The 114923-nt window shown below is 70.0% G+C and carries 100 protein-coding genes, 1 tRNA gene and 2 pseudogenes (1 of these 103 running past the window's edge); 44 read left to right on the forward strand and 59 right to left on the reverse strand.

The window, feature by feature from the left end; all coding sequences use genetic code 11:
• Nucleotides 1-304 precede the first annotated feature (304 nt).
• A complete protein-coding gene (locus tag AC0T5L_RS19895; RefSeq protein ID WP_476166959.1) occupies nt 305-508 on the forward strand; it encodes a hypothetical protein in 204 nt (67 codons plus the stop codon).
• A 383-nt stretch (nt 509-891) separates the two neighbouring features.
• On the opposite strand, the gene AC0T5L_RS19900 is transcribed toward AC0T5L_RS19895, so the two are convergent.
• Genes AC0T5L_RS19900 through AC0T5L_RS19910 form a run of 3 tightly spaced genes read right to left on the reverse strand, consistent with a single transcriptional unit; the run spans nt 892 to nt 6181 of the window.
• Nucleotides 892-1716 (reverse strand): thioesterase II family protein, encoded by an 825-nt coding sequence (locus AC0T5L_RS19900; RefSeq protein ID WP_476166960.1) that lies wholly within the window; start codon nt 1714-1716, stop codon nt 892-894.
• Nucleotides 1713-5021 carry an SDR family NAD(P)-dependent oxidoreductase gene (locus AC0T5L_RS19905; protein WP_476166961.1) on the reverse strand — a complete coding sequence of 1103 codons (3309 nt, stop codon included), beginning with the start codon at nt 5019-5021 and terminating at the stop codon, nt 1713-1715. Before AC0T5L_RS19905 ends, AC0T5L_RS19900 begins: the two co-directional genes overlap by 4 nt.
• Nucleotides 5022-5035: 14 nt before the next feature.
• Complete coding sequence (locus AC0T5L_RS19910) at nt 5036-6181, reverse strand: DegT/DnrJ/EryC1/StrS family aminotransferase (protein ID WP_476166962.1); 1146 nt, start codon at nt 6179-6181, stop codon at nt 5036-5038.
• A 192-nt stretch (nt 6182-6373) separates the two neighbouring features.
• Here AC0T5L_RS19910 and AC0T5L_RS19915 point away from each other — a divergent pair, with 192 nt between their 5' ends.
• The 9 genes from AC0T5L_RS19915 to rfbB (AC0T5L_RS19955) all read left to right on the forward strand — a co-directional run bounded on the left by AC0T5L_RS19915 (nt 6374) and on the right by rfbB (AC0T5L_RS19955) (nt 22773).
• Complete coding sequence (locus AC0T5L_RS19915; protein WP_476166963.1) at nt 6374-8125, forward strand: non-ribosomal peptide synthetase; 1752 nt, start codon at nt 6374-6376, stop codon at nt 8123-8125.
• The gene (locus tag AC0T5L_RS19920; RefSeq protein WP_476166964.1) at nt 8122-15120 is read left to right on the forward strand and encodes a condensation domain-containing protein; all 6999 of its coding nucleotides are present in this window, start codon (nt 8122-8124) and stop codon (nt 15118-15120) included. The genes AC0T5L_RS19915 and AC0T5L_RS19920 overlap by 4 nt, the downstream gene beginning before the upstream one ends.
• Nucleotides 15121-15318: 198 nt before the next feature.
• Nucleotides 15319-16350 carry a VOC family protein gene (locus AC0T5L_RS19925; protein ID WP_476166965.1) on the forward strand — a complete coding sequence of 344 codons (1032 nt, stop codon included), beginning with the start codon at nt 15319-15321 and terminating at the stop codon, nt 16348-16350.
• A complete protein-coding gene (locus AC0T5L_RS19930) occupies nt 16347-17351 on the forward strand; it encodes a methyltransferase (protein WP_476166966.1) in 1005 nt (334 codons plus the stop codon). Before AC0T5L_RS19925 ends, AC0T5L_RS19930 begins: the two co-directional genes overlap by 4 nt.
• 29 nt (nt 17352-17380) lie before the next feature.
• Nucleotides 17381-18637: an MFS transporter gene (locus AC0T5L_RS19935; RefSeq protein WP_476166967.1), complete on the forward strand. Its 1257-nt coding sequence runs from the start codon at nt 17381-17383 to the stop codon at nt 18635-18637.
• Between the two features lie 28 nt (nt 18638-18665).
• The gene (locus tag AC0T5L_RS19940; protein ID WP_476166968.1) at nt 18666-19658 is read left to right on the forward strand and encodes a hypothetical protein; all 993 of its coding nucleotides are present in this window, start codon (nt 18666-18668) and stop codon (nt 19656-19658) included.
• Between the two features lie 25 nt (nt 19659-19683).
• On the forward strand, nt 19684-20658 hold the full coding sequence (locus tag AC0T5L_RS19945; protein ID WP_476166969.1) for a hypothetical protein: 975 nt from the start codon (nt 19684-19686) through the stop codon (nt 20656-20658).
• A 73-nt stretch (nt 20659-20731) separates the two neighbouring features.
• On the forward strand, nt 20732-21799 hold the full coding sequence (locus AC0T5L_RS19950; protein ID WP_476166970.1) for a glucose-1-phosphate thymidylyltransferase: 1068 nt from the start codon (nt 20732-20734) through the stop codon (nt 21797-21799).
• Complete coding sequence (rfbB, locus tag AC0T5L_RS19955; protein ID WP_476166971.1) at nt 21796-22773, forward strand: dTDP-glucose 4,6-dehydratase; 978 nt, start codon at nt 21796-21798, stop codon at nt 22771-22773. The genes AC0T5L_RS19950 and rfbB (AC0T5L_RS19955) overlap by 4 nt, the downstream gene beginning before the upstream one ends.
• A 31-nt stretch (nt 22774-22804) precedes the next feature.
• On the opposite strand, the gene AC0T5L_RS19960 is transcribed toward rfbB (AC0T5L_RS19955), so the two are convergent.
• Nucleotides 22805-22948 (reverse strand): hypothetical protein, encoded by a 144-nt coding sequence (locus AC0T5L_RS19960; RefSeq protein ID WP_476166972.1) that lies wholly within the window; start codon nt 22946-22948, stop codon nt 22805-22807.
• A gap of 239 nt (nt 22949-23187) precedes the next feature.
• Here AC0T5L_RS19960 and AC0T5L_RS19965 point away from each other — a divergent pair, with 239 nt between their 5' ends.
• Nucleotides 23188-24090 carry a hypothetical protein gene (locus AC0T5L_RS19965; protein ID WP_476166973.1) on the forward strand — a complete coding sequence of 301 codons (903 nt, stop codon included), beginning with the start codon at nt 23188-23190 and terminating at the stop codon, nt 24088-24090.
• On the opposite strand, the gene AC0T5L_RS19970 is transcribed toward AC0T5L_RS19965, so the two are convergent.
• From AC0T5L_RS19970 to AC0T5L_RS20040, 15 genes are all read right to left on the reverse strand, one after another.
• On the reverse strand, nt 24067-26931 hold the full coding sequence (locus AC0T5L_RS19970; RefSeq protein WP_476166974.1) for an AfsR/SARP family transcriptional regulator: 2865 nt from the start codon (nt 26929-26931) through the stop codon (nt 24067-24069). The genes AC0T5L_RS19965 and AC0T5L_RS19970 overlap by 24 nt on opposite strands.
• An 837-nt stretch (nt 26932-27768) precedes the next feature.
• The gene (locus AC0T5L_RS19975; RefSeq protein WP_476166975.1) at nt 27769-28695 is read right to left on the reverse strand and encodes an SDR family oxidoreductase; all 927 of its coding nucleotides are present in this window, start codon (nt 28693-28695) and stop codon (nt 27769-27771) included.
• Nucleotides 28696-28720: 25 nt separating this feature from the next.
• Nucleotides 28721-29737 carry an ROK family protein gene (locus AC0T5L_RS19980; RefSeq protein WP_476166976.1) on the reverse strand — a complete coding sequence of 339 codons (1017 nt, stop codon included), beginning with the start codon at nt 29735-29737 and terminating at the stop codon, nt 28721-28723.
• Complete coding sequence (locus tag AC0T5L_RS19985) at nt 29734-30114, reverse strand: cupin domain-containing protein (RefSeq protein ID WP_476166977.1); 381 nt, start codon at nt 30112-30114, stop codon at nt 29734-29736. Before AC0T5L_RS19985 ends, AC0T5L_RS19980 begins: the two co-directional genes overlap by 4 nt.
• Nucleotides 30111-31277 carry a sedoheptulose 7-phosphate cyclase gene (locus AC0T5L_RS19990; RefSeq protein ID WP_476166978.1) on the reverse strand — a complete coding sequence of 389 codons (1167 nt, stop codon included), beginning with the start codon at nt 31275-31277 and terminating at the stop codon, nt 30111-30113. Before AC0T5L_RS19990 ends, AC0T5L_RS19985 begins: the two co-directional genes overlap by 4 nt.
• Nucleotides 31278-31281: 4 nt before the next feature.
• Nucleotides 31282-33447, reverse strand: a complete 2166-nt coding sequence (malQ, locus tag AC0T5L_RS19995; RefSeq protein WP_476166979.1) for a 4-alpha-glucanotransferase — start codon at nt 33445-33447, stop codon at nt 31282-31284.
• Nucleotides 33447-36314 (reverse strand): HAD-IIB family hydrolase, encoded by a 2868-nt coding sequence (locus AC0T5L_RS20000; RefSeq protein ID WP_476166980.1) that lies wholly within the window; start codon nt 36312-36314, stop codon nt 33447-33449. The genes malQ and AC0T5L_RS20000 overlap by 1 nt, the downstream gene beginning before the upstream one ends.
• Nucleotides 36311-37249, reverse strand: coding sequence for a carbohydrate kinase family protein (locus tag AC0T5L_RS20005; protein WP_476166981.1), 939 nt, complete (start codon nt 37247-37249; stop codon nt 36311-36313). The genes AC0T5L_RS20000 and AC0T5L_RS20005 overlap by 4 nt, the downstream gene beginning before the upstream one ends.
• Nucleotides 37246-38370 carry a sugar phosphate nucleotidyltransferase gene (locus AC0T5L_RS20010; RefSeq protein WP_476166982.1) on the reverse strand — a complete coding sequence of 375 codons (1125 nt, stop codon included), beginning with the start codon at nt 38368-38370 and terminating at the stop codon, nt 37246-37248. The genes AC0T5L_RS20005 and AC0T5L_RS20010 overlap by 4 nt, the downstream gene beginning before the upstream one ends.
• On the reverse strand, nt 38363-40486 hold the full coding sequence (locus AC0T5L_RS20015; RefSeq protein ID WP_476167069.1) for a glycosyltransferase: 2124 nt from the start codon (nt 40484-40486) through the stop codon (nt 38363-38365). Before AC0T5L_RS20015 ends, AC0T5L_RS20010 begins: the two co-directional genes overlap by 8 nt.
• Before the next feature lie 14 nt (nt 40487-40500).
• Nucleotides 40501-41976 (reverse strand): hypothetical protein, encoded by a 1476-nt coding sequence (locus AC0T5L_RS20020; protein ID WP_476166983.1) that lies wholly within the window; start codon nt 41974-41976, stop codon nt 40501-40503.
• A gap of 5 nt (nt 41977-41981) precedes the next feature.
• The gene (locus AC0T5L_RS20025; RefSeq protein ID WP_476166984.1) at nt 41982-42779 is read right to left on the reverse strand and encodes an ABC transporter permease; all 798 of its coding nucleotides are present in this window, start codon (nt 42777-42779) and stop codon (nt 41982-41984) included.
• Nucleotides 42776-43591 (reverse strand): ABC transporter permease, encoded by an 816-nt coding sequence (locus AC0T5L_RS20030; RefSeq protein WP_476166985.1) that lies wholly within the window; start codon nt 43589-43591, stop codon nt 42776-42778. Before AC0T5L_RS20030 ends, AC0T5L_RS20025 begins: the two co-directional genes overlap by 4 nt.
• Nucleotides 43588-44610 carry an ABC transporter ATP-binding protein gene (locus tag AC0T5L_RS20035; RefSeq protein ID WP_476166986.1) on the reverse strand — a complete coding sequence of 341 codons (1023 nt, stop codon included), beginning with the start codon at nt 44608-44610 and terminating at the stop codon, nt 43588-43590. The genes AC0T5L_RS20030 and AC0T5L_RS20035 overlap by 4 nt, the downstream gene beginning before the upstream one ends.
• Nucleotides 44607-45959, reverse strand: a complete 1353-nt coding sequence (locus tag AC0T5L_RS20040; RefSeq protein WP_476166987.1) for an aspartate aminotransferase family protein — start codon at nt 45957-45959, stop codon at nt 44607-44609. The genes AC0T5L_RS20035 and AC0T5L_RS20040 overlap by 4 nt, the downstream gene beginning before the upstream one ends.
• 253 nt (nt 45960-46212) lie before the next feature.
• On the opposite strand from AC0T5L_RS20040, the gene AC0T5L_RS20045 reads away from it, so the two are divergent.
• Nucleotides 46213-47280 (forward strand): glucose-1-phosphate thymidylyltransferase, encoded by a 1068-nt coding sequence (locus AC0T5L_RS20045; protein ID WP_476166988.1) that lies wholly within the window; start codon nt 46213-46215, stop codon nt 47278-47280.
• Nucleotides 47277-48269 carry a dTDP-glucose 4,6-dehydratase gene (gene rfbB / locus AC0T5L_RS20050; RefSeq protein WP_476166989.1) on the forward strand — a complete coding sequence of 331 codons (993 nt, stop codon included), beginning with the start codon at nt 47277-47279 and terminating at the stop codon, nt 48267-48269. Before AC0T5L_RS20045 ends, rfbB (AC0T5L_RS20050) begins: the two co-directional genes overlap by 4 nt.
• A 41-nt stretch (nt 48270-48310) precedes the next feature.
• Here the strand turns inward: rfbB (AC0T5L_RS20050) and AC0T5L_RS20055 are convergent, their stop codons facing one another.
• Nucleotides 48311-48574 carry an NUDIX hydrolase gene (locus tag AC0T5L_RS20055; protein ID WP_476166990.1) on the reverse strand — a complete coding sequence of 88 codons (264 nt, stop codon included), beginning with the start codon at nt 48572-48574 and terminating at the stop codon, nt 48311-48313.
• Between AC0T5L_RS20055 and AC0T5L_RS20060 the strand changes: the two genes are divergently transcribed.
• Nucleotides 48560-48814, forward strand: coding sequence for a hypothetical protein (locus tag AC0T5L_RS20060; protein ID WP_476166991.1), 255 nt, complete (start codon nt 48560-48562; stop codon nt 48812-48814). The two genes, AC0T5L_RS20055 and AC0T5L_RS20060, sit on opposite strands and share 15 nt — an antisense overlap.
• 91 nt (nt 48815-48905) lie before the next feature.
• Here the strand turns inward: AC0T5L_RS20060 and AC0T5L_RS20065 are convergent, their stop codons facing one another.
• The 7 genes from AC0T5L_RS20065 to AC0T5L_RS20095 all read right to left on the reverse strand — a co-directional run bounded on the left by AC0T5L_RS20065 (nt 48906) and on the right by AC0T5L_RS20095 (nt 56518).
• Nucleotides 48906-49109: a cold-shock protein gene (locus tag AC0T5L_RS20065; protein ID WP_476166992.1), complete on the reverse strand. Its 204-nt coding sequence runs from the start codon at nt 49107-49109 to the stop codon at nt 48906-48908.
• Between the two features lie 279 nt (nt 49110-49388).
• Nucleotides 49389-51728 (reverse strand): alpha-xylosidase, encoded by a 2340-nt coding sequence (gene yicI, locus AC0T5L_RS20070; RefSeq protein ID WP_476166993.1) that lies wholly within the window; start codon nt 51726-51728, stop codon nt 49389-49391.
• Nucleotides 51729-51782: 54 nt separating this feature from the next.
• Nucleotides 51783-52598 (reverse strand): carbohydrate ABC transporter permease, encoded by an 816-nt coding sequence (locus AC0T5L_RS20075; protein WP_476166994.1) that lies wholly within the window; start codon nt 52596-52598, stop codon nt 51783-51785.
• Nucleotides 52599-52696: 98 nt separating this feature from the next.
• A complete protein-coding gene (locus tag AC0T5L_RS20080) occupies nt 52697-53605 on the reverse strand; it encodes a carbohydrate ABC transporter permease (RefSeq protein ID WP_476166995.1) in 909 nt (302 codons plus the stop codon).
• Nucleotides 53602-54849 carry a sugar ABC transporter substrate-binding protein gene (locus AC0T5L_RS20085; RefSeq protein ID WP_476166996.1) on the reverse strand — a complete coding sequence of 416 codons (1248 nt, stop codon included), beginning with the start codon at nt 54847-54849 and terminating at the stop codon, nt 53602-53604. The genes AC0T5L_RS20080 and AC0T5L_RS20085 overlap by 4 nt, the downstream gene beginning before the upstream one ends.
• 136 nt (nt 54850-54985) lie before the next feature.
• Nucleotides 54986-56005: a LacI family DNA-binding transcriptional regulator gene (locus tag AC0T5L_RS20090; protein ID WP_476166997.1), complete on the reverse strand. Its 1020-nt coding sequence runs from the start codon at nt 56003-56005 to the stop codon at nt 54986-54988.
• Nucleotides 56006-56248: 243 nt separating this feature from the next.
• Nucleotides 56249-56518, reverse strand: coding sequence for a hypothetical protein (locus AC0T5L_RS20095; RefSeq protein ID WP_476166998.1), 270 nt, complete (start codon nt 56516-56518; stop codon nt 56249-56251).
• 140 nt (nt 56519-56658) lie between these two features.
• On the opposite strand from AC0T5L_RS20095, the gene AC0T5L_RS20100 reads away from it, so the two are divergent.
• A complete protein-coding gene (locus AC0T5L_RS20100; RefSeq protein WP_476166999.1) occupies nt 56659-58335 on the forward strand; it encodes a DEAD/DEAH box helicase in 1677 nt (558 codons plus the stop codon).
• Between the two features lie 83 nt (nt 58336-58418).
• On the opposite strand, the gene AC0T5L_RS20105 is transcribed toward AC0T5L_RS20100, so the two are convergent.
• The 6 genes from AC0T5L_RS20105 to AC0T5L_RS20130 form a co-directional block, all read right to left on the reverse strand.
• The gene (locus AC0T5L_RS20105; protein WP_476167000.1) at nt 58419-58898 is read right to left on the reverse strand and encodes an SRPBCC family protein; all 480 of its coding nucleotides are present in this window, start codon (nt 58896-58898) and stop codon (nt 58419-58421) included.
• Nucleotides 58895-59224, reverse strand: coding sequence for an ArsR/SmtB family transcription factor (locus tag AC0T5L_RS20110; protein WP_476167001.1), 330 nt, complete (start codon nt 59222-59224; stop codon nt 58895-58897). The genes AC0T5L_RS20105 and AC0T5L_RS20110 overlap by 4 nt, the downstream gene beginning before the upstream one ends.
• A 173-nt stretch (nt 59225-59397) precedes the next feature.
• Nucleotides 59398-59790, reverse strand: a complete 393-nt coding sequence (locus tag AC0T5L_RS20115; protein WP_476167002.1) for a DUF2267 domain-containing protein — start codon at nt 59788-59790, stop codon at nt 59398-59400.
• 99 nt (nt 59791-59889) lie between these two features.
• Nucleotides 59890-60153 carry a hypothetical protein gene (locus tag AC0T5L_RS20120; protein ID WP_476167003.1) on the reverse strand — a complete coding sequence of 88 codons (264 nt, stop codon included), beginning with the start codon at nt 60151-60153 and terminating at the stop codon, nt 59890-59892.
• A 128-nt stretch (nt 60154-60281) separates the two neighbouring features.
• On the reverse strand, nt 60282-60878 hold the full coding sequence (locus tag AC0T5L_RS20125) for a TetR/AcrR family transcriptional regulator (RefSeq protein WP_476167004.1): 597 nt from the start codon (nt 60876-60878) through the stop codon (nt 60282-60284).
• A 112-nt stretch (nt 60879-60990) separates the two neighbouring features.
• A complete protein-coding gene (locus AC0T5L_RS20130; protein WP_476167005.1) occupies nt 60991-62526 on the reverse strand; it encodes an MFS transporter in 1536 nt (511 codons plus the stop codon).
• A 74-nt stretch (nt 62527-62600) separates the two neighbouring features.
• Here AC0T5L_RS20130 and AC0T5L_RS20135 point away from each other — a divergent pair, with 74 nt between their 5' ends.
• The 8 genes from AC0T5L_RS20135 to AC0T5L_RS20170 all read left to right on the forward strand — a co-directional run bounded on the left by AC0T5L_RS20135 (nt 62601) and on the right by AC0T5L_RS20170 (nt 69108).
• The gene (locus AC0T5L_RS20135) at nt 62601-63251 is read left to right on the forward strand and encodes a TetR/AcrR family transcriptional regulator (RefSeq protein ID WP_476167006.1); all 651 of its coding nucleotides are present in this window, start codon (nt 62601-62603) and stop codon (nt 63249-63251) included.
• A gap of 257 nt (nt 63252-63508) precedes the next feature.
• A complete protein-coding gene (locus tag AC0T5L_RS20140) occupies nt 63509-64201 on the forward strand; it encodes a phosphoribosyltransferase (protein ID WP_476167007.1) in 693 nt (230 codons plus the stop codon).
• A 78-nt stretch (nt 64202-64279) separates the two neighbouring features.
• Nucleotides 64280-64939, forward strand: a complete 660-nt coding sequence (locus tag AC0T5L_RS20145; protein WP_476167008.1) for a dienelactone hydrolase family protein — start codon at nt 64280-64282, stop codon at nt 64937-64939.
• A gap of 63 nt (nt 64940-65002) precedes the next feature.
• A complete protein-coding gene (locus tag AC0T5L_RS20150) occupies nt 65003-66328 on the forward strand; it encodes an erythromycin esterase family protein (RefSeq protein WP_476167009.1) in 1326 nt (441 codons plus the stop codon).
• A gap of 210 nt (nt 66329-66538) precedes the next feature.
• Nucleotides 66539-68410: a hypothetical protein gene (locus AC0T5L_RS20155; protein ID WP_476167010.1), complete on the forward strand. Its 1872-nt coding sequence runs from the start codon at nt 66539-66541 to the stop codon at nt 68408-68410.
• Nucleotides 68411-68522: 112 nt separating this feature from the next.
• A tRNA-Pro gene (locus tag AC0T5L_RS20160) sits at nt 68523-68596 on the forward strand.
• A gap of 156 nt (nt 68597-68752) precedes the next feature.
• Complete coding sequence (locus AC0T5L_RS20165; protein WP_476167011.1) at nt 68753-68911, forward strand: DUF2637 domain-containing protein; 159 nt, start codon at nt 68753-68755, stop codon at nt 68909-68911.
• Nucleotides 68908-69108 (forward strand): hypothetical protein, encoded by a 201-nt coding sequence (locus AC0T5L_RS20170; RefSeq protein WP_476167012.1) that lies wholly within the window; start codon nt 68908-68910, stop codon nt 69106-69108. The genes AC0T5L_RS20165 and AC0T5L_RS20170 overlap by 4 nt, the downstream gene beginning before the upstream one ends.
• A 172-nt stretch (nt 69109-69280) precedes the next feature.
• Here the strand turns inward: AC0T5L_RS20170 and AC0T5L_RS20175 are convergent, their stop codons facing one another.
• From AC0T5L_RS20175 to AC0T5L_RS20195, 5 genes are all read right to left on the reverse strand, one after another.
• Nucleotides 69281-70054 (reverse strand): hypothetical protein, encoded by a 774-nt coding sequence (locus AC0T5L_RS20175; protein WP_476167013.1) that lies wholly within the window; start codon nt 70052-70054, stop codon nt 69281-69283.
• Nucleotides 69990-71429, reverse strand: coding sequence for a phosphodiester glycosidase family protein (locus AC0T5L_RS20180; protein WP_476167014.1), 1440 nt, complete (start codon nt 71427-71429; stop codon nt 69990-69992). The genes AC0T5L_RS20175 and AC0T5L_RS20180 overlap by 65 nt, the downstream gene beginning before the upstream one ends.
• A 514-nt stretch (nt 71430-71943) precedes the next feature.
• Complete coding sequence (locus AC0T5L_RS20185) at nt 71944-72972, reverse strand: SMP-30/gluconolactonase/LRE family protein (protein WP_476167015.1); 1029 nt, start codon at nt 72970-72972, stop codon at nt 71944-71946.
• A 57-nt stretch (nt 72973-73029) separates the two neighbouring features.
• Entirely contained in the window at nt 73030-74844 is a 1815-nt protein-coding gene (locus AC0T5L_RS20190; RefSeq protein ID WP_476167016.1) for a flavin-containing monooxygenase, read from the reverse strand.
• Between the two features lie 152 nt (nt 74845-74996).
• Nucleotides 74997-76424 (reverse strand): MFS transporter, encoded by a 1428-nt coding sequence (locus AC0T5L_RS20195; protein WP_476167070.1) that lies wholly within the window; start codon nt 76422-76424, stop codon nt 74997-74999.
• 324 nt (nt 76425-76748) lie between these two features.
• Here AC0T5L_RS20195 and AC0T5L_RS20200 point away from each other — a divergent pair, with 324 nt between their 5' ends.
• Nucleotides 76749-77438 (forward strand): TetR/AcrR family transcriptional regulator, encoded by a 690-nt coding sequence (locus AC0T5L_RS20200; protein WP_476167017.1) that lies wholly within the window; start codon nt 76749-76751, stop codon nt 77436-77438.
• A gap of 223 nt (nt 77439-77661) precedes the next feature.
• On the opposite strand, the gene AC0T5L_RS20205 is transcribed toward AC0T5L_RS20200, so the two are convergent.
• Entirely contained in the window at nt 77662-78897 is a 1236-nt protein-coding gene (locus AC0T5L_RS20205; RefSeq protein WP_476167018.1) for an MFS transporter, read from the reverse strand.
• A gap of 705 nt (nt 78898-79602) precedes the next feature.
• Between AC0T5L_RS20205 and AC0T5L_RS20210 the strand changes: the two genes are divergently transcribed.
• The 4 genes from AC0T5L_RS20210 to AC0T5L_RS20225 are packed head-to-tail and all read left to right on the forward strand — an operon-like array spanning nt 79603 to nt 83049.
• Entirely contained in the window at nt 79603-80325 is a 723-nt protein-coding gene (locus AC0T5L_RS20210; protein WP_476167019.1) for a methyltransferase, read from the forward strand.
• Nucleotides 80322-81116: a Rossmann-like domain-containing protein gene (locus AC0T5L_RS20215; protein WP_476167020.1), complete on the forward strand. Its 795-nt coding sequence runs from the start codon at nt 80322-80324 to the stop codon at nt 81114-81116. Before AC0T5L_RS20210 ends, AC0T5L_RS20215 begins: the two co-directional genes overlap by 4 nt.
• The gene (locus AC0T5L_RS20220; protein ID WP_476167021.1) at nt 81113-82072 is read left to right on the forward strand and encodes a GHMP family kinase ATP-binding protein; all 960 of its coding nucleotides are present in this window, start codon (nt 81113-81115) and stop codon (nt 82070-82072) included. Before AC0T5L_RS20215 ends, AC0T5L_RS20220 begins: the two co-directional genes overlap by 4 nt.
• Nucleotides 82030-83049 (forward strand): pyridoxal-phosphate dependent enzyme, encoded by a 1020-nt coding sequence (locus tag AC0T5L_RS20225; protein ID WP_476167022.1) that lies wholly within the window; start codon nt 82030-82032, stop codon nt 83047-83049. The genes AC0T5L_RS20220 and AC0T5L_RS20225 overlap by 43 nt, the downstream gene beginning before the upstream one ends.
• A gap of 192 nt (nt 83050-83241) precedes the next feature.
• Here the strand turns inward: AC0T5L_RS20225 and AC0T5L_RS20230 are convergent, their stop codons facing one another.
• The 6 genes and pseudogenes from AC0T5L_RS20230 to AC0T5L_RS20255 form a co-directional block, all read right to left on the reverse strand.
• Nucleotides 83242-84255: an ABC transporter substrate-binding protein gene (locus AC0T5L_RS20230; protein ID WP_476167023.1), complete on the reverse strand. Its 1014-nt coding sequence runs from the start codon at nt 84253-84255 to the stop codon at nt 83242-83244.
• 13 nt (nt 84256-84268) lie between these two features.
• Nucleotides 84269-85042, reverse strand: a complete 774-nt coding sequence (locus tag AC0T5L_RS20235) for an ABC transporter ATP-binding protein (protein ID WP_476167024.1) — start codon at nt 85040-85042, stop codon at nt 84269-84271.
• A complete protein-coding gene (locus tag AC0T5L_RS20240; protein ID WP_476167025.1) occupies nt 85042-86064 on the reverse strand; it encodes a FecCD family ABC transporter permease in 1023 nt (340 codons plus the stop codon). The genes AC0T5L_RS20235 and AC0T5L_RS20240 overlap by 1 nt, the downstream gene beginning before the upstream one ends.
• Before the next feature lie 267 nt (nt 86065-86331).
• Nucleotides 86332-86562, reverse strand: coding sequence for a 30S ribosomal protein S14 (gene rpsN / locus AC0T5L_RS20245; protein WP_476167071.1), 231 nt, complete (start codon nt 86560-86562; stop codon nt 86332-86334).
• Nucleotides 86548-86808: pseudogene (gene rpmB, locus AC0T5L_RS20250) on the reverse strand (50S ribosomal protein L28); the annotation flags it as partial. The gene rpsN and the pseudogene rpmB, both read right to left, overlap by 15 nt.
• On the reverse strand, nt 86805-86957 hold the full coding sequence (locus AC0T5L_RS20255; protein ID WP_476167026.1) for a hypothetical protein: 153 nt from the start codon (nt 86955-86957) through the stop codon (nt 86805-86807). The gene AC0T5L_RS20255 and the pseudogene rpmB, both read right to left, overlap by 4 nt.
• Between AC0T5L_RS20255 and AC0T5L_RS20260 the strand changes: the two genes are divergently transcribed.
• Entirely contained in the window at nt 86950-87180 is a 231-nt protein-coding gene (locus AC0T5L_RS20260) for a hypothetical protein (protein ID WP_476167027.1), read from the forward strand. The two genes, AC0T5L_RS20255 and AC0T5L_RS20260, sit on opposite strands and share 8 nt — an antisense overlap.
• A 153-nt stretch (nt 87181-87333) precedes the next feature.
• On the opposite strand, the pseudogene AC0T5L_RS20265 reads toward AC0T5L_RS20260, so the two are convergent.
• A pseudogene (locus AC0T5L_RS20265) lies at nt 87334-88072 on the reverse strand (potassium transporter TrkG); the annotation flags it as partial.
• Between AC0T5L_RS20265 and AC0T5L_RS20270 the strand changes: the two are divergent.
• Together AC0T5L_RS20270 and AC0T5L_RS20275 are read left to right on the forward strand one after the other, a co-directional pair.
• On the forward strand, nt 88038-88334 hold the full coding sequence (locus AC0T5L_RS20270) for a LysR substrate-binding domain-containing protein (RefSeq protein WP_476167072.1): 297 nt from the start codon (nt 88038-88040) through the stop codon (nt 88332-88334). The pseudogene AC0T5L_RS20265 and the gene AC0T5L_RS20270 sit on opposite strands and share 35 nt — an antisense overlap.
• 454 nt (nt 88335-88788) lie before the next feature.
• Nucleotides 88789-89490 (forward strand): hypothetical protein, encoded by a 702-nt coding sequence (locus tag AC0T5L_RS20275; RefSeq protein WP_476167028.1) that lies wholly within the window; start codon nt 88789-88791, stop codon nt 89488-89490.
• Between the two features lie 15 nt (nt 89491-89505).
• Here the strand turns inward: AC0T5L_RS20275 and AC0T5L_RS20280 are convergent, their stop codons facing one another.
• Complete coding sequence (locus AC0T5L_RS20280) at nt 89506-90339, reverse strand: pentapeptide repeat-containing protein (protein ID WP_476167029.1); 834 nt, start codon at nt 90337-90339, stop codon at nt 89506-89508.
• 343 nt (nt 90340-90682) lie between these two features.
• Here AC0T5L_RS20280 and AC0T5L_RS20285 point away from each other — a divergent pair, with 343 nt between their 5' ends.
• The gene (locus tag AC0T5L_RS20285) at nt 90683-91690 is read left to right on the forward strand and encodes a VldE C-terminal domain-containing protein (protein WP_476167030.1); all 1008 of its coding nucleotides are present in this window, start codon (nt 90683-90685) and stop codon (nt 91688-91690) included.
• A gap of 45 nt (nt 91691-91735) precedes the next feature.
• Here AC0T5L_RS20285 and AC0T5L_RS20290 read toward each other — a convergent pair whose 3' ends face one another.
• The gene (locus tag AC0T5L_RS20290; RefSeq protein ID WP_476167031.1) at nt 91736-92593 is read right to left on the reverse strand and encodes a lysostaphin resistance A-like protein; all 858 of its coding nucleotides are present in this window, start codon (nt 92591-92593) and stop codon (nt 91736-91738) included.
• A gap of 191 nt (nt 92594-92784) precedes the next feature.
• Between AC0T5L_RS20290 and AC0T5L_RS20295 the strand changes: the two genes are divergently transcribed.
• The 9 genes from AC0T5L_RS20295 (at nt 92785) to AC0T5L_RS20335 (ending at nt 101623) form a co-directional block, all read left to right on the forward strand.
• Entirely contained in the window at nt 92785-93384 is a 600-nt protein-coding gene (locus tag AC0T5L_RS20295) for an HD domain-containing protein (protein WP_476167032.1), read from the forward strand.
• Between the two features lie 152 nt (nt 93385-93536).
• Entirely contained in the window at nt 93537-93887 is a 351-nt protein-coding gene (locus tag AC0T5L_RS20300) for an NADH-quinone oxidoreductase subunit A (RefSeq protein WP_476167033.1), read from the forward strand.
• A complete protein-coding gene (locus tag AC0T5L_RS20305) occupies nt 93878-94954 on the forward strand; it encodes a hypothetical protein (RefSeq protein WP_476167034.1) in 1077 nt (358 codons plus the stop codon). Before AC0T5L_RS20300 ends, AC0T5L_RS20305 begins: the two co-directional genes overlap by 10 nt.
• A complete protein-coding gene (locus tag AC0T5L_RS20310; protein WP_476167035.1) occupies nt 94951-95877 on the forward strand; it encodes a complex I subunit 1 family protein in 927 nt (308 codons plus the stop codon). Before AC0T5L_RS20305 ends, AC0T5L_RS20310 begins: the two co-directional genes overlap by 4 nt.
• A gap of 10 nt (nt 95878-95887) precedes the next feature.
• A complete protein-coding gene (locus AC0T5L_RS20315; RefSeq protein ID WP_476167036.1) occupies nt 95888-96451 on the forward strand; it encodes an NADH-quinone oxidoreductase subunit J in 564 nt (187 codons plus the stop codon).
• On the forward strand, nt 96448-96759 hold the full coding sequence (gene nuoK / locus AC0T5L_RS20320) for an NADH-quinone oxidoreductase subunit NuoK (RefSeq protein ID WP_476167037.1): 312 nt from the start codon (nt 96448-96450) through the stop codon (nt 96757-96759). The genes AC0T5L_RS20315 and nuoK overlap by 4 nt, the downstream gene beginning before the upstream one ends.
• Nucleotides 96756-98696 carry an NADH-quinone oxidoreductase subunit 5 family protein gene (locus AC0T5L_RS20325; RefSeq protein ID WP_476167038.1) on the forward strand — a complete coding sequence of 647 codons (1941 nt, stop codon included), beginning with the start codon at nt 96756-96758 and terminating at the stop codon, nt 98694-98696. The genes nuoK and AC0T5L_RS20325 overlap by 4 nt, the downstream gene beginning before the upstream one ends.
• 3 nt (nt 98697-98699) lie before the next feature.
• Complete coding sequence (locus AC0T5L_RS20330; RefSeq protein WP_476167039.1) at nt 98700-100211, forward strand: complex I subunit 4 family protein; 1512 nt, start codon at nt 98700-98702, stop codon at nt 100209-100211.
• 5 nt (nt 100212-100216) lie between these two features.
• Nucleotides 100217-101623, forward strand: a complete 1407-nt coding sequence (locus tag AC0T5L_RS20335; protein ID WP_476167073.1) for an NADH-quinone oxidoreductase subunit N — start codon at nt 100217-100219, stop codon at nt 101621-101623.
• A 24-nt stretch (nt 101624-101647) separates the two neighbouring features.
• On the opposite strand, the gene AC0T5L_RS20340 is transcribed toward AC0T5L_RS20335, so the two are convergent.
• The 5 genes from AC0T5L_RS20340 to AC0T5L_RS20360 form a co-directional block, all read right to left on the reverse strand.
• Nucleotides 101648-102415 carry an alpha/beta hydrolase gene (locus tag AC0T5L_RS20340; protein WP_476167040.1) on the reverse strand — a complete coding sequence of 256 codons (768 nt, stop codon included), beginning with the start codon at nt 102413-102415 and terminating at the stop codon, nt 101648-101650.
• Between the two features lie 207 nt (nt 102416-102622).
• A complete protein-coding gene (locus AC0T5L_RS20345) occupies nt 102623-103078 on the reverse strand; it encodes a MaoC family dehydratase (RefSeq protein ID WP_476167041.1) in 456 nt (151 codons plus the stop codon).
• Nucleotides 103079-103113: 35 nt separating this feature from the next.
• A complete protein-coding gene (locus tag AC0T5L_RS20350; protein ID WP_476167042.1) occupies nt 103114-104646 on the reverse strand; it encodes an acyl-CoA synthetase in 1533 nt (510 codons plus the stop codon).
• A 5-nt stretch (nt 104647-104651) separates the two neighbouring features.
• Complete coding sequence (locus tag AC0T5L_RS20355) at nt 104652-105536, reverse strand: amidohydrolase family protein (RefSeq protein ID WP_476167043.1); 885 nt, start codon at nt 105534-105536, stop codon at nt 104652-104654.
• Complete coding sequence (locus AC0T5L_RS20360) at nt 105533-106471, reverse strand: SDR family NAD(P)-dependent oxidoreductase (RefSeq protein WP_476167044.1); 939 nt, start codon at nt 106469-106471, stop codon at nt 105533-105535. The genes AC0T5L_RS20355 and AC0T5L_RS20360 overlap by 4 nt, the downstream gene beginning before the upstream one ends.
• A gap of 176 nt (nt 106472-106647) precedes the next feature.
• Between AC0T5L_RS20360 and AC0T5L_RS20365 the strand changes: the two genes are divergently transcribed.
• Nucleotides 106648-107514 (forward strand): PaaX family transcriptional regulator, encoded by an 867-nt coding sequence (locus tag AC0T5L_RS20365; RefSeq protein ID WP_476167045.1) that lies wholly within the window; start codon nt 106648-106650, stop codon nt 107512-107514.
• A gap of 62 nt (nt 107515-107576) precedes the next feature.
• Here the strand turns inward: AC0T5L_RS20365 and AC0T5L_RS20370 are convergent, their stop codons facing one another.
• Genes AC0T5L_RS20370 through AC0T5L_RS20390 form a run of 5 tightly spaced genes read right to left on the reverse strand, consistent with a single transcriptional unit; the run spans nt 107577 to nt 112196 of the window.
• Nucleotides 107577-108683 carry a branched-chain amino acid ABC transporter permease gene (locus tag AC0T5L_RS20370; protein WP_476167046.1) on the reverse strand — a complete coding sequence of 369 codons (1107 nt, stop codon included), beginning with the start codon at nt 108681-108683 and terminating at the stop codon, nt 107577-107579.
• Complete coding sequence (locus AC0T5L_RS20375; RefSeq protein ID WP_476167047.1) at nt 108680-109543, reverse strand: branched-chain amino acid ABC transporter permease; 864 nt, start codon at nt 109541-109543, stop codon at nt 108680-108682. Before AC0T5L_RS20375 ends, AC0T5L_RS20370 begins: the two co-directional genes overlap by 4 nt.
• Nucleotides 109540-110205, reverse strand: coding sequence for an ABC transporter ATP-binding protein (locus tag AC0T5L_RS20380; RefSeq protein ID WP_476167048.1), 666 nt, complete (start codon nt 110203-110205; stop codon nt 109540-109542). The genes AC0T5L_RS20375 and AC0T5L_RS20380 overlap by 4 nt, the downstream gene beginning before the upstream one ends.
• 31 nt (nt 110206-110236) lie before the next feature.
• Complete coding sequence (locus AC0T5L_RS20385; protein WP_476167049.1) at nt 110237-111016, reverse strand: ABC transporter ATP-binding protein; 780 nt, start codon at nt 111014-111016, stop codon at nt 110237-110239.
• A gap of 1 nt (nt 111017) precedes the next feature.
• Entirely contained in the window at nt 111018-112196 is a 1179-nt protein-coding gene (locus AC0T5L_RS20390; protein WP_476167050.1) for an ABC transporter substrate-binding protein, read from the reverse strand.
• Nucleotides 112197-112431: 235 nt separating this feature from the next.
• Here AC0T5L_RS20390 and AC0T5L_RS20395 point away from each other — a divergent pair, with 235 nt between their 5' ends.
• Complete coding sequence (locus AC0T5L_RS20395) at nt 112432-113178, forward strand: IclR family transcriptional regulator (protein ID WP_476167051.1); 747 nt, start codon at nt 112432-112434, stop codon at nt 113176-113178.
• A 129-nt stretch (nt 113179-113307) separates the two neighbouring features.
• Here AC0T5L_RS20395 and AC0T5L_RS20400 read toward each other — a convergent pair whose 3' ends face one another.
• Nucleotides 113308-114084, reverse strand: coding sequence for a tyrosine-protein phosphatase (locus tag AC0T5L_RS20400; protein WP_476167052.1), 777 nt, complete (start codon nt 114082-114084; stop codon nt 113308-113310).
• Nucleotides 114085-114355: 271 nt separating this feature from the next.
• Here AC0T5L_RS20400 and AC0T5L_RS20405 point away from each other — a divergent pair, with 271 nt between their 5' ends.
• Nucleotides 114356-114923 carry the 5' portion of a 4-hydroxybenzoate 3-monooxygenase gene (locus AC0T5L_RS20405; protein ID WP_476167053.1) on the forward strand. It continues 611 nt past the right edge of the window, so only the first 568 of its 1179 coding nucleotides appear in the window; the start codon lies at nt 114356-114358; its stop codon lies beyond the right edge, outside the window.

Genomic DNA, 114923 nt, shown 5'->3' on the forward strand with positions numbered 1-114923 from the left:
CCAAGGACACACGGGAGTCTCAGAGCCGATTCACCTCCGGACCGAAGGCCGGAGCACTCTCGGATAAAACCGGTAGCGCTCCGGTAGAAGCCCGCACCAACAAGCAACGGAGCCCGCTAGAAGAGCAGGGACTCTCACATCTCCGACTTCCCAAGGGCTCCGTTGCACCCCCAGTCCGTCGTGGCCGCCCCCGTCTCCGCCGACGTCGCCGACAAGCTCGGCCGCCCGCACGGACCCCCGCTCGCCACGAGGACGCCGCCACAGCCTGACCAGTGTCCTGCTCTGCGCCCTGGCCCCCCACACCTTGAACGCGTCGACCAGGCCCGACTCCCTCAAGGTCCTGGCCGTGGACGGCGAGACCCTGCGCGGGCCGGCCGCCCGCACCGACCCGGCGGTGCACCTGCTCGCCGCGCTCACACCTACCGGCACCTGGCCGCCCAGGTCCGGGCCCCCTCGGGCACCAGCGAGATCGATGCCCTCTCTGTCCTGCTGTAGGGCCTCCACCTGACCGGGGAAACGGACTTCCCGCACGCGATCCAAGCCGTGCGAGTGCGCCGCCGCGTCAGGGATCTGCGCACGGGTGCGGTGTCGTGGACCTGTGCTTACGCAGTGGCTTCGCTTCCGATGGGTGCCGTATGAGGCTTTCACCCGTCCGATCGACGTGATCGGACTCCCGTGACCAGGACCGATATCACCGCACACCGAGGAGGAAACGGCCCTGGTGGAGGCGGGGTTGAAAGAGGGGCGCCCGTGGGCGCCCCTCAGTGACCGTTTCCGTCGCCTGCTGGTCGGAACGTGTGTCCTGACCAGGTGCTTCGTGTCGCTGAGCGGTCTTTCCCGGCCCCCGTGGCCCGGCGTCGAGGGGCCGTGGGTCCAAATCCCGCCCTGTTCCTACTGGTGAGCGCCCTGTGCCGGACCTTCACGGTCAGATCCGGCAGCGCGCGCTCCGTGCTCCGTCCCCAGGATCGACTCAACGTCCTCGGTGATGTGTGCCGCGACCTCGGCGGGACACTCGCCCAGGTAGAAGTGGCCGCCGGGGTACACACGCACGTTCACCGGACCTCGCCACCTGTCTCGCCAGCCGTTGAGGAGCTCGGGTGTGACCCCCGTGTCGGACTCACCCCCGAAGACGGACAGCGGTGTCCTCGGGCCCTCCCGCCTGGAACGGGGACGCCAGGTGTCGACCACTTGCAGATCGGCTCGTATCAGGGGTTCCAGGAACCGCCACAACTCTTCGTTTTGCAGAACCTCGTCGGGAGTCCCGCCCAAACCGGCCAAGCCTTGGCGCAGCTCCTCGGACGAACAGAGGTGCCGCTCCTCGGAGGGCTCGCCCTCAGGGCGGGGGCTCCAGGCCGAGATGCCCAGCCACGTGGGCGCTCGTGAATCCGTTGCGGCCAGCAGATCAGCGAGTTCGTAGGTCAGGAGCCCGCCCATGCTGTGGCCGAAGATCCCGTACGGTCGGTCCAGTTCGGGAAGCAACCGGTCATGGAACCGGTGAGCGAGCGCTTCGGCCTCACGCAGGGGCTCCGTTCCCAAGGAGCGCCCTCTTCCCGGAGCGTCGACCAGGCACACGTCCCAATCGGAGGGGAAGTGTCGGACCCAGTCCATATAACCCAGGTGGGAGCCGCCCGCATGGTGAAGGACGAACAACCGGAAACGAGCGTCGGGAACGGGCCGAGTACGCGTCAGCCCGACCCCGTGCAAGCGCTGGCTCACTGCGTCACCCCATCAGCGCGGCGGTGCTCGACCAGTGCGGACTGCTCCGCGAGGGTCGGGTACTCGAAGAGGTCGTCCAGGCTGAGCACCGGGCCGAACCTCTCGTCGGCGAGGTCGAGGAAGCGCAGCATGACGAAGGAGTCCGCGCCCAGGTCGATCAGGTTCTCCTCGTCACTGAACGCTCCTCCACCCAGCACCTGGTGCCACAGCTTCCGTATGATCGACCGCGGATCGGCCGGAGGGCCGTCTCCGTGTTCCGGCGGCGCCACGTCCTGTTTCCGAGACGGCATGGGTTCTTGCGGGGTGGCCACGAACAGCACACCTGATTCCTCCAGGCGGTCGATGATCATACGCAGACCGGTGTCCGGGGTGAGTCCGTGGGAAAAGCCGCGGGCCATTCCGGTGTCACGCCAGGTGGGCCAGGCGATGGCAAGGACTCCCGAGTCCCCATCAGTCTGGTTCCGGGTGGCCACATCCTCGAGATAGACGTTGGCCGCGGCGTAGTCGGCGGCTCCCGAGAGTGGCTTGACGGTCGTGAGCGACGAGAAGAGGACCACCCGGGCCTTCCCGGAGAAGAGCCGCACCACGTTGTCGGTGCCTTCGACCTTGGGCGAGAGGACGTACGCGGTGTCGTGGACACCGCCGTCCCCGAGCCGTCCGCCCCCGGCGCGACCGGCGGTGTGGAGCACCACGTCCACTCCGCCCAGGGCTTGTTCACAAAAGCGGGACACCCGTTCCATGGCCTCCCCGTCGCACACGTCAGCTTCAAGCCAGCGGAGCGGGGAGCCGCCTGAGTCCTTTTCCGACAACTCGACGGCTTCATACCCGCGCACGGGCTGCGGTCTACTGCCGCGTGCGACTAGGACCACCGTGTCATGGGGCCTGGTGGCGAGGATCCTGTCAGTCAGCGCCGTGGCTATCCCTCCCTTGCCTCCGGTGATCAACCAGCGCAGCGCTCCTCGGCCCTGGCTGGAAACCGCGATCGGGGCTTCCGGGTAGTCGGGAAGCCATCGGCGTCCTTCACGCCAAGCGGCTCGCGGGTCGGAGCGGCCCAGCTCTTCGAGGCACAACAGGGCGAGAGTCTCGTAGCCGAGTCCGGGAGGGACGTCTAGGAGCGTGGCGGTGGCGTCTTCGCGTTCGGCGTTGAAGGCGTTCAGCGCTCCTGGGGAGAGGGCGGGAGAGCGGTCAGCGGTCGCGTCACCGGGGAGGGCGAGCTCACCCGCGGCCATGCACAGCACACGTGTCGCGCCTGTGTGGGATACGAACTCGATAATCCTGCGGAAGCGGGTGTAGCCATCGGTCGTGGAGGACCTCGGAGCGAGTCCGGACAAGTCGATGACGGTCGTCGGGGCGGGTGCCGTGAGGAAGGAGGATTTCCGCTCGGCTTCTTCCGGAGCCAGGATCCGGACCTGGTCGAACCTCTCGGACAGCAGGGCGGCCACGGTTTCCGCGCGTTCTCCGGGCTCATCGATCAGGAGGACGGATGAGTCTGGAGGGACGGCTCCTGCGGGCTCATCGGAGGGAGACCAGCGCACTCTGTGCACTCGCGTACCATCGCTCTTCGGTGAGGGCGCTGCGACGCGCAAGGGCCAGTGACGCTCCCGGTCGAAAGTGTAGGTGGGCAGACGCAGAAGAGGATAGCGTCCTCGCTCACCTGGGAGACGGTAGTCGGGATCGGAGACCCACCGGCGGGCCGATACCTCTGCGGCCGCGCGCTCGGAGGCCGCGGTTCCGGCGGTCTGGTGGGCCTCCTCAGGAGCCCTCTGCCCTCCCCGGGCCACGTCAGCCAGCGCCTGCGCGGCTTCCTTCGCGGTGCGGGCGACCACTGCGGCACGGTGGGGCAGTGCCCTTCTTCCGAACCGCAGGGTGCGGGCGACCTCGATGACGGAATGCTCCCCGGAGCCGATGAACTCGGCCAGTGTGCGGCACTGCTCCAGAAGGGACCATTCCGTGGCCGCCGACACTGGCAGGACGACCCATGCCCCCTCGGGCTCCGAAACACGGAGGGAATCCTCGGCGGGGACGGCTTCGGAGACGATCACGTGGGCGTTGGTACCGCCGAAACCGAGCGATGTGACCCCGACGTTGGCCCGGCTGCTGCGGATGACGCGCTCTTCGTTGGTGTTGACCGCCAACGCGTCGGATCCGGCCAGCGCTGAACAAGGGGCGGAGAAGTTCACCTGCGGTGGCAGCTTCCGGTGGCGGGCGATGAGTGCCGCTTTGATGACCCCGATGATTCCCGCGGCCGCGTCGAGGTGTCCGATGTTGGCCTTGAGCGATCCAAGACGGCAGGCGTCACCAGTGCGTGCCCCGAATACCGACTCCAGGGCCCGGATCTCCAGGGGATCGCCCAGGGAGGTGCCGGTACCGTGCGCCTCGACGTAGTCGACGTCCTGTGGGCCGACCCCCGCTCTGCGCTGCGCCAGCCTGATGGCCTCGGCCTGGCCCTCGACGCTCGGAGCGGTAAAACCGGCTTTGTCGCGACCGTCGTTGTTGACCGCGCTGCCACGGATGGTGGCGATGACGTCGTCTCCGTCACGGATAGCGGCTGACAGGGGTTTCAGTACGACCGCGGCGGCACCGCTGCCCCGGGCCGAGCCGGTGGCGTCAGCGCAGAAGGGGCGGCAGCGTCCGTCCACCGAGCCGATCCCACCGGAACGATGCTGGTATCCGCGTTGGCTCAGCAGCTCCAAGGCCGTTCCACCCGCGACCGCGATTTCGCAGTCCCCGTTCGCCAGCGCCTGGCACGCCATGTGCAGTGCGACCAGGGAGCCGGAGCAGGCAGTCTGCACGGACATGCTCGGCCCCCGCAGGTCCATGGCGTAGGAGAGCCGCGTGCTCAGGAAGTCCGAGTCGTTGAGCAACCAGAGGACGCTGTCGTCGGCAGGGGTTTGATGGCCTTCCTCGGCCATCAGCAGGTGGAGGTAGGTGTTGGTGCCTGTACTGGCGAACACACCCGCCGCTTCTCCCTCCCCGGTGCGGCCGGCGTCCTCCAGTGCCTCCCACAGCACTTCGGAGAACATCCGGTGCTGCGGGTCCATCACGGTGGCCTCACGCGCGGTCAGGCCGAACAGGGAGGTGTCCACACCCTGGTAGGAGTCGTCGACAGGATGGTGTCTGAGTACGAAGCCGGGACTGTTCAGGGCCTCTTCCGGGGTCCCGGCGGCGACTGCCTTGTGCGGGGCTATGGGCCGGGAGGCCTCCTGCCCGTCGACCAGCATCTGCCAGAACGCGTCCGGGCCGTTCGCGCCGGGAACACGGCACGCCATGCCGATGATGGCTGTTTCATCGTTTCGATGTGTCACACGGACCTCTTCACTCATGCTGTTAGCGGCGCGCCTACGGCGTGCCGAAGGACGTCGGCCACCCTGGTGACCTCACAGAGACCGACCGAGGTGCCGTTGGGAAGGGACAGGACCCGCTCCGCGAGCGCCTCGGTGTTGGGCAGGGGCGCGTGTGCGGCCGTTGCGCGGTAGGGAGCGAACTGGTGGCACCCCGGGGAGAAGTAGGGCCGGGTGAGGATCCCCCGCGCGTGCATGGTCCGGTTGACATCGTCCCGGTGGATCCCTGTGGTATCCGGGTCGATCTCGACGACTACGTACTGATGGTTGCCTCCGCCCGGGGCCTGAGGGCGCACTCTCACTCCCGGTATCCCGGCGAGAGCCCGGCGGTAGGCGGCGTCGTTGCGCCGGTTGACCGAGATGAGTCCGGGCATGGCTTCAAGGGAGGTCAGCCCCATCGCCGCGCAGACCTCGGTCATCTTGGCGTTGGTTCCGGACCACAGCACCTGGCGGTCTGGGGCCAGGCCGAAGTTGACGGTGGCGCGGAGGCGCTCGGCCAAGTCCGCGTCGTTGGTCACGACAGCTCCGCCCTCGAAGCTGTTGAGGAACTTGGTGGCGTGGAAGCTGAAGACCTCCGCCTCGCCGAATCCGCCTATGGGACGTCCTAGGTGGGTGCTGCCGACGGCGTGGGCCGCGTCGTAGAAGACGGGTAGGCCGGTGTCCCGGGACAGGGTGTCCAGCGCGTCGGTATCGCACGGAACCCCGTAAACGTGTACGCCGATGATGCCCCGGGTCCGAGGCGTCACCAGCCGTCGTACGTGTTCCGGGTCGATCGTCGCCGTGCGCGGGTCGATATCGCAGAAGACGGGGACCGCACCGATCCACTCCATCGCATGGGGGGTCGCGACCCAGGTGAAGGCCGGCATGATCACCTCGTCCCCGGGCCCGATCCCGTAGGACTTGGCGACGACCTGGAGCCCCGTGGTCGCGTTGCAGACGGCAACGCAGTGATCGACTCCGGCGAGCGAGGCCACACGTTCCTCGAACTCCCGCACCAGAGGGCCGTTGCTCAACAACTGCCGGTCCAGGGCACCGCTGAGCCGATCGAGGAAGCGCTGTCGATCACCGATGTTGGGCTTTCCGACATGTATCAGTTCGCCAGGGTCGTCCGGTGCCTTCGTCATGTCTGTTCTGACTCCAGTCGCGTTGCCCGCCGTGGGTCGGTGTTCGCCCGCTTCGATCGTGGGGACCCTTGCACCCCTGGGTTTCCTTCCGGTTTTCGCGAGAGCGATAGCGGGCGAAAACGATGGGCACATCCCCGCGTCCTAGCGTTCGTCCCGTACCAGCCACGGACGGATCGCTAAGAAGGAGCGGGCATGAGAACGGGTTCCGATGGCACCAGGGCCACGACCGGAGAAGCAGCTGCCCTGATCTCGGAGGCGGTGGCCTCGCCCGCCGGCGGAGTGCGCCACGGGACCGACCTGTACACCTACGCGGACATCATGGACATGGGCGCACCCGTGTCCGCCCGGCTCGCCAAGCTGGGGGCCGCCTCCGGCACGGTGATCGCCGTCAGCCTTCCTCCTGGTCCGCGTCTGCTGTCCGCGGTGTTCTCGGTGGTGTCACAAGGGCTCTGCTACCTGTACGTGGACCCGGAATGGCCGCGTTCCTACCAACGTGACCTACTTCGCTGGGCGCGCGCCCGCTACTTGGTGACCGAGGGCGCTCCCGGGGCCGGCGGACTGGTGTGCGAGAGGGTGGACGCGTCGGACTCGCGGCCGGATCCGTCGCTCCCAGAGGACACCATGTGCCTGGTCGCCACCTCTGGAACCACGGGCGTGCCGAAACTGGTGGCGATGGCCCAGAGCGGGATCACCCGCCTGGCCCGCGGGGCCGGGCCGATCACCCTCTCCCCGTCGGACCGGGTACTGGCTCTGGCCCACCCGGGATTCGGAGCTTCCCTGTGGGAGACGTGGGCCGCGGTCACGGCTGGTGCGGAACTGGTGGTACCCACCGAGCGCTATCACTCCTTGAACGAACTCACCGGCACCGTGCTCGAACACTCCGTGAGTGTGGCCCACCTGTCCGCCGGGATCTTTCGACAGCTCACTTCCCAGGACCTTGACCGCCTGTCTTCTCTGCGGTTGCTGATGACCGGGGGTGACACGGTTCCGCCCGTGTCCTTCACGGCGGCCGACGCCGCTCTGGAGGCGAGCGTCGTGGCCTGCTACGGGTGTACGGAGAACACCGTCTTCACGTCGCTCTACCAGGCATCCCCGGCCACTCGGCCCGACCGGCCGCTCCCCCTGGGTGATCCGCTCCCCGGAACCGGGGTGCATGTACTGGACGAGGACCTGACCCCGGTCGGGCCCGGGGCACGCGGAGAGCTGTACGTGACCGGCGATGGCCTCACCGCCGGTTACGTCAACTCCCCGGAAGCCACGGAACAGCGCTTCCTGGATCTGGCCTTGGGCCCAGGAGGGAGCACCGTCAGGGCCTACCGGACAGGTGATCTGGCTCGCCGGGACGGTCAGGACGGGTACGAGCTGTGCGGACGTGGTGACCGGCAAGTCCAGGTGCGCGGTTTCCGCCTCGAACCGGCGGCCGTGGAACTGCGCTTGTGCGCCCAGCCGGACGTCAGGGACGCCCATGTGCTCCAAGCGGTTCGGGGCGAGGAGCGCGAACTCGTCGCCTTCGTCGTTCGGGGTGGTGACAGGGGTGGCCAGGCGGCGCTCGTGGACGCCCTGCGGGCGGGGGTGCCCTCCTACATGGTTCCCGACCGGATCGTCGAACTCGACTCCCTTCCGCTGACCGAGCGCGGCAAAGTCGACCAGCGCGCCCTGGAACGGCTACTGGAAGACGGGGCCCGTGTCCCGGCCGAGGACACGGGAAGCGAGGACACCGAACGGGTGCTGCGGATCTGGGCTGAGGTCCTGGAACGCACGGACCTGGGGGTGGACGACGTGTTCGGTGACAAGGGAGGCCACTCGCTTCGGGCCACCCGTGTGCTGTCCCGGGTCCTGTCCGAGTTCGGCGTGGACGTCAGCGTCCGCGATTTCTACAAGGACCCGACCGTTCGCGGAACGGTCCGGGCCATCGACCGGGCACGCGGGGAGGAGCGGGTATGACTCTCGCGGAGTATCCGGTGAGCGTCCGGGCGACCCCCAACCAGGTACAGCTGTATTTTCTTCAGCAGCTGCACCCGGACAGCTACTTCTACAACGTGGCCTTCCGCGTCGACCTGGACGGCTCGCTCGACGCCGCGTTGTTCGCCGAGTGTGTGGAGGCCCTGGTGCGCAGGCACGAGGGGCTGCGTACGACCTTCGCTTCGGCGCCGGAGACCGGTGTGCGTCAGGTGGTGAACTCGCTGGAGAACTGGCGTGTCCTGCGGCGGAGGGTCCCAGGCCCCCGCGAACTCGTGGCCCCGCTCGCGCGGGAGGCGGCCCGGGAGGTTTTCGACCTCGAACGCGGCCCGCTGGTACGGGCCCACTTGTTCGAGAGCGGTTCCCGAGAGCACACGCTCGTCCTCGTCCTCCACCACATCGTGGTGGACGCGTGGTCGGTAGGGATCATGCTGGATGAGCTGGCCACGATGTACGAGGCCGCGGTAGGAGGAGCAGAGGACGGGCTGGCTCCGGCCGTGTCCCTCGCCGGGATCCCCACGGGCTCCCATCCCCGTGAGGAGAAGGACCTGGAGTACTGGCTGGCCGCGCTCGCGGACCAGCCCCCGCTCGGGCTCTCGGACGGACGTACCAGCCTGGAGGGCGCCTACCACCGTTTCCGAATCACCGCGCCGGTCGCCGAAGCGGTCCGTGCGACCGCCGTGCGCAACCACTGCTCCGCGTTCATGGTTCTGATGGCGGCTCTGCGTCACGCACTGGGACGCCGTTTCGGCGTCGACGACCTCACCATCGGCTGCCCGACGGCCGGACGCGACACCCTGGAGGCGGAAAAGGCCGTCGGCTTCATGGTCAACACGCTGCCTGTGCGCACTGTGTTCTCCCACGACGCTCCGGCGACCACTGCTCTGGAGGCCGTGCGCGAGGCGGTGTTCGATGCCTTCGAGCACCGGCGGGCCCCTCTGGAGAAGATCGTGTCCCTCCTCTCCCCGGAACGCCGGCTACTGGCCAACCCGCTCTTCGACGTGACCTGTCAGCAGCAGAACGCGGCCGAACAGCGGCTCGGCCTTTCCGGGGTGGCGAGCCGCTTCTCCCACATCGACAAGGGGACCTCGCAGTTCGCGCTCTCCCTCGACATCTATGACGAGGGAGAGGAGATCGAATGCACATTCGAGTACTCGACGGAACTATTCCCGGACGCTGATGAGCTGGAGAGTCAATACCGCCGGTCCCTGGACGAGGCCTTGGGTGCCTCCGTGCCCGCGGAACAGCCGCAGCAGTCCGGGGAAACGACGTATCGGGCCGCCGAGGGCCGCTGCCCGGTCGTCGAGCTGTGTGAGCGCCTGAACCGGGCCCTGTCCTCGGACCCGGCGAGAGTGGCACTGATCACGGCTGGACGGGCCTGGACCTACGGTGAGCTGTCCTCGGCGGCGGACGACGCCGCCGCTGAGTTGGAGGGTAGGGGCGTACGCCGCGGACACCGCGTGGCTGTGGCTGCTCCACGCTCGTCCGAGGGCGTCGTCCTGATGCTTGCCGTCCTACGTATCGGCGCTGCGTACTGCCCCCTGGATGAACGGCTGAGCGACACGCTCACCTCAGCCCTACTCCGGCGGTTGCGCCCGAAAGCCGTCGTCGGGTCCGCGTCCGGGGCGTGGAGCGAGCTGGTCGACTCCCTGGAACCGGCCCTTGATCCACCGGGGACGGCTGCTTACACCGTGCACACCTCCGGGTCCTCCGGAACCCCCTCAGCGGTCTCGGTCGCGCATGGGGCTTTCGTTCGGTACCTGGACGCTGTGCAGGAGCGCTACGGACTGGCAGAGGACGACCGTGTGCTGCATTTCGCCTCACCCGGCTTCGACGTGGGTATCGAGGAGGTCGTACCGACCGTCCTGGCCGGAGGCGCGGTCGTCATCCCCTCGGAGACCTTGGCGGCCGAGCCCGAGCGCTTCCTGGACGAGGTACACGAGTCAGGTGTCACCGTCCTGAACCTGCCGTCATCCTTCTGGCACCGCCTCACCGAGGCCTTGCCGGACCCAGAGGATTCACGATCCCAGGGTTCCACCATTCGGCTCGTCGTCATCGGCAGCGAGTTCCTCCGTCCCCGATCGGTCCTGCGGTGGCGTGCCGCGGGCTTCGGCGGGGCGCGGCTGCTGCACGCCTACGGCCTGTCCGAGGGCACTGTCACGGTGGCTACCGACGACATCACCTGTGCCCCGGTCGACGAGCAAACCGAACGCCTGCCCATCGGGCGTGCCCTGTCCCACGCGGAACTGACCGTGGTCGACGAGGACGGCTGCTCGGTGGCGCGGGGCGCCGTCGGCAACATCGCACTCTCAGGAGACGCGGTACGCACACCCAGTGGTACCTCCACCCTGGTGACGGAGGACTCCGGGCGGTTTCTCCCCGACGGACGTCTGGAGATCCTCGGCAGGAGGGACCGCAGGTTCAAACGTTCCGGCGTACTGATCGATCCGGAGCGGATCGAACGCGCCCTGACAAGTGTCTCCGGGATCGGTGAGGCCCATGTCGGCCCGGGCCCGGACGGGGCCGCGGCAGCCGTGCTGGAGGTCTCCCCCCGAATCGGTGGAGACAGGGAGCGGGCGGAGCGCACAAGGGTCACCGACTGGGCCGCCGTGCACGACGAGGAGTCGTTCAACGAGCACGGTCAGGACCGGGACCCGACCCTCAACACCAGCGGTTGGATCGGGTCGGTCGACCGGGAACCGCTACCCGACCGGGTCATGGTTCCCTGGGTGGCGGACGCCGTCGCCTCGGTGCGGGCCTTCGCCCCCAGGCGTGTCCTGGAAATCGGCTGCGGTACTGGCATGCTCCTGTTTCGCCTGGCGCCGGAGGTCGAGCGCTATGTGGGGCTCGACGTATCACTGTCCGCACTGGACTATTTGGCGCGCACCATCGAGTACGACCACCCTGAAGCGGCACACGCCGAGCTGTTCCACGGAGAAGCCGCAGACCTGGCCGGCCTCGGAGTCGGGGGCCGGTTCGACGCGGTCGTCATCCATTCGGTCGCCCAGTACTTCCCGAGTTCTGACTATCTCATCTCGGTACTCCGGACGCTACGGCCGTTCCTGGCGTCCAAGGCCGTGATCCATGTCGGGGATGTGCGCGGCCTGGAGGTGCGCCGGGCTCTGTACCGAGAACAGGTACTGCATCGGTCCCCCGGTACGGGGGGAGCCGCCCTGGTCGCGGGGGTGGAGGAGGCGGTCAGCCAGGAGGAGGAACTCCTGTTGTCACCGGAGTTCTTCACCCGCGGTCTCGAGGGGGCGCTCTACCCCGCCGCGGTCGAGGTCTGTGCCCGGCGTCCGTGGCCGGAATCGGAGCTCAGCCGGTACCGCTTCGACGCCCGCCTGTTCCACGGCGACTGGGAACAAGCGCCTCCGCCCGCGGTCGTCGAAGATCCGGCGGAGCTGGAGGCCATCCTGCGTGAGGGCCCCGAGAGCGTGGTACTGCCGGCACGGCCCCATCCGCTTCACACCGAGGCGCTCCTGTCCCTGACCAGGAGCTATCGAGACGCGGAGCTGACAGACCTGCTGGATTCCAGCGCTTCCGAAACCGGTGACGGCGCTGATCTGTGGCGGCGGTGGTTCACCGTGGCCGCGCGTGCGGGGTACGAGGTCCTACTGCCCTACGGGCGGGACGCCCACCACGTGGACGTGACCTTCGTCCGTCGCCGCGCACCGGGACACGAGCGCCTGCCGCTGCACCGCTCCCACGAGTTGAACGGGAACCGCCGGGGCCTCCTGGCCAACCTCCCTATGCGTGCTGAACTAGCTTCCCACATGGTCGGCGCGGCTTTGGGCGAGGTCGCGGCCGGTTTGGGCCCGGACTCGGTGACCGCTTCCGGCCTGGTGCTGGAACGGCTGCCCCGGATCTCGGACGGTCAGGTGCTCCGTCGTCCGCTCGGTGAACTGCTGCGCCACGCCACTCCCTTCGGGCGCCCAGACGAGGGGCGGAACGGGCATATGCGGGCCGATGCGCCACAGACGGATCCTCTGGTCCGTGAGTGGTGCGCTGTTCTCGGCCGGGACCTTGCCCATGACGACGACCACTTCTTCAGCTGTGGCGGTAACTCGATTCTCGCGCTACGTCTGGTGACCCGTCTGCGCCGGATCGGTTTTCGGATCACCCCGGCTGACGTCTTCCGCCACCAGGTGCTGGGTGAGCTCAGAGCGAAGCTGGACAGACCCGCTCGACGGGAGCACCCAGATGGGGGATCCCCTCCTGAGACCGTCACCGGCCCTGTGGAGCGGTCTCCCATGGCCTCGTGGTTCTGGGAACAGGACTTCCCCGAGCCGAACCTCTACCACCAGTCCGTCGTCGTGGAATTCCACCGTGCGGTGGATCCCGGCCAGCTGCGTGAACACCTGGAGAAGGTCGTCGAACGGCACCCCGCCCTGAATCCGCGCACGTATGGAGAGGGCGGCGCGCCGGAGGCCGTGCGGTTCGTGCGGACGGAGTGCTCCCTCGAAGAGCTCAGCGGTGAAGTCGAAGCCCACCGGCATGCTCTGTCGGCTCGAGGAGGGCCCGCGCTACTAGCGGTGTACAGTCCGGCGCCTGCTCAGCGGATGGTCCTGGTCGCGCACCATCTTCGAGTGGACTCGGTCTCTTGGAACCTCGTCCTAGACGACCTGGACCACCTGCTGGGCGGACAGCGATCGGAGCCAGGACTGCCTCAGGACCCCTCCCGCTGGCTGAACCGCCTGCGTACGGAGGTCAGCGCGGACCACGCCGAGGCCGACTACTGGCGAAAGGCCACGGCTGATCCGGGACCGGCACTGTTCCCGGCCAGGGAAGGTTCGTCCCGCCTGCACTGGTTCTCTCGCACTCTACTCAGCGGTGACATGGCGGAGGCGGCCGAGCGCTCGTGTGAGGGAGCTTTGGAACCCCTGCTGTTCACGGCCCTGGCCAGAGCCCTGACGAGCTGGCGCGGGCGTGATTCGGTGACAGTCGACAGGGAGGTGCACGGACGCGACGCCCTCGATCTCGACGCCTCCGACATCGTCGGATGGCTGGCGTCCAGCCATCCTGTGCGCCTCGCACACCACCCGGACCCGTCCCGAGCGCTGACCAGTGTGCGCGAGACGATGGACGCGTTGCCCCGTAACGGAAGCCGCTTCCTGGCGCATCGCTTCCTTAGCCCGACGCCGGTGCCCGAGAGCCCCGCGGAGGTATGCCTGACGTATATGGGGCGTACCCCGGTGTCCGGGCGTGCGTTCGGCTCGTTCCATCTCACCGGGGAGACGGCCGGACGAGACGTGCACCCTGCCAACACGTCCGTATACGCCCTTGACCTTCTCATCTGCCATGAGGACGGGGACCTGGTCGCCCACTACGCGGTGGACACCGCGCGTGTGAGCCTGTTGGAGGCGCGTGACTTCGGTGGGCACCTCGCTCGTGCGGCTGCCGAGCTAGCGGCTCTCCAGGGGGAGGGCCTGGAGGAACTCACTCCGGCGCAGACCGGCATGCTGCTGCACAGCGTCGCACGTCCCGACTCCCTCGTCGGAGTGGAACAGACCATCATCGACCTTCGCGGCGAACTGTGCCCTCGGGGTTTCGCGGACGCCGTCGACCGACAGGTCGCCCGGTATGACCTGACCCGTTCCAGCTTCCACTTGGACCAGGACCGAGCCGTCCGTCGTGTCCACCACGAGGTGTCGGTTCCCGTGGAGACGCACAACCTCTCCCACCTGAGCCGTACCGAACAGGCCCGCCTGATCCGGGACGCCGCTGCCGAGGACCTGGAGGCGGGCATGGACCCAGGATCGGCGCCGCCTATGCGCTGGTCTCTCTTCTCCTGCGGAGAGGGGAGAACGACCCTGGTGTGGACGCACCACCACCTGATTCTCGACGGGGAGGGAGCGTGGCGCTTCCTGGGGGAGGTCTTGGCCGACATGGACCGGCCCTCGGTCGAACGTGCACCCGCGCCCCCCTTCTCAGAGTTCGTGCGCTGGGACGCCGCCCAGGACTCGCGGGAGGCGTACGAGCACTGGGTACAGCGTCTTGACGGACTCGACGGACCCTGTCTCCTATTCCCGGGCGAAGTCCTGCCCAGCGCCACCGGGCACGGCCTGGACACGGTACGCCGGCCTCTGAACCTGACCGATCGGGTGGCGGCAGCGGCTCGCGCCCTGCATGTCACCCCCGGGACCATCCACCTGGCGGCCTGGCTGCTGCTCGTCTCCCGGATGTGCGGGCGCGCGGACGTGGTCTGCGGGACGACCACCTCCTACCGGTCGGAGGAGGACGCATCAGTCCAGACGGTGGGGATGCACACGGCGACCGTTCCGGTCAGGGCGAAGGTGAGCCCGGAAGCCACTCTCGGCGCGTGGGTCAGGGACCTCCAGGGGTCCGTCGCCGGGGACCTGTTCTTCTCCCGTATCGGCCCCGAGGCGCTCGCCAGAGCCTCAGGTATCGCCGGCCCCCTGTACGACACGCACTTCCTCTACCAGAACTACCCGAGGACAGTACCCGGCGACCTCGGCACGCAGATCGCCTCCGTCCGCACTGTGACCAGGACTGGTCTTCCGTTGACCCTGTCGGTGGAGGAACGCTCGGAGGGCGAATCCTCTCGGGTGGAACTCGTCCACGACGACACGGTGGTCGGGCGGGGCGAGGCCGCACGCCTGTTGGACCACTACTTGGCAACGGTCGAGCGGATCACCGACTACCCAGACACGGAGCTGCGGCGTCTGGAGGCCGTCGACGCGCCCCGAGACCGACGCACTCCGCCACGGGACGGCGGCGGTACCGCGATCCCGGGAGGCAGTGGTGTGGAGGAGTCCGTCAGCGCGGTCTTCGCCGAACTACTCGGTCTGGACGAGGTCCCCGCCACGACGCCCTTCTTCGACATCGGCGCACGCTCCATCGTTCTCGTCCAGGCCCACACCGAGCTCCAGCGGCGCTTCGGCGCCGAGCTTCCACTGACCCACCTCTTTGAGTATCCGACGGTCCGCGCGCTCTCGGAGGCCCTGGGCCGTGCTCTTTGAACCGTCTCGGACTCGCGTCCACCAGGCTGCCTTCCGCGGTGTCTTCGCGCTCGTACGGCACGGACAGGCTGAACGTCGCGCACCGTCTCGCGAGAGGTTGCCGGGAAGAGCCGCCCGTTGGTCCAAAAGCCTTCGAAACATTCTCCAAGAGACCGGACCGCCCCCGTTCCCGAGGGAAGCACGAGAAAGGAAGTACACATGAGTGACACGACAAACGGTCAGCCGTGGACCCCGGGTGGTTTCGCTTACTGTGAGATCGCCGTGGGCAACGCCGACCACGCCGCTGACTGGTTCCGGGACCGGTACGGTTTCCAGCTGCGTGGGAACGGGGCCGAGGACTGGAACAAGACCCCGGGGGAGCGGTCATACGTCCTGGGACAGGGAGGCGTGACCCTGGCGGTAACCGGCGCTCTTCGGCCCGCGAGCCCGGTGGCCGACTTCGTCCGTGAGCACGGCGACGGCGTCCGCGATGTCGGATTGGCCGTCGAGGATCCCGAAGACGCCTTTCACCGTGCGGTTCAACGCGGCGCTTCGCCGGGAGCGGCGCCGTTGTCCATCGACGTCCTGGGGGCCTACACCTACACGTTCGTGGCCGAGACGGCCGGACCAGGTCGGAGCGCAGGGCCGTCCCCCCTGTTGTCCATCGACCACCTGGCATGCGCCCTGGGATACGACGACCTCGACCGGTGGGCGGACTTCCACGTGGACGTGCTCGGCTTCGAGATCCTGATGAAGGAGACCACCGACACAGGGCGGTCGAGCATGCTCAGCATCGTCGTGCGCGACCCCCGGTCCGGCGCGACCCTGACCTTCGTCGCCCCTGGTGCCCCCGGCGACCGCAGCCAGATCAGTGAGTTCCTGGAGCACAACGGTGGGCCCGGCGTGCAGCACGTGGCCTTCGCCAGCGACGACATCTGCCAGGCCGTCGACCGGTTCACCGACTCGGGGGCGGAGTTCCTCAGTACTCCGGCCGCCTACTACGAAGTACTCGACCAGCGGGTTCCCGCCCTGAGCGGAGAGATCGGAAGGCTTCGCGACAGGTCGATCCTGGCCGACCAGGACGAGAGCGGTGAACTCCTCCAGATCTTCACCCGCCCAGTGTCCGGGCGTCCCACCCTCTTCTTCGAGGTGATCGAACGCCGCGGCGAGTCCAAGGGGTTCGGGGCCGGGAACATCAAGGCGCTCTTCCAAGCGGTGGAGGCCGAGCAGCTCCGCAGGGGGACCCTGTGACGACTGGTACCGCTACCGCGGCGGACGCGGCCTGGCTGACTGGACTGCATGACATCTCCCTGTCCAGGGTTTTGCACGTCGTCGTCCGACTCGGTGTGCCCGACACGCTGGTCAACGGGCCTCTGAGCCTGGACCAGCTGGCCGAGCGATGCGGAGCGGCACGCGACGGTCTGGCCAGAGTCCTGCGACCGATGGTCGGTCTGGGGATCTTCGCCCAGGATGACGAGGGCTACCGCGTCACCGATACGGGGCGGCTCCTGTGTCGGAGCTCTCCTGGGAACATCGCGGCCGAACTGGGCCTGCAGGCCGAGTACCTTGCCATGGCCGAGATCGAGGAGACCGTACGCACGGGCCGGTCCGCGATGACCGGACAGGGCGGCTTCTACGCCGTGATCGATCGGGACCGCGAATGGGCCGAGACCTTTCGCGACGCGTGTCTGAGCCGCTCTCTGAGGACATTCGGCTCCCTGGTCCGCGAGCACGATTGGTCTGGGTGTGAGCGCCTGGTGGATGTGGGAGGCGGCTTGGGCCACCACCTGGAGGCGGCGTTGGAAGCCGTGCCCGGAGCACGGGGAGTGCTGCTCGAACGCTCCGCCGCGGTCGCTCTGGCAGGGGAGCGGACCTGGGCGCACAGCGTCGCGGAGCGGGTGGATTTCCTGACGGCGGACTACCTGTCAGGGGAACTCCCGAAGGCGGACACTGCCATGCTCATCAACATTCTGCACAACCTCACCGACCAGGAGTCCGGGGCCCTGGTGGCGCGTCTGCGCGATTCGGGGGTCCGGCGGCTGGTCATCGGTGAGTACGTACTGTCCGACTCGCCAGCGGACTTTCATCCGGGAGCCGCAGCCGATGTGTGGATGCTGGTGGCGGTGGGCGGCCGGGAACGGACCCGAGGTGAGTTCACCGGTTTGCTCGCCGAGGCTGGGTGGTCCGTCTCCGGTATCAGAGAGGACCCCCGTACCCGTGGATCACTCATCGACTGTCACCCGGCTGCCTGAGGTAGTTCACCACACCCAGAGATGACGACATGTTCAACGTTCCCCAGACCCTCAGGAACCGAGGGTTCAGGCTGCTCCTCTGCGGCAGGGGGGTCGACGACCTCGGCTCCGAGATGCTGCCAGTGGCCCTGGTCGCCCTCGTCCTGGTCGAACACGGCCCCTTGATGCTCGGCTTGATCCTCGGCGTACGCGGAGCCGCCGGCTCCGCCTTCGCCCTGGTGAGCGGTGCGTTGCTAAGCAAGATACGTAAGTCCATGGCTATGGCTGTCAACGACCTGATCCAGTTGGCCGTCATGCTCGGCTTCGCGTTCGGGCCCTCGGCCGCGACCTGGCTGGTCCTGCTGGCAGTGGTGAGCGGAGTGGCCGGCTCGATAAGCGAACCGGCCGCTGGGGCGATCATGCCCGTCATCGTGCCCCGCGAGCAGTTGCGGGAGGCCAACGCACTGCGCAACATCGTGGGCCGGACCATGGGCATCACGGGCCCGGCCGTGGCGGGTGTACTCCTCGCCGTGCTGAACGTGCAGGTGGTCTTCCTGCTGATCGCCTCCGCCTTCGCAGCAGGCGGCGCGGTCCTGTTCCGGATACGGGAGCGGCCCCCGTCCGAGGAGCACGCCGCCGCGTCCATGGGCAACAACTTTCGGTCAGGGCTGAGGGAAGTCGTGAAACGTCCCTGGGTGCTGGCGATTATCGCGGTGGCCACACTTCAAGCTCCCGCCACGATCGCCCCGGGCTTCGTCCTGTTGCCGATCGTGGTGGCCGACTCCTACGCCGAACCCGTCTACGGCCTCGCCCTGTCCTGCATGTCCGCCGGGCAGCTCATCGGAGGGGTGGTCGCCGCCCGTTGGAATCCGAAGCGTCCCGGACTGGTCTCCCTGGGCGGGGTGATGGCCTATCCCGTGGTCTTGCTCGCCTTGGCCCTGACAGTGCCCGTCTCACTTCTCTTGGTGGGATACGTGGCCGCGGGAGCGGGATTCATGATGTTCGGCGTCTACTGGTACACCGCCCTTCAAAAGGCGATCCCCGAAAACCTGCTCAGTGTCGTCATCAGCATCGACCAGGTCGGCAGCTTCGGTCTGGAGCCGCTGGGCTACGCCGCCTCAGGGGCCCTCGCGGAGTCCATGGGCCCCACCCCCGTGCTCGTCACCGCGGCCGGAGTCGGTCTGGTGAGCACCCTCGTTCCCCTGGCCGTTCCCGGAGTCGCACGCCTGGCCGACTCCCCGCAGGACGGCGGAGGCGAAAGAGGAGAGGACACGAGGGCTGGTCCCCCAAGGGCGCCTGCCGATTGACCCCGACGGACTGACCATGGAGACCACTATGATCCGGAAACTTCCTGTCGCACGGCCTGCGGCCCAGGGATACCAGTTCTACGCCTATCCCCTCTCGATCCTCGGTACCCGGCCGGAGAGCGAGGACTGGGTCCTCAGCAACTACATCCAGACCGCCTATGACACGTCCGCGGGTCCTGACGGTGTCTCGTTCTGCTTCTACCTCCACGACCACACCGCCTCGCCCTGGCTCCAGGTGGTCAAGCTCGACCGCTCCTGGGTCGGCTCCCACCGGGGGAACGTCGTCGACTGGGTACGCGACGTCGTCGGTGAGGGTTACTACGTTTCCCTCAACCTCGACGAGTTCCACATCGAGGGGAGGGAGGCGTTCGGACGCTTCACCAAGATTCACGACGTCCTCGTCACCGGTATCGACGATGACCGCGGGGCTGCCCACATTCTGGGTTACAACGGCGAGCACCTCTTCCGGGAGGCCGAGGTTTCGCAGGCCGGTCTCCGCGCGGCATACGAAAGCGCCCTGGAACTGACCGATGACGACCGCGTCCACCTGTTCCGGATGCGGGAGAACGTGGATTACGGGTTCGACCTGGACCTGGTGCGACGAACCTTGGAGGAATACCTGGGAGGCGTGAACACGTCCCTGCACTTCTCCGCTATCCAGGAGCCCTGGGACCGGCTGTACGGAATGGATGCCTACGGTCCGCTGGGAAAGGAGCTGGAGGCCTACCTGGCTGACAGGTCCGTTTACGTGATCCGGAGCCTGTCCGTGCTTTGGGAGCACAAGCGGCTCATGGCGGACCGGATGGAACGCATGGCCCAGCTGCGTCCGAGAGAGCTCCGCCACATGGTCGTAGAGGCCAGGTCCGTAGAGGTCGAGGCCAGAAGGCTACGCAACGCCATGCTCACCCACAAGTGGCGTGAGGGGCGCACAGATTTCGCCGCGACGGCTGTCCCCTCCCTCGAAAAGATCGCCATCCGCGAGCGACAGCTCATAACGGACTGTCTGTCCGCTATGCCCTGAACCACCGTTAGGAGAAACACGGTTGATGACCACGGCCTACCACACCATGTGGACCCGTCCAGAACGCGCCTGGGCAGCCAACAACGGTTCGCAGGAGCACTACCACGAACCGGGAATGCCGGTCGAGTCACTGATGACCCTCGTCCACAGCATCCACGCCTGGCGCGCCTACCACGGTCCCGTCCACTTGGTCACGGACTCCTTCGGCGCCGCCGACATGGAAAGGCGGGGTCTGCTCTCCCTCTATGACGAGGTGCATCTGTGGGCTGAGGAACTGGACGATGACGACATCGACCCCCGGGCGTTCATGTGCGCCGGAAAGTACACGACCCTCCAGCGGGCTCCGCTTCCGTTCGCGCTCTTGGACCACGACCTCTACCTCCGCGCGCCGGTGCCCGAAGCCGGCCCCTCCGCCTTCGTCTTCTCGCACTGGGAGACCACCGACCCCGCCGTGTATCCCGGTCCGGGAAGGGTGCCGACCGCACCGGGATACACGTTCCCTGACATCGACTTCGACGTGCAGGCTGTGAACACCTCATTGGCGTGGTTCAGGTCGGAAGCTTTTCCCCGCCGATTCGCCGAGGAGGCTCTGCGCTACGCCCGCGGAAACGGGGGTTCGGCCGGAGGCGACGACTACTTCGTCCGTGTGGTCTTCACCGAGCAGCACTTGGGGGCGGCCCTGGCTGTGTCGATGGGTATGGAGATGCGACCGGTGACGGACCGCGTCTGGGAGTCCGGGCCAGGACGTTGGCGGGGTGAGACGCACGTGGACAAGTTCCACCACACATGGTTGCAGAAGGGAACGATCCGCAACTTCCCTGAGCTCAAGCCCGCCTTCTGCCGCTACCTGGCGGAGGACCTGGCGGTTCGCCAGCCCAAGGCCGCCGAATGGCTCCTCGAATACCTGAAGGACCACCCCGCTCACGACGGGGTCCGCACGGCGGTGGAAGGCGCATGGAACGGGGACGCCACCAGTCTCGACTGGCGCCTCTACGTCTGACCGCGCCTCACGACGGCGCGCTGGGGACCGTGCGCCGTCAGAGCTCAGCATCCCGATGAGGAAAGGCAACCGAATGAAGGCCCTGGTACTGGCCGGAGGAACGGGGAGCCGCCTCCGTCCCATGACCCATACTTCAGCCAAACAATTGCTTCCACTCGCCAACCGGCCAGTGCTTTTCCACGTACTGGACACGATCGTCGACGCGGGAGTGACCGAGGTAGGAATCGTCATCGGCGGCACCGGTGACCAGATCCGGGCAGCCGTGGGGGACGGTAGTCGTTTCGGTCTCAAGGTCACGTACCTGTGCCAGGAGCGTCCACTGGGTCTGGCCCATGCGGTGATGGTCGCGGCGGACTTCCTGGACGGTGAGCCGTTCCTGATGTATCTGGGAGACAACTATCTCTCCTGCGGCATCGGGAAGGAGATCCGCGGGTTCGAGGAGGACACGAGCGTCTCACGTCTGTTGGCCGCCCAGGTGAGTCGCCCCGAACGGTTCGGTCTGGTCCACCTCGACGAGGACGGCCGAGTCATGAGCGTGCAGGAAAAACCGGCACGTCCCACCACGGACCTGGCACTAGTCGGGGTCTACCTTCTCTCCGCTGAGATCCACCGCGCCGTAACGCGGATCGCCCCGTCGGCCAGGGGAGAGCTGGAGATCACCGACGCCATCCGCCTCATGTTGGAGGAGGGGAACCCGTTCGAGGTATCCCGGGTCACCGGCGCATGGAAGGACACCGGCGACGTCGAGGACATCCTGGACGCTAACCGGATGGCTATGGCGGAGGTGCCGTCCGTCATCCACGGTGACGTGGACGAGTCCAGCAGGATCGTCGGCCCGGTCAGCCTGGAGGAGGGAGCGGTCGTGCGCCGTTCACGAATCGTCGGTCCGGCTGTGGTCGGTGCGAATACCAGGATCATCGACTCCTGCGTGGGCCCCTTCACCTCCGTCGCCTCCGGGGCCGAACTCGAACAGGCTGGGATAGAGGACTCGGTCATTCTGGAGCGCGCGTCGATTCGAGGAATCCGCAACGTGAGCCGTTCGCTGGTGGGTCGTGGCGCGACGGTCAACATGATCCCCGTCAGACCCAGCGGCCACCGAATGGTAGTCGGGGACGAGAGCGAAGTGGAGCTGGGCGCATGAGAGTCCTGGTCATAGGAGGAGCCGGTTTCATCGGCTCCCACTTCGTTGAGGAACTGCTCGCTGCCCCTCCGGAGGGGAGCAGCGAACTGGAAGTCACTGTCCTGGACAAGTTCACCTACGCCGGATCCTTCGAGAATCTGGCCCATTCCCGGGACAGGTGCAGTGTCGTCAGGGGAGATCTGTGCGACCCTCGGGCACTGCGAAAGGTGGTTCCGGGCGCGGACCTGGTCGTGAACTTCGCCGCTGAGACCCACGTGGACCGTTCGATCCGGGACCCAAAACCGTTCATGGACACCAACACCCTCGGGGTGGCGACCCTCATGGAGGAGTGCCTCAGAGCCGGTACACCCCGGATCGTCCAGGTGTCGACCGACGAAGTGTACGGCTCGATCAGCGAGGGAAGCTGGGACGAGAGAGCGCCACTGAGCCCGAACTCCCCCTACGCCGCCGCCAAGGCCGGGGGAGACCTCATCGCCTTGGCTTACCACCGCACACACGGGCTACCCGTGATCGTCACGCGGTGCGGGAACAACTACGGCCCACGGCAGTTCCCGGAAAAGCTCATTCCGCTCTTCGCCACCCGTCTTCTGGAAGGGCGGAAGGTTCCGTTGTACGGGGACGGGCTCAACGTACGGGACTGGATCCACGTCAGCGACCACTGCGCGGGGATCCGGCTGGCCGCACTTCGGGGAGAGCCGGGCGAGGTCTACCACGTGGGCGGAACGGGGGAGGCCTCCAACCTGGATATCACCGGAACCCTGCTCAGGGTGCTCGGTCGTTCGTGGCAGGAAGTCGAACGCGTTCCTGACCGCCTTGGCCATGACTTCCGTTACTCCCTGGACGACACACGGCTCAGGAACCTTGGTTATCGGCCTCTAGTCGATCTCCGAGAGGGAATCGAGGAGACCGTACGTTGGTACACCGAAAACCCATCCTGGTGGGAACCGCTCAGGAAGGCAGCTGCCCTGGCCTGAGGGGGACGGGCGGGAGGTCGCTCGCGGGAGATCACTTCCAGCCCAGGTCGTCGTTCGCGACGAAGGAGACGTGGAAGGAGTGAACCGGCTGAGGAGAGGCCGCCACGGCCCCAGCCATCATGGGACTGCCAAGAATGAGCAGGAACAGGCAGCTGAGGGAACGCTTTTGGAACATGGTGTGGCCTTTCTCGCCGTGTTTGTCCTGGGAACAGGCTCCAACGTAGGAAGACTTGGTTTCGCATCGTTTTTCGGAGGATTTTTGTGGACCTCCCGACGGATCTTCGAGGCTGGCCGGCGCGGTCCGTCCCTTCGAATGAACCAGACAGCCAGGGTCCGGAGCGGACGCTTTTCGGGGCCGCGAGCCGATTCTCATCGTCGTCCGTCCCGGGAGGACCTCTGCAAGGAGAGCCGCGGATGCTCTCGGAGGATCTCCTCTCGGTAACCGCTGGGAACGGGGAAGAGGTACTCGTGGTCCGCGTACCAGGAGGGACCTCTCGCCGTGTGAGTCGGCTGTATGCTGCCGAGCGACTGCGCCGTTCTGCTCACGCGGAAGCATTCTGCGTGCCTCGGCTCATAGGGGCGAGCCGAACCGAGGCTTTCGCGCTGTACGAGGGCGGGGCCTCAGGGGCGACCACCACCCTGTGGACGGACGACACTGTCCACGCACGTGCCCTGGGAAGGAGTATCGGCCGGTTGCATCGGGAATCTCCTCCGCCCGGTCTCGGCTCGAATCCGTCCGTCGAAGTGGAACGGCTGCTCTGTGCTTGGCCGTTCCTGGGCCACGACGAGCTACTAGTCAGGGCCGTGGTCTCCCTGACCGCGGCGGGAAGGCGGAACGTCGGAGTCCCCGTTCACGGCTCCCTGAACACGAACCGTGTACTGGTGTCCTCGGGCGGCCCGGGTATGCCACGTGTGCTTGTCACGGGCTGGGAGGAATTCCACAACGGCGACGCCGCACAGGATGTGGGGGTCTTCGTCGGAGACTGCCTGTTACGGTGCTGGCCCCTGCCCGCTCCTGGGGATGATGTGTCCCGTGGCTGGGTCACGATCGATGGGATACTGGACGCCTTCGACGTCCGCCGCCCCGTCGTCGAGTCGTTTTGGCGCGGCTACGGGGAGATCCGTGCTGAGGCTGACCACGACCTGACTCGTCGTGCCGTGGCCTTCGCCGGATGGTCGCTGTTCGCACGTGTCCTCGGGGCGGGGACTCATGGCCGTCGTCTTACGGAAGCGGAGCGGGTCGCGGTGGGTGTCGGACGCGCCCTCACGACCACGCCGCACGACTTTGTCGCGCTACTCGGACTGGCGGCGCCCTGAGGCGGCGGCAACCTGGTCCGGGTCACCGCCGGCACGGAGCCGAGACCGTTCCATCCCCTCTAGTGAACGGCGCAGGAGCGCGTGGCAATGCGGGTCGTCGACGTCTTCTGCGAGGTCGGCTGCGGTAGACAGACACAGGTGAGCCCTAGTGAACTCTCCTGCGGTGAGGAGGACCTCCCCCTGTTCCCGCAGGAGATAGACCTGACCGACCAGGTCGCCGTTGTCCGTGACCAGCGCCAGCGCGTGGTCCAGAGCTTTGAGTGCCTCGGCCGTGTCTCCGCTGACCAGGCTGATCTCCGCGCGGCGTCGGAACAGGTGGGCACGGATTTCCCAACGGTCCGAGTTCCCCCCGCTCTCGGCCACGGCCGCCAGGGTCTGCTCCGCCGTCTCCAGGTCGCCCCGCTGGATGTGGATACGGGACATGTTCAGGAGAACATGCTGCTCGGTTTCGAGGTCGCCCGCCGATCTGAGCGCGGACAGTGCCTGCTCGTAGCTGGTCAGGGCCTCGGCCGTGCGCCCCTGACTGCGCTGTTCGACGGCGCTGTGGGCGAGAACCAGTCCACGGCCGTGGTCGTCACCGAGGCGGGTGAAGATTTTCAAGGCATCGCGGTAGTGGTCTTCTCCCACGTCGCCGACGAAACCGGAGAGCTGCCCGAGGCCCCAGAGCACGGCTGCCTCGCCACGGTCGTTCTCCGCGGCGCGGACCGTCGCGAGGACCCGTTCGTGCGTGGTGCGCCACTCGTCGGTCAGACTGAACCGGCGGAAGGCGGGGACACGCAGCATCGCCGCCTCCCAGGCCAGTTCGTCGAAACCGTGGTCGCACGCCTGGACCACCGCCTCAGTCAGTGCCCGCCGTTCCACGACCTGCCACATGATGGGGTCGGAGAGCACTGTGCCATCCAGGTCGGGGCAGTGGTCGGACGCGTTGCCGCGGAGTTGGCTTCCTTCGGTGTAGGAGGACCTGAGCAGGTACAGCCATCCGCCGAAGTAGCGTTCGAGTACTTGTTCTTCGTCCTCCTGCTCGGCCTGAACCCGCGACCGGGCGTAGATTCGGACGAGGTCGTTCACCCGGTAGCGGATCTGGCCGAGTTCGTCTTCTCCGCCGGTCTCCACCAGGTGCGCGTCCAGCAATTCCTGGAGAGCGTCCTGAGCGGCGACCGGATCCGTGGGGAGCAGGGCCTCCGCCACCCACTCCGGGAGGTCAGTGGCTCTGAGCAGCCCGAGGCTGCGTAGGAGGCCGGCCGCCTGTTCGCTCAGGGAGTCGTAGCTGATCTCGAAGTTGGCGTTGAGACGTACTTCTCCCCGGCTCAGCTCGGTGAGGCGGCGATTCTCGACACGAAGCCTCCGGACCAAGGAGGGGAGGGAGACACGGTTGCCAGCCACACGAGCGGAGGCGATTCGCAGAGCCAGGGGCAGCCCTTCGCACAGAGCCGCCAGCTCGGTCAGGGAGCCACTGCTTGGAGTGTGCGGACCGAGCGCCTTCTTCAACAGCAGTATCGAATCGTCGCTGTCCAACGTATTGAGCATCAGATAGGTGATGCCCTCGAGAACGGCCAGACCATCGAGACTGTGGCGGCTGGTGATGATGGTGGCACAGTGCAGGTCGCCTGGTAGGAGGGAGCGCACCTGGTCGGAACTGTGAGCGTTGTCGAGCACGATCAGTACACGCTTACCCGCAACCTCGGACCGGAAGCGCGCTGTGCGTTCGGTGACGTTGGTCGGTACTTGGTCACCGGGTACTCCCAGGGCACGCAGGAAACTACTCAGGACCGCCCCCACCGTCGTTGAGGCGCCGAGGTCCGCGTATAGATGCCCGTCCGGGAAGCGGTCGGTCACCGAATGGGCCCAGTGAAGGGCCAGGGCGGTCTTGCCCACCCCGCCCATGCCGGTGATGACCAGACCGAACATCACACCAGCTCGCGAGCGCAGTTCGAGTTCGTCCTGGATGCGCCGCAGTTCCTCCCGCCGACCTTCGAATCCGTGCGGAACCGGTGGTAGCTGGCGCGGGATGTCGACACCATGGTGCCGCTCCGGCGCGGGTTGCCTCTGGGGAGCGGGAGCACCCGAGTCCACCAGCTCGGCCGGTGCTCCGCGTGGGGGCGCCACGGGGAGGGCATGGATGATCATCTCGTGGGATCGCCGCAGTTCGGGGCCGGGGTCGACCCCCAACTGCTCCGAGAGCAGCGCGCGTGTGCTGGTGTACACGTTGAGGGCGTCGTTCTGCCTTCCCATTCCGTAGAGCGCGTGGACGAGGAGAGCACTCGCTCTCTCCCGAAACGGGTCTTCCTCGACTATCCTCTGTAGCTCTTGGATGGCATCTTGGTACCATCCCAGTTCGACTTCCAGTTCGAGGCGTTCCTCGCGAACGGACATGCGCCACTCATCCAGCCGTGTCGCCTCTCGACGCGCAGATTCACTTCCGAGGTCGGAAAGGCAGTTTCCGCGCCACAGGGCGGCAAAGGACCGTAGTTCGCGAACCGCTCGTTCCGGGTATTCGGCCGCGCGTGCTTCGCGGGCGAGACGGACCCTGTTTTGGGCCTCCCTCAGGTCGGTGGAGACCTGACTGGAGGAAAGGGTGTACCCCGAGGGGACCGTGGCGATAGCCCTGGGCAACTGTTTTCGCAGACTGGAGATACAGATCGACACTTGGTTGCGGACTGTGCGGGGTGGGCTCTCGCCCCAGACCGTGTCGACGAGGGTGCCGATGCTGAGTGTCTGGTTCAGATTCAGAGCGAGAACGGCCAGGACCGTGCGTTCGCGTTCGGACCGGAGGCCGACTTCTTCGCCACGGACGAGTAGTTCGAGCGGCCCGAGCAAATTGACCTGCGCAGGAGTGCTCATGATTCTTCCCGAGGGCAGAAAGGGGGTCTCAGTCCGACCTGGTGGTGATAGGAGGAGGCTGTGAGCGTCACCCTGTGCCTTTCGACGGCCAGCTGTCTGTGGGGATCCTCCCAGGTGTTGGGGTCACCTTGCCTCAGAAGGCGGCGCACGTGGCTGCGGGGCGCGGGACCTCGCGGAACGGCGCAGCCAGTTCATGGAAGGCTGTGACAGTCTGTTATATCCCGTCGCAAAGTATTGCATACTTCTCAAATTTTTTCACGTGTCTGCCATCGAGGAACCCGGCTTCGCGGGTGCTGGCCGCGCCGGTGCGGCTGGTATGAGACTGAAGCATGTGGTTTTCTCCCTGTTCAAGGCGTATATGTGATGCTCCCGGTTCGGCTGGGGTGTCCATGCCGGGGATGACGGAGGCTTGCATCCCCGGGAAGGGTGATAGCGATGGCAGCATTGAGGAAGTACCCCGATGAGCTGTACGAATGTGTGCCCTGATATGGCCATGGAAGTCCGCCAGGATCCGGCCACGCGGCGGGGGCCCTGGTACGAATCACCGATTAGCCGGCCATCAACGCGAAGCGCTGCGCGAATGGGAGAACATACCGAGGCCGGCTCCGGTGATCGTGCGTCTATGCCGCCACTGCCAAGGTGATTGTGAGGGGGCACGCGGACGACTTCGGGGCCACGAGGTACGCAAGGTCCATATCAAGCTCAACCGGCGGGGCGCCGGATGGTCCACCGCGTAGTGCAGTGGCTGGTGAAGTCCATGGCATTCTCCGCTGGAACAGCATAAGGACAGTTCGATCAAGGCGTCTCCAGATGTCCGAGCACCGTCTAAGGGGGGCGTCAGGCGCGGTGTCCATCCAGGAACACGGGGGCCAGTTTCCGGGCGACTTCCCCAACACCTTCGGGCGGCCTGTCGCGCACCGACGGGATCTGGTGCAGGAAAGCGCTGCTGAGACAGGTGTTCTCGGGGCGGGAGGCGTACCGGCTCTCGGCCCGCAGGACGGGGCGGACGAGTGACCGCGAGGCCCCGACCGCGTCGGCGATCGTTCCTGCCCAGGCGGCACGGCTCACTCGTTCCGGACCTCCCAGGTGCAGGAGGGAGGGGAGGTCCGGAACGCTTGGCTCAAGCAGGGCATCAGCCACCCGAACCACATCGTTCACGTGTACGGGGGTGGTCCACTGGTCCGTCGGCGCCAGGACCGATTCCCCGCGGACGAGGCGGTGGGCGCACGCCGAGAAGAAGTTGAGCCACTTGCCCGCGTTCGGAGGCTCGTATCCGTACACGAGGCTGACTCGGAGCACGCTCCCGTCACGGGCGGCCCTGCGCAGGACCCTCTCCGCGTTCGCCTTGGCCTTTCCGTATCCGCTGACCGGGTGGACGGGTGTCGTTTCCGTGGGATTTCGGTCGGTTCCGGCGAAGACACTGTCCGTGGAGATGAGCAGGGGACGAGTGCCGGGCGCCGCGGAGGCGATGTTGGCGGTGATCGCTTGGTGGATCCCCCATGCCCGTACCGGATGCTCTTCGCACCAGGTGGCGTCGGAGGGGCCGTGCACCAGAACGGTCCGGTCCGGTGCGAACCTCTCCACCACATGCGCGCAGGCGTCTTCGTCCGTCGCGTCCAGGGGGATCCACGTCCGGTCACGGGACTGCCCTCGGTGGTGGGGAGGGCGCCGGGACGCGAGAGCGACGTTCCAGCCGTTGGCGGTGAGCGTGTCGGCGAGGGCACGGCCGATGAATCCGCTTCCCACGATCAGGGCTCGGGGCATCGTCGCCGCCTTTCCGTGTTCTGGTCTACCGTCCCGGACGGGTGCGTGCTTCCAGGAGCCTGGCCATGCCGATGAGTGAGTGTGCGTCGTCCTCGGAACCGAGGCCGACCATGGTGTCGATCTCCGCCGTGTCGACCCCGAAGCAGCCCTGCTTGGACAGCTCGTCCACCAGGAGGTCGCGGTAGAGCTCCCCGACCGCCAGGGCGAAACCGCCGATGATCACGTGGCGCCGTACGCCGGATGACATGAACACCGCGCTGACGGCTGAGGCGAGGTGGGCGAGACTGCTCCTGAGGACCCCCAGGGAGAAGGTGTCACCCGCACGCACGGCTGCCACGAGGGCCGGGTTGTCGATGCGGGCGGGATCCGATCGGCACAGGCCGCCCAACCCGGACGAGGCGAAGGCCTCCGGCCGACGTGCTGCCTCCCCACGAGCAGCGGCCAGTACACCGCGGCCGGACGCCAGGGCACCGAGATGCCCCCGTGCGCCGCAGTCGCACAGGGATGCCTCGGTCGACGTGTCGCACACCCAGTGCCCCATCTCGCCCCCGTGACCGTCCGGGTGCACCAGTACCTCGCCGTCGCGGAAGATCTTGTTGCCGATCCCGGAGCTGACGGTCCAGAGGCAGAACGCCTCCTCCTCGACGGCGGAGTAGCGCCAGGCCGCCGCTGTGAGGTCGTTGGCCACCACGACGGGAACCCGCAGCCGCTCCTCGAGCAGGTGGCCCAGGGGGAGGGGAGCCCCTCCCCCTCCCCATACGGTCGGGGCCGCCGTCACCAGTCCGTCCGCGGTGACGGGACCGGCGAAGGCGATGCCGACACGCGCCGGGGGACCGGAGCACAGGTCCAGTACCTCGTGGACGATCTGTTCCACGACGCGCTTTTGGAGAACGTCGACGGGGGCGTGAGGGAATGATTCGAGTCCGGCGGTACGGACCCGGTGTACACGGCTCGGCGGTCGGAGGCCGTCCGTGCCCGTGGCCGCGCGCAGGGTCGTGCCGCCCACGTCCACCACGGCGGTGCGTTCGGGACTAGGACTCATGTCGTTCTTTCCGTGTGCTCCTCGTTCACGGCGACCTCGAAGACCAGGATCTCCAGGTCCTCGTTCCCGTCGTTGGTCAGACCGTGTTCGCCGAACGGGCGGTTGACGAGCACGTCGCCGCGACCGACACGCAGATCGGCCCCGTCGACGTGCATCATCCCGCTGCCGCGCAGGACGACGTAGGTCTCTTGGTCGCTTCCGTGCCGATGCCTGCCGATGGACACGCCCGGGCGCAGGACGGCCACGTCGATGTGCGTGACGGAGCCGGCGGCGGGCGGCGCGGAGTGGAACCGGTGCGCCAGGACGGTGCCCACGCCGCCGTGGTCGTGCGGTTTCTCGCGGAGGAGGTCGCGGTGCAGGTTGCCGGACGCGTTCACCGTGCCACCTCCTGTAGCCCGTTCGTGGCCTCGGCCGTTTCCAGCTCGGCCAGGGCCGCGGCGAGGAGCCGTTCCGGCACACTCTCCGGGCTCTCGACGAAGGTGCCCGCACCGAGGGCGGTGGGCACGACGAGGTTCAGGCGGCCGCCCCTGCGTCGCCAGGCGGCCCGCATGGCGCCGGCCATCAGTTCGGGGGTGCAGGTACCCGGGTCGTACAGGGGAAGCCCCAGACACCTGATGAGGTTCAACGCGCGTTCGCACTCGTCCGTGCGAAGCAGTCCCAGGTTCCGGGCGATCAGGCAGGACAGGGCCATGTCGACGGCGACGGCTTCTCCGTGCTTGAGCCGGTGCCCACCGGCTGTCTCGATCACCGGGCTGAACGTGTGGCCGAAGTCCACCAACCGGGCGAGGTCGTGCTCCCTGAGGTTGGGGCACAGCTGCTCCATCATGAGGCGCATGGCCGTGCGCATGACGTGGGTCTCCAGCTGACCGGGCGCGCCGCCGCGCAGGAACACGTCCGGGTACCGTTCCAGGGTCACGAAGAGTTCGGGGTCCAGGACCATCGCCAACTTCGCGATCTCCGCCAACCCGCACCTGACCTCCCGATCGGGCAGGCTGGTCAGCAGGCCCTTGTCGCACAGGGAGGCGTGGGCCGGGTGGTAGGTACCCAGCATGTTCTTCGATCCCAGGGCGTTGACCCCGGTCTTGACCCCGACTCCGACGTCCACCTGGCCGACCAGGGTCGTGTTGATCCGGGCGTGACGCACGCCCCGGGCGTACACGGAGGCCGAGAAGCCGACGATGTCCGCGAGGATGCCGCCGCCCATCCCCAGCAGCACGCCGTTGCGGTCGAGGCCGAACCGCCTGGCGACTTCGCACACCCACTCGGCCGAAGCCAGGGTCTTGTTGTGCTCTCCCGTCGGTAGGACGGTGAGACTCCAGTCCGAGTCGCCCATGTACGTGCCGAGATAGGTACGCAGGCGGTCGCCGTAGAGCCGCTCGATGTTCGGACTGATGAAAGCGACGGTCCTGCGCCCTTCCAGTTTCTCGGCGAGCAGGGGGTTCCCGGGCGCGAGGACGTCGTCGACCAGATCCACCCGGTACTCCGTACCCTCGGGGGCGAGCAGGTCGAAACCACCGGCGTCCTCCCGTACTCCTGACATGGTGTTACTCCGCACGGAAGAGGGAATCGGCATCTCTTTCCTTCTCAACGCTGTGGGGATTCAGGTCTGTGAAGACCTCGGCGATCCTCCGGAGGAGGGGCGAGGAGGACAGTTCCTCCAGCGGCACGGGGCGCCCCCGGGGACCGGCCACGGGCAGTCTCCAGTTCGGGTGGACGGTCGCGGTTCCCGGGAGGTTCTGGGGCCTGCGGTCGCCGACCGCGTCGGGCAGCCAGACGCCGAGCATCAGGGCGGGCGTCAGGCGGAGGAACCGGTGAAGTGCGATCACCACCTCCTCTTCGCTTCCGTGGAACGGGTCGGCGATCAGGCCCAAGCGGGACAGTTCCAGGACCCAGGCGTCGCGTTCGGCCGCCGCGTCGGCGGCTTCCCGCTCCTCCGGCCGGGTGAGGAGCCCGAGCTCGGCGCGGAGGCCGACATGCTCTCCGGTCAGCCATGCCGCGGTCGTTGGCAGGTCGTGCGTGGTGAGCGTCGCGAGACAGCGCCGTCGCCACCGCTGCGGAGGCAGCGGCCTCCTGCTCCGCTCCGTGTCGTCCACGAACTCGAACCTCTGGACGGAGGTGCCCAGGAAACCTCGTTGGTCCAGTTCCGCCCCCACCCAGGGTTCGACCGTGCCGAGGTCCTCCCCGATCACTCCGGCGTTGGCACGGTGGGCCTCCAGCGCGAGCGCACCGAGCATGCCCTCGTGGTCGTAGTGGACGTAGGCTCCCTCGGAGGGGCGGCATCCCCGCGGGATCCACCAGAGGCGGAACAGGCCCATCACGTGGTCCACCCGCAGGGCACCGGAGTGGCGCAGACCAGAGCGCAGCAGCCCGGAGAACGGTTCGTAGGCGGTCGCGGCCAGGGCCTCCGGAAGCCAGGGGGGCTGGCCCCAGTCCTGCCCGTGGCGGTTGAAGTCGTCGGGAGGGGCCCCGACGCTCACCCCGGAGGCGATGCGTTCCTGCTCCATCCATGTGTCCGCTCCCTCCGGAGCCACACCCACGGCCAGGTCGTGCACGAGGCCGACGCGCATGCCCGCGTCGACGGCCTCGCGCTGCGCCCCGGCCAGTTGTTCGTCGGTGATCCACACCGCCCACATGTGGAAGTCGACGCGCTCCCGCAGCTCCTCGCGTAGGCGGGACACGGAGGCCGATCGCGGGTCGCGCAGCTCGGCGGGCCATGATCGCCACGCGCCGCCGTGTACCTCGGCTATACAGCACCAGGTCGCGAAGTCCTCCAGCGCTCTCCCCTCGGCACGGGCGAACTCCTCGAAGACCCCTCTGCGTGCCGGGGCGTGCGCACGTGCCCGGTAGATCCGCCAGAGGGCCCGCAGCTTGCGGTCCCGTACGGTGCCGCGGTCGATGAGCGCGGAGCCGTCCAACACCGCGGTGTTGTCAGCGCGCGCTCGCGCGGCCAGGGCGTCGACCTCCTTCCGCTCGGTGGCGGACAGGTCCCGGTACTCGGGCAGGTCCTCCACACGGACGTGCATGAGGTCGGGGAACCGGCGGGAGCTCGGCCGGTACGGGGAGGGATCGGAGAGGAGGCTCGGATCGGTCGCGTGGAGCGGACCGAGCTGGACGAAGTCCGCGCCCAGGGCGGAGCCGGACCAGCGGGCCAGGGCGGCGAGGTCGGACAGGTCGCCCATTCCCCACGAACCGCGGGAGAGCAGGGAGTACGACTGCACCGTGAAGCCCCAGGCACGTCGGTCCGGGACGCGGACGCGGTCGGGTACGGCCAGCAGGTGGCCCTCGGCTGCCGAGCCCGGCCCCTGGACGCGGAGCTTGTGACGCCCGTGGGGCATCGGCCCGGCACCGTACCGAAGCCGCCCCGCGCGCTGCTCGGTGCCGACGGCCACCAGATCACGGCGGCTGCCGTCCTCCAGTTCGACCTCACCGGAGGAACCGTCCGGTAGCCACAGGTGCGGTGCCGCGGCCCCGGGGCCCTCGGCGGTCCGGACCACCGTGCACGCGGGCAGGAGGCGCTCGCGCCGCTCCGTGCGCCGGGCCTCCAGGGCGTCACGGGCGGCCCTGGGCGAGGAGCCGTCCACACCGCAGGCGGCCAGGACCGCCACCAGGGTGTCCGGACGGATCCGGTGCTCGGTTCCCCGGTCGGTGGTGTAGGACGTGGCGACGCCGTGTTCTCGCGCCAGCTCACGCAGGAAGTCGGTGGTGGCCATCATTTTCCTCCCACGAGGTGGTGGGGTGCGAAGATCCGCTCCAGTACGACGGCCACGCCGTCCTGGTCGTGGGCCGGGGCCGTCTCGTCGGCGACGGCGAGGAGGTCCGGGTGCGAGTCGGCCATCGCCACGCCGTGGTCGGCCCATGAGAGCAGGGGGATGTCGTTGGGCATGTTCCCGAAGGCCACTGTGTCCTCGGGGCCGAGCCCGAGCAGTTCGGCCGCGCGGGCCAGCCCCCGTGCCTTGTCGGTACCGGAGGGCAGCAGCTCGACCATCCCGTGGTCCGAATGGATGACGGACACCCTTCCCCCGGCGGCGCGCACGGCTGCTTCGACGACCTTCTCGTCCGCCACACCGGACTGCTGGAGCAGGACCTTGTCGATGGGCCGGCCCCAGAGGGACGAGCGGTCGCGGGCGATCGACCAGCCGTGCCGGATACGGGGGCTGAAGCCGCTGGTGACCACGCACGATCCCTCCGGCGCGGCGGTGATGACCCCGACCTCCATCGGTGGGTCCCCCAACAGGGCCTGGGTGTCCTCCACCACGCTCCGGGCCAGGTCCCGGTCGAGGCTCTCCGAGAAGAGCAGTTCGTCCCGCGCGGTGTCGTAAAGCTGTGTGCCCTGGCCGCAGACCGCCAGGCCCCGGTATCCGATGTCTCCGAAGAGCTCCCGGCAGGACGAGGCCGGTCGGCCGGTGACCACCAGGTGCCGTGCGCCCGCTTCCGCCGCCAGGGCGAGGGCGCCCCTGTTCCGGGGGGACAGTGAGCGGTCGTCCCGGAGCAGTGTGCCGTCGAGGTCGGTCGCGACCAGCGGGTAGGGGAGGTCCGCGCGGGGGCGGCGTGCCTGGCGGAGGACGGGAACGGACTCCCACTCGGTGCTTCCCGAACTCCGGGTCAGCAGGAGGACGAGGTCTCCGCCGGGCGGCGGGGCGACCGTCCCCCGGAAGAGCCCTCCCGAGTGTTCCAGGGGGACGAGCACGGGCGCGTCCGCGTCCGCGGGCACCGCCTCGTCCGAGAGCGGAGCCTCTGGCCCGGACGGGTCCCCGCCGGAGGCACGGGGGCCGGCGCCCCCTCCCGGGGCCGAGGCCACGGCTTCGACCCGCTCGACGCCGGGACTCCGGTACTCCACGTGCACGAGCCCGCCGGGCCGCGGTTCGGCCCGGCACCGACGCCGTGCCCCTCCGGTGCCTGTCCCGGGGCCCGTGGAGTCCTCGGGCGCCGGGACCGGAGCGGGGCTCCGCCGGGTGTCCTCTTCGAGGAGCTGGGTGAACCTGTCGAGCCGAACCCGCGCGCTGCGCCTCCAGGTGAAGGAACGGGCGGTGCTCCGGGCCTGCCCCGACAGGCGCTCGTACAGATCCGGCCGCTCACGCCAGACCTTCAGGGCCTCCCGGATCCGCGCGGTGAGATCCTTCGTGAGGCCGGTGTCCTCGTCCCGGAAGGAGCGGCGCACGGTGAAGCCCGTGGAGCGCGGGTCTTCGTGGGGCAGTGCGTGCCCGAAGTGGTCCGTGACCCGCTGGGCCGAACCGATGGGCACGGATCCGCAGGCCATGGCCTCGGCCTGGGCGATGAGGAAACCGTCCAGTTCGTACTTGGACGGGTAGACGCAGAAGTCCGAGGAGGCGGCGTGCCGGAAGAGGAGCTCCTCGTCGGCCAGCTCCCAGGTCAGGTGGACGTTGTCCGGATAGCGGTCGGCCACCCTCTGGAAGCGGGCGTTGGCCGGCTCGGGATCCTGTGCGGCGGAGCCGGTGGAGCAGCGGATGACGAAGTTGACGTCCCGGTCCTCAGCGAGCACGTTCTCCACCGAGCGCATCAGCTCCAGCTGTCCCTTGTGGTGCACGGCGTATCGGGAGGCGTGGTAGAACGTCGGGCGCCGGGGCGACAGTCCCAAGGAGCGTAGGACGTCGGCGCGGACCACCGAGCCGGGATCGCGTGCCAGCCAGCTGTCGGAGACACCGCACCCTCCGTCGAGCAGCCGCTCGGGTGAGGCCTGGAGGAGCCGGGAGACCGGCAGGCGGCGGAACAGGGGCTCGAAGGGAGAGCCTTGGAAGCCCGTGAACCATGCCCGCTGGCCGGACGAGACGAAGTCGATGAGGTCGGCGTGGGCGGCGACCAGGGAGAAGATCGCGATGTGGTCGTCCCTGCGCCCCTCGTGCATCCTGGTCCCAGCCAGGGTGCGCTCCACGATGTCCTCCGGTGACCCGGGAACCGGAGGAGCGGGCTCAAGGGCCTCCAGGTCCGGGCAGGTGAGGCCGAAGGACTCCAGCAGGCGTTCCACCTGGGGTCCGTAGACGCTCTGCGTGACGGGGGCGTTGGCCGCCACGGTGCTCACCGTGCGGCGCAGCGGGTCCCGGCCCCACACGAGCGGTAACACGTAGTGGTAGAAGGGTTCGAACGCGTGGACCACCGCGGGTTCCCCGGCGTGGAGCCAGTCAACGAACCTCGCGCCCTCCGCTTGGAAGACCAGCGGCTTGAAGTGCGCGAGGTCGCGTCCCTCTAAGCCGGGCGGCGGGTAGATGCGGCCCGGCAGCAGGTCAAGGGAGGAGTTCGAGAGCAGGTACACGTCGACACCGTCGGCGCGGAGCCTGTGCGCTCTGGTGGACAGCGGGAGCGCCATGCGCTCCGGGTGGTCGGGCCAGGTCCGCCGGTCCAGGACCAGCGGGAACTCGTGGTCGTGCTGGTAGTCCAGTTCCTCGACGTGGTGGGTGTCTCGGAGGGTCTCCAGATGTCCGTGCGCCGGTGTGACCACACTGACCCGGTGGCCGTGGCCGGTGTACTCCCGTGCGAGGTTCCACACCAGCGGGGAGAGGCCGCCCCGCATCAGCCGGTTGTCGTAGCCGCCGCACTCGAACGAGAAGAGCACGATGTTCACGGCTTCACCGCCTTGAGGAAGGCTGTGCGGGCCCGCTCCCTGGCTTCGTGCAGCGCGGTCGGGTCCACGAACTCCGTGTGGGTGCCGGCGCTGCCGCAGGCGAACGCGCCCGCCACGGCCCCCGACAGGGCGCATTCGCTGATCGCCTGGTCCTTCAGGTAGGAGTACAGGAACGCGGCGACGAAGGCGTCGCCCGCACCGTTGCTGTCCACGACCGGGCGCTCGGGGAGCGCCGCGGGGTAGTGCCTGGGGGCCGGTTCCCCGCGTACCAGTACGTGACAGCCCCGCTCCCCGTCGGTGGCGACGGCGACCCGTGCCCGCCCGCGGTCGATGATGCTGTGCAGCACGCGGGGGAGCCGGTCGCGGATCGCCGCGGCGCTGAGGAAGACCAGGTCCGAGCGCAGCGCGTAGAAGAGGTGGTGCGGGTTGTCCCCGTCCCAGTCGTGCAGGTCCGTGGAGCTGGAGAGGCCGAGAGCCTCGATGTCCTCGTACATGTCCCTGTTGTGGCCGATGATGGACATGTGCACGTGCCTGGAGCGTTCCAGGTGGGGCAGGTAGAACGCGCGGGGCAGGCGCAGGTCGGCCGGGTGACGGCCGTCGTAGAAGGAGAAGCGGCGTCCCTCGGGGTCCACCAGGTTGATCCCCCGTGGCGTGCCGTGCGCGGAGACGATCCGGCTGAAGTCGAGGCCGATTCCGGCGTAGGCGTCCAGGACCATCCGGCCCTGGGCGTCGTCCCCGAGGAAGTCGATGAACTTGGTGGACACCCCCAGTGTGTGGCAGCCGGTCGCCACGCCGTTCCCGGTGTGGGCGACGTAGTCGTGTACCGGCGGAACGCCCGCGGAGTCGCCTTCGGGGACTTCCAGGGCGTCGACGCGGACGATGGTGTCCACGCCCGCTCCTCCGGCGACCAGGACGTCGTACTTCGGGTCGTTCATGGGGTCTGCTCAATCCTCTCGGACCTGATGACGTGTGTCTCTCCGTTGCCCAGGACCACGGACGAGTCGATCCGGGCGTGGTCGGGTACGCGTGCCCCCGGCATCACCACGCTGCGGTGGACCCGGGCGTCAGCACCGATCCGCGCCCCGGGAAACACGACGCTCTGAGAGAGGCTCCCCCCGTTGGCCAGGCCTTCGGGGACGACACTCCGTGTCACCCCCTCCGCGCTGGCCACGAAGGACCGGGGCGTGCCGGGGGAGAGCGTCCACGGCATCCGGGTGACGGGGAGCCGGGCATGCGGACTCGCCAGGGCCAGGTGCGCGCGGTGGTAGCGCTCGACGGTGCCGATGTCCTCCCAGTGGGCACCGACCTCGTGCCCGCGTATCCGCTCACCCCGCGCGAGCATCGCGGGGATCACGTCCTTGCTGAGGTCGTGCTGCCAGGAGGTGCCGTCGAGCATCTCCAGGTAGCGGTGGAGCACGGCGGCGTCGAAGACGCAGAACGCGGCGAAGACCAGGTCGCTGGTCGGCTCCGAGGGCTTTTCCGCGAAGTCCGTGAGGTTCCCCCGGCCATCGAACTCCACCATGCCGAACAGGTGCACCCAACGCCGTTCGATGCGCTGGTAGGCGATGGTCAGCGCCGCGCGCGAGGCCCGGTGCTCGGCGATCAGGCGCCCGTAGTCGTAGCGGTGGACGTGGTCGGAGTGCAGGACGAGTACCTCCGACGCGCCCTCTCCGAAGACGTACTCCGCCTTGCGGATCAGGGCGTCGGCCGTGCCCTTCTCACGCGGCCCCGCGTGAGCGAGGGGCGCCCGCGGCGGCGAGCCCCCGCGGGAGGCACGGTAGGCCGCATCGTGCGGACCGAAGTGCACCCTGAACCCCGGGGCCGTGTTCCAACCCAGGTGCAGGGTGTCCATGATCTGGCGTTCCCTGTGCTGCGGGAGCAGCAGTACTTCCCCGAAGCCCGTCCTGCGGGCGTTGGCGAGGCTGAAGTCCATGAGACGGCAGGCGCCCCCGAAGGGGACCAGGGGTTTGGGCAGGCCGTCTCCCAACCAGCCCATCCGGCGCCCCTCACCGCCCGCGAGCAGGACCGCCCTCACTCCGTCGGTGGTCTCAGCCATGGCTCACCGTGTCCCAGGCGAAGCGTCCGGAGTCGAGGGTCAAGAGCAGCATCGCCGACGCGGGCGTGTCCTCCCCCTGTGCCGGCGGGAACGTGAACTCGCCCGGCCCGGTCCTGGCCAGGGGGACGACCCGTGGGGTGGCGCGCCCTCCGCCGGCCTCCGCGGCGGGCACGACCATCTCGACCTTAAGGGCGTGCGCGAACCGGTAGACGGCTCCGCGGCCGGCGTCCGCGGACGGTGTTCCGTGCCGGGACCGTAGAAGGTCGATCTCCCCGGCGGGAACACGGTCGCCGTGGTCCCGCAGCAACCGTTCACAGGAGGCGAAGTCGCCGCGTCGCCAGGCGGACCGGAAGAGCCGCCGTGCGGCCTCGCCGTCCACCGCCGCGCACCTGGCGTACGCCTCCGGGTCCCCCGACTCCAGCGCGGCCTCGGCGATCTCCTTCCGGTGCTCCGTCCAGGCGTGCTCCGGGAGCATGTCGAACCATCCCCACCGCAGCGCCTCCCCGGCGTCCAGCACCGGTCGTTCTCCGCGCCACAGCGACTCGAACGCCTCCAGGTGCTTGTGCGCGCAGTTCTCCCAGGTGAACTCCCCGGCCACGGCGGCGGCTCTGGCCGACAGTTCCCGGTACCGCTCCGGATCCTTCACGAGGAGTTCGGCGGCCTCACGCATCCTTTCCACGAGCGCCGCCACGAGCAGGTCGTCGTCCTCCGCGAAGGAGCGTCTGACGGAGAGCCCCGTGGTCAGCGGCTCGGGGGAGGCGTGATGGAAGTGGGACATCCCGCACTGGTCCGTGGCCACGGGTACGGTCCCGTACGCCATGGCCTCCCCCTGGGCGATGAGGAAGGTGTCCATCTCGAACTTCGAGGGAAAGACGCAGAAGTCGGCCGCGGCCGCGTACGCGCGGACGGTGCTCTCCTCCTTCCTGTCGGACTGGATCCGGACCCGGCCGGGCCAGCGCTGCTCCACCTCGTGGAAGAGGGGGTCGTCGATCCCCACGGGCGAGACGCAGCGCAGGACGAAGTTCGCCGCCAGGCCCTCGCTGAGCACCCTGTCCACGGCGCGGAGCAACTCGCGCTGGCCCTTGTGCTCGACCGCGTAGCGGGCGTTGTGGAAGAAGGTCGGCAGGTTCGGGTCCAGGCCCAGACCGCCGAGGACCTCGTCCCGGTCGGCCTCGTCGCCGTCGGCCGAGAGCCAGGTGTCGGAGATCGCGCAGCCGCCCACGAAGCCCTTGTGCGCGTTGCGGCGCACCGTCCCGTACACGTCGAGTTCCCGGAAGAGGCGTTCGAAGGGGGTGTCCCGGAAGGTGGTGTAGAAGTCCCTCTGCCCCGGGGAGAGGAAGTCGACCAGGTCGGCGTGCTCCGCGACCAGTTCGTACACGCCGACGTAGTCCCGCGGGTACTCGTAGTGCAGGTGTGTCAGCTGCTGGTACTGGCTCATCGCGGCGAGGTCCCCGCTCTGGCCGGCTTCGTCGCCCGCCCTTCCGCCCAAGGGGGCGCCGAGGGTCTCCAACAGGCGGTGCACCTTGGGTGCGTGGACCTTCTTCGTGATCGGCATGTTGCTCTGCACCGTGCTGACGACCTGCTTGCTCGGGTCGTTCCTCAACGCCGCGGGCAGGAGGTAGTGGTAGTAGGGCTCGTGCATGTGCACGATCGCCCTCTCGTCCCCGAACCACGCGCGAAGGAAGCGGACGCAGTCGACCTGGAACACGAGCGGTTTGAAGAAGTTGAGATCCCTGCCCTTGGCGGAGTAGGGCGGGTAGAAGGAGTCCGACAACCGGTCGAGGTACTCGTTCGAGAGGAGGTACAGGTCGACGCCCTCCTTGCGGATCCGGTGCGCCGTCGTCCTCAGGTCCAGGTGCGTGGTCTCGTCGAACCCCCGCCAGACGCGCGGATCGAGTACGAGCGGCAGCGTGTGGGAGTCCTCGTAGGGCAGGTCCTCGACCTCGTGGCGGCTACGAAGGTCGTCCAGGCGCCCGTGGGCGGGGGAGACCAGGGACACCCGGTGGCCGCTGCGGGCGAACGATCGGGAGAGGTTCCAGAGGTAGACGGAGGTCCCGCCCTGCAACATGGTGTGGTCGAAGCCGCAGCATTCGAAGTACGTCTCGATGATGTGCATCTGGGACACGGTGGTCACATTCCCCTCGTGATGGAGGGCTTGGGCGCCCGGGCGAGTGCGTGCCGAAGGTCCATGGCCGTGTAGTAGAGGCGTGCGTGGTCCTGGTTGTAGGTGAGTTCGTGTAGGAGGCGGTTCAGGTAGAGGAGGCGGTACAGGGGAGAGCGTCGGCCTTCGTCCCCGCTTCCCGCCGAGCCGCCCAGCAGGAGCTCGGTTACCCGGTCCCGCCAGATGTCGGCCGTTCGACACACCGTGCGCAGGACCGCGAGGTCCTCCTCGGGCCAGGAGTCCTCCGCGCGCGGCCGTTGGGCCGCGTCGAGCGCGGCCGCCACGGCCGCGTCCGTGTTGCTCCTGTCCAGGAGCCGTGCGCCGTGGTCGAGGGCTTCGTCGGTGGTGAAGTACTCCAGGGCGCGGCGCAGGGCGACGCGGTCCGCCAGCGGGGACTGTAGCTTCCAGCCCGGATCGGAGAGGGAGGGGGTGGAGACGTCGATGATCCGGATGCCTCCGGGGCGCGGTGGGTCCGTGTCGGGCGCGACGATCAGGTGGGACAGGTGGAGGTCCCCGTGGCACGGCCCGGCTTCGCCCCTCTCGTGGAAGGGCTCGCCCCCGGCGTGCCGGAGCCGTAGATCCTCGGCCTCGTAGCGCAGGGCGCCCAGCGCCGCGGCCCACAGGCCGGCCGGGATCCGCCCGCTCACCGGAGGGCGTCGGCCCAGTGCCGCGAGGGAGCTGGAGGCGGTCTCCAGCGCGGAGCCGACGGGGTAGGTGTCCTCGGGGCCGTCGTCCCGGAGCGCCGAGGCCAGGTCACGATGGAACCTGTGCAGGGAGTCGCCCGCCTCCCGCAGTGTCCCCTCCAGAGGGCGCAGCCCCGCGCGGACGGTCGCCTCAGGAGAGGAGGAGGACCGCAGCTCCGGCCACAGGGAACGCAGGTTCTCGCGCAGCGGGGCATCCAGGCCCTCGCCTGTGACGTGCTCGTAGAGCACGCCGAGCGGGTACTCGGTTCCGTCGTCGGGACTGACATAGCGGTAGTCCCCCGCCCAGCGCGGGGTGTGCCCCATGCGGTCGAGGCGTCGCAGCAGTTCGGGTTCGTGGGGCGGCGGGTTGATCCGCCGGTACCTCTTGTGGACGTAGGCGGTTCCGGAGACGTCCACGAGGGTGAGGGAGTTGGACGACGGTTGCCGTTCGAACCTCCTGGGGCGCGCTCCTCCTTCGGCGATCGCTCCGGCACGGAACTCGATCACGCCTCCGAGCCTCGTGGGGATGCGGCGCCGGGCCCTCAGCAGCTCCACGACCGTGGAGTCGAAGCGGGACGCGTCGGGTTCCCCGGTGCCCCGGCCGTCGTCCGGCGGGGCGAGACGCCAGGTGTACGCGCCCGAGGGGGCGGTGGTGACGAGGAGCCGGACGCCCTGGTCCCGGAGTTCCGCCTGGTCCACCGTCTCCTCCGCGTCCGGGGGAGACGGGGCTTGCGCGGGTGTGGGGTTCGTGTGCTGTGTCATCGGGCTCAGCTCCCGGTCATCTCGTAGGCGGCGAGTCCTCGGTTCCACACGGTCAGGGAGGCGGCCAGGAGCGCCGCTGTGACCACGGGTGTCCAAACGGCCAGTCCGGTGTCGTCGAACAGCAGGTACGTGCATGGGACGTAGGCGGTGAAGGCGAAGGGGAGAAACCACGTCGTGACGACGCGCATGACGGGGTGGAAGATCTCCAGCGGGTACGCGGCGAACTCCGAGATCTGGTTGGCCGCGTGCATGGCGGGGAAACTCGTGACCGTCCAGAAGGACAGTGAGGCGAAGAGGAGCTTCACGGACATGTGGATGAGTGCCCCGAGAAGCACGAGCGCGGCGGCGGCCAGCCACTGTGCCGGAGTAAGTTCCAGACCCAGGTGGTGTCCCGCCCACGCGACCAGTGCCGCGCCCACGAACAGCTCCCCGAAGCCGTCGGGGTGGAAGAACCGCTCGGAGAGCAGGCCGAACAGCGGGTTCACGGGGCGGATGAGGTACCGGTAGAACTCGCCCTGCCGTACCAGGCGCCGGCCCAGCTCCCACAGCTGGTCCGTGAAGAGGCGGTCGAGGGCTCGCGGTAGCAGGGAGAAGCCCAGGAGGAAGACCATCTCGTGCAGTGACCAGCCGCCCACGGCCGGGGTGAACTGGAAGATCACACCGATGACAGCGGTCTGTACGCCGACCCGGACCAGGAAGGCACCGGCCCCGAGCGCGAAGTCCAACCTGTAGGTCATCAGCCGCTGGAGCCCGATCCCGCCGAGATAGCAGGCGAGCCGCGTATGGCGAAGAAGCTCCCTCATCCGCCCAGTACCTCCAGGCGGCGGACCGCGAACCGCCACACCAGCACGGAGACCGAGCACATCACCGCTATCCAGAACAGTTGCGGCCCCAGGACGCCGAGGATCCCCGAAACGCCGTCGTACCGCCCCAGGAGCAGGGTGAGCGGGCTGTCGATCATCGTGTGGAAGGGGAGGGAGCGCGTCACCGTGGCGAGTACGTCCGGCATCAGCGCGATGGGGACCATCTGTCCGGAGAAGAACGCCACCACGGTTTGTTTCATCAGCCGGATCCCCCAGGTGTTGGTGGTGACGAAGGCGGCCATGCCCACCAGAAGGTTGACCAGGTAGGCGACCGCCGCTGACAGCACGGCCGACACGGCGAACAACAGGGTGTCCGTGGGACGGGGAGCGCTGAGCGGGACCAGAAGGGCGAACAGCAGGAGGACGGGCAGGCCGGCGAACAGGGCGTTGGTCCCGATGACCGGCAGGCAGGCGTAGGCCCTGACCACGGGGTAGCTGACCGGCTTGAGGAGCATGGCCGCCACGTGGCCCCTGTAGACCTCGGCGGAGACCTCGTCGTCCACGCGGTTGGCGTGTAGGAGGCCGAGGACCTGCGCGACGAGCAGGTAGGTGGTGAGCTCCGCCGAGTCGAATCCCCCCGGCGGTCCGCCGGGTGAGCCGGAGTGGACCGCCTGCCACAGGAAGATCATCATCGCCGCGCTCGCGGCGGCCGTCACCGCCGAGATGACGAACGTCGAGCGGTAGCGCAGCAGTGACTGCAGGCTTCCGGTAACGAACGGGGTGTATCGGGAGATCCGGCGCAGGAGGGTCACGCTGCCCCGTCCGGTGTGTGGTCCCGGTGCCCGTCGCGGGTGTAAAGCTCCTTGAGGACCGAGCCCAGGTCGGGCTCGGGAACGTAGCAGTCGGTCAGGTCGACGCGCTCCAGGAGGAAGGTGAGGACCTGCCGGGAAGAGAGCAGGCCGACCGGATAGTCGACCCTCACCCGGTGGCCGTCAGCACGTACCCGGGTCCCCGGGAGGACGTGCTCCACCTCGGCGGCCACCGCCTCCGTGCTGGGGCCGCCCTGGTACTCGAAGACCACGGAGCGCTGCCCCGCGGTGCTCAGCAGCCGGTCGATCCGCCCCTGGTGGATCACCCGCCCGTGGTCGACGACCAGGGCCGTGTCGCAGATGCTCGTGATGTCGGCGAGGTCGTGACTGGTGAGGAGGACCGTTGTACCGAGCTCCCGGTTGACCCGGTTGACCAACTCCCGAACCGCTTCCTGGAGGACCATGTCGAGTCCGATCGTCGGTTCGTCCCAGAAAAGTACCTCGGGGTCGTGGAGGAGGCTCGCCGCGATCTCGGCGCGCATCCTCTGGCCCAGGCTGAGCTGGCGTACCGCGGTCGTCGCCAGCGAATCTATGTCGAGCAGTTCCCGGAAGAGCTTGAGGTTGCGCTGGTACACCGGTTCGGGGATGTCGTAGATGCGGCGCAGGATGCGGAAGGAGTCGGGGACGGACAGGTCCCACCAGAGCTGGCTCCGCTGCCCGAACACCACACCGATCCTGTGCGCCGTGCGCCGACGGTTCCGGTAGGGCTCCAGGCCCCTGACCAGACAGCGTCCCGACGTGGGCGTCATGATGCCCGTGAGCATCTTGACGGTCGTGGACTTTCCGGCGCCGTTGGTGCCCAGGTACGCCGTCTTGGCGCCCGCGGGGATCTCGAAGGAGATGCCGTCGACGGCCCTGATGGTGCGGTACCTGCGTGTGAAGAGTGTGCGCAGGCTTCCCGCCAGGCCTGTCTCACGCTCGGGTACGCGGAACTCCTTGACGAGGTTTTCGACGGTGATCAAGTACCCTCCACTCGCTCCAGGGCGCGTTCGAGGGAGCTCAGAGCCGACTCCAGAGTCTCCTCGCCGATGTTCAGGGGCGGGCTGACACGGATGATGTGGCCTCCCAGGGAGGTCCGTACTCCGAGGTCGAGCGCGGCCTTGTAGACCTCGCGCGCGATGTCGGGCGCGGGCTCACGTGTGGCGCGGTCGCGGACGAACTCCACGCCGTGGAGGAGGCCGATGCCCCGGACGTCTCCGATGCTGGGAAAACGGTCCCGCATCCTCGCGAGCCGTTCGTCCACGAGCGTGCCCAGCTCTTTCGCGCGTTCGGCCAGGGCATCGCGCTCGACCACCCTGAGCGTGGCGGTCGCGGCGGCGACTCCCAGGGGGTTGCCGCCGTAGGTGGAGGCGTAGGCACCGGGCTCGGAGGCCGAGGGGCGGTTCATGAGCTTCCGGGGGCCGGCGAGCACTGAGAAGGGAAAGCCGTTGGCGGTGCCCTTGGCCATGACGACCAGGTCCGGGCGCACCCCGACCTCTTCGCTGGCGAGGAAGGAGCCGGTGCGGCCGCCCCCGGTGAGGACCTCGTCGGCGACCAGGAGGACACCGTTGTCCCGACACGCCCGCGCTACCGTCTCCCAGTATCCGGGGGGCGGTGTGATCACCCCCGCCGCTCCCTGCACGGGTTCGAAGACCAGCGCGGAGATATTCGGTTTCTCTGCTATGTGACGACGTACGAGGGAGGCGCAGCGCAGTTCACAGGAGGGGTATTCGAGTTCCAGCGGACACCGGTAGCAGTAGGGGGAGTACCCCAGCACGCTGTTTCCGGCGAAGGACTGGGTGCCGACGTCCCAGTGCACCAGCATCCGAGCGCCCATGGTCTTTCCGTGGAAGCCGTTGCGCAGGGCGCCGATCCGGTTGCGTTCGGGCGGAGCGGTGCGCTGGACCAGGCGCAGAGCGGCCTCGACGGCTTCGGCCCCCGTGGAGAAGAAGGCGTAGGTGTCGAGCTCCGGTGGCAGGGCCCGTGCCAACAGCTCGCACAGTTCGGCCCGTTCCGGAAACGCCGAGTCGTGGACGTTCCACAGCTGCTGGGCCTGTGCGCTGAGAGCCTCGACGGTTTCGGGATGGGCGTGCCCGAGTGATTGCGTCAGGGCCCCGGCCGCGAGGTCCACGTAGGTGTTGCCGTCCATGTCGGTCAGCGTGGACCCGTTACCGCTGGTGAAGACCCGACGGCCGAACGCGGCCTCGTCAGTGGCGCCGGGCGCGACATGCGCGCTCTCGCGTTTCAGCCATCGTTCCTGTCTCCCGCAGTCGGGGGAAGAAAGACCTTGCTGTGTTCTGGCAAGGCTTTCTTCCTGGTTGGCCTCCTGCATGCAGGCATCCCTTCGGATGGAATTCTCGCACTTCAGACCTGGTTAATGGCACTCTCGCACAAGGTCGGAAGGTCGGATGGCTGGCCCGGCGTCCTGGGCTGCGGCAGTGAAGAGTGAAGCAGAGCGCGATATGCGTGTCAATGGATTGCGCAAGGAACAGAAAAGTCTTGCGTAGCTCTTCGGGGGTGTGGTTGGGTTGCCCCGATCCCAGCCAGGCAGGAGGTGCGCTCCTGATCCACGCGAGGAGATAACCGTGAAGGCGCTCATTCTTGCAGGTGGGACGGGGAGTCGTATGCGTCCGTTCAGCCACACCACGGCCAAGCAGCTGCTGCCCGTGGCAAACAAACCGGTTCTCTTTCACGTTCTGGAAACCGTGGCCCTGGCCGGCATCAAGGACGTCGGAGTGGTCGTCGGGACGACCGGCGACCAGATCCGAAGGGCCGTGGGGGACGGTTCGCAATTCGGCGTGCGCGCGACCTACATCGACCAGTGGAAGCCGCTCGGTATCGGCCATGCCGTCCGCACCTCACGAGAGTTTCTCGGAGACGATGACTTCCTGCTGTTCCTCGGGGACAACTATATTGGTGAAGGCATCTCGGACTTCGTTTCCCGTGCAGGTCAGAGCGGCTTCGACGCGAGCCTGCTCGTCCGCAGGGTCGGTGACCCCTCCCGTTTCGGCGTAGCCGAACTCGGCGAACAGGGCAGGGTGGTGCGCGTCGAGGAAAAACCCGTGAGGCCGCGGAGCGATCTCGCGCTCGTGGGGATCTATGCCTTCACGCCCGCCATCCACGAGGCGGTGCGCTCCGTCCCCGCCTCGTCCCGTGGGGAACTGGAGATCACCGACGCCCTTCAGTGGATGATCGAGCGGGGCCGGCCGGTGACCGCTGAACCCCTCACGGGAGCGTGGTGCGACGTGGGCAACGTTGGGGACCTCCTCGACGCGAACCGTGTCGCGCTGGGCGCCACACGCAGGCTCATGGAGGGAAGCGTCGACTCCGAGAGCACCGTCGTGGGTCCGGTCCACGTCGCCGAGGGAGCCGTGGTCCGCCGGTCGCGCCTGTACGGTCCCGCCGTGATAGGCCCGGGGGCGGTCATCGACTGCTCCGCCGTCGAACGCTTCACCACCATCGGGCCCGAGTGCAGGATCCGGGGCAGCCGTATCGGTTCCTCGGTCGTCATGGAGGAGGCGTCCGTGGAGCGGGTCGACTCGCTGACTGGCTCGTTCATAGGTCGAGGAGCCGTGGTCTCCGGTACGTCCGCGGCCGGGGGCGGACACCGTCTCACCCTCGGGGACCACAGCAGGGCGTGGCTGGCCTCATGAGAAGGGATGCCGAGGCCACCCGGGTCCTGGTGACCGGAGGCGCGGGTTTCATCGGATCAGCCCACGTCGAGGCCCTGCTCGGCTCCGGGGGGAACGGCCGTACGGCCGTCACCGTTCTGGACAAGCTCACCTACGCCGGCGACACCGATCACCTGAGTGCCCTGTGGCACCACCCGGACTTCACGTTCGTCAGGGGATGCGTCCGCGACGCGGATCTCGTGGACGGCCTGGTGGCACGGCACGACCAGATCGTGAACATCGCCGCCGAGTCCCATGTGGACCGCTCGATCCAGGACGGCGGTGCGTTCGTGCGAACCAACGTCCTGGGTACGCAGACCCTTCTCGACGCGGCCGTTCGCCACGGCACGGAGCTCTTCCTGCAAGTCTCGACGGACGAGGTCTACGGTTCCCTGACGGAAGGGGCCGCCGACGAGAGCGCGGCGCTGCGCCCGAGTTCGCCCTACTCCGCGTCCAAGGCATCCGCCGACCTGGTCGCCCTCTCCTACGCCCGCACCCACGGTCTGGACGTGCGCATCACCCGTTGCGCGAACAACTTCGGACCGCGCCAGTACCCGGAGAAACTCGTCCCGGTCCTGTTGACCAGGCTCATGGAGGGCGGGAACCTGCCGATCTACGGAGACGGGCGGAACACGCGCGACTGGTTGTACGTGGATGACCACGTGCGGGCGCTTGAGGCCGTACGCACCTCCGGCGCCCCGGGTGAGGTCTACAACATCGGCGGCACGGCGGCGATGACCAACGTGGAGCTGGCGGAACGGCTGCTCGTCCGATTTGGAACCGGCAAGGAGAGGATCGAGTACGTACCGGACCGCAAGGGGCACGACCGTCGCTACGCGGTCGACTCAACGAAGATCTTCGAGGAGTTGGGCTTTCGGCCGCGGGTGACGTTCGAGGACGGCATGGAACGCACATTCGACTGGTACCGCCGAAACCATGGTCTCGTCCGGCACCAGACGCTCGATCAGTGAACTCCGGCCAGGCCGCCGAGAAATTCGGACGGGACGAGCCCTCAGTCCACGTGCGCGGGGCCGGGGTCCGTCCAGTGCTCGTGGAGCAGCGCGATCTGTTCGGATAGCACGCGTGCCACGGACGGTTCCGGCAGGCTGTCCGTGTCGAACCACGCTGCCTCGCTGGTCTCGGCGCTGCTGAAGGCGGGGTCGAGGCCAGCCAGCGGTTCGCACACGAGGAAGAGTTCGTAGACGTGCCGGTCGTAGGCGGGCGTATGGGGCCACAGGTGGCGGTCGAGGACCCCCGTGAGATGGACCGCTCGCACGGGCAGCCCGGATTCTTCGAGGATCGGGTGTTCGCCCTGTCCTCCGTGGTCGGGCAGGCGGGAACATCATCGGCCCGCCACCTCGGCCTGTTCACGGGGACGCTCTCCTCCGTGTCCGGGCTGACGGTGCTCGTGCCCGCAGGAGCGCTCCTCGACGCCGGCGGGCCGCTTCCCTGGCTCCTGCTCGTGCTGGTACCGCTCGCCGGAGCGGTCCTGGTCCCGCGCCGGGGCCGACCATGACACGAAAAAGCCGCCCCCCGCCTCGGAAGGCGGGGGGCGGCTTCGGCGTTACGGAAGGCGTGTCAGCCTCGCCGTGGCACGCACGCGGGTCTTAGACGCCGCGAACCTGCTCGGCCTGCGGGCCCTTGGGGCCCTGGGTGACGTCGAACTCCACACGCTGGTTCTCGTCCAGGTTGCGGAAGCCGCTGCCCTCAATGTTGCTGTAGTGAACGAAGACGTCGGGGCCGCCCTCGTCCTGGCTGATGAAGCCGAAGCCCTTGTCGCCATTGAACCACTTCACGGTTCCCTGAGCCATGTCTGTCTCCTGACAGTTGATGGGGTACGGATCCACGGTTCGGATCCGTGATCGCACTCGAGTAGCGGCGCGCCCCACCAATCATGGCCGGACAACCGCCCGCGTCGACTCCCGCGAGCGTTAAACACAAGGTCAAACACCTACACAGAAAACTACGATCACTCAGTACAACAACCTGACCCGAGATGTATTCCGCATCAGGCGCCCCAGTTGGAAGAATATTTGGCTGCCGCCGGATCCGGTGCCCAGAGCCGCGGCCCTGGACACCGAAGTCGCAGGTCAGGGCAGGTTTAGGTGGAGACGGGCGGCGCCGGCCGGAACCGAGAAGAGGGTGCCCTCGTCCGTCGTGGTGGCCTCGGCGGAGGGATCGGCGGACTCGGCGCCGTGCACACCGACCAGGAGGACCCTCCAACCGTGGGCCGGAGCGGTGTCGGCCTCCACGGTGACTCCGTCCTCGGAGCGCACGGTACGGAAGGCCGCCGCGACGGAGCCGTCGGCGGCCGGTACGACGGTGGGGGAGTCAGCTGTGGGGGCCGTGTCCCCGGCGCCGTACACGTGCAGGGTCAGGCCGTCCGTGTAGTCGTAGTCGGGGCGGTCGGCCACCGCGCCGACGGGCAGGACGGCGCGGGGGCGGACCAGCAGGGGCAGGGAGTCGAAGCCGTGGACCTCGCGGCGCCAGGCCGGGCCACGCACGGTCTCGCCCGTGAGCAGGTGGGTCCACACGCCCTCGGGGACGTAGTACTCAACGGATCCGTCCGCGCTCAGGACGGGGGCGACCAGGAGGTCGTCGCCCAGCATGTACTGCGTGTCCAGGTGGTGGCAGGTCGGGTCGTCGGGGAACTCCAGCAGCATCGCGCGCATCATGGGCACGCCCTGTCGGTGGGCCTGGCGGGCCGCTCCGAACAGGTAGGGCATGAGCCTGCACTTCAGCCGGGTGAACATGCGGGCCACGTCGGTAGCCTCGTCGTCGAAGTCCCACGGCACCCGGTAGGAACGGCTGCCATGCAGCCTGCTGTGCGAGGAGAGCAGGCCGAACGCGAGCCACCGCTTGAACAGCGCGGGTTCGGGGGTGCCCTCGAAACCGCCGATGTCATGGCTCCAGAAGCCAAAACCCGACAGTCCCAGGGACAGTCCACCGCGCAGGCTCTCCGCCATGGCCTCGAACGTGGAGGCGCAGTCGCCGCCCCAGTGCACAGGGAAACTCTGGCCGCCCGCCGTGGCCGAGCGCGCGAAGAGGACGGCCTCTCCCTCTCCCCGTTCACGGAGCAGCAGATCGAACACCGTCCCGTTGTAGAGCTGTGCGTAGTAGTTGTGCATGCCGTGCGGGTCGGAGCCGTCCGACCACACGACGTCGGTCGGAATCCGTTCGCCGAAGTCGGTCTTGAAGCAGTCCACGCCCATGTCCAGTAGGGGCTTGAGCTTGTCGGCGTACCACGCGCGGGCGTCCGGGGACGTGAAGTCCACCAGTGCCATCCCCGCCTGCCACATGTCCCACTGCCACACGGTCCCGTCCGGCCGCCGGACCAGGTGCCCCAGTCTGGCGCCCTCCTCGAACAGCGCCGACCGCTGGGCGATGTAGGGGTTGATCCAGAGGCAGGTCCGCAGCCCGCGGTCCTTGAGCCGGGAGAGCATACCGACGGGGTCGGGGAAGACCTCCGGGTCCCACTCGAAGTCGCACCAGTGGAACTCGCGCATCCAGAAGCAGTCGAAGTGGAACACGCTGAGCGGCACGTCCCGGCTCGTCATGCCGTCGATGAACCGGTTCACCGTGTCCTCGTCGTAGGAGGTGGTGAACGACGTGGACAGCCACAGCCCGAACGACCACGGCGGAGGCAGCGCGGGGCGGCCGGTGAGCGCGGTGTACTTGGCCAGGATCTCCTTGGGACTCGACCCGTGGACGACGTAGTACGTCAGGGCCTGGTCCTCGACACTGAACTGCACGCGGCCCACCGACTCCGAGCCGACCTCGAACGAGACCGGGCCGGAGTGCGCCACGAACACCCCGTAACCCCGGTTGGTCAGGTAGAACGGCACGTTCTTGTAGGCCTGCTCACTGCTCGTGCCGCCGTCGGCCTGCCAGATGTCCACCGTCTGGCCGTTGCGCACGAACGGGGTGAACCGCTCGCCCATGCCGTACACGAGCTCGCGGATCCCCAGCGACAGCTGCCCGAGCATGTGGTGGGTGCCGTCCGACTTCTCGACGAAGCCGGCTCCCCTCGCGTCGACGCTGGTCAGCGTGGCTCCGCCGGCGCGGAACTCCATCCGCCAGGGGCCGTCGGTGTCCGCGCGCAGGGACAGCGCTCCACTGGTCAGCTCGACGGAGGAGCCGCCACGCGTCACCGTGGGGGCGGCGTCGGGGCCACCGCGCACGTCGAACGCCGGCGCGCGTCGGACCGAACCCGCCAGGTGTGTGGTCCGAACGCCGATCACGTCGGGAGCGGGCGACCAGCAGTCGACCGTGACCAGAGGTGTGTTCAGCGTGTCCCCGCGGTGCCCGATCGGACGCACGGGAGCGTAGAGGGTGAACCGGTCGTCATGCGCTCGGACGTCGCGCGCCTCACGCGCGTAGTGCGCGCGGACGCCCTCCCTCATCTGCCAGAAGCCATCGGTGAACTTCATGGGTGGTCTTCCCTCTTGTTCTTGTCTCGGTTCACTGGTGATGCGGACGGTGGCTTACTTGATCGATCCGCCGGAGATGCCGGACGCCACGTATTTCTGCGCGACGACCAGTAGCACCGCCGCGGGGATCGAGGAGAGGACGGCCACGGCCATGACGGCGCCCCAGTCCCCGACGTGCGCGCCGATGTACTCGTAGATGCCGAGCGTCACGGGCTTCACCGCGTCGGTCGTGTTCAGGGTCAGCGCGAAGAGGAAGTCCGACCACGCGAACAGGAAGGTGAACAGGCCGCCGGTGATCAGCGCGTTGCGGCTCATCGGCAGCACGACCGAGACCAGGACGCGCAGCTGCCCGGCGCCGTCGAGCATCCCGGCCTCGAGCACCTCCTCGGGGATGGACACCATGAACGCGCGCAGAAGGACGATCGTGAAGGGAATGCCCAGGGAGGCGTCGGCCAGGATCAGCCCGAGGTAGGAGTTGACCAGTTCCAGCTCGACGTAGGCGTTGTACAGCGCGTTCGCCACGACGATGCCCGGGACCATCTGGGTGATCAGGGTGGCGAACACGACCGGTTCCGCACCGCGGAGCCGGAACCGTGCCAGGGCGTAGGCGGCCGGGGCGGCGACGGCCAGGCAGACCGCGACCGCGCCGAGCGCCACCAGGATGGAGGTGAGCAGGTTGCCCGCCTGCGACTCCCAGGCCCGCTGGAAGTTGCCCAGGTCGAGTGCCTGCGGGAACCATCGGAGCTCGGCCATCGCGGCTCCCGGCTGCAACGCGGTGTTGACCATCCAGTACAGCGGGAACAGCAGGACGGCCAGGACGAGGACCCCGAACACGACGCTCGCGGCATCGCCCCGGGCCTTACGCGTCATGCGCGGTCGTCGCCGCGGGGCGGCGTTCGGCGGCCTGTCCCGCCGGGCCTGTCCCGCCGGGAGGGAGGCATCGGGGGCGGCACTGTCGGGCACGGCGCTCATCGGGTGACACCTCCACGGTTGGCGCGCAGATAGAGCACCGCGAACACCATGCTGATGACGATCAGGACGTTGCCGACGACGGCGCCCTGGCCGAAGTCGAGCTGAAGGAACGACAGTTGGTAGGTGAGGGTGCCCAGCGTCTCCGTGGAGTGCGCCGGTCCTCCGTTGGTGAGCGCCAGCACCAGGTCCAGGATCTTCACGGTCGACATGAAGCCCAGCACCAGCACCACGGTCACCACGGGCCGCAGCATGGGCAGGACCACGCCGAAGAAGCTCCGGAACGGGCCCGCGCCGTCCAGCACGGCGGCCTCGCGCAGCTCTGCCGGGATCTCCTGGAGACCGCCGTAGAGGATCACCATGTTGAAGGGGATGCCGATCCAGATGTTGACCAGCACGACCGACAGCAGCGCGTGGTCGGGGCTGCTCAGCCAGGGAACGGCCGACGACGTGAGGTGCAGCGCCTGGAACGACTCGTTCAGTACGCCGGTCTCCTGGTCGAGGACCCGGCGCCAGACGGTGCCGGCCACCACCATGGGGATCAGCCAGGGCAACAGGAGCAGGGACCGCATGATCCCCGACAGCGGGAACCGGCGGCTGAAGAAGACCGCCAGCGCCATGCCGATGCTGAACTGGCCCGCCAGCGACCCCAGCGTGAACAGGAGGGTGTGCCACAGGGAGGCGCCGAACAGCTCGTTGGCGAACACGGCCCGCCAGTTCTCCAGGCCGTTGAACGGTGCCTCTCCGGTGAAGTACGTGGAGAACGTGTAGTCCTGGAAGCTCATCACCACGTTGCGGACCAGCGGGTACCCGAAGAACAGCAGCATGTACAGCAGCGCGGGGGCGATGAACAGCCATTTCGTGAGGGTCCGGCGCCGCTGCGGCGCCGTGGTCGCGTGGATCGTCATGACCGGTTCTCCAGCTCCGCCTCGACCTGCGCCTGCGCCCTCTCCATCGCGTCCCGAGGACTCGCCTCGCCCGTGAGCGCGGCCTGGAGCGCGGTGCCGATGGCCTGTGAGTAAGCGTTCCAATCGGTGCCGACGTGCTCGGTCCTGCTGCGCGCGGTGCGCACCTGGTCCACGAACGGAGCCAGCTCCGGGACCTCCTCGCGGTACTGTTCGGCCGCCTCGGGGTCCAGGGGTACGTTGCTGCCCTTGGTCGACCAGTCCAGTTGTGCCTCCGGCGTGGTCAGGCATGCCACGAGTTCGGCGGCGACCCGTTCGCGGCCGGGATCCTCGGCGTTGACCGGAACGGTGTAGGTCTCCCCGCCGATCGGTGCGACCGAGGTGTCCCCGGCTTCGGGAACGGGGATCTCCGACACGGCCCATTCGAGGTCGGGGTGCTCCCGTAGGACCGGCATCTGCCACGGGCCGTTCACCATCATGGCCGCGTTGCCCGCGATGAACTGGTCGTTGGCGTCGGCCTGCGTCCAGTTGACCGCCGAAGACGAGACCGACCCCTCCTCGACCAGCGAGACGACGTACTCGAGCGCCTCGACCGACTCCGGCGAGGAGAGCTCCCTCTCGTCGCCGCCGTTGGACCACAGCCACGGCAGGAACTGGTAGACGCCGTCCTCGGTGGACAGCGCGCTGATGGCGAGGCCGTAGCGGCTCCCCTCGGTCAGCTCGGCGGCGGAGGCCCGCAGTTCCTCCCAGGTCCGCGGCGGCTCGACGCCCGCCTCCGCCAGGACGTCCGTGTTGTAGAAGAGGCCGATGGAGTTCACCGATCGGGCCGCGCCGTAGTACACGCCCTCATAGCTGCCGATGGCGAGCGCACCCTCGGACAGGTGCTCCGTGGACAGGCCGAGGTCCTCCAACGGGACCAGGCCGTCGACCGCCGCGAACTGCGGCATGTCCGAGCCGTCAAGGGAGATGACGTCGGGCAGCGAGTTCGAGGAGGCCATCCTCAGGGCCTTGGGAACGAGCTGGTCGGCGGGCACGCTGAGCTGGCGTACGTCCACGCCCGCCTGGGCGCCGCAGGCGTCCATGACCTCCTGGTCCCAGGTGTGGTACGGCTCGTCGGTTCCCGAGTTCATGATCGTGTACACGTTCGGGTCGCGTTCGGCCGCGCAGCCCACGGCTGCCAGGGCGAGTGCCACGGCGCAGGCGGCCGCGGACACTGATCGGGGCGGACGGTGGGGGTGTTCGTGCATCGGGCCCTCTTCGGCGGGGAGGTGGGCGCAGTGGTCGCATCGGGAGGCGATGCGCGACTGTCGCCGTCGGGGGTGCGTCGGTTCGGTGTGCGATGGGCGAGGGGGCCACCGAGCCGGTCGGGCGGGTGGCCCCGGGTCAGATCGGGGGTGCGACCGTCCCTCCGCGGGTGATCTCGGGCGGGATGAGCTCACTCCGCCCCTCGGGAAGCGCGGGGTCTCCGGACACGGCGGCGACGGCCAACCGGGCCACGGCCGACGACATCCGCTCGACGGGCAGCTCGATCCGGGTCACGTCGAGCCCTCCGAGGTCTTCGGGGAAGCTTCCGATGGCCACCAGTGAGACGTCCCCCGGCACGTCGATCCCGCGTTCCGCCAGGTGGCGCAGGATGCCGGGTACGGCCGCCGGGTGCTGCACGGCGAGCGCGGTGGGCGCGTCCCCTGCGCCCAGCAGTGCGTCCAGGCGCTGGTACAGCTCGGCAGGGTCCTTGGCGGAGGGGAGGGAGGGTACGGGGACACCGAGTTCGGCGGCGGCGCGTCGGGCCCCGCGCAGGCCGCGGACTGAGTAGCTGCGACCCGAGGCGATGTCCTTCCCTACCGTCGACAGGAAGCACAGCCTGCGGTGGCCGGCGTCGTGCAGCAGGCGCAGCGACGCGACCGCGGCCTCCTCCCAGTCGAGGTCGGCCCAGGGGGCGGCGTCCTCGTCGGAGGGGCGGCCGAGCACCACCACGGGGAACCCCAGCGCGTCCATCGCGCCGATGCGGGGATCCTCCATCTCCACACCCATGATCACCGCGGCGTCGGCGAGTCTGCTGCGTGCCGCGCGTTCCAGTCCGTGCGCTCCGGCGTCGCCGTCGTGGACGGTCAGGAGCAGCAGGTCATAGCCCAGGCCCCCGGCGGCGCGGCTCAGTCCGTACATGAACCGTCCGCCGACCGGCAGATAGCCGGACGAGGGCAGCGGCAGGGCCAGCGCGATCACGTTGGTGCGGGTGCTGCGCAGGGAGCGCGCGCCCGCGTTGGGGTGGTACTCCAGCTCGTCGATCGCTGCCCGTACAGCGGTCCGGGTCCGTTCGGAGACCTTGCGTGATCCGCTGAGCACGTAGGAAACCGTGCTCGGCGCCACCCCCGCCGCCGCGGCGACGTCCTTGATGGTCACCATCGAGCCCTCCCCAACTTGTTGTCGAAGCGCTTCGACAAACCGGCGCACGTGCTTGTCGAATCGATTCGACGAATGTTCGCTATGTTAGGAAACACTTGCCCCTGTGACAACCCCCACGCCGAAGAACCCTCCCGGCCCCGGTACGACCGCGGCGACGAGGGGCATGCGGGGGCGGCCCGTCACGGGGAGACGGCGTCGAGGAGGGCGTCCCGGAGCGTGCAGGCGGTGTGTGGAGGGCGCCGGTCAGCGCGTGGTACAGCCCCCGCCGGGGAACAGCGTCCGCCCGGTGAACCACCAACCGTCGGTGGAGGCAGCGAGTAGGGAGGCGCCCAGGCTGATGATCCCGCCGTGGTCGTTCAGACGGCGTCCGGCCTCCTGGACGAAGGGGTATCCCGCCTTCGCGTTGATCGCGAACATGCGGTCGTACTCCTCCTCGGCGGTCTCCAGGACCGGTTCTGGCAGGACCATCCCGGTGGTGTCCACCGCGATGCCGACACCGCCGTAGGTGTCCACCGCCGATGACGGAGGCCGGTCCGTTGGCGCCGGAGTCTCCAGAGGTGGGACCCTGGGTAGTCGCAGAGTGTTGACGTCCCGCGGGTGGGACAAGGCACCAGCGCGGACCTGTGTAAACCTTCTGTACAAGGAGCTCGACCATGCCCCAGTCCCCAATCGACGGCACGACGGGTTTCTCCGGTCTGTCGCTACGGAGCGAGCTTCTGGACGCGCTCGTCAGTCTCGGCTACGAGGAGCCCACCCCGATCCAGCGCGAGGCCATCCCACCCCTGCTGGAGGGGCACGACCTGCTCGGACAGGCCGCGACGGGCACGGGCAAGACCGCCGCGTTCGCACTCCCCATCCTCCAGCGGCTGGCCCGGGGCAACAGGGGCCCGGAGCCGACGGCCCTGGTCCTCGCGCCGACGCGTGAGCTGGCCATCCAGGTGTCGGAGGCGGTCCACCGCTACGGCCGGGTGCTGGGTGCGCGCGTCCTGCCGATCTACGGCGGGCAGCCGATCGGCCGGCAGATCCGCGCCCTCGAGCGCGGTGCCGACGTCGTGGTGGCCACACCCGGGCGCGCGCTCGACCACATGAGTCGTGCCACACTCTCCCTGGACTCCCTGGAGATGGTCGTCCTCGACGAGGCGGACGAGATGCTCGACATGGGGTTCGCCGAGGACATCGAGGCCATCCTCCAGGAGACGCCGGAGGACCGCCAGACGGTCCTCTTCTCCGCGACCCTGCCCCAACGCATCAACGCGATCGCGCAGCGGCACCTGCGCAACCCGGTCCGGACCCAGGTCAAGCAGGAGACGACCGCGCCGGGCGAGACACCGCTGGTGCGGCAGAGCGCCTACATGGTTCCGCGAGCGCACAAGCCGGCGGCGCTCGGACGCGTGCTGGACGTGGAGGCGCCGACGGCCGCGATCGTCTTCTGCCGTACACGTGAGGAGGTCGACGTACTCACGGAAACGATGAACGGACGGGGCTACCGGGCCGAGGCCCTGCACGGCGGCATGAGCCAGGAGCAGCGCGACCGCGTGATGGGGCGCCTGCGAAACGGTACGGCGGAGCTGCTCATCGCGACCGACGTGGCCGCACGCGGACTCGATGTCGAACAGCTCACCCACGTGGTCAACTACAACGTGCCCTCCGCGACCGACACCTACGTGCACCGGATCGGCCGGATCGGTCGGGCCGGCCGTGAGGGTGTGGCCATCACCCTGGTGGAGCCGCGCGAGCACCGGATGCTCAAGGCCGTCGGCCGGGCGACCAAGAGCCGGATCCCGATCGAGAAGGTACCGAGCATCGCGGACATGCGGACTCGGCGCCTGGAGCTGACGCGCGCCTCGCTGAACGAGAGCCTCCTGGAGGACGGGGACGACCTGGAGCGCTTCCGCGTCGTGGTCGAGACGCTCGCCGACGAGTTCGACATCGTGGACGTGGCGCTCGCCGCGGTGAAACTGGCGCACGAGGCTGGTGGCCCCACGACCGATGAGGAGGAGATCCCGGAGATCACGGTCAAGCCCACGCGGGATCAGCGCGGCCGCCGTGAGACGGCGGGACGTTCGGGAGGGCGTGGCCGCCCGTCGTCGGGCGAGATGACGCGCCTCTTCGTCGGTGCCGGGCGCAGTGCCAGGATCCGGCCGCAGGACCTGGTCGGCGCGATCGCGGGGGAGTCGGACCTCAAGGGACGCGACATCGGAGCGATCGAGATCGCCGACCGCTTCTCGCTGGTGGAGGTCCCCGAGTCCGCGGCCGAAGAGGTGATCACCGCACTGCGCGGCAGCACCATCAAGGGGAAGAAGACGGTCGTCCGCCGGGACGCGAGGTAACCGGTCGGCGTGAGCGGCACGAGGATCCGACCGCGTACCGGGGTGCGCCGTGTAGCGGCCTCGGTGGCGGGTCGGTCTGGTCCCTAGCCGGTGCCGAGCACGGACCGGTAGTGGGCGATGAGCTTCTCGTTCGGACCGGCCCCGGCCCGCGGGGGGCGCCCGTCGAGGACCGCGGCGAGCGCGTCCAGGCACACGTCCCACCCGGCCGCCGTGTTCGCCGTCCACGCGGGGTCGGCGACGGTGTTGGAGAGCCGGAGAACGCACCCGTCACCGTCCTCCTCCAGGGTCCAGCGCAGATCCTCCTCGGCCCACCGGAACGCGAGTGTGTGCGGAGGGTCGAACTCGGTGATGGGCACGACCTCCGGGGCCTCGCCCGGGAAGGTCAGCGTGAGCGAACCGCCCCGGCGCGCGTCGATCTCCACCTGGCAGGGGAACCACCGGCTCAGTGCCTCCCCGGTGGTCAGGGCCGCCCAGACCGCTGGCAGCGGGTGCTGGTAGCGGCGGGTGAAGCGCAGGACGGGTATGCCCGGGGTGCTCGTGTCGACGCGTACCTGGGTGGTCATGGCTGTGGCCCTTCGTGCGAACGGGTGGAGTCGAGGTAGTCGCCCAGATCGTCCAGCCTGCCCGTCCAGAACGCCCGGTAGGGGCGCAGCCAGTCGTCCACGTCCCGCAGCCCCTCGGGCCGCATCCGGTAGCGCCGCCCCTGCCTTTCGGCGGTCTCGGCGACCAGTCCGGCGGTGCGCAGTACGCGCAGGTGCTTGGACACGTTCGGCTGGGTCAGTCCCAGCGCGGAGACCAGGTCCTTGACGAGCAGTCCATCGCTCTCGCGCAGCGTGTCCAGGATGCGGCGCCGGCTGGGCTCGGCGAGGACGGTGAACAGGTCGGGCATGCCCAAATAATGCCTCGGCAGTTATATAACTGTCAAGGCATCTATGCGGATGGAGCAGGGCCCTCGCCGTCTTCCGCTGACAGTGTCCGTTCGCTCGGGCATCCCCGCGCGGAGGGGCCCGCGCGCTCCACCGGACACGCTCTTCCGCTCTTTCCGGTGGGGCGCGCGGCCGGTCAGTCGCTCAGTTCCGGTTTGCCGAACAGGACGGCGTAGCCGGAGGGGAGCTGGCTCAGGAGGTGGTTGAGCTGGCCCCCGGTGACCCTGTCGGCGACGGTGGTGAGTACCGCGCTGGCGTCCCACTCGGCGGTCTTGGGCCGGGCGCCTGTGGCCGCGGCCACCCGGGTGAGGAACTCCTCGACCCCGAAGGACTCCGCGTCGAGGAGCTCTCCCTGGCGCACCGCGTCGCTGAGTTCGTCGGGGAGCTGCGCGACCAGGTGCTCAGCTCCGTTGGCCGGAAGCCGGGGCGCCAGTACGCCGAGCACCGCACGGCTGACCTGGTCGGCCTCCTCCCGGTCGGCGTATTCGCCCAACTCGCGGACCTCGTTCAGGAACTCGTCGTAGCTCATGTCGACATCCTCACCGCGTGGTGGCTGGTCACTGTTCAGATCCCCTGCCCGCTCTTCGGGAAAGCGAACCTCCGCGTCCCCCGCTGGAGGGTCCCTCCCTCAAGCACAGGTGGGGGAGCGGTCCTGCTCCCCGTGTCGGACGGGCACCGGTGGGACGAAGGTGTCGGCGGCCTCGTGGCCCACACGGCGCGCGGCCAGGGCGGCGGGCACCATCGCCAGCGCGAACGCGGTGATGAGGTAGCCGATCTGGGGGATGGTGGCCCCCAGATCCTCGGACATCTGCGGCATGAGACCGCCGACGAGGAGTTCGCTGGTGACCATGGTGAAGATGCCGAGCGCCATGAGGTGGACCGACTTGGGCATGGGTCTTCCTTCTTTGTTTTGGATCGACCAGACCAAAACTGGAGCACGAAAAAGGGGTGGAGGAGGTCGCGCCGAGGCGGGGCGCCGACGAACGTGCGGCGGCGACGGGGGTTGGTGGGGGCGGCGTGTCAGGGCCTGAGCGCCTCGATCCCGGTGGAGGCGATGCCCGCCAGGACCCGGCGTCCGGCGCCCGACTGGGCCGAGACCCTCATCCCGGAGACGAGTGAGGCCACGTACCAGGCCAGGTCGCCGGGATCGCGGTCGGCGGCGACGGAGCCGTCGAGCTGGCCGTCCATGACGGTCAGACGCAGAGAGGACAGGCGCCTGTCCAGGTCGGCCTCCACCACCCGGGCGATGTCCGGGTTGCGCGAGGCGAACGTGGTGATGGTGTTGACGGTGAAGCACCCCGAGCCGAGGCCGCTCTCCTGGTTGGCCATCTCGTCGTCCACGATCACGGTGAGCAGTGAACGGATCCGGTCCAGTCCGCTGCCCTCGGAGGAGTCCAGGACGGTCCCCTGGCGCGCGGTCATGGCGTTGACGTAGTAGGAGAGCGCCCGGCGGAACAGGTGCTCCTTGGAGTGGAAGGTGTTGTAGAGACTGCTGCGGGTCAGTCCGGTCGCCCGGCACAGGTCGGCGGTGGAGGCTCCGTCGAACCCCTTGGCCCAGAACTCACGGCAGGCCGCCCGGACCACGCGCTCCTCGTCGAATTGGCGGGGTCTTCCCATGGAATGGACGCTACCATTTTATGGATGGGTCGTCACAAAAAGGAGTTGGAACGGTCCGAGGGCGACGAGTCCTGCGTGGTCCGGCGGCTCGGAGGGACACCCGCGGAGTGGTTCAGGAGGGTTCCCCGGCCCGTCCCACGCGGTGCTCGCGCAGGCCGACGAGGGCGATCACGGCCAGGGCGGCGGTGACGGCGGCGCAGACGTATCCCACGGTGTTGAACGCTGACCCGAAGGCCTCCTGCGCGGCGGCGACGACCTCCCCTCCTGTCTCCGCGGGCAGCTCCGCGGCGGTCTCCCTGGCCGGAGCGATGCCCTCCCGCGCCTCGGAGAGGGTGTCGGCGGGCAGTCCGCCAGGCAGTGTCCCCTCCACCCTCAGCCGGTAGACGGCGGCCAGCAGGCTGCCCATGACCGCGATGCCCAGTGCCACGCCGAGCTCCCCGCTGGTCTCGGAAAGGGCGGCGGCCGATCCCGCGCGCTCCTCGGGAGCCGACGCCACCACGATGTCGGTGGTCAGAACCGTCGTCGGGCTCAGCCCGAGCACGGCGAGCGCACCGCCCGCCACCAGTACCCACAGCGGATCGTCTGTGCCGACCTGGGCGATGACCAGATAACCGGCCAGGGAGAGCAGTGCGCCGCCCGCGATGACCGGGGACGTGCCCCAGCGGGCGGCCAGCGCGGGCGCGGTGAGGGAACCGGCGATCGCGGACAGGGCGATGGGCGCGGTCAGCAGGCCCGCTCGCAGCGGGGTCAGTCCCGCGCCGGACTGGAGGAACTGCGGCACGAGGAAGTTCACCGAGGTGACGGTGAAGATCCCCACGATCAGCAGGGCCAGGGCCGCGCGGAAGGCGCGGGAGCGGAACAGGGCCGGATCCACCAGCGGTGTCGTGAGGGCCCGCTGCCGACGCACGAACACGGCGCCGAGGACGATACCGGCGGTCAGCACGGCGGTGTTCGAGGCGTCGGGGCCGGAGTCGACCAGTTCCTTGAGTCCGTGGACCACGCCGAGCATCGCCGCGATCGACAGCACCACGCTCACCGCGTCGGGCCGGGTCGCGTCCGGATCGCGGCTCTCGGGCAGCAGGAGGGGCCCGAACAGCACCACGACGGCCATGACCGGCACGGCCAGGACGAACACCGCCCCCCACCAGAACGCCTCCAGCAATGCGCCGCCGATGAGCGGGCCCAGGGCGACACCGACCGAGAACGTCGTCATCCACACCGCGACCGCGGTCGTGCGCTGGCGGTCGTCGCGAAACATCGTCCGGATGAGCGCGAGCGTGGACGGCATCAGGGTGGCCCCGGCGACGCCGAGCGCTGCGCGTGCGGCGATGAGGGCTTCCGGGCTGGCGGCCAGTGCCGCCCACAGTGAGGCGGCGGCGAACACGACCGAGCCGGTGAGCAGCAGCCGCCTGCGGCCGATGCGGTCCCCGACCGAACCCATGGTGATGAGCAGGCCCGCGATCATGAAGCCGTAGACGTCCATGGCCCAGAGCCACTGGGTCGGACTCGGTTCCAGGTCCGCGGCGATGTGCGGCGCGGCCAGGAACAGGACGCTCGCGTCGATGGCCAGCACGAACAGCGGCAGGGCGAGCAGGCCGAGTCCGAGCCACTGGCGCCTGCCCGCACGCGGCGGTACGTCCGTGTCCATACTTGTTCTCCGTTCCTAGTTCCGATACGGTACGTATCGGATCGAATCCTAGGCAGGAAGAGGCGGGAGCGTCAATGGGTCAGCGTTCCGGCGGAGGCGGTCGGCCTCGCGACGTGCACATAGACACGGCGGTCCTGGACGCCGTGTCCGACCTTCTGGAGGAGGGCGGGTACCGGAGACTGGCGATCGAGCAGGTGGCCAGGAGGGCCGGAGTGAGCAAGGCGGCCGTCTACCGCCGATGGCCCAACCGCCAGCTGCTCGTGCTCGCCGAGCTGGAACGGCGCATGGGCCGCGTGGAGCCGCCGAACACCGGCTGCACCTTGTGCGACCTGGACGAGGCCCTGTCCCTGTTCGCGCACACCTTCACCTGTATGGGCCCGGAGTTCTTCAGCCCGCTGCTCGCCGACTGCTCGGGCGAGGCGGAACTGCACCGCAGGTTCATGGACACGCTCTTCGCCCCGCCCCGGGCGGCGGTGCGCCACACCCTCGAACGGGCGCACGAGCGGGGAGATCTGCGAGACGACGTGGATCTCACCCTGGCGGTCGACACCCTGGCCTCCCTGGTCCACTACCGGCTGCTCTTCGGGCACGCCCCGGTGGACAGGGAGGAGATCACACGTGCGGTCACCACCCTGCTGCGGGGCCTGGCCCGGGACTTCTCCGTGTTGGAGGCGGAAGCGGCCGGGCACACCGAAGCCGGGCACGGCGGGGACGGCCGGGGCTAACCGTGCGCGGCCACGGCATGTGTGCGTGCAGGGCATCGGGGTAACGCACATCACAGGGCCCGCGTACACCGTTGAGCAGAGTGAACGCGGTCCCCCGCACACCGCTTCCCGGAGTGGGTCGGCTTCCTGGAGCCCGGTCGCCGAGGGCACCAGCGGGCGGCTCGTCCCGCGACGCTCTGGAGACGAGCCCGAACGACCCGGAACCGACCCGCGCTACGGGCTTCGTGCACCGCAACGACGCGACTGGGGTGAGGAACGTGTTCCAGGACCGGCAGGACGCGGGTGAGCGACTGGCTCGCGTGGTGGAGGGGCAGGACAGGCCGAACCCGCTCGTGCTGGCGCTGCCGCGCGGCGGCCTCCCCGTGGCGGAGCGCGTCGCCGAGGCCGTCGGCGTACCGCTGGACGTCGTGGTCGTACGCAAGATCCCCGCGCCCGGGAGCCCGGAGGCGGCGATCGGGGCGACCACGTCCGAGGGCCCGCCGCTGTTCGACCGAAGAGCTCTGGACATGCTGGGCATCCCCGAGGAGCGCCTGGCCGGCATGGCCGAGGCCGAACAGGCGGAGGCCCGGCGACGGGTCCGTGCGTACCGCGGAAGCGAACCCGAACCGGAGATCTCCGGATACGACGTCGTCGTGGTCGACGACGGACTGGCGACCGGCATGAGCGCGCGTGCGGCCCTGACCGCGCTGCGGGAGCAGGGGCCCGCGTCCCTCGTGCTGGCCGTCCCCGTGGGGGCGCGGGACGCGGTGCACGCGCTCGCCGACGTGTGCGACCAGGTCGTCTGCCTGGAGACGCCGGCGGACTTCGGCGCGGTCAGCCTGTGGTACGAGGAGTTCCCGCAGGTCAGTGATGACGAGGTGCTGGCCCTGCTGGACCGCCATCCCCGACGGGCACGCGAGGGCGATCGCCCCGTCGGCGGCAACCGCCCCGAAACGTCCGGACCGCCGTGACCGCGTACGGGGAAGCGGCGGACAGCAGCGGGCCCGTGTGCCGCACGGGCGCATCGGCCCTGACGAAGGGAGAGCACCATGACCGCCCAGGACGTGACGGTACGGACCCCGGACGCGCAGCTCGACGGGCGACTGACCATGTTCCCCGGGGCGACCGCGGTCGTGGCCTTCGCGCACGGCAGCGGGAGCTCACGGCACAGCCCGCGTAACCAGGCCGTCGCCCGCGAACTCAACCTGGCGGGGACCGCGACGCTCCTGCTGGACCTGCTCACCCCCGAGGAGGAGCGCGTCGACAACGTGACCGCGCAGCAGCGCTTCGACATCGACCTGCTCACCGGACGGCTCACGGGGGCGGTGGACTGGCTGGCCTCCCACGAGGACACCGCGGGAGTGCCCATCGGACTGTTCGGCGCCAGTACCGGAGCCGCCGCGGCGCTGCGGACCGCCGCGGAGCGCTCGGACACGGTCTCGTCGGTCGTCTCGCGCGGCGGCCGTCCCGACCTCGCCGGCACGGAGGCGCTACAGCTGGTGCGGGCCCCGACACTGCTCATCGTCGGCGGTGCGGACACCGAGGTCCTCAGGCTCAACGAGGAGGCGGCCGACCGGCTCGGCGGACCGAGCCGGATCCACGTCGTCCCCCAGGCCACACACCTGTTCGAGGAGGAGGGCGCGCTGGAGGACGTGGCCGACGCCGCGGCCGACTGGTTCACGCGCATCATGGGCGAACGGGAGAGGTGAGCGGCGGGCCCGCCCGCGGGGGCCGCACCAGATCCCGTAGCCCCGTTCCCGGGAGGGGCCGACATGACAACGGACAGCACCGGAGATCCGGTACGCATCGACCCGGACGCGGTCCTGCCGCTGACCGGACCGAAATCGCTGGACCCGCTCATGGAGCGGATCGGTGACGCGCGATACGTGCTGCTGGGCGAGGCCTCGCACGGCACCGCCGACTTCTACCGCTGGCGCGCGAAGCTGACCCGGCGGCTGATCGAGGAGGCGGGCTTCTCCTTCGTCTCGGTGGAGGGGGACTGGCCGGACTGCCAGGCGCTGCACTGCTCCGTCGTGGGCGCGCCGGGGGCCTCCGAGGACCCGCGCGGGGCCCTGGAGGGCTTTCGGAGGTGGCCGCGGTGGATGTGGGCCAACACCGAGGTGCTGGATTTCGCGCGATGGCTGAGGGCCTACAACATGGAGCTTCCGGCTGAGCGGCGCGTGGGCTTCTTCGGCCTGGACGTCTACAGCCTGTGGGAGTCGCTGTACGCGGTGCTGGGGTGGCTGCGCGAGCACGTGCCCGAGCAGGTGGAGCCCGCGCTGAGGGCCTACCACTGCTTCGAGCCCTACGGCGAGGACCCCCGGTCCTACGCACACGCGACACGGCTGGTGCCCGAGAGCTGCGAGGCCGAGGTCGTCGACCTGCTGGCCGGGCTGCGCCGCCAGGCGCGGACGGAGGGGACGGCCGACGACGGCCTCGCCGACTTCGCCGCGCGCCAGAACGCCGAGGTGCTCGCGGGGGCCGAACAGTACTACCGGTCGATGGTGCGCGGAGGGCCCGAGTCCTGGAACGTCCGCGACCACCACATGGCCGACACGCTCGACCGGTTGATGGAGCACTACGGCCCGCGTGCCAAGGCGGTGGTGTGGGAGCACAACACCCATGTCGGTGACGCGCGGGCGACCGACATGTCCGCCGCGGGCATGGTCAACGTCGGACAGCTGGTGCGCGAACGCCACGGGGACGAGGGAGCGGTCCTCGTCGGCTTCGGCACCTACGAGGGCCGGGTGGTCGCCGGACGGGCGTGGGGCGCGACCCCGGAGCCGATGCCTGTCCCCGCCGCGCGTGAGGGGAGCGTCGAGGACCTGCTGCACCGGTCGACCGAGAACTCAGCGGGACTGGTGCTCCTCTCGGGGGAGGGGGCGGCCAACCCGTTCCAGGACGGGAAGGTGCTGCCGCACCGCGCCATCGGAGTGGTCTACCACCCCGGACGCGACCAGTGGGGAAACTACGTCCCCACCGTCATGGAGGAGCGCTACGACGCCTTCGTGTTCGTCGACCGGACCCGGGCGCTCACACCGCTGCACCCGGTCGAGCCGGACTCGTCCGAGGAGGAGACCTGGCCCACCGGCCAGTGAACCGGGCCCCGAAGCCGCCCGGGGCCTGAAGGCGAGCGGTGTGAGCGCCGTCCAGCCCTCTTGCTTCCGCGCCTCCCGGGAGGAGGGGAGGAGGCCGCCGCGTGCGTCCGGGGCCCACTGTTAGGTTGTCGTCGGACATAACGGACGGTGCGGTCACACGTGCGCGGTGCGGCCGTGCGCCGGGCACGATGCCGACAGCGGAGGCGCAAAGTGGGCGGGGCGGTGGGACCGGGGTACGGGCGCGCGAGGAACGCACTGGCGTGGACCGGGGCCGGGCTGCTCGTCGGTGCCGTCGTCCTCGCGGCCGTCACGGTGGCCGTGAACTGGGGCGGGCACGAGGACGACGGCACCGACGAGGCCGGGGGCTGGTGGATCCCCTCGGTCGTCATCGCCGGACTGGTTCTGGCCTACGGGATCCGGTGGCGCGTGAGGCGCCCCCAGGGCCCCGGCGACGAACCCGAGGCGGGCTACGTGTTGTGGCTCTCCCTGCTCTCGCTGGGCGGCGGGTACGTGGCCCTCGCGAGCTTTCCGGCGGACTCCTTCCAGACGACGGTGGAGAGCGCATGGCGGTACGACCCCTCGCCCGCGGCCGTCAGCATGTGGCTCGTCGTCTGCGCGGTCGCGCTGGGATGCCTGCTCATGCTGGTGTCCACGCACGCGCCCAGTCCGTACCCCGTCGTGCGCTCGCTGCCCTTCGCCTCGGCGGGCGTTCTGGCGGTGGTGCTGGTCAGCGGGCTGGTGGCGGCGGTCGCGTTCCCCAGGGAAGCGCACACCACGTCCGGGGAGCCCGTTGATCCGGCACCCGTACCGGGAGCGGTCACCCGTGTGGGGTGGAGCTGGGAGCCTCCCATGGGAACGCGGATCGACGAGGTCCGCGCCGGGACCCACGGGCCCCTCGTCCTGCTCGACGACGGAGCCGTCTCCCTGGACGGTACGACCGGGGAGGAGCTGTGGTCCTTCCGGCGCCCGCGGGACTGGGGGACGGGTGCGTGGGCCGACGACGAGCACGTCTACGTGCGCTATGCCCGGGGCGCCGAGCCCGAGGAGACCGAACCCGGGGAGCCGGGAGAGCCCGTGGAGCGGACCACGGTGGTGCTCGACACCGGTTCCGGGGAGGTCGCCGGTGAGTTCACCGCCCTCGTGCCTGACGGCGAGGGCGCGCTCGTCGCGGTGACGCCCGAGGCACGGGTCAACCGCTTCCTGACGGACGACGGCGGGGCCGTACTGACGGGCAGGTCCCTGGACGGCGGAGGGGAGCCGTGGTCGCACACCCTGGTGACGCCCGGCGAGGGCCAGGTGTGCCGCCAGGAGGACCCTCGGCGGTACGGCGACGACCTGGTCATCCTGTACGGGTGCGCTCCGGACGAGGAGGTCCGGGCGGACGACCGGACGGCGTACGTGGACTTCTTCAGTCTTTTCTGGAACCAGGAGGCCGAGGTGGAGGTCGCGGTCGCGGCCGTGGACGTCACCACGGGGGAGGAGTCCTGGAGGTACGGGTGGACGTCCGAGCCGGAGGAGCGGACCCCCGAGGTCGTCGGGCGCCACTCCCTCAGCGGGGACGGCGCCCCGGTGGTCGTCCTGAACCGTCGGGGCGGCGGGACCGGGCCGCTCGTGCTCGACGCCGCCACCGGGGAGCAGCTCGACCACCTTCCCGGGTTCCTGTTCGAGGCCGACGGGAGTGCGTCCCGTGCCTACGGGGGAGTGGTGCAGGCCGACACCGGGGGCGGTGTGTTCCCCGAGGACCTGCGCGACGGGTCGCTGGTCCACCGTGTCGACGCCTCCGGTGAGATCATCGAGACGGCGGATCCGGGGAACCTCCTCGCGGGCTCGGCCAACGTCGACCACGTCGTCGCGTTGGACGACATGGTGCTCCTCCCACGGGTACGGGGTCCCCTCGCCTCGAGCGAACAGCGGATCGAGGTGGCGGTGGCACCCTTCGGTGAGTCGGTGTCCTGGGACTCGGCCCAGTGGATCGATCCCGCCGGACGGATCCTGGTGGACATGCTCGCGGTCCCCGGAGCGGTCGCCGTCCACACCGGTGACGAGCCGGGGGAGGCCCTCGTCGAGGGGCTGGTGCCCTGATCCGGACCGCGCGCCGAGGTCCGCCGCCGGAGGGCGAGCGGTTCGAGCGCCTCGCCGAATGCGATACAGTTTCACCTGTTGGCGAGGCCGGGGACGGCCCTCGCGCAGCGGACGGGACGTAGCGCAGTTTGGTAGCGCACTTGACTGGGGGTCAAGGGGTCGTGGGTTCAAATCCCGCCGTCCCGACAGAGAAGTAGCAGGTCAGAGAGAGGTTCGCCGGTTGGCGGACCTCTTTCTTCGTCTCCGGTGGGGTGTCAGCCCACGCCGTGCGGGACTTCGTGCATCGCCCGTGCCGCCGACCGGCGTACCGGTCGGAGTCGGCGGCGGTAGACGCGTTCGGTGGTGTCCTACTCGCATATGTACGAACTCGCCCTGAGCCACGGCGAACCGGAGTGGCGGGCGGCCCCGTTCCCGCTGTCGGTGGACGGCATGATCGTGTGCGCCTCGATGACGCTGCTCAGCGGCGCCCTGCACGGCCGCAAGGGAGTCCTGCTGCCTTGAGTGTGCTGATCATCGGCTCGGGTGCCTCCTTGGCGGCCAACGTCGCGGTGGCCGATCCCACGATGTGGTCGAGGAACGTCCACGTCTGGCCCCCGTTCGCCCTGATCGGTGCCTATGAGCTGCTCATAAGGGAGTTCCGCACCGGTATCAGGAGCGTACGCAGGCGATCAGCAGAGCACGACGGGCGCCGAAGCTGAACGCACCGGCCCTTCTGAAACGGCTGGAGACGAGCCTTCGGACCGTGTCCCCAGCGGCCGGCGGGGAACCTCCTGGACCGTTGCCGCCGTTCCAGACCACGGCGGGGGAGCGGGCGGTCCCGAAGGAGACCGCCGACTCCGCGCTCGAACGCGTCCGTTCCGCCGGTGGGGCTCACCCGGAGGAGCAGGGCTCCGTCGCGGTCTCGGCGGTGATGCCGTCGAACACCACCTCGCCGGCGTAGGCGCGGCTCGGGTCGTCCTCCACCAGGTACACACGGGAGACCGTGACCGGGTGTCCGACACCGTCGGGCACCTCGATGCGCACGTCGCGCCAGCCCTCCCAGCCGACCGCGGGACCCTTGAGGGAGTGTCCGACACCGTGGTCGTCGGTGAGGCTGAGCATGAGGCGGGCACCGTTGCCGTCGCCGCGCACACCCACGGTGAACGAGAAGGCCTGGCGGTCGAGGGCGAGCGGCTCGGGCGGGTGGGCGGCGGCCCGGGTGCGGATGTCGCGGGTGAAGTCGTACGCCAACGCCAGTCCGGGGCCATCGCGCCCGGCCACGGGGCGCGCCCCGGCCTCGCCGCGTGTGGACCGTGCCGTCCACTCCTCCGCGTCGGCGTGGGCCACGACCTCGACCAGCTCGGGGACGGCCCCGATCTCGGCGTCGACCGGTTCGACGGGCGCCGGCTCCCCGTCCTCGGTGATCCCGGTGAGCACGAAGGAGGCGGTGTCGCCGGACGAGGCCAGCCCCAGGCGTCCCGGTGTGGCACGAAGTGTGTCCGGGGCGGGCAGCACCTCCAGGCCGACGGTGCCCCGGACGGCACCCGCCTGCCCCGTGACGGTCACCGGACCGGGGCTTCCCGCGACGAACCGGGGGCCGTCACCGTGCCCGGTGGGTGCGGACAGCCTGATCTCGTCGGTGCGGTCGTCGGGGGTGCCGGGCACACCGGGGCCGGACGGCCCGAAGGCCTCGTCGTGCCCGGTGGCGGCGAGGGTGCGGTGCATGCCGGTGAACACGCGGCGCGGATCCTCCTGGGGCGGCGTGGGGGAGCCGTGTTCGGGCCGGGGTTCCAGCGCGGGCCGCAGCCACAGGCCCGAGGTCCGGGCCGACCCCTCGGGTGCCGTGATCACCAGGCCGTCGGGGACCTCCCGGAGCTGGTCCCCGGCACGGTTGCGCAGCACCGGACGGACACCCCCGGAGCAGGGTCGAGGATCCGCCGCCGTCCAGCTCCAGCGCCTGGGCGGCCCCGGACGCGGCGAGCAGTTCGGCGACCTCCGCGAGTGTGGACCCGGCGGTGGCGGGGTTGCGTCCGTCCGCGGTCACCATGTGCATGGCGTCACCGTCCTCGGAGAACCCGATCGCGGTACGCGGCGCGCGGGAGTCGTCGTCGACGGGGACGGGCTCGCCGTCGCGGACCAGCACGTGCCGCCCGCCGAGGACGAGGCGGGGGTCGGTGCCGTCTGCGGTGAGGGTGTGTTCCAGGTCGACCGGGTCGCCCTCGGACAGGGCGGCGATCTGCTCCACCGCGGAGCCGCGCGCCACCAGGACCTGGTCGTGCTCGCCGATCGGGCCGCTGCCGGGGGTGTCGCCGACCTGCTCGACGGTGCCCTCGGAGATGACGGCCTCGGCGACGGGGGCGGCGGCTGTGCCCCCGGGGCCGGTCTCCGGTTCGTACACGACGTGTTCGCGGGGGTGTTCGCCCCAGTCCGACGTGTACAGGCCAATACCGTTCGCGGGGACGGTGGGGGCGTTGAGGGCATCGATGTCGATGTCCCCGGAGGGTGGGGAAACGGTCCCGTCGAAGGCCACCTGCCGCACGCTGCCCGTGCCGTCGGCGTCGATGACCACGGCGTGGGTGAACCCCTCGCCCGGTGAGGTGAGCACGTGTCCGTCGCGCATCCCCGCGCCCATGGGAGCCTGGGTCGCGCCGAGGTCGAAGTAGCCGCCGTTGACCGAGGCGACGACGGTGGAACCCTCCGGGGGTTCGGCGGCGGCCGCCATGTCCGCGACCGTCACGGGTGAGGTGAGACCGCCTCCGTCGACGTACTCGATCCCGATCTCCTCGGTGAGGTCGACGGTGAGAAGACTGGCGAACTGCTCCCCGCCGCCCTCGGGGCCGGAGACGGGGCCGGACACGAGGTCCACCCCGGTGGCGACCCGCTCCACCACGGATCCGGCGATCCCGGTCGCTGGCGGGACGACGTCGGCTGTCACCTGGAACGGCGGCGCGAACAGGGCCATGGACGCGACCAGCGCGGCGACCGCGGGGACGGCCGCTGAGCGGACAGGGCCCGAAGACCTTGGGCGGGACGGGTTCACGGGGCACCCCTTCGCGTGAGGGCTCGTCCGGGAGGCGAGCGATGTGCCCGGTGCCCGGGCCGTGCCCATCCTCCACGACGGGTGGCCCTTCCAGGGACGGCACACACCGGAGGGTGCGCACATGAGCGCGGGGCGCAAATCCGCGGATTCCTCCCCCGCATCCCGGAGGCGGCCCGTGCGGCTCGGAAACGGGAGCGGCTCTTCGCCGTGGTGCCGCCCCGGCAAGAGCGCGACTGAGGAGACGACGAGAGCGGGCTCCTGGGAGGAGCCCGCTCTGAGGACGTCTCCCTGCTGTCTCCCACGCGGGGAGGGCCCGGAAACGGCTCAGGCCAGGGCGCTCGCGGCCCCGTGGAGGCCCCTCGGCCACCAGGAAAGGGTGATCGGGAGGGAGCCCTCCCGTGGGTCACGATGGGCCGCTGTGGCGGTCTGGGAGACGTTACCGCGCGCTTCGCCGCATGGGGCCACGGGCTCCTCGCGCGAGCGGGGGTGAGCCGCCGAGGCGGTCGTCGGACGGTCAGCCGCCGTTGGACTGACGGATCCCCTCGCCGAGCGCGTCGAACGTGTAGACGAACCCGCCGTCGTCCCCGCTGACCGTCATGTAGGCGTCGGTCGTCCCCGGTGCGACGGCGACGTTCGTCGCCGACTCCAGCCCCTCGGCGGCGTCGGAGGGGACGGTGACCGTCGTGAGGTGCTCGCCGGTCGAACCGTACACGAAGATGCTCGGCTGGCCGTGGACGGCCTGGTAGAGGTTCCCGTCGGCGTCGACCGCGATGGAGTCGATCCGGCTCGTGCCGCCGTCGAAGTGGATGGCGGCGTGGGAGGTCTCCACCTCGGTTCCGTCATCGTTGAGCGCGTAGTGGTCGACGCGGTTCTCGGCGTACTGGCCGACCCAGAGCCCCTCGAAGTCCTCGCTGAACGAGATGCCGTTCGGCGCGGGCAGTTCGCCTGCCAGGACGGTGGCCTCCGCCGTGTCCCGGTCGATCCTGACGACTCTGCCCCGGGCCTCCCACGCGGGGTCCGAGAAACCCGTCGAGTCGCTGACGTACATGTTCCCGGACTCGTCGAAGGCCAGGTCGTCCGGCTGCATAGGCGCACCGTCGACGTCTCCGGAGAAGAACGTGGTGTGGTCGGCCCCGTCCGGAGTGATGCTGTCGATCCTGCCGCCCGCGAAGTCCGTCAGGTAGAGCCGGTCGTCGGACGGGCTGAACTGAGCGGACGTGTACGCGCTGTCCTCGTTCGTGAACACCGGGACCGCCTCCCGGGAGTCGGTGTCCACCCTCAGCACCTTGGGCTCTCCGGCGGGGGCGGTGACGTCGACGACGACGAGGCCGCCGTCAGCGTCGAAGGCCGGGCCTTCGAGCAGGGTCATCCCCGTCTCCTCGTGGACGGAGGTCACCTGGACCAGGAGTTCGGCCGTCTGCTGCGTGTCCTGGTCCGCGTCCGTGGTGGAGCTCGAACACCCCGGCACCAGGCCCGCGACCGCGAGTACCGCGAGAGCACGGACACCCGTCTTGTGTCGTCCTCCGGGGCGATGCGACTGCATGCGGTTTCCTTCCGACCGGGGGTGACCGGCCGCCGGGCGACGGCCGGTCGCGCGGGGCTACGGCTTCGCGTCCAGGACCTCGTGCATGCGGCTGTTCCGCCAGTCCTGGAGCAGCCGGTGGAAGGCCACGGGGCCGGGACTGTACGAGAAACCGCCGTGGACGCCGGCGCCCTCGCGGTTGTAGTAGCCCGGCGTGCACTCGGCCTGGAACGCGGAGTTGTCGTGCGCCGTCTCCCGTACGGTCCGCCCCCACGCGTCGGCCGCCTCCTGCGAGGGCTCGACCACGCGGGCTCCGGCCTCGCGGGCCTCGGCGACGACGGCGGCGATGTGCTCGGCCTGCTCCAGCAGGATGTGCGCGAAGTTCACGGAGTTGGCGTTCTGCACGGTGCCCAGGTGGAAGAGGTTGGGAAACCCGTTGCTGTAGAAGCCGTGCAGCGTGCTGGGCCCGCGGCTCCAGGACTCCAGCAGGTCCCGCCCGCCGCGGCCGCGGACCGGAAGCGCGCCCGACATCACCCCGGAGACGCCGACGTCGAACCCGGTGGCGAAGACGACGCAGTCCACGGGGTACTCGGTCTCGCCGACGACGATCGAGTCCTGGGTCATGCGCGTGATGCCGCCGTGGTCGGCGGTGTCGACGAGGGTGACGTCGGGCCGGTTGAACGTCTGGAGGTAGTGGTCGCTGAAGCAGGGCCGTTTGCACATGTAGCGGTACCAGGGCTTGAGCAGTTCGGCCGTGGCCGGGTCGTCGACGGCCTCGTCCACGCGCGCACGGATCTGGTTCATCTTCTGCGCGTCGACGAGTTCGTCGATCCGCTCGCGATCCTCCGGGGGCACGCTCGTGTCCAGTGCCCCGGAGATCATCTTGCGCTGGAGCCGTGCCGTGGACGTCCATCCGTCCCGGGTCAGGTCGGTCCCGACCGGCTCTCCGGAGACGATCGCGAGGAAGTTCTCCATGCGCTCGCGCTGCCAGCCGGGCCGTAGCGAGGCCGCCCATTCCGGATCGGTGGGGCGGTTGTCGCGCACGTCCACCGAGGAGGGCGTCCGCTGGAACACGTACAGGTGCTGTGCGTCGCGCCCCAGGTGCGGGATGACCTGCACACCGGTCGCTCCGGTACCGACGACCGCGACCCTCTTGTCGGCGAGGCCGTCGAGGCCGCCGCCTGAGTCGCCGCCGGTGTAGCCGTAGTCCCACCGGCTCGTGTGGAAGGTGTGGCCGCGGAAGGCGTCGATCCCCGGGATGCCCGGCAGCTTCGGCTGGGTCAGCGTGCCGGAGGAGGTGATGACGAATCGGGCCCGTATCCGGTCGCCGCGGTCGGTCTCGACCACCCACTCGTCCGTCTGGTCGTCCCAGACCAGACCGGTGGTACGTGTGTGGAACAGCGCGTCTCGGTACAGGTCGAAGGTGTCGGCGATCGCCACGGCGTGCTGACGGATCTCCTCACCGGGGGCGTAGCGCCACTTCGGCACGTAGCCGACCTCCTCCAGGAGGGGCATGTAGGAGTAGGACTCGATGTCGCAGTGGATGCCCGGATAGCGGTTCCAGTACCAGGTTCCGCCGAAGTCGCCGGCCTCGTCCATCATCCGGATCGACTCGACGCCCGCCTGCCGCAGCCGTGCACCGGTCACCAGGCCGCCGAACCCGCCGCCGACCACGATCACCTCCACGGTGTCCGTCAGTGGTTCGCGCTCGGTGCGGGGGGTGTACGGGTCCTTCGCGTAGTAGCCGAACTCGCCTGAGGCCGAGCGGTACTGGGCCGTGCCGTCGGGGCGGACGCGGCGGTCGCGCTCGCGGGCGTATCTGGCCCGCAGCGCGTCGAGGTCGGTCTCGGCCTGGCCGTCGGTGTTCGAGGGCGCGCCGGATGCTGTGGTCATGTGCCGTCCTTCCTTTGTGGCCTCCACGGCACCAGGGCGCGGATCGCGCCGATGGCCGTGAGGGGGTCTGGCGGTCGCTGTGCTGCCCGGGCTCCCCGCGCAGGAGTGAGCGCCCGGGCACGGGGAGAGGCGTCCTTCCGCCCGGTGCTCGGTCAGGCGCCCTGGCCGCTCACGGCGCTGGGGGACGGGGCGCGTTCGGGCTCGGGCCGGCCCGCCTCGGAGTCCGCCCCGCGTCCGGGGAGGAAGACGGCGATGGCGAAGGCGGTGAGCGCGGCGAGGGCGCCCAGGCCCAGAACCAGGGTGAAGGCGTCCCGGGCGGGGAAGACCTCTCCGCCCGCGGTCATGGTCACGTTGGCGATGACCACGCCCGCGACGGCGCTGGCGACAGAGGTGCCGATGGAGCGCATCAGTGTGTTGAGGCTGTTGGCCGCCGCGGTCTCCGACCGGGGAACGGCCGCCATGACCAGGGCGGGCATGGCCCCGTAGGCCAGGCCCACGCCCGCCCCGATGACGGTGGAGGCGATCACGAGTTGCCAGACGGCCGACCTGAACACCAGGCTCAGGCCGTAGCCGAGCGCGACCAGCAGGGCACCGGCCATCAGGGTCGTCTTCGGCCCCATGGCCCGGGAGATACGTGCCGAGACCGGGGACATCGCCATCATCACCAGCCCGTTCGGCGCCATCACCAGGCCCGCGACCAGGATCGTCCGCCCGAAGCCGTACCCCGTGGTCTGCGGCATCTGGAGCAGCTGCGGGATGACCAGGGACATGGCGAACATGGAGAAGCCGAACACCAGGGACGCGGTGTTGGTGAGCAGGACCTGGCGGCGCGTACTGACGCGCAGGTCGACCATCGGGTGCGGCGTACGCAGTTCCCACCAGCCCCACACCAGGAGCACCGCGGCCGCGGCGGCGATCATGGCGCCGGGGACACCGCTGTCCCATCCCCAGTCGGAGCCCTTGGAGACCGCGAGCAGCAGCAGGAGCAGTGCGACGGACAGGCCCACCGATCCGGGCAGGTCGAACCGGCCGCCCGCGCGGATGCCCGGGTCGGGGACCAGTGTGCGGACCAGCACGGCGGCCGTGGCCGCCAGCGCCGCGGCGACCCAGAACAGCAGGTGCCAGTCCGCCTTCTGCACGACGAGCGCGGCGGCGGGCAGTCCGAGCGCGCCGCCCACCCCGAGTGAGGCGCTCATCAGCGCGGTCGCCCCGCCGAGCCGTTCAGGGGGCAGTACGTCGCGCATGATGCTGATGCCCAGGGGGATGACCCCGGCGGCCAGCCCCTGGAGGGCGCGGCCGACCACCATCGGCACCAGGCTGTGGGCCAGCGCGCAGAGCACCGACCCGGCCACGAGGACCGCGAGGCTGAACAGCAGCATGCGGCGCTTGCCGTACATGTCGCCCAGGCGGCCGACCGTCGGGGTGGCGACCGCGGCCGCGAGCAGCGTGGCGGTGATCGCCCACGCGGTGTCCCCGGGGGTGGCGCCCAGCAGGTCGGGCAGCACGGGCACGAGCGGGATGACCAGGGTCTGCATGAGCGAGACGACGATTCCGCCGAAGGCCAGGACGGCGACGATCACGTTCGGCCGCACGGGGGACTCGCGTCGCCGGGCGATGCTGCTTCGACAGGGGCATGGGTCATGGAGCGGGTCCCCGTTTCCGGACGTACGAAAGCGCCCACTTTTAAGTCAGACGCATGACTTAAGATAACAGTACGTATCTGGACGTAACCAACGTCCAGGGCGAGAGGTGAGGAGGACCACATTGGCCAGGTCACCTGGCGGCAGGGCCCGCGCTCCCGCGAGGAGGGTCCGTGCCAACCGCGCACGGTGCCGGGTTCGAGGGCGGGCCCGGGCCGGTCGGCGCCGGTGAGCGGCCCGGGCGGGGCCGGTACGGTGGCCTCTATGAATGGCAGGGTGACGAGGTCGGCCCGGGTCGCCGCGACGCGGGAGACGATCCTGGCCGCGGCGGAGCGGCTCTTCGCCGAACACGGACTGGCTGGAGTCTCCAACCGCCAGATCAGCCAGGAGGCGGGGCAGGGGAACAACACGGCGGTCAGCTACCACTTCGGTTCCAAGACCGGCCTGGTCCGCGCGATCGTGCGCAGGCACACCGAACAGATCGAGGGGCTACGTCTGCACATGGTGTTGGGGGTCGACGGCTCCACCGAGGTGAGGGACTGGATCGCCTGCATGGTGGAGCCCTTCGCCCAGCATCTCGCCGACTTGGGCGTGCCCAGCTGGTTCGGGAGGTTCAGCGCTCAGGTCATGAGTGATTCCGCCTACCGGGGGACCGTGGCTCAGGAGTCCCTCAACTCCCCGTCGCTGGTCCGTGCCGGGAAGGAGTTGCGCAGGTGCCTTCCCGATCTGCCGACCGAGGTCCTCCTGGAACGCCAGGACATGGCCCGTCAGCTCATGGTCCACACGATCGCCGAGCGCGAGCTCGCCCTGGCCGAGGGGGGCCTTACTCCCAGGGACTCCTGGCACCGGGCCGCCGTCGGGCTGACCGATGCCCTCACCGGTCTCTGGCTCGCCCCCGTCACCGAGCCCTCAGCGCAGGCCGGACAAGAAGCCATGTGTCCCGAGAACCCTTGAGTTCCTGTGTGGAGTGCCCGGCCCATGGTGCGTCGACACGGACTCTCCGACGCCGAGCGGGACGTGATCGGCACGCAGGTCTTCGTGCCGGGCTGAGCAGCCGCCCCTCGGCGAACAGCCGGACGGTGCGCGCCCGCCCTGCCCAGCGCGGAACGGGCCCGCCGCCCTGTCGGGTGCGGGCCCGTCCGGTGAACGAGTGGACCTTCGCCCCCGGTGAGACGGCTCAGTTCGTCCTGAAGCCGCGGGCCCCGGGGGCCAGGGCGGCGAGCGCGGGCGCGACGAAACACAGCAGCGCACAGGCGACCAGGACCGCTTCGGTGCCGAAGGCCTGGGCGGCGGGGGCGATGAGGGCCAGACCGACCGGGGCCAGGCCATAGGAGAACAGGAAGTCCAGTGAGGAGACCCGGGCGAGTTTGTCCGGCTCGACCTCGCGCTGGGCGGCGGTGAACCAGGGGACGTTGAACAGTTCGACTCCGATGCCGACGACGGCGTAGGCGGCCAGGACCACGACAGGTCCCACGGGCAGCACCAGGCTCAGCGGGGCCAGCCCGTAGAGCGCGAGTCCGGCCAGCGCGGTCCACCCCTGGTGACGCGGCTTCCACCGGGAGACGAGGAGCGCACCGAGCAGGGCGCCGCCGGTGTAGGCGGTCAAGGCCCCGGCGAGGACGGCCTCGGTGCCGTAGTGGTCGCGGCTGGCCAGGGGGAGCAGAACGCTCGTCGCCGAGTAGCCCAGGGCGATGACGGTGGTCAGAGCCCCCAGGCCCGCGACGAACCACGGGTGGCGACGCGCTTCGGCGAGGCCGTCGAGGAACTCGGTGTGCAACGGCGCCCGCTGGGGCCGTTCCCCAGCCGTGACGTGGCCGCCTCGCGGAAGCAGGGCGGCGGCGAGCCACAGAACCGCCGTGGCCAGCAGGAGGACGTCGGTGCTGGTGAACGTCGACATCAGGGCGGTCAGGCCGGGGGCCACCAGGGTGACGCCGCGGACGGAGAAGGTGATGGCGGCGTTGGCCTGTTGCCGGTCCTCGGGCGGGACCACCTCGGCGGTCAGCGCCTGGAAGGCGGGCCGGCAGGCACCCTGGCCGACTCCGATCACCGCGGCCGCTGAGGCCATCAGCCACATGGTGGACGTCCCCAGGCCGCTGACGAGCGCTGGAGTGGCCGCCGCGGCGGCCAGACCGGAGAACAGCACGACGGCCCGACGGGAGTAGCGGTCGGCGAAGAGGCCGCCGAGCGGCACTGCGACGAGGAAACCCGCGGTCCGGGCGGCCAGGGCGGTTCCCAGGCCCACGGCGCTCAGGGAACCGTCGAGTACGGCGAGTCCGAGGATGAACGGTAGCGCCCAAGTGGCCAGACCCGAAGATGTGGTGCCACACCACAGGCGGACGAAGGCTGGGGCGAGCAGCGGTGACCCCCTTCTTCCACGAGAGTCGGCTGCATTCGGCTTCGTCGTCGAAGGCACGGGATGATCTCATCTCTGAAGGTTGGCTCGGTTCCCTGCAACTCTAGTGAAAATGATAATCAATCGCATCCGGTTTCCCGTCGGAGTCTGAGGGTGTTCCCCGGAGTCCTCCGGCCCAAAGCAGGTGTCCCCTCGCTGGCGGGACGCGTCGGTGCCGACGTTTTCCCCGGTGGTCCGGATGGGCGGGCGGGAGTGGGCGGAATTTCGTGAGATGTCAGGTTTGCGTGGTCCGGCGGTGAAAGTCATGGAGCTCTTGTACGCCCTCCAGTGCCCGGTGCCGGTTCGCTTGCCGCGCGGGGCGCCCCTCGTTCGGGGGGCGGCCGCTCGCGCATGGCGGGAACCGGCTTCTGGGGCGCGGGGCGCGATCCACGCCCGTGGGTGGCCTTGTTGCTGGTCCGGCGTGTGGGCGCCTTCCGAGGCGGGTGCCCCTGGCGGTGCTGGGGGCGTGGAGGGTGAGTTCTGGGCCCCTGGGGGCGGCCGGCCTCCCTGGGAAGAACTTGCTTCAAGGATGACAATGATTTTCATTCCGCCTATAGTCGCCACTGGCAACGGCTGAGGGGCGACCACCCCCTTGGTAGTTCGAGACAGGACACGAGGGGGCACGCATGTCCGTGGAACGAAGGCTCGGACAGCAGCACACCCGCAGACCCCCGGCGGATCCCCGACCCCAGGGTGACCAGGACGACTCCTCCGAAAGGAAAACCCGTGGACCCTTCCCTGATCGCACAGCTTCCCCCACCCCTGCCCGCCGAGCGGATCATCAGGCTGAACCAGTCCAAGACCGATCTGCACACGTACCGGACCTACTCCTGGAACGACTGGGAGTTCGTGGCGCCACCGGGCGTCTTCCTCCCCGGGTTCACCAGCCGCATGATTCACCAGCGCATCCTTGACGACGACATCGATGTCCGTGGCCGGCGCTACGCGGCGATGGGCGCCGGCCTCGGAGTGGAGGCCGTCGTCGCCGGCCTGCGCGGCGCACGGCAGGTCTTCGCGCTGGACGTGCACACCGCCAGTGTCCGTGCCACCGAGGACAACTACGAGAGACTGGTGCCCCGGCCCCGGCGGGGCCGCTTCGTCCCCCTCGTCTCAGACGTCTTCGACGGCCTTCCCGAGGGAGAACGGGTGGACGTCATCACCTTCAACCCCCCGGCCGTGAGCCAGACGGTGAGCGAGGACCCCGACATCGTCCGCAACGTCTGCGCGGGCACCCCGGTCACGGACGCCTTCTTCTCCCAGATCGTCGAACGCGGCCTGCTGGCCCCCGGGGGACAGGTGTACTTCATCGCCTCCAACACCGCGGACCTGCGCCGCACCCTCGGTTACGCCCTGGAGGTCGGATTCACAGCAGGTGTCCATTACCGCCACGACTGGCAGGACGGCGTCCTGACCTACCTCTTCGAACTGACTCTGGGAACCCAGCGATGAGAGACCTCGACGAACTCTTCCGGTCCGCGCTCGACCAGCCGACTCTGCCCGTGGCCACCAGCGTGTTCTGGCTCCACCACGGCACACGGCTCGCGGGCGGAGAAGTCACCTACCTCAACCAGTATGTTCTGGCCCGGGTGGGACGAGCCTTCGGCGCCTGTTCCTTCACGCCCGGAGAGCTGGAGCCGGCCGTATGCGGTGAGCTCTCGGGCAGCCCGCTACGCGACCTGCTGGCCCAGGGGCCCCTCCCCCTGCGGCTGGCCGCGCTGGACGCCTACCTGGCCCAGGCCTCCCCCCACGCCCAGGACGGCCGTGCCGAAACAGTCGTCCTCCCCCAGGGCACGCCCGAGGAGCGCGCGCAGGCCCGGGACGCGGCCATCGCCGAGCTTCTTCCAGAACCGAGTGGCCGCGCGATCGCCCTCATCGGTGTGGTGAACCCTCTGGTGGCAGCCATCCAGCAGCGGGGCGGACGGTGCCTGCCCTGTGACCTGAACCTACGCCGCACCCAGTGGGGCGACCCCGTCACCCCGGACATGGAGGAGGTGCTCGACTCCGCCGACGCCGTCGTGGCCACGGGCATGACCCTGGGAAACGGAACGTTCGACCGGATCCTGCACCGCTGTAGGGAACGCGACGTCCCCCTGGTGGTCTATGCCCAGAGCGGCAGTGCCGTCGCACGCGCCTTCCTCGGAGCGGGGGTCACCGGGCTGTCGGCCGAACCCTTCCCGTTCTCCCAGTTCAGCGCTGACCCCACCCCCCTCTACCGGTACCGCTCGGGAGGGGAGAGGTGAAGCCCGGGGTCGGGTATGCCACCTGCCACCACGGCGAGATCCTCCAGGGTGTCTTCCCCGACGAGGACGAACGTCCCTGCCGGGCCCTGGTCACCCTCCCGATGGCCGAACCCCTCACCAAGGCCGTGTTCGTACCGAGTACCAGCGGTCCCCCACACGTGTCCGTCGAGCCCCGTGGCAGTGTCAAGGCCGCGCGAGCGGCCCAGCTGGCCCTCGCGGAATGCGTGCGCGTGACGGGGGGCCGCGTGGTCGGAGGGAGGCTGTGTATCACCGGGGGGCCCGCGCGCGGTCTGGGCATGGGGTCCTCGACAAGCGATGTCACCGCGGCGATCCGTGCGGTCTGCGCCGCCTCGCGGGTGGTGTTGGAGCCGGCCGCCGTCGCACGTGTGGCGGTCGCCGCCGAAAGCGCCTGCGACCCGATCATGCACGGGGACCACCCCATGCTGTTCGCGCAGCGAGAGGGCAAGGTGGTGGAGAACCTGGGCGCCGCCCTGCCGGCGATGGTCGTCGTGGGTTGTCTGACCGGCGCCGGTCAGCCCGTCAACACGCTCAACCTCTCCTCCCCCGTTCGTCCCGAGGACACCATCGGCTACGAGCGGTTGCGCTCCTCCCTCAGAACGGCCATCGCCAAGGGTGACGCGGCCGCGGTGGGCCAGGTCAGCACGGAGAGTGCCGTCCTCAACCAACGTGTTCTGCCCAAGGCCGAACTGGAGGTTCTCCGGGACGTCGCACGCACGTGCGGAGCGGTCGGTGTTCAAGTCGCGCACAGCGGCAACGTCGCGGGGATCCTCTTCGACTCCACCACTCCGGACCTGGCGACCTGGCTGGCGGCCGCGAGCACCCGGCTGAGCCGGGAGGGGCTGCCCCCCATACGTACCTTCTCCACCCCCAACCCGTACACCGGGGAGCGATCTTGGACGAGCACGTATCCGACGCTGTTGGCAGACCAGACCTGATCGATGTGGGAGATGGGCTCGCATGCCTGCGCTTCGAGTCCATGAAGGTGGTCTCCGCGCTTACCGCGGTACGACACCTACTCGACACCGGAGTAGTACGTTCCGGGGAGACGCTGATGGACAGCTCCAGCGGCATCTACGCGTACGGGCTGGCGCTGGCGGCCCACCGGTACGGCCTGCGGTGCCACATCATCGGTTCCACCACCATCGACCACACCACACGCGTCCAGCTGGAGGTCCTGGGAGCGACTCTGGAACAGATGCCGCCCTCCGACGATCTACGGCTTGACCAGAACCGGCGCGTGCGACGCGTCAAGGAGATCCTCCGGGAGAACCCGGACTACCACTGGATGCGCCAGTACCACGACTCCATCCACTATCTCGGCTACCGAACGGTGGCCGAACTCGTCTACGAGGAGTTGGGCGACACCCCCCTGACCCTGGTGGGAGGCGTGGGCTCAGGAGCCTCGACAGGAGCGCTGGCCACCTTTCTACGAAGACGAGCGCCCCGGACCGAGCTGGTCGGTGTCCAACCCTTCGGCAGCGTGACCTTCGGAAGCGACACCAAGGCTGACCGCGAGATCATCATCGCCGGTGTCGGAAGTTCCATCCCCTTCGGAAACGTCGAGCACACCCTGTACGACACCATCCACTGGTTGGGGTTCCGGGCGGCGCTCTCCGGCAGCGTGGACCTCCTGCGCCAACACGCCGTCTTCGCGGGCCTGTCCACCGGAGCGACCTATCTCGTGGCGCGATGGGAGGCTGAGAGGGAAGCCGGCCGGCGCGTCGTGTTCATCGCGGCCGACACGGGACACCGTTACGTTGACGCGGTCTTCGCCCGCCACGCGGAGGCAGCGCCCATCACCGAGTTCGCTCCCCAGGAGATCGGTGACCTCGCTGATCTGGAGCTTCCGTGGTCCCGTATGAAGTGGGGGCGGGCCGAGCCGCCCACCCAAGCCGTCTACAGCCGGGACTGACCGCCATGGAGTGAGGCCGCGGGCGGCGCGGCAGGCGGGAGGAGCCCTGGCGCGCCGCCCGCGGAACGTCGGCTGGGCGGGTGGCGTCCAGCCACCGCCCAGCCGACGTTGACCCACACCGTCGGTGTGCCCTCCGAAAGGGGTGGCGGCCCTGGGCCTGGAGCAGGCCCCGGCCCCCGGCGGAGCCGACGGTCAGCTCCGCTGAACCCCGCGCAGGTATTCGGCGAACTTCTCCAACCCGTCGATGTTGCGGGGGCTGGAGATCCCCTCGTTGTAGTCCAGGACGAAGAAGTTCTCCTCGACCACGGCGGGCACCTCGGACAGGGCCGCGGAGGAGCTCAGAAACTCGATCTTGTCCTCAGCGGGCTGGTCGCCGTAGTCGAGGATGATGATCACCTCAGGATCGGCTTCCACCACGGCCTCCCAGCCCACCTGGGTCCAGCGCTCCTCCAGGTCGCCGAAGATGTTCTCCCCGCCGGCGTGGGAGATGATGTCGTTGGGCGGGACCTGGCTGCCGGCGGTGAAGGCCTTGTCAGTCCCCGAGTCGTAGAGGAACACGGGAACCGGTTCGCCATCGACCGCCTCCTCCTCCACCACCGCCGCCCTGGCCCGGTAGTCGGCCACCAGGTCCTCGGCCCTCTCCTCCACTCCGAAGATCTGGCCGAGCCGTTCCATGTCGGTGTAAAGGCCCTCGAAAGGAGTGACGTGCTCTGCGTATCCGGGATAGTTGAAGCAGGATTCGGCATGCATGAAACTCTGGATACCCAGATCGTCCAGGATTTCCGGTGTGATGCCCCGCTGGTCGCTGAAACCCGAGTTCCATCCGGCGACCACCAGGTCGGCCTCGGCGTCCACGACCAGCTCGCGATTGAGCAGGTCGTCGCTGAGGAACTCGGTCTTCGCGTACTCCTCAGCCCAGGGAGACTCCTCTACCGGGGGGTTCGCCGGCGGCAGCACGTATCCGTGGACGTGGTCGGTCAGTCCGAGCGCGAAGAGCTTGTCGGCGCTGCCTCCCTCGTACACCACCGCTCGCTGCGGGGCTGTGTACTCCACTTCCTGCCCGCAGCGCTGCACGGTCACGGTCGAGGACGTTCCCGTTCCCCCCTCCACCTCGGCTCCGCACCCGGAAAGAAGAACGGAAACCGCGGCGATCGGGAGCAGGGGCCGTCGGGGGAATCCGGTGCCCTCATGCGTGGGGGTTTTCATCGGTGGCCTTTCTTCAAACGGGGAGCCTGAGTCGGTACAGCAGTTGGGGGTCACCCGTTATGGGATGGGAGACGACTTCCGCTTCGATACCGAAGACCTTCTTGAGCATGTCCGACGTCAGTACCTTCTCCGGGTCGCCGAAGTCGACCAGGGACCCTTCGGAGAGAACGCCGATCCGGTCACACGCGGCCGCGGCCAGATTCAGGTCGTGCAACACCATGAGGACGGTGACCCCCGAATTCCTCAGCAACGACAGCAGTTCGATCCGGTGGCGGACGTCGAGGTGGTTGGTGGGCTCGTCCAGGACCAGGACCCGGGGCTCTTGCACCAGAGCCCGGGCGACCAGGACCCGTTGACGTTCGCCGCCTGACAGTTCGAGTACGCCCCGATGGGCGAGGTGGGCCACGTCCACCAGTTCCATGGCCCTTTGGCACAGGCCGAGTTCCCGGGCGCTGAGGGGTTGGTTGCCGCGCAGGTGGGGCGCTCGGCCCAGAGCGACGACCTCCTCCACCGTGAAGTCCAGGTCGCTTCCGCTCTCCTGGGTCAGGGCGGCGATGCGCTGGGCACCGCTTCGCGGGCTCAGGGACGCCAGGTCCTCCTCTCCCAGGACCACCCGTCCGGCGCTGGGCCGCAGAGCCCGGTACACGCACCGCAGGGCGGTGGACTTGCCTGACCCGTTCGGGCCGACCAGCCCGACGACCCGCCCCTCGGGCACGCTCAGGTCCAGGTGCCGAAGGATCTCGGTTCCGCCGAGGTCCACGGACAGGTTCTCGATACGCAGATCCATCAACGGCCTCCGAACAGGTAGCCCTTACGGCGCATCAGGGTGATGAACACCGGCACACCGATGAGTGCCGTGATGACGCCGAGAGGAAGCTCGCGCGGTGCCACGGCCACACGGGATACGAGGTCGACCCAGACCATGAAGACCGCTCCGACCAGGGGTGCGATCGTCAGAACGCGCCGGTGGTCCGCGCCGACCACGATGCGGACGATGTGGGGGATGACCAGCCCGACGAAGCCGATCGCTCCGCTCACCGCGACCATCGCTCCCGTCATGACGGCGGTGGCGGCGAAGAGCCTTTTGCGCAGTCGACCGGAGTCGGTGCCCAAGCTCGCCGCGGTCTCGTCACCCAGGGCCATCACGTCCAGGGATCGCGCCAGGCCGCGAAGCACGGTGGTGCCGACGAGTACGACGACGGTTACCACGGGAAGCGATCCCCAGGTGGCCGCACCGAAACTGCCCATGGTCCAGAACAGAACGGTGCTGGTCGCCTCACTGCTGGGTGCCAGGTAGATGATGACGCTCATGATGGCTTGGAAGCCGAAGGAGAGCGCCACACCGGTCAGGACCAGGCGCAGGGGGGTGATGCCGACCCTTGAGTAGGAGATGAGGTAGACGAGGAGCATGGCCCCCAGCGCGCCGAGGAAGGCTCCCGCGGAGACCGCGTAGATACCGAACACCGCCAGCACGCCCAGCGTGCTGACGAGGACCGCTCCGACGGAGGCGCCGGAGGAGACGCCGAGGATGTAGGGGTCGGCGAGGGCGTTGCGCACCATGGCCTGGACGACGACACCGACAGCACCCAGGCCAGCGCCGACGATGGCCGCGAGGAGAACCCGCGGGGTACGGATCTGCCAGATGATCTGGTAGCGGACTACTTCGTCGGCCTGGATCGTGCCTCCGCTCAGAGCGGCCCACAGGTAGCGCATCGTCTCGGGGGGAGACACGACCGCTGATCCGAGTCCGATGGCCATGATCGCTGAAGCGAGCAGGAGCAGGCTCAAGAGCACGGTCGCCGTGGCCACGCCCCGCGGTGTGGCGAGCCATCGGACTTGCGATGGTGCCGCAGGTGTCGAGGCGCGACCAGGGGAAGGCGGGCTCTTGTCCTGCGTGTGGGGGGTCTGCCGCACCCGGTCTCCTTCTGCGAGTTTCAACAATGACAATCATTATCATGACATGTTGGTTCTCGGGGCGCCACAGGTGCGCTGACGTCCCACACTGGCACCGGCGGTACGCCCCGCCCCTGGGGAAGAAGGGCTGGGCATGCCGCCGGATGTCCTTCGGATACGAGGTCACCAACTGGACTTGGTGATGCCGGGCAGTTCGCCGCGGTGGGCCATCTCGCGGAAACGGATGCGGGACAGGCCGAAGCGCCTCAGGTGGCCGCGCGGTCGGCCGTCGACGGAATCCCGGTCGCGCACACGCGTGGCGCTCGCGTCCCTGGGCTGGCGTCGCAGCTCGGCCGCGGCCCTGTCCTCGTCAGCGGAGCGCGGACTTTTGACGATGCGCTGCTCGCTGGGCAGCCAGTACCGCTTGGACTGGATGTTGGGATCGAACCTGCGCCCGGTGCGCCGGTGGGAGTGCGAGATGGCGTTACCGAAGGCGGGCGCCTTGCCCGTCACCTGGCATACACGTGACATGGCCGTCCTTTCCTGGTGCCGGATTCCTGTTCGGGGCCTGCTGTGGGGGAGCCGGGCGGGTGGGCGGCAGTGCCGCCCACCGGGAGTTCTCCCGTGCCAATGGTAATGATAATCATTATCGTACTTCATGGGGCACCGTGGTCGCGCGCGGGGCGCCCCTCCGAGGGGCGAAGGCGGGGGAAGGCCCTGGTCAGGCGCATCAGGACGACGTCGACGACCCCGGTCGCGTGGTCGTCGGAGATGCTGGCCTCACCCGTGAGGCAGTGGTGGGTGAGCATCGCCGGGGCCCAGACCGTCCTCGAACTCGTACCCGAGACCGGCCCCGAACCGATCGCCGCCACGGGTGTGGCACTGATCAGCCTGGCCGTGCTCTGGCTGACCCTGCTGGACCCCGCCGGGGGCTACCTCCTCGGTGCCCTTGGCCTGGTGGTGCTCGTGGCGGTGTTCGGCGCGGCCGGCCGGGGAGCGGAGGCCGCGGCTTCCGCTCCCCGGATGTGCTGACCGCGGGAATCGCGGCCGCGTTCCTGGTCGGGAGCGCGTTCGGCCCGGCTGCGCTGGTCGTCACCCTCATCGGTCTCCACGGAGCCGGGACCAAGGCGGCCGCGGCCGGTTAGGACCGCTCCTGTCCGCGGTTCCCGGCCCGCGCCCGTGACGTCAGCCGACGATGGGGTGTTCCTCGGGGTATCCGTAGCGGCGCGTGCGGTGGCCCAGCGCCAACGCCGAGGCCAGGGTGATGGGGCCGATCCGGCCGGTGAACATCAGGAAGACGATGATCGCCTCGCCCAGCGGGGGGCAGGTCTCCGGTGATACCGGTGGACAATCCCACGGTCGCGAACGCCGACACCGCCTCGAACAGCACCTGGTCCAGGGAGAAGGGCGTGATGGTGAGCAGCGCGAGCGTGTAGGCGACCACGAGCCCGACCGCCAGCAGCACCACGGTGAGCGCCTGGCTGATCACACTGGCCGCCAGGCGCCGGTGGGCCACGTGCACCGTCTGTTCGCCGCGCGCGTTGGCGTAGATGACGAAGGCCAACAGCGCGAACGTGGTGACCTTGACACCGTTGGCCGTGCCCGCACTGCCGCCACCGATGAACATCAGGACGTCCGTGGCCAGCAGGGTCTGGGAGTTCATCGCCCCGAAGTCCAGTGTGTTGAACCCGGCGGTGCGGGTGGTCACCGTCTGGAAGAACCCGCTCAGGAGCTTGCCGCTGACGAGCATGCGCACGTCGCCCAGGGTGAGGCTCTTGGCCTCCGCCCGGGTGCGTACGGTCAGGCGCAGGCTGAGGCTGCGGCCCACCATCAGCGACAGCACGGTGGCCAGGGCCATGATCCCGAAGCCCCCGATCTGGATGAGCACCATGTTGACCGCGGGCTTCACCCCGAACATCGCCCACTACGCCGACGAGCGGGATACCGGCATGGCCCTGGTGACTCACGGTTTCGGCATCATCCTCGTGCCCCGGCTCGCCCGACTCCACCACTGGCCGGTGGTGCGCATTCCGCTGAGCGACGAGCCCGCTCCCACCCGGCGCATCCTGGCCGCGACACGGCTGGGACACCGCGACCATCCGGTGATCGCGTCCGCGCTGTCGACGATCCGCGCGACCGCGACGGCGCTCCGACCGCTGCCCCGGCGGCCCGAAGACGGTTCGTGACCCGCTCCGCGGACACCGCGCAGCCCGGCCCGCCAACCAGCGGCGGGCGTCAGAACCCCTCGGGGCCGGTGGGGCGGCCATCAGGCAGGCCGCCGGAGGGATGGCGAGCACGAGGGGGAATTAGCACCCTTTTAGCGCGGACAGGCCGCGAAGTACTGTTCTGACCGGTGAAAGTGGGTCTTCGGAAGGGAGGCCCCTCGGCTATGACACGTGGTCGGCCGCGTACCTGTCCGGGTTCCGCGCTCGGAGCGGGCGGGACCCACCGGCTGCCGTACCGGGAACACCTGTTCGTGCCGCCGTCAACGACACCGGTGCGCCCGCCGCCGCGCGGGAGTGGTTCCGCTCCCGGGTCCCCCACAGCGGCGACGGCGCTGGCCGCGTTCCGACAGAAGGGAGGACACGTGATCGCGGGACCCTCCGCGCGGCCTCCTTCCCGGCTGAGGAGCCTGACGCGGTGCTTGACCCCGTCACCGTTCCGCCGACTGCGTCAGCTGAGCCACTGGACCAGTCCGCCCCAGCTGACCGCGGGGCCTTCGCCTCCGTGATCACGCTGGGCACGGTCGCGCTGTCCCTGCCGATGGCCACCGATTCCGACGGGGCCGCCCCCTTCCTCACCGCACTGTTCACCGCCATCTCATCGGTGTGCGTGACCGGGCTCGTCGTCGAGGACACCCCCGAGTACTGGTCGGCCTTCGGCGAGGTCGTCATAGGGGGTGTGCTCGGTACCGTCCTGGTCTGCTCCGTTCTCACCCAGCGGCTCGTGCCCGTGCTGGGTCCACGGGACGCCCAGCTCACCGGGCTCACCGCCGTTTTCGCCAGCCTCGTCCTCCTCGCGCTGTCCATGGGCGCTTCGACGGCGCTCACCCTGCTCGCGGCGGTCGTGGCCGGCGCCGGCCACGGGCTGGCCTACGGCGGCGCGGCGGCCGCCGTGGAGGAGGCCGCGCCCGAAGGCCGGCGCGGTGCCCTCACGAGCGCGCTCTGCCTCGCCTTCTACCTGGGCGCCGGGTGCCCGGCGATCGCCATCGGACTGGGCACGCTCGCGGCTTCGCTGGCGACCGCGGCGACATGGGTCACCGCGGCGGCCGCCGCGCTCGTACCGGCGGCCGCCGCGGTGGTGTCCGTCCGCCGAGCTCAGGACGGACCGACGCCGCACTGACCCCGAGGTACGGGCCTACCAGTGCGAGGGGCGGGTGAGGGCGGGCGGCACCCTGGTCGCGGCGTCCCCCCGGGCCGCGTTGAGCTGGAGCTGGGTGAGGAAGAGGCTGTCGGACAGGTCGGCTCCGCGGATGTCGGTGTCGCGCAGGTCCGCCCCGGTCAGGTCGGCTGTTCTCAGGTCGGCGCCCCTCAGGTCGGCCGCGATGAGGAGGGCCCCACGCAGGTTCGCCCCGCGCAGACCGGCCCCTCGGAGCCGTGCGCCCATGAGATCGGCGCCCCGGTGGTTCCTCCTGCGGCCGGCGGCCTTGCTCCGGACCAGCTCGCTGGCCTGTTGCAGCAGAGGGTTCACGTCGCCGCGCAGCTCCGCCACGTCCACGTCCACGAGTGCCTCGGCGCTACCGAGGGTGAGCTGTTCGATGCCGTTCAGCGCGCGCCGAAGGTCTGCGTGGACGGGGCGCGCCCCGGGCATCCGCAGGGCCTCGTCCAGGTACCAGAGCAGTTCGTGGAGCTGCCGCATGACCGGGAACACCTCGAACATCCCGTCGGCGGTGTCGGGGGCCTGCCGCCAGCTCCTGCCCGAGAAGGTCACCTGGGAGACCTTCTGGCCAGCGCCGAAGCATTCGAAGACGGTACATCCCGGGAAGCCCCGTTCGCGGAGCTGTGAGTGGATGCCGCAGCGGAAGTCCTCCCGCAGGTGCCCACAGGGCTCTCCGGCCTTCTTGTCGACCGCGAAGTCCGCGGACGAGGTGAAGGGGAGGGCGACGCAGCACAGGCCGAAGCAGTTCGAGCAGTCCGACTGAAGGTCGGGGCGGGGGCTGTCCGGAGCGGCGGGCTCCTGGTCCTGGGGCAAGACGTGCGTCCTTTCCATGCCAGAGGGAGGATTCGGGGCGGCGGCGCTTCTGCTCCGACGGAGTATTCTCCCACGCCGCCGTGGACCGGGGGCGGCACCGTGTCGAGTGCCACGGGCTCGCCCGGGCCCCTCAGGAGGGCCTACAGGTTCATGTAACAAGACCGGTATTAGGTATATGACGGCTTGATCTCGTATTGTCTCCTGAGCACCCGCCGACCCGTGGGCACCTTCCCTTTGGTGCCGTGCGATGGGCACCCCGGCGCCGGGCTCCCTCCGCCCCGACTCGCCAACCTCTCGCCCCTCGCCTGTCGGGCTCGTTCGCGGTACGACCCATGGAGCTCGCATGAACCGGACCTTCGCCCCCTCTCCCGCCGATGCCCCGTCCCGTCGAGGCGTGCGCTCAGGCGCGAGGATCCTCGCGCTGGCACTGGCCGCCGTCCTCGTCGCGCCGTCGGCCGCCCATGCCGACCCCGACGACGTCGACATCGACGAGCTCAACGAGAGGGCCGAAGAACTGGAGGAGACCTACGAGGGCGAACTCCTCCAGTTCACCGAGATCGAGGAACGCGCCGAACAGGCCCGGGAGGAACTGGAAGAGGTCGAGGAGGAACTGGAGGGCTCCCGCTCCAACGTCGTCCAGATCGCCGCCAGCCAGTACAAGAGCTCCGGCCTGGACCCCGCGCTGGAGGTGTTCTTCAGCACCTCCCCCGAGAACCTGTCCCAGGACACCGCCATCGCGGAACAGCTGGGACGCCAGCAGGCCGGCCAGATCTCCGAGCTCGTCCAGCTCCAGGAGGACAAGGAAGCACTCGTGGAGGAGTCCGCGGAGGAGCTCTCCGAGGCCGAGGAGCTGCTCGACACCCTGGAGGAGGAGCGCGATGAGGTCGAGGAGGCCATCGAGCGCTACGAGGCCGAACAGGTCCCCGAGGAACCGGAGGAGCCCGAGGCGCCGTCGAACGAAAGCGCCGGCGGCACCGTCCCCGAGAGCGTCAAGGGGTGGGGCTTCGACGGTGCGACGCCGCGCATGGCCGCGATCCGTGACGAGGTCATCCTCAACGTCGGCTCCCCCTACGAGGTGGGCTGCGCGCGCAGCAGCAACGACGACCACGGTACGGGTCAGGCCTGCGACTTCATGGTGTCGGTGATCGGCACGCATCCGAACGCGGAGAACCGCGCGGCGGGGAACGCGATGGCCCAGTACGCGATCGACAACGTGGACCGGCTCGGTGTCAAGTACATCATCTGGGAACAGCGGATCTGGCACTCGACCAACCGCCAGTGGGTGGCGATGAACAACCGGGGCAGCGTCACGGAGAACCACTACGACCACGTGCACATCTCGTCCTACTGACGCCCGGCGTCCGCGCGGGGGAGGAGGGTCCCCGGCCCGGCACGGTCACCGCGCCGGGTCGGGGACGCGTCCACTCCAGCTTCCCTGCTCCCGGGTGAGCAGCGCCGTCACCAGGACGCCGAAGACGAAGGGGCTGAGGAAGACCGCCGGCATCAGGAGTTCCTGGTCGCCTCCGACGGTGAACAGGTGACCGTTCAACAGGGTCTGCGCCGCGGTCTGGAAGGCCAGGTGGAAGCCCACGCAGGCCCACACGCTCTGTGTGACCAGGCGGACGCACCCCAGGACCACGCCCATACCGAGGAACAGCGGAAGCCGCTCGGACACCGCGCCCCACCCGGATTCGGGGACCCACAGCGCCAGGCCGAACGCGGTGAACAGCACGGCCTGGGCCGACACCGCGAGCCAGCCCGGCATGGCGGCGCCGAGGTTGCGTTGCAGGTAGCCGCGGAAGATCAGTTCCTCGGGGATGGCCTCGAACAACAGCACCAGGACCACCAGGGCCGCCATGGTGGCGGCGGTCTCGACCGGGGACCGGTTCGGGACGATCTCCACCCACCCCGGCGCCACGACCACGGCCAGTCCCAGCAGGCCCGGGACCAGCCAGGAGACCGCGCCCACCAGGAACGGCGCCCATCCCCGGCGCGGTCCGCTCCGGAGGAGCCCCTCCCAGGGGCGCCGGTCCAGGTAGCGGCGGGCCAGCCACACCATGGGCACGGCCAGGGCGAATACGGTCAGGGCGTTCACCCAGTGCCGCAGCCCGGCCTGAGGCCCTTCGGGGAGGCGGTCGTTGATCCACCCCATCGTCTGCCAGACCAGGAGGGTCGCCGCCATGACGAGGGCGACCCGCAGGAGGAGGTGGGGCCTGCGCTCTTCCACGGCCGTCGCCGCGCTCGGAGGGTTCACGCCGCCAGCATCCCAGGAACGTCTCCGCCCCGGCATCAGGTAGTTCCCTGAGATGTCCCGGAACACCTCCGCCGCCCGCCCCGGGAAGGCCCCCGCCGCGGCGACCCGCCGTTGCGTCCGGGGTCCGCGCGGGCGTCGTCGGCGCCGGGCCTGGGGCCGGCCCGCGCCGGGACCTTGCGTAGAGTCCCCGTATGCAGATTCCGACCGACGGGGAGATCCGCTCCCTGCACCTGGAGCACGCGCCCGACCGCGAGGCCTTCGACCTCGTGTACACGCACTGTCGGATCGTGTGCGAGCTGGCCGAGCGCATCGCCCGCGCCAACCCCCTCCCCCTGGACCTGGACCTGGTGCGGGCGGGTTGCCTGCTGCATGACATCGGGGTGTACCGCCTCTTCGACGGCTCGGGAAGGCTCGACTACGCGCGGTACGTGCGCCACGGGGTGCTCGGGTACGAACTGCTGGCGGGGGAGGGGTACCCCGAGACACTGTGCCGGTTCTGCTCGTGCCACACGGGGGTGGGCATCACCAGGGACGACGTGCACATGCAGAGCCTGCCGATCCCGGTCGGCGACTACCTTCCCGGAACACTGGAGGAAGAGGTCGTGATGTACGCGGACAAGTTCCACAGCAAGGCGAACCCGCCGGTGTTCCTGACCGCGGGGGCCTACACGCGGAAGGTGAGCAGGTTCGGGCCGGACAAGGCCGCGCTGTTCGGGTCCATGGTGGACCGGTTCGGCGAACCCGCCGTGGCGGAGGTCGCCCGCGAGTACGGGCACGAGGTCCTCGACTGACCCCTCTTCCGGCGCGGATTCACGCCTCCGCGCGTTTCCCTCCCGGGTTCGCCCCCTGCTTTCTCCTAGCCTGATGGCCGGGCTGTGGGCCGTGTCCTTGACGGACCGCCGCTGAGGAGGGGGAGGCACGCCCGCGGCGGGGAGGGGAGCACATGGACTCGTTCGGACCGGCGCTCGTCCTCGCCGGGGTCGCGGCCGCCCTGGTCCTGGGGCTCTACGCGCTCTCGGCGGCGGTACGCCTTCGGAACCCTCCCGTGGCCTGTGAGCCGTTCCTTTCGGGCGCGGCGGTGTCCGAGCACGCGGTCTCCCGCTACCACGTGCGCTGGTACACGGTGACACTGCTCTTCCTGGCCTTCGACATGGAGATGGTCTTCATGTACCCCTGGGTGCTCGTCGTGGCGGACAAGGGGGCGCCCGCCGTCGTGGAGATGTTCGCCTTCCTCGCCGTCCTGGTCGCGGCCGTCGTCTACGCGTGGCGGGAGGGGGCGCTTCGGTGGACGTGACCGGATGGCTGCTGCGCCGCACGGTGCCGTGCGCCTTCGTCGTCACGGCGATCGGCGGCACCGGAGCGCGGCTGGCGGTGGAGAGGGCCATGCGCGAGCGCGGCTGGCGCCGGGCGCCGGCCCCGGCTGAGGCCGACCTCCTGGTGGTGTGCGGCCCCGTGGTGCCCGAGCTCGACGGGATGCTGGACCGGGTCCGGGGACAGATGCCCGGCCCGCGTGCGTGTGCGCGTGTCCCCTCCCCGGAGCGCGCGGTCGAGGCTCTGGAACGCGCCCGCGCCGACCTGCTCGACGTCGCCGCCCAGCGCCGCGACGCCGAGGAGCGCGATCGGGCCGCACGTGAACGGGCCGAGGCCGGCGGCGATGAGGACATGCCCGGCGGCCTGCCCATGGCTGAGCAGGGGGAGGACCGCGACGGCCTGACCCTCGACCGGCTGCACCTCGCCCTCGGCCCGGCCCTGCCCGACTGGCCCGCCGGGCTGTCCCTGCGGGTGGTGCTCCAGGGGGACGTGGTACAGGAGGCACGGGCCCGCCTCTTCGGTGCGCGGGAGGGCTCCTCCTTCTGGGACGCCCCGGACGAGGACGCCGACCGGAACCGGCGGACCACGGCGGCGGCCGCCCTGGACGCGGCGCAGTGCCTGCTGTCCGTCGCCGGATGGCCCGCGGCCGCCCTGACCGGACGTCGGCTGCGCGACGCGCTGCTGGAACCCGAACCCGATCCGCGAGCCGGGGCGGAACTGCGCCGCTGGCTGCGCGCGGTGCGTCGTTCACGCATGCTGCGCTGGGCCACCGATGGTCTCGGAGAAGTCGGCGGCCGCGTCCCCGAGGGGCTGCGCGGCGACGCCACCGACCGCTGGTCGCGCTGGCTGGAACACGCCGAGAAGGCGGTTCGGCCCCACACGGCCGTCACCGCACCGGCTCCCACCGGCCCCGACACCGCCGGGGCTGCACTGGACCTGGTGCCCGAACTCGTCGTCGGACAGGAGCTGGCGGCGGCACGGCTCACCGTGGCCTCCCTGGCCCTCGACACCGAGGCCGTCGGTGTCCACGCTCCGGAGCGGGACGCATGAACGGGGCCGCGCCGCTGTGGACCGTCCTGATCGTGCCCGTGCTGCTGTTCGCCTTCGGCTACGGTGCCGCCGCCGGTGCGGCCGCCCTCCGAGCGCGGGCCGCGGGGACCTCCCCGGGGACGGGACTGGCCGCTCCGGCGAGGGAGTCGGCCCGCCTGCTGGTGCAGCGGCGCAGGACGATCCCCGGCGCGGACACGCTGCTGTGGCGGTTGGGAGGCGCGCTGGTCCCGGTGGCCGCCGTGTTGGCGGCGCTGGTCATCCCTCTAGGCCCGGTCGCGGTCAGCGACCTGTCCGTCGGCGTCGTGTGGTTCAACGCCATGGAGGTGGTGATCTGGGCCGCGCTGTGGATGCTGGGCTGGGGGGCCGACTCGGTCTGGGGCCTGGTCGGGGGTTACCGGTTCCTCATCCAGGGGCTCTCCTACGAGCTGCCGCACATGTTCGCCCTGACCGCCGCCGCCCTGGGCGCGGGATCGCTGCGCGTGAGCGACATCGTGGCCGCACAGGAGCAGGTCTGGTTCGCCGTGCTGATGCCCGCGGCCTTCGCGGTCTACCTGCTCTCGGCGCTGGCCATGGCCTTCTGGGGCCCCTTCGGAGCACCCGTGGGCCGGGACCTGGCCGGGGGAGCCGCCGCGGAGCTGTCCGGGGTGGACCTCCTGGTCCTTCGCGCCGGGCGGTACGTGTTCCTCGCCGTCGTGGCCGCGATGGCGGTACCGCTCTTCCTGGGCGGCGGCGCGGGACCGCTCCTGCCCGACTGGGCGTGGACGCTGGTCAAGACGGCCGGGGTCGTGGCGCTCCTGGTCTGGTCGGGGCACCGGCTGCCCGTGGTGCGGATGGACCGGTTCGCCGAGGTGGGCTGGGTGGTCCTCATCCCGGTGGCCCTTCTGCAAGCACTCGGGGTCGCCGTGTTCGTGCTGATGCGTTAGGAGGAGGGAAATGTCCGAGACGGTGGTGTTCGCGGTCTGCGCCGTGTGCGCGGTCGCCTCCGGAGCCGCGGTGTTCGTGGTGGACTCCATGGCCCGGGCGACCTTCGCGCTGTTGGCGTCCTTTCTGTTCACCGCTGTGGCGGTCCTGCTCCTGGGGCTGTCCTACCTGGGCGTGCTGATCATCCTCATGATGATCATGGAGATGATGGTCATGGCCGTCTTCATGATCATGTACATGATGAATCCGGCCGGGCTGATGCCGATGACCATGGTGCACAACAAGGCCGGCTCCCTGGCCGTGTCCGCCGGGGTGTTCCTGCTGCTGGCCGCGGGCGCCGTGCTCGTGCCCTGGCCCGAGCGGGCGGGCGATCCACCCGCCGACCCCGCACTCGCGCTGGGCGGGGCGGTCATGGGAGAGCACATGCTCGTCATGATGCTCGTGGGCCTGGTGCTGTTCGCGACCATGGTGGCCGCCACCGTGCTCACCACCCACCGGGGCCGCTACGACCGCTACGGTGACGGCCTGCGGCGCGAGCGTCCCGACGACCCGGTCGGCGGCGGGCTCGGCCGATGATCCTGGAGGCGTACCTTCTCCTGGCGGCCGCCCTGTTCGCGGTGGGGCTCTTCGGCGCGCTCAGCCAGCAGTCCGTCGTCATGGTCATGATGGGCCTGGAACTGATGATCAACGCCGTCATCGTCGCCGCGTCGTCCCTGTGGTTCCACACCTCGCCCGAACGACCCGACGGGCAGGTCCTGGTCCTGGTCGCGATCACCGCGATGGCCGTGGAGATGGCGATGGGCTTCGCCGTCACCACCGCCATCTTCCGTGCGCGCGGCGTCGACATGGTCGACTCGGCCGCCGACCTGGGAGACCAGGGGTGACGGCGGTCCTGTGGGCGCTGGTGGGCCTGCCCGCGGCGGCGGGCGCGGTCCTGCTGGTGGCGGGCAGGCGCGCCGACCCGGTCGCCGCGCCCTGCGCCGTCGCCGCCGCCGGCCTGGTGCTGGCTGCGGCCGGTATCGCGGCGGTGCTTCGCCCGAGCACGCTCGTGCCGATGCTCGCGGGTATCCCCGCGGGCCTGGCCGTGGACGGCCTGTCGGCGGTCGCGGTGCTGACCGTGTCCGCCGTCGCCCTGGCGGTCGTACTCTTCGCCTCAGCCGAGATGGGGGCCGACCAGGCACGCGGCCGCTTCTTCGGCCTCATGTTGCTCTTCACGGCGGCGATGCTCACGACCGTGACCGCCACCAACCTGTTCGTGCTGCTCGCGGCGTGGGAGGTCATGGGCGCCCTCTCCTACGCCCTCATCGGCTACTGGTGGGGCGACGTCCACCGCGTCCGCTCGGCGACGCTGGCCTTCGTCACCACGCGGACCGGGGACCTGGGCCTGTACCTGGCCGCCGGTGCGGCCCTGGCCGGGGGGTCCGGCCCGCTCCGGCTCTCCGACCTGACCGCACTGGACGGCGGATGGCGGGACGCGGCCGTGGCCGGGCTGGTCATCGCCGCGCTGGGGAAGTCCGCGCAGCTGCCGTTCAGCTTCTGGCTCTCGCACGCGATGGCCGGTCCCACCCCGGTCTCGGCCCTTCTGCACTCGGCCACGATGGTCGCGGCGGGGGGTTATCTACTGGTGCGGATCGAGCCCGCGCTGACGAGCACGGTGTGGGCGGGGCCGGCGCTGGCCTGGACCGGAGCGGCCACCGCGCTGTTGTTGGGCGCGGTGGCCTTCCACCAGAGCGACCTCAAGCAGCTGTTGGCCGCCTCGACCTGCTCACAGCTGGGCTTCGTCGTCCTGGCCGCGGGCGCGGGCAGTGTGAGCGGCGGGATCATGCAGTTCGCCGCGCACGCCGCGGCCAAGAGCCTGTTGTTCCTGTGCGCGGGGGCCTGGTTGGCCGTCCTGGGCACACAGGGGTTGCGCGGTCTGCGCGGAGCCGCACGCCGGCGCCCCCTGGTCGGGGCGGCTTTCTCGGTCGGGGCCCTGGCCGTCGCCGGGCTGCCCCCGCTGCCGCTGTGGACGGCCAAGGACGAAGTGCTCGCCGCGGCGCTGCACCTCGGTCCCGCCCTGTACGCGACGGGTCTGGCAGCGTCGGCTGTGAGCGCTGCCTACGCCGCCCGGGCCCTGGCCGTGGTCTGGTCCCCGATACCGGCGGGGGAGGGCGGCGCGTACCGGCGCGGACCTGGCCGGCCGTCCCCGGCAGGGGTGCTGCCGCTGGCCGCGCTGGCCGCCGCCACGGTCGGGCTCGGAACCCTGGTGTTTCCCGCGGCGGCGCGGTGGTGGCGTGCGCTGCTGGGCGCGGCGGGCGAACCGGGACCCCCGGGATGGGCGATGGCGGTGTCGGGCCTGCTGGCCGTCATGGTGCTCGCCGCCACCGGATGGGCGACCGCCCGCGAACGTGTGGCCGCCGTGCCCGGTCAGCGGTGGATGGGCGGCTGGCTCGGTCTGGAGAGGGCGGCACACGCCCTGGTGGTCAGGCCCGTGACGGCGCTCGCCCGGGCCCTGGCCCTCGCCGACGACCGTGTGGTCGCGGGCGGGGCGAGGGCCGCCGCCCAGGTGACCGGGGACCTTGCCGGCCGCCTGGCCGCCTTCGACGACCGTGCGCTGGCCCGGGGAGTGCGCTCCTGCGCGGGCTGGGGGACACGCGCCGCCGACCTGGTCCGGCTCCGGGGCGAGACAGGGGCCGACGGGACGGTGCGCGCGGTCGCGTCCGGCGCGCGGGCCATGGCCGCGTGGGCTCTGCGCCCCCAGACCGGGCTGTTGCACCAGTACTACGTCCAGGCCGTCATCGCGCTCGTCGTCCTGGCCGCCGTCGTCGTCCTGATGAGGTGAGGCGTGCTCTCCGTCGTCGTGTTCCTGCCCCTGCTCGCGGGCCTGGTACTGCTGGCCCTCCCACGTCCGGGCGACGGGGCGGTGGCCCGGGCCTGGGTCGCGGTGGCGGCGCTGGACCTGGTACTCGTCATCGGCCTGTGGGCGTACCATCCGTCCGCCATGTCCTCTCCGGCGGCCGGGGCCGGCGGCCTCGCCTACGAGGAGCGGGTGCTCTGGATCCCCAGTGTCGGCGCGTCCTACCACGTCGGTGTCGACGGGCTCTCCCTGCCGCTGCTGGCCATGACGGCGGTGCTCTTCCTGGCGTGTGCGGTCTACTCACTGCGCCAGCGTCGGCGCGCCCGCGCCCACGCCGTCCTCTTCCTGTTCCTACAGACGGTCTCGCTGGGGCTGTTCAGCGCCCTGGACCTGTTGCTGTTCTTCGTCTTCTTCGACCTGTCCATCGTGGGGATGTACTTCGTCATCGCGGGCTGGGGGCACGGACAGCCGGCCCGGGCGGCGTTGCAGTTCTTCCTCTACACCTTCCTGGGGTCGCTGGCACTGCTGCTGGGCTTCATCGGCCTGTACGTGGCCTCCGACCCCCACACCTTCGACATGGTGGCGCTGGCGGACCAGACCCCTCTGGAGGGGAGGGGCCCGGCGGGCGCACTGGTGCTGCTGGCCATCGGTGCGGGGCTGGCCGTCAAGACACCCACCGTTCCCTTCCACACCTGGCTGCCCCCGGCGCACACCGACGCGCCCGCCGTCGGCTCGGCGATCCTGGCCGGGGTCCTGCTGAAGATGGGCACCTACGGGTTCGTGCGCATCGCGATACCGATCCTCCCGGGCGCCTGGGGCGAGTACGCGATGGTGGCCGTGGTCATCGGGGTGGTCTCCGTCCTGTACGGCGCGCTCGTGGCACTCGCCCAGACCGACTTCAAACGCATGATCGCCTACACGTCCGTCAACCACATGGGCTACATCATCCTGGGGCTGGGCGCCGCCGGCCTGGCCACGGACGCGCAGTCGGACGCGGCGTCGCTGGCGATCACCGGCGGGGTCACGCAGATGGTCAGCCACGGCCTGCTCACGGGCGCACTGTTCCTGTCGGCCGGTGTGCTGCACGAGCGCGCGGGCACCTACGACATGGGCTCCTACGGCGGCCTGGCCGAGAGGGCCCCGCGCTTCGCCGCCCTCGCGGCCGTGGCCTCCTTCGGTTCCCTGGGACTGCCGGGCCTGTCGGGGTTCATCGCCGAGTTCCAGATCTTCGCGGGCAGCCTCGGACCGGTTCCGGTGCCCACGGCGCTGGCGCTGCTGGGAATCCTCCTCACCGCGGCCCTGTTCCTGCGCGCGCTGCAACGGCTGTTCCTGGGAGGCCCGGGGCCGTGCACGGCCCGCGTCGGCGACCTGTCCATGCGGGAGACCGCCGCGATCGCGCCGCTCCTGGCCCTGGCCGTCCTCATCGGCCTCCTGCCCCGGTTCCTGCTCGACCGCATCGAACCGGCGGCCCGGGCACTGGCCGCCCTGGTGGCGGGGTGAGCGGGATGGAGGGAGTGGACCCGGCCGCCCTACTGCCCGAGCTGGTCCTCGCGCTCACCTCGGTGGGCGCGCTCCTGTTCGGGAGCTGGACGCCCCGGCGCCGACAGGGGCGCGTCCGCCTGTGCGTGGTCGCGGCGCTGCTGGTCGCGCTGGCCGCCACGGTCGCGGCGGCGGCGACCGGGACCACGGCGGAATCCGGCGGCTACACCGTGGACACAGTCACGCACGCGGTACGCGCCATGGTGCTCGTGGGAGTCCTGGCCACGGTCCTGCTCGCCGCCGAGGCCTTCGCCGACCACCCCCGCGAGTCGGAGTTCTACGTCCTGTTGCTGCTCGGGGCCCTGGGCACGGTGGTGCTGGCGGGCGCTGACGACCTGCTGGTGCTCTCCGTGGCCTACCTCCTGGCGAGCATCCCCCTCTACGCGCTGGTCGGCTTCGCCAAGGACGGTGCGGGGACCGAGGCCGCGCTGAAGTTCTACCTTCTGGGCGCCCTGGCGGGAATCCTGTTGCTGACCGGAGTCACCCTGCTGCTCGGTGCGGGCGCGACCACCGGTTACGCGGGCCTGGCCGCCGCCCTCACCGGGGCGCCGGCCGTCCTCGTGGCCGCCGGTGTCGTCGCGGTGCTGGCGGGGCTGCTGTTCAAGGCCGGGGGAGTGCCCGTCCACTTCTGGGTGCCCGACGTCACCGAGGGCACGTCGGCGCCCGTCGCCGCCTTCGTCACCACCGTGCCCAAGATCGGCGCGCTGGCGGCCCTGTACCGGCTGGGTGACCAGGTGCTGGCCGGGACCGCGCTGGACTGGACACTGCTGGCCGCGATCCTGGCCGCGGCGTCGATGACCCTGGGCAACCTGGGCGCCTTCTTCCAGACGAACGCGCGGCGCCTGTTGGCCTACTCCGCCATCAGCCAGGTCGGCTACCTGCTGATGGCCGTGGCCGCGGTGGGGGGCCGAGCGGAGCTGGTCCAGCCGGGCCTGCTGTTCTACCTCGGCGCCTATCTGGCGGCCAACCTCGGGGCGTTCGCGGTCGTGTGCGCCCTTCGGACCCGGACCCTGGAGGACCACGCGGGTCTCTTCCGCGGCCACCCCTGGCTCGCGCTGAGCCTGGTCGTGTGCCTGCTCGGCCTCGTGGGCACCCCGCCCACGGCGGTGTTCGTCGGCAAGCTCGTCCTCTTCACCGCGGCGCTGGAGGCGGGGCTGGGCTGGCTCATGGTGCTGGCCGCCGCCAACACCGTCGCCAGCCTCTTCTACTACCTGCGCTGGATCCTGCCCCTCTTCCGCTCCTCCGGGGGGCCGGCGGGGGAGGAGGGCCGGTCCGGATCCCCGGGCCGGTGGAGCACGGGCGTGGCCGTCACCGCCGCCGTCGCCTCCCTGGGGCTGGGGGTCGCGGCGGGGCCGGTCCTGGGCCTGCTGTAGCGTGCCGTACCGGGCCGCCCGGGGTCAGGGCCGGGGGAGGAAGCCCGCCATCAACTCGGCCAGCTCCCGGCGGGCCTCGGCGTCGCTGATACGGGCGGCGCCGTCGCCCACCTGGTCGCCGTGGGCGCCGAACTGGGCGTGGTTCCTCCCCTGGACCTGGTGCATGAGGGCGCTGGGCGGCAGATGCTCCCGGTTCTCCTCGATCGTGGCCGGGTCGGCGAGACCGTCGCGGCCGCCCGAGACCGAGACGACCCTCAGGTCGTCGCGTCCGGCCAGGTCCGCGCCGCCCGTGGCGTAGGAGCCCCACAGGACCAGCCCGCGGACCGGTGCTCCGCCGTCCCCGCCGGCGTAGGAGGCGGCCATCGTGCCGCCCGGCGAGTGGCCGCCCACGTACCACTTCCCGATACCGGCTCCGTGGTCGGCGATGGCCGCGGTCGCGCGGTCGGCGTCCAGCACCGCGAGGTTCAGCGGCATCGTGGGGATGACGACCCGTACCGCGCTTTCGGCCGCGATCGGCGCCCACGGCGCGACGTAGGCGTCGGGGGACACCCGCGCGCCCGGATAGAACACGATCCCGGTGCCAGGCCGCGCGTCGGCGGGCTCGACCACGACCACGTCGTCGGTTCTGACCACGTCCACCGCGAAGGTCCGTACCGCCTCCTGGTAGGCCCGCGACTCAGCCCTGTGCGGGGTGCGCGCCCAGGTGACGAAGCCGGCGACCGCGAGCACGAGCAGCAGGGCCAGGGCGGCGCCGGCGGCCCCCAGCAGCTTCCCGGCCCGAGCCCTCCTCACGTGGTGCTCCCGGCGGCACGGTGCCCCGGCCACCGCTGCGGGCCGGGCGTGTCACTTCGTTCGCCGAGGCCATAAAGCACGGTTTCCAAGATACTTGCTTGTTGAGGAATCCTTGGGGGCTGCGGTACGGGTGTGTCGCGGTCCCGTTCCGCGTCTCCGGAGGGCTCCGGCGGGCGAAGCCCCGGTCCACGTCCCGGCCGTGTGCGGTCAGGCCAGGTGCCGGTAGACGGCCTGGGCGACGCATGCGGGCCGGTCCGACCCCTCGACCTCGATCACGCCGTCCACCAGGATCTGTACCCCGCCCCTGACGGGGACGGTCTCCGCCAGGGTGGCGGCCAGGCGGACGCGGGCACCGACCCTGACGGGGGAGGGGAAGCGCACCTTGTTCAGCCCGTAGTTCACCGAAGCGGAGATCCCCTCGATGACGAGGACCTCGCTGATCATCGGGATGAGCAGGGACAGGGTCAGGTAGCCGTGCGCGACGGGCCCGCCGAAGGGGCCGTCCTTGGCGCGCTCGGGGTCGACGTGGATCCACTGGTGGTCGCCGGTGGCGTCGGCGAAGGTGTTCACGCTCTCCTGGGTGACCTCGATCCACGAACTGTGGCCGAGGTCCTTGCCGGAGGCGGCCCGTAGCTCGTCGAGACCGTTGACGGTGATGGGCATGGAGATGCTCCGTTCGGGGCAGAGGGTGCTGGGTGTCAGGGGTTGTCGGGGCCGCTGGCGGTGGCCTCGGCGCGTAGCCGGTGCCGGAGCAGCTTCCCGGAGGCGTTGCGCGGCAGTTCGCGGGCGAAGGCGAAGGAACGCGGGGCCTTGTATCGGGCCAGGTGCCCGCGGCAGTGCTCGGCCAGGTCCGCCGCGGTGGCCTTTCCGCCGTCCCCGAGTACGACCACGGCATGGCCGACCTCGCCCCAGGTCTGGTCGGGGACGCCCACCACGGCGCAGTCGGCGACGGCGGGGTGCTCGTGCAGGGCGTTCTCCACCTCGGCCGGGTAGACGTTCTCGCCTCCGGAGACGTACATGTCCTTGAGGCGGTCCACGATCCGGACGTAGCCCTCCTCGTCGGCCACGCCGACGTCCCCGGTACGGAACCACCCGTCAGCGGTGTACGCGGTGCGGGTGTCCTCGGACCGGCCCCAGTAGCCGCGCATCACGTTGGGGCCGCGGACCACGATCTCCCCGGGCTCGCCCGGCGCGGTCGGCGCCAGGTCGGGCCCCACCACCCGGGCGTCGGTGAAGAAGCTGGGCCGCCCCGCCGAACCGGCCTTGCGGACCGAGTCGGCGGTGCCCAGGAACAGCACGCCCGGGGAGGTCTCCGTCATGCCGTAGCCCTGTAGGAACGTCAGTCCCCGCGCCTGGTAGGTGGCGATGGTCGACTCCGGCACGGGCGCGCCGCCCGCCTCCAACATGCGCAGGGACGACAGGTCGGCACCGGCCCAGCGGGGCGAGGCCGCCAAGGCGTTGAACATCGTCGGAACGCCGAACATCCAGGTGACGCGTTCGGAGGAGATCAGGTCGAGGGCGCGCTCCGGGTCGAACCGCGGCATGATCACCACCCGGCCGCCCTTGAGCAGGGTGGGCAGGCATGTCATGTTCAGCGCGGCGGTGTGGAACATCGGCGCGCTGACCAGGGTGACCTCGTCGGCGGTCAGGTCCACGTCGGTGAGGACGTTGACGCAGTTCCAGGTGATGTTGGCATGGGTGAGCATCGCCCCCTTGGGGCGTCCGGTGGTGCCGGAGGTGTACATGATCATGCACACGTCATCCAGGCGGACGGGTTCGTCCAGCGGCTCGGCCGCGCGCGCGGCGATCCGTGCCTCGTAGGACCCGGTGCCTTCACCGGACACCGGGACCAGGGCGGACACGGACCCGGATCCGCCCAGCTCGCGTGCGGCCCCGGTGTGCTCCTCTCCGTGCACCAGCACGGTGGGGCCGCAGTCCTCGGTGATGTAGGCCAGCTCGGGCACGGCCAGCCGGGTGTTCAGGGGGATGAGGACGGCGCCCAGCGCCCCGCACGCGAACAGGGTCTCCAGCAGGGCCGGGTGGTTGGCGCCCAGGTAGGCGACCCGGTCACCGGAGCGCACACCGAGCCCCCGCAGGGCCGAGGCCAGGCGCAGCACGCGCTCGTGCAACTGGGCGTAGGTGAGGGTGCGGCCCTCGTGGACCACCGCGACGCGCTCGGGGGAGCTGCGCGCCCGGCGGGCCGTCCAGGAACCGATTCCTTCGTTGAGCATCGCGGCTACTCCTCGTCGGCCAGCCCGAGCAGGCGGGCCGCGTTGTCCTTGAGGATCTTGGGACGGACCTCCGGCTTGATGTCGAGCCGGTCGAAGGCGGCGAGCCACCGGTCGGGGGAGAGGACCGGGTAGTCGGAGCCGAACAGCACCTTGTCCTGGAGCAGGGAGTTGGCGTAGCGGACCAGGTTGGGCGGGAAGTACTTCGGCGACCAGCCCGACAGGTCGATGTACACGCGGGGCTTGTGCACCGCCACCGACAGTGCCTCGTCCTGCCAGGGGAAGGAGGGGTGGGCCAGGATGATCGACAGGTCGGGGAAGTCGGCGGCGACGTCGTCCACGTGCAGCGGGTTGGAGTACTTCAGCCGGATACCGCCTCCTCCGGGGGTTCCCGCGCCGATCCCGGTCTGCCCGGTGTGGAACAGGGCGATCGCGCCGCTGTCCTGGATCGCCTCGTACAGCGGGTAGACGGCACGGTCGTTGGGGAAGAAGTCCTGGAGGTTGGGGTGGAACTTGAAGCCCCTGACCCCGTACTCCTCCACCAGGCGGCGCACCGCCCGCACCCCCAGGGCGCCCTTGGCCGGGTCGATGCTGGCGAAGGGGAGGAGGGTGTCGGGGTGGGCGGCCGCGGCCTCGGCCACCTCCTCGTTGGGCACGGCGGGCAGTCCGGTCGTGGACTCGGTGTCCACGGGGAAGACCACGCACGCCATGTCGCGCTCGCGGTAGTGGGCGGCGATCTGGTCCAGTGTGGGCCTGCGCTCGCCCTCGGTCTTGAAGTAGGCGCTCGACGCCTCGTGCAGCTCCTCGCCGATCGCGTCCCCTCCCGAGGAGGAGACCTCGGCGTGGGTGTGCACGTCGATGGCGGTGATCCGTTCCAGGTCGATGCCGCTCACCGGGACGCCTCCGGCCCGTGGCCGGCCCCGGGGTCGACGGGGGCGGGGATGCCCACGCTCTGCGCGGCGCGGCCCACCGTGCCGTCCCAGGCGTCCCGGATGTCCTCCGCGCGCCATCCGCCCTCGTGGTAGGCCACGGAGACCTCCTGCGGGTGCGACCACAAGGACAGCTTGTCGCCGCCGATGCCCACGCACTGGCCGGTCACGTGCGCCGAGGCGTCCGAGGCCAGGAAGGCCACGAGCCCGGCCGCGTCCTCGGGCATGCCGAAGCCCTCGGCCTGGCGCATCCACGGGGGCAGGGGGCCGCCTCCCTCCCGCGCCGCGGCCACGTGCTCGGCGAACGCGGGGATGGTGGCGGTCATCGCGGTGGCGGCCACCGGCACGATCGCGTTGGCGGTGATCCCGGCCCGGGCGCACTCCATCGACCAGGTGCGCACCATGGCGGCGATCCCGGCCTTGGCCGCGGCGTAGTTGGTCTGGCCGAAGTTTCCGCGCTGCCCGGCTGGGGAGGCGACCATGATCAGCCGCCCGCCCCCGCCGCGCTCGCGCATGTGGGTGACGGCGGCCCGGGCGCAGGTGAAGGTTCCGCGCAGGTGCACGTCGACGACGGTGTCGAAGTCCTCGTCGCCCATCTTCCACAGCACCCGGTCGCGCAGCACGCCCGCGTTGGCGACCAGGACGTCGAGGCGGCCGAAGTGCTCGACGGCCGTGTCGACGAGGTCCCGGGCCACGTCCGCGCCGCCGACCGGGGCCGCGTGGGCGAGCGCGCGCCCCCCGCCCCCGGTGATCCGGTCGGCGGTCTCGGCGGCGGCGTCCGCGTCGGCGTCGTTGACCACGACGAGGGCGCCGCGCCGGGCCAGTTCACGGGCGTAGGCCCGGCCCAGGCCGCGCCCGGCTCCGGTGACCACCACCGACTTGCCGGTCAGGTCCATCATGTCTCTCCGCTCGTCGTACCAGGGGGTTTCACGGATTCGTCCGGGCCCGTCATGAGACGGGCCGACCTCGTGGGGCCTGAACTTATGCGAAAGTATAACGGCAGTCAATGAATTGCATAATATGAATCGGGGTCCGGTGGGAGTCGCACTACGCTGGAGCCGAGAAGGGGGAGGGGATGTCCGAACAGATGGCCGATCCGTTGACGGAGGCGGCACCGGGGGGTGCGCGGGACACGGGGCGTCCGCGTCCGCGCCCGCAGCCGCTGATGCTGGCTTTCCTGGGGCGTTTCGTCCTGGGCCGGGACATACGTGTCTTCTCCGGGTCCTTCATCGACGTCTTCGCCCGCGTGGGGGTCTCCGAACAGGCCGTGCGCTCGACGCTGAGCCGGATGGCCCAGCGCGGCGTGCTCGACCGCCAGCGCAGCGGCAGACGCGTCTACTTCGGCCTCACCCCGCGCCTGACCGAGGTCCTCACCGACGGCGAGCGCCGAATCTGGGAGACGGGCGTGGTCAACACCGACGAGGACGGCCTGTGGACCCTGCTGTCCTTCTCCCTGCCCGAGTCCTGGCAGCGCCAGCGGCACGACCTGCGCTCCCGCCTGGCCTGGGCGGGGTTCGGTCCGCTGCGCAACGGCCTGTGGGTGGCGCCCTCGGTCGTGGAGACGCGCGGCTTCGTCGAGGAGCTGGGACTGACCGAGTACGTCCGGGTCTTCCACGCCCGGCTCGGCCCGCCCACACAGGCCTCGCAGATCGTCAACGAGGCCTACGACATCGACGGGCTCGCCGCGGACTACCGTGCCTTCCTCCGGCGCTGGGACGGAGGGCCCGGACCGACGGAGGCCGCCGACGACCTGGGGCGGCTCCTGCTGCTGACATCGGAGTGGATGCAGCTGGTCAGGGCCGACCCGCGCCTGCCTCTGGCACACCTGCCCGAGGACTGGCCCGCGGTTCCCGCCCAGGAGCTCGTGTACGAGCTCCACGCCGCCTACCAGGACTCGGCGACCGCCGCAGCCGGGGAGGTCCTCGACGTGATCCCGGCCTGACCGTTCCCGGCACGCTGTCGGAGGCCCCGCCCCGGAACCCTCCGGGGCGGGGCACGGGCGTCTCACGCGGTTCGCCCCTCTCCGGAGCCGGGGCCGGACACGTCACCGGCTCCACCTCCGGCCTCGGCGCCGGTCCGGCCTCCGGACCGGGCGGTCCGGCGACGCCACCAGGATCCGATCGAGGGCAGGATCCCGTGAGGCAGGAACAGCACGGTCACCATGAGCAGCAGACCGTAGACCGCGTAGGAGAACACGCTCGGCGCGTAGTCCGGCATGCCGCCCATCGTCCCGAGCAGGCCCAGGACGTGTACGGCCACCGTCACCAGGGCCGTTCCGGCCACCGCGCCCCACACCGAGCCCAGACCGCCGACCACCGCCATTACCACGTAGGTGATCGACATCGCCACCGGGAACATCCCTGGCGACAGGAACCCGACATAGAAGGCGTACACGCCTCCGGCCGCCCCCGCGAACGCCGCCGAGAGCGCGAACACGGTGAGCTTGTACCTGCCGACGGGGATCCCGGAGGAGGCCGCGGCGGTCTCGCTGGTGGCCAGGGCCCGCAGGGCGCGCCCCGGACGGGAGTCCACCGTGTTGCGGGCGACGACCACCACGAGGGCGAGCACGCACCAGGACACGTACGCATAGCCCAGGTTCGTGGTCACCTCCAGCGGGCCCGCGGACAGCAGGGGCACGCCCTGTAGGCCCGTGCTCCCGCCGAGTGCGTCCGACTGCGCCACCACGACCAGGAAGATCAGGTGCACGGCGATCGTGGCGAAGGCCAGGTGGTGGCCGCGCAGCCGCAGCAGCGGCAGCCCCAGCAGCAGGGCGCACAGGGCCGCCGCCACCGGAGCGGCCAGCAGGCCCACCACCCCGGGCACACCGTTCATGGCCAGCAGCGCGGCGGTGTAACCGCCCACGGCGAAGAACACGGCCTGGCCCAGGGAGACCTGCCCGGCGTAGCCCATCAGCAGGGAGATCCCCACCACCACGCACGCCGACAGCGCGACCTGGACGTACAGGGCCAGCCCGCCCCCGTCCAGCAGCGGCGGCAGCAGCAGGGTGGCGGCGGCCACCGCCGCGGCCGCCCACGTCCCCGCACGTCGGCGGCGGGGACGCACGGGCACCGTCTGCCCGGTCGGGGGAGCGGTGCCGGTGGACGCGGTCATATCGCCACCTCCTGGTGCAGGGCGGGTTTGCGGGCGGCGTGCCAGACCATCACGCCGACCATGACGACGAGCGCGACCAGGGTCTGGTAGGCGGCGTTGCCGTACCCGGCGACCATCGCCTCGACCACGCCCAGCCCCACGCCCCCGGCCAGGGCGACCATGGGTCTGGTCAGCCCGCCGAGGACGGCGGCGGCGAAGCCGTGCACGATCAGCGACACATCGGAGTCGAACGAGACCGGCCGCAGCGGCGTGATGAGCACCCCGGCGATACCGCCGAGCACACCCGCGAGGACGAACGCGAACAGGGCCATGGCCGCCACCGGGATGCCGACCACCCGCGCCGCGTAGGGGTTGGACGCGCACGCCGTCAGCGCGCGGCCCAGGTAGGTGTGGGACAGGAACAGCCACAACAGCGTGAACACCAGAGCCGTGACCCCGATGACCAGCAGGTGCTGGACCCGTACCGGCACACCGAACGGTTCGACCACCCCCGGCAGTCCGGGCATGGAGCGCGGGGAGTCGCCGAACACGGCCACCAGCACCGCGTAGGCCAGGAAGCCCACGGCCAGGGTGACGATGAGCGCGGTCATCGGCGTGGTCCCGCGCTTGCCCAGCGCGAGCACGCCGGTCAGGCCGCCCACGGTGGCGGCCACCGCCACGGCCAGCAACTCGGCGGCGCCGTGCCACAGGCCCGCGCCCAGGAACGCCGCCGCCGAGAGCCCGCCGACCACGGCGAACATGCCCTGGGCGAAGTTGACCACGCCGGTCACCCGGTAGACGGTGACCAGGCCGCTGCCCACCAGGGCGAACCCGCATCCGATGGCCACACCGCTGACCAGCTGGGACAGGAAGAGCGTCATGACGCCTCCACCCCGCCTCCCAGGTAGGCGCGGGCCACCTCCGAGCCCGACGCCAGGTCGGCGCACGGTCCCTCGGCGACCACCCGTCCGGCCTCGAGTACGTAGGCACGCGAGCACACCTCGAAGGCCAACCGGGCGTTCTGCTCGATGAGCAGCACCGCCGTGCCGTGCTCGGCGTTGAGCCCGACCAGGTGCCGGACCAGATCGTCCACGACCTTGGGCGCCAAGCCCAGGGACAGCTCGTCCACGGCGATCACGTCGGGCCGGGCCATGAGCGCCTGACCGAACGCGACCATCTGCTGCTGTCCGCCGGACAGCGTCCCCGCCCGGCGCCGCCGCAGGTCGGCCAGGACGGGCAGTACTCCGTACACATGGGCGGGGTCGCGCTCGCGCACCCGCCACGCGCCCAGGCGCAGGTTGTCCTCCACGGTCAGGTCGCCGAACAGCTGTCTGCCCTCGGGGACGTGCGCCAGGCGGCCCTCGGCGGCGGCACGGCCGGAGACGGGGCGCAGCAGGCCCGAGAGCGTGTCGACCAGGGTCGACTTGCCCGCTCCGTTGGGCCCGACCAGCGCCACCATCTCGCCGGAGCGCACGGTGAGCGAAACCCCGTCCAGCGCGGTCGCGGTCCCATACCGTACGACCAGGTCCTCCACGGCGATCACGGTGTCCCTCCCCTCACGGTACGGACGGGCATCAGGCCGCATCCCCCTTCTCCGGTGAACCGCCGATGTAGGCGGAGATGACCCGGGGATCGGCACGGACCTGTTCGGGGGTTCCCTCGGCGATGACCCGTCCCAGGTCGAGTACGGTCACCCGGTCGGACAGGCGCGAGACGAAGGCGACGTCGTGCTCGACGAGCAGGATCGTGCGGCCGTCGGCGCGCAGCTGCTCGATGACGCGCGCCAGCCGTTCCCTCTCGGGTGCGCGCAGCCCGGACGCGGGCTCGTCCAGCAGGAGCACCCCGGGGTCGGCGCACAGTGCGCGGGCGACCTGCATGGCGCGCTGCTGGCCCAGGGGCAGCGACTCGGCGGGGTCATCGCCCCGCGCGGTCAGCCCCACCCGCTCCAGGGCCTGCTCCGCCCGGTCCCGGATGAGCCGTTCGGCGGCCCGGTGGGCGGGCAGGCGCAGGATCGCGGCGGCGAACCCGGCCCCGGCCCCGAGATGGCCCCCGACCATGACGTTCTCCAGGACCGTCATGCGGGGGAAGATGCGCGCGGCCTGGAAGACGATGGCCACGCCCCGGCGGGCGCGCCGGTGCGGCGGCAGCCGGTCCAGGGGCGACCCGTCCAGGGACAGGCTGCCCCGGTCCGGCCGCAGGTGGCCGCTGACCAGGTTGAACAAGGTGGACTTCCCCGCGCCGTTGGGGCCGATGACGCCCCGGGACTGGCCGCTGGGCACGCTCATGTCCACGTCGCGCACGGCGTGGACGCCGCCGAAGGACACGCTGAGTCCGGTGATGTCGAGTCGGGCCACGTCAGCCCCCGTAGGCGGCGTCGAGCTGCTCCACGGCCCAGGGCACCGGTACCATCTCGCCGTCCTCGACCGCGTTGACCGAGATGGCGTCGGTGCTGATCCCGGCGTGGTCGGTGTCGGAGTAGGTGTAGGTGCCGTTGGGTGTGGCGAGGGTGAGTCCCTCCAGGGCGGTGAGGATGTCCGCGTGCTCGGTGGATCCCGCCTCCTCGATCGCGGCGACCAGCAGCATGACGGAGCTGTAGCCGTCCAGGGCGAACTGCGGCGGCGTGTAGTCGTGCTCCTCGGTGAAGGCGTCGACGGCTTCGGTGATCACGTCCTTCTGTTCGCTCTCGGGCAGGTGGTCGCCGACCACGCCGATGGAGCTGAGCACGGTGACCCCCTCGGCCGCGTCCCCGGCGGGGTCCAGCCACAGGTGGCTGGCCTGGGCGCCGGTGACCACGAGCGGGACCTCGCTGTCGATGGCGTCGTGCTGCTGGGCGAAGGTCACCCCGGGCGGGCCGGTGCCCCAGAACAGCAGGGCGTCGGGATCCTCGTCGTCCAGGGAGGAGAAGACGTGGCCGAAGTCGGTGGTGTCCTGCTGGTACTCGGTGACGGAGACCAGCTCGATCCCGTGGTCGTCGGCGAGCTCGTCCATGGCCAGGAACCCGGCGATGGCGTAGGCGGTGGCGGAGTAGGAGACCGCGACCCGGGTCATGCCCTCGGCCTGGAAGTACTCCAGGGCGCGTGTGGCGTAGGCCGAGGCGGTGGCGGGGACGACGAAGACCTCCGAGCGCAGGGGGTCGAGCTGCTCGTCGGCCGGGGTGGGGGACAGGTAGGGGACGCCGCTGCGCTCCACGGCGGGCAGGGTCGCCATGGCGCTGTCGGAGACCGCCGATCCGATGAAGGCGACGGGTTCCTGGGCCTGCAAGTCGTTGAAGGCCAGGACGGACTGGTCGGGAGAGCTCTGGTCGTCGCGGGTGAGGAGCTCGATGGGGCGGCCCAGGACACCGCCGTCGGCGTTGACGCGTTCCACGGCGAGTTCGACGGCCAGTTGGTTGTCGGCGCCCAGGGCGGAGTAGCCGCCGGTCAGCGGGGTGATGTAGCCGACGCGTATCGCGTCGGTGCCGTCGCCGTCGTCGGCACCGCACGCGGTGCTCGTGACGAGGGTCAGACAGGCGAGTAGGGAGAGGAGTCTGCGCACGGGGAGTGCTCCTGTGGAAAGGGGGGTGGGGGGTGTGCTCTCGGAGCCGTGCTCCGGGATGGCGTGATGGCACGGTGCGTCAGGGACCGTGTACGCGTCAGTCGTGGACTGACCCCAACTTAGGCACTTCTGTTGCGGCGGTCAATATCTTGCCCAAATTAGTGGGTTATGTCCGGGCGACGCCGGTTTCGCCCCGGTGTGGACTCCGGTGGGCGTCGCGATGGAGACTGCTGGCGTGGTCAGAACAGCGAACGGGGAGTCCGTGCTGTCCCGGGCGGTGCGCGTCCTGGAGGCCTTCGACTCCGAACATCCGGCACTGCGGGTCTCACAGATCGCGCGGCGCGCCGGCCTGCACGTGGCCACCGCCTCCCGGCTCGTGGGGGAGTTGGTCCGGCACGGGTGGTTGGAGCGCGATCCCGACCGCCGCGTCCGCGTGGGCGTGCGCATGTGGGAGCTGGCCGTACGCTCCTCGCCCGCCCTGGGCCTGCGCGAGACGGTCGGTCCGTTCATGGAGGACCTGCACGCGGTGGTGGGCCAGCACACCCAGATCGGCGTCCTCCAGGACGAGGAGGTCCTGTTCGTCGAACGCCGATCCGCCCCGGGCGCGGTCGTCAACATCACCCGGATCGCCGGGCGGCTGCCGTTGCAGGCCTCCTCCTCCGGCCTGGTCCTGCTCGCCCACGCCTCCCCGCCGCTCCAGGAACGGGTCCTGGTGAGGCCTGTCCGCGCCTTCACCGCGAACACGGTCACCGACGCCCGGCGGCTGCGCTCCCTGCTGGCCGAGATCCGCAGGTCCGGCTACGTGCTGTCCCGCGGGTTCATCGACGAGGAGACCGCCGGTATCGCCGCACCCGTGCGCGACTCCAGCGGGGCGGTGGTCGCCGCGCTGTCGGTGGTCGTACCCAACGACGAGCACGCCGCCCTCGCGGTCCCGGCGGTACGCACCGCCGCGCGCTCCGCGTCCCGGGCCATGGGAGCCTGAGCCGGATCGCGTGCGCGGGGCCCGGTCCGCGGCGCGGCAACGGAAGCGCCGGGTGCCCGGTGCGCGTCACCGGGCGGCGCCCCACTCCGCGGAAGGCCCCCGGGAGGGGACGGTTCCGGAGAACTCCGGTCAGCCCAGGAGGCGCGTGCGAATCCTGTCGAGGTCCTCCTGCGCCACCCCCGCGTCCAGGAGGTAGTCCCGCGGCCGCAGGTCGCTGAGAACGTCGAGGACGCTCTCGCGCGGTGTCGTTCCACGCTCGGCCAGCAGCGATGCGACCACCGGTCCCTGGTCCGGCCGCCCCATCGCCTCGAAGAGGGGTGCGAGCGCGGCGACAGAGCGCACGTAGTCATCGGCTATCGCCTCGGCCTCGACCTCCGCCAGGGCGAGCAGCAGCAACGTCACCAGGCCGGTGCGGTCGCGTCCGGCCCCGCAGTGGAACAGGACGCCTCCGGGCCCGGACCGGGCGAGGGCGGTGACCGCGGCGGCGCAGCGCTCGGCCTTGTGCTCGAGGAAGGGCCGGAAGTAGAGAGGGGTTCCGTTCAGCTGCCCGCGGTTGACGTCCCTCCAGAATTCGACGTCCTCGACATGGTCGAGAGGCACCTCCACGCGCGTCATCTCGGCGGGGAGGGGCGCGCCGGCCGGCCCCGCGGGGAACGCCGCGGAACCTCCCCGGGCCGTCAGGCCCTCCTTCACGCCCGGCCTGGCCTCGTCCTCGTTGCGCAGGTCCACGATGGTGCGGACACCGGCGGAACGGGCGGACTCCCAGCCCCTCTCGGTGACGAAGCGCAGGTCGGCGGAGCGGATGAAGGCACCGCGCCGGGTGGTCCGGCCGTCGCGGGTGGGCAGGCCGCCGAGATCCCGGGTGTTGAAGAAGCCGTCCCAGGCGATACTCCGTTCGTCGCTCATGGAGAAGGGATACTTTCCCGGGCGGGGGAAGGCAAGTCGGGGCCAGCGCCCTCCCTCTGGCGGAGAGCTCGTCTCTCAACCAGTGAGAACCTTCTGGTGGCGCAGGTCACGGATGGTGCATCGTCGACACATCCGGGTTGCCAGGGAGCACCGACGAGAACCTGCCGCCCGGGCGGTCGGGGCGCCGCCGACCGCGCCCGCCACCATGACGACACGCCGCGCGCCCGGGACCTCCCTCCCGTGCGCCGGAGCACCAGGAGGAGAAACGACCGTGCGCACCCAGGTCGCCATCATCGGAGCGGGCCCGGCCGGGCTGCTCCTGTCCCACCTGCTCGGCCTCCAGGGGATCGACTCGGTCCTCATCGAGCGCCAGACCGCCGACCACGTCCGCTCGCGGATCCGGGCCGGAGTCCTGGAGTCCGGGAGCGTGGACGTCCTCACCCGGGCGGGGGTCGGGCACCGGCTCGCCACCGAGGCCGACGAGCACCGCGGCGTGTACTTGCAGTGGCCGGGCGAGCGCCACCACATCGACTTCACCGAACTGGTCGGCAGGTCGGTGTGGATCTACGGGCAGACCGAGCTGACCAAGGACCTCATGGCCGCCCGGGAGAAGGCCGGACGCCCCGCGTTCTACCAGGCCTCGGACGTCACGCCGCACGAAGTCGACACCGGCCGTCCCCACGTCACCTTCACCGACGTCGACGGGCGGCCCCAGCGGGTGGACGCCGACGCGGTCGTGGGCTGCGACGGCTTCCACGGCCCCAGCCGCCGGGCCGTCCCCACCGCGCGGCAGCGGGTGTGGGAGCGCACCTACCCGTTCGCCTGGCTGGGCGTACTCG

This window comes from Nocardiopsis sp. TRM 82005, from assembly GCF_056312425.1.

Excerpts from the sequence above, each read along its gene's own strand:
- AC0T5L_RS19950 (WP_476166970.1), top strand. The coding sequence starts at position 20,732 with ATGAAGGCCCTGGTACTGGCCGGAGGAACGGGGAGCCGCCTCCGTCCC.
- AC0T5L_RS20315 (WP_476167036.1), top strand. The coding sequence starts at position 95,888 with ATGTCCGAGACGGTGGTGTTCGCGGTCTGCGCCGTGTGCGCGGTCGCC.
- AC0T5L_RS20100 (WP_476166999.1), top strand. The coding sequence starts at position 56,659 with ATGCCCCAGTCCCCAATCGACGGCACGACGGGTTTCTCCGGTCTGTCG.
- AC0T5L_RS19975 (WP_476166975.1), bottom strand. The coding sequence starts at position 28,695 with ATGCCCCGAGCCCTGATCGTGGGAAGCGGATTCATCGGCCGTGCCCTC.
- AC0T5L_RS20215 (WP_476167020.1), top strand. The coding sequence starts at position 80,322 with ATGAGAGACCTCGACGAACTCTTCCGGTCCGCGCTCGACCAGCCGACT.
- AC0T5L_RS20150 (WP_476167009.1), top strand. The coding sequence starts at position 65,003 with ATGACAACGGACAGCACCGGAGATCCGGTACGCATCGACCCGGACGCG.
- AC0T5L_RS19945 (WP_476166969.1), top strand. The coding sequence starts at position 19,684 with ATGACCACGGCCTACCACACCATGTGGACCCGTCCAGAACGCGCCTGG.
- AC0T5L_RS20135 (WP_476167006.1), top strand. The coding sequence starts at position 62,601 with ATGGGTCAGCGTTCCGGCGGAGGCGGTCGGCCTCGCGACGTGCACATA.
- AC0T5L_RS20115 (WP_476167002.1), bottom strand. The coding sequence starts at position 59,790 with ATGAGCTACGACGAGTTCCTGAACGAGGTCCGCGAGTTGGGCGAATAC.
- AC0T5L_RS19920 (WP_476166964.1), top strand. The coding sequence starts at position 8,122 with ATGACTCTCGCGGAGTATCCGGTGAGCGTCCGGGCGACCCCCAACCAG.
- AC0T5L_RS20020 (WP_476166983.1), bottom strand. The coding sequence starts at position 41,976 with ATGACACAGCACACGAACCCCACACCCGCGCAAGCCCCGTCTCCCCCG.
- nuoK (WP_476167037.1), top strand. The coding sequence starts at position 96,448 with ATGATCCTGGAGGCGTACCTTCTCCTGGCGGCCGCCCTGTTCGCGGTG.
- AC0T5L_RS20310 (WP_476167035.1), top strand. The coding sequence starts at position 94,951 with ATGAACGGGGCCGCGCCGCTGTGGACCGTCCTGATCGTGCCCGTGCTG.
- AC0T5L_RS19980 (WP_476166976.1), bottom strand. The coding sequence starts at position 29,737 with ATGAGTCCTAGTCCCGAACGCACCGCCGTGGTGGACGTGGGCGGCACG.
- AC0T5L_RS20005 (WP_476166981.1), bottom strand. The coding sequence starts at position 37,249 with ATGAACGACCCGAAGTACGACGTCCTGGTCGCCGGAGGAGCGGGCGTG.
- AC0T5L_RS20010 (WP_476166982.1), bottom strand. The coding sequence starts at position 38,370 with ATGGCTGAGACCACCGACGGAGTGAGGGCGGTCCTGCTCGCGGGCGGT.
- AC0T5L_RS19970 (WP_476166974.1), bottom strand. The coding sequence starts at position 26,931 with ATGAGCACTCCTGCGCAGGTCAATTTGCTCGGGCCGCTCGAACTACTC.
- rfbB (WP_476166989.1), top strand. The coding sequence starts at position 47,277 with ATGAGAAGGGATGCCGAGGCCACCCGGGTCCTGGTGACCGGAGGCGCG.
- AC0T5L_RS20350 (WP_476167042.1), bottom strand. The coding sequence starts at position 104,646 with ATGCTCAACGAAGGAATCGGTTCCTGGACGGCCCGCCGGGCGCGCAGC.
- AC0T5L_RS20255 (WP_476167026.1), bottom strand. The coding sequence starts at position 86,957 with ATGCTCACCCACCACTGCCTCACGGGTGAGGCCAGCATCTCCGACGAC.
- AC0T5L_RS20190 (WP_476167016.1), bottom strand. The coding sequence starts at position 74,844 with ATGACCACAGCATCCGGCGCGCCCTCGAACACCGACGGCCAGGCCGAG.
- AC0T5L_RS20370 (WP_476167046.1), bottom strand. The coding sequence starts at position 108,683 with ATGACCGCGTCCACCGGCACCGCTCCCCCGACCGGGCAGACGGTGCCC.
- AC0T5L_RS20120 (WP_476167003.1), bottom strand. The coding sequence starts at position 60,153 with ATGCCCAAGTCGGTCCACCTCATGGCGCTCGGCATCTTCACCATGGTC.
- malQ (WP_476166979.1), bottom strand. The coding sequence starts at position 33,447 with ATGGCCACCACCGACTTCCTGCGTGAGCTGGCGCGAGAACACGGCGTC.
- AC0T5L_RS20360 (WP_476167044.1), bottom strand. The coding sequence starts at position 106,471 with ATGATGGACCTGACCGGCAAGTCGGTGGTGGTCACCGGAGCCGGGCGC.
- AC0T5L_RS19910 (WP_476166962.1), bottom strand. The coding sequence starts at position 6,181 with ATGACGAAGGCACCGGACGACCCTGGCGAACTGATACATGTCGGAAAG.
- AC0T5L_RS20200 (WP_476167017.1), top strand. The coding sequence starts at position 76,749 with ATGAATGGCAGGGTGACGAGGTCGGCCCGGGTCGCCGCGACGCGGGAG.
- AC0T5L_RS19960 (WP_476166972.1), bottom strand. The coding sequence starts at position 22,948 with ATGTTCCAAAAGCGTTCCCTCAGCTGCCTGTTCCTGCTCATTCTTGGC.
- AC0T5L_RS20300 (WP_476167033.1), top strand. The coding sequence starts at position 93,537 with ATGGACTCGTTCGGACCGGCGCTCGTCCTCGCCGGGGTCGCGGCCGCC.
- AC0T5L_RS20065 (WP_476166992.1), bottom strand. The coding sequence starts at position 49,109 with ATGGCTCAGGGAACCGTGAAGTGGTTCAATGGCGACAAGGGCTTCGGC.
- AC0T5L_RS20185 (WP_476167015.1), bottom strand. The coding sequence starts at position 72,972 with ATGCAGTCGCATCGCCCCGGAGGACGACACAAGACGGGTGTCCGTGCT.
- AC0T5L_RS20285 (WP_476167030.1), top strand. The coding sequence starts at position 90,683 with ATGAACCGGACCTTCGCCCCCTCTCCCGCCGATGCCCCGTCCCGTCGA.
- AC0T5L_RS20060 (WP_476166991.1), top strand. The coding sequence starts at position 48,560 with ATGGACCGCTCGCACGGGCAGCCCGGATTCTTCGAGGATCGGGTGTTC.
- AC0T5L_RS19935 (WP_476166967.1), top strand. The coding sequence starts at position 17,381 with ATGTTCAACGTTCCCCAGACCCTCAGGAACCGAGGGTTCAGGCTGCTC.
- AC0T5L_RS20085 (WP_476166996.1), bottom strand. The coding sequence starts at position 54,849 with ATGCACGAACACCCCCACCGTCCGCCCCGATCAGTGTCCGCGGCCGCC.
- AC0T5L_RS20040 (WP_476166987.1), bottom strand. The coding sequence starts at position 45,959 with ATGCAGGAGGCCAACCAGGAAGAAAGCCTTGCCAGAACACAGCAAGGT.
- AC0T5L_RS20400 (WP_476167052.1), bottom strand. The coding sequence starts at position 114,084 with ATGAGCGACGAACGGAGTATCGCCTGGGACGGCTTCTTCAACACCCGG.
- AC0T5L_RS20235 (WP_476167024.1), bottom strand. The coding sequence starts at position 85,042 with ATGGATCTGCGTATCGAGAACCTGTCCGTGGACCTCGGCGGAACCGAG.
- AC0T5L_RS20335 (WP_476167073.1), top strand. The coding sequence starts at position 100,217 with ATGGAGGGAGTGGACCCGGCCGCCCTACTGCCCGAGCTGGTCCTCGCG.
- AC0T5L_RS20125 (WP_476167004.1), bottom strand. The coding sequence starts at position 60,878 with ATGGGAAGACCCCGCCAATTCGACGAGGAGCGCGTGGTCCGGGCGGCC.
- AC0T5L_RS20110 (WP_476167001.1), bottom strand. The coding sequence starts at position 59,224 with ATGCCCGACCTGTTCACCGTCCTCGCCGAGCCCAGCCGGCGCCGCATC.
- AC0T5L_RS20270 (WP_476167072.1), top strand. The coding sequence starts at position 88,038 with ATGTTGACCGCGGGCTTCACCCCGAACATCGCCCACTACGCCGACGAG.
- AC0T5L_RS20130 (WP_476167005.1), bottom strand. The coding sequence starts at position 62,526 with ATGGACACGGACGTACCGCCGCGTGCGGGCAGGCGCCAGTGGCTCGGA.
- AC0T5L_RS20145 (WP_476167008.1), top strand. The coding sequence starts at position 64,280 with ATGACCGCCCAGGACGTGACGGTACGGACCCCGGACGCGCAGCTCGAC.
- AC0T5L_RS20015 (WP_476167069.1), bottom strand. The coding sequence starts at position 40,486 with ATGCACATCATCGAGACGTACTTCGAATGCTGCGGCTTCGACCACACC.
- AC0T5L_RS20090 (WP_476166997.1), bottom strand. The coding sequence starts at position 56,005 with ATGGTGACCATCAAGGACGTCGCCGCGGCGGCGGGGGTGGCGCCGAGC.
- AC0T5L_RS19940 (WP_476166968.1), top strand. The coding sequence starts at position 18,666 with ATGATCCGGAAACTTCCTGTCGCACGGCCTGCGGCCCAGGGATACCAG.
- AC0T5L_RS20295 (WP_476167032.1), top strand. The coding sequence starts at position 92,785 with ATGCAGATTCCGACCGACGGGGAGATCCGCTCCCTGCACCTGGAGCAC.
- AC0T5L_RS20075 (WP_476166994.1), bottom strand. The coding sequence starts at position 52,598 with ATGACGCGTAAGGCCCGGGGCGATGCCGCGAGCGTCGTGTTCGGGGTC.
- AC0T5L_RS20375 (WP_476167047.1), bottom strand. The coding sequence starts at position 109,543 with ATGACGCTCTTCCTGTCCCAGCTGGTCAGCGGTGTGGCCATCGGATGC.
- AC0T5L_RS20025 (WP_476166984.1), bottom strand. The coding sequence starts at position 42,779 with ATGAGGGAGCTTCTTCGCCATACGCGGCTCGCCTGCTATCTCGGCGGG.
- AC0T5L_RS19965 (WP_476166973.1), top strand. The coding sequence starts at position 23,188 with ATGCTCTCGGAGGATCTCCTCTCGGTAACCGCTGGGAACGGGGAAGAG.
- rfbB (WP_476166971.1), top strand. The coding sequence starts at position 21,796 with ATGAGAGTCCTGGTCATAGGAGGAGCCGGTTTCATCGGCTCCCACTTC.
- AC0T5L_RS19915 (WP_476166963.1), top strand. The coding sequence starts at position 6,374 with ATGAGAACGGGTTCCGATGGCACCAGGGCCACGACCGGAGAAGCAGCT.
- AC0T5L_RS20230 (WP_476167023.1), bottom strand. The coding sequence starts at position 84,255 with ATGAAAACCCCCACGCATGAGGGCACCGGATTCCCCCGACGGCCCCTG.
- yicI (WP_476166993.1), bottom strand. The coding sequence starts at position 51,728 with ATGAAGTTCACCGATGGCTTCTGGCAGATGAGGGAGGGCGTCCGCGCG.
- AC0T5L_RS19990 (WP_476166978.1), bottom strand. The coding sequence starts at position 31,277 with ATGTCAGGAGTACGGGAGGACGCCGGTGGTTTCGACCTGCTCGCCCCC.
- AC0T5L_RS20080 (WP_476166995.1), bottom strand. The coding sequence starts at position 53,605 with ATGACGATCCACGCGACCACGGCGCCGCAGCGGCGCCGGACCCTCACG.
- AC0T5L_RS20345 (WP_476167041.1), bottom strand. The coding sequence starts at position 103,078 with ATGCCCATCACCGTCAACGGTCTCGACGAGCTACGGGCCGCCTCCGGC.
- AC0T5L_RS20105 (WP_476167000.1), bottom strand. The coding sequence starts at position 58,898 with ATGACCACCCAGGTACGCGTCGACACGAGCACCCCGGGCATACCCGTC.
- AC0T5L_RS20365 (WP_476167045.1), top strand. The coding sequence starts at position 106,648 with ATGTCCGAACAGATGGCCGATCCGTTGACGGAGGCGGCACCGGGGGGT.
- AC0T5L_RS19925 (WP_476166965.1), top strand. The coding sequence starts at position 15,319 with ATGAGTGACACGACAAACGGTCAGCCGTGGACCCCGGGTGGTTTCGCT.